This is a genomic window from Kribbella jejuensis, from assembly GCF_006715085.1.
Lineage (GTDB): Bacteria > Actinomycetota > Actinomycetes > Propionibacteriales > Kribbellaceae > Kribbella > Kribbella jejuensis.
Window position 1 is genome coordinate 1,190,083 of the sequence record NZ_VFMM01000001.1, and the last position, 112,892, is coordinate 1,302,974.

The 112,892-nt window shown below is 68.2% G+C and carries 112 protein-coding genes (2 of these 112 only partly in view); 62 read left to right on the forward strand and 50 right to left on the reverse strand.

Going from position 1 to position 112,892, the window contains the following annotated elements; genetic code table 11:
- The 3 genes in view from FB475_RS05730 to FB475_RS05735 are tightly spaced (at most 9 nt apart) and all read left to right on the forward strand, a layout consistent with a single transcriptional unit that may run on beyond the window.
- On the forward strand, positions 1-79 hold the end of the coding sequence (locus FB475_RS05730) for a multifunctional oxoglutarate decarboxylase/oxoglutarate dehydrogenase thiamine pyrophosphate-binding subunit/dihydrolipoyllysine-residue succinyltransferase subunit (protein WP_185759091.1). It extends 3,734 nt beyond the left edge of the window; 79 of the gene's 3,813 nt are visible here — the last part of the coding sequence; its start codon lies beyond the left edge, outside the window; the stop codon is at positions 77-79.
- A 1-nt stretch (position 80) separates the two neighbouring features.
- A complete protein-coding gene (locus FB475_RS36650; RefSeq protein WP_185759093.1) occupies positions 81-257 on the forward strand; it encodes a DUF6104 family protein in 177 nt (58 codons plus the stop codon).
- 9 nt (positions 258-266) lie between these two features.
- Positions 267-986, forward strand: a complete 720-nt coding sequence (locus FB475_RS05735) for an AAA family ATPase (protein ID WP_141853204.1) — start codon at positions 267-269, stop codon at positions 984-986.
- On the opposite strand, the gene FB475_RS05740 is transcribed toward FB475_RS05735, so the two are convergent.
- Positions 983-1,333: an ArsR/SmtB family transcription factor gene (locus FB475_RS05740; protein WP_141853206.1), complete on the reverse strand. Its 351-nt coding sequence runs from the start codon at positions 1,331-1,333 to the stop codon at positions 983-985. The genes FB475_RS05735 and FB475_RS05740 overlap by 4 nt on opposite strands.
- Positions 1,334-1,447: 114 nt before the next feature.
- On the opposite strand from FB475_RS05740, the gene FB475_RS05745 reads away from it, so the two are divergent.
- A complete protein-coding gene (locus FB475_RS05745) occupies positions 1,448-2,677 on the forward strand; it encodes a sodium:proton exchanger (protein WP_141853207.1) in 1,230 nt (409 codons plus the stop codon).
- On the opposite strand, the gene FB475_RS05750 is transcribed toward FB475_RS05745, so the two are convergent.
- The 4 genes from FB475_RS05750 to FB475_RS05765 all read right to left on the reverse strand — a co-directional run bounded on the left by FB475_RS05750 (position 2,674) and on the right by FB475_RS05765 (position 5,808).
- The gene (locus tag FB475_RS05750; RefSeq protein ID WP_141853209.1) at positions 2,674-2,970 is read right to left on the reverse strand and encodes a WhiB family transcriptional regulator; all 297 of its coding nucleotides are present in this window, start codon (positions 2,968-2,970) and stop codon (positions 2,674-2,676) included. The two genes, FB475_RS05745 and FB475_RS05750, sit on opposite strands and share 4 nt — an antisense overlap.
- An 87-nt stretch (positions 2,971-3,057) precedes the next feature.
- Positions 3,058-3,555: a GNAT family N-acetyltransferase gene (locus FB475_RS05755; RefSeq protein ID WP_141853211.1), complete on the reverse strand. Its 498-nt coding sequence runs from the start codon at positions 3,553-3,555 to the stop codon at positions 3,058-3,060.
- The gene (locus FB475_RS05760) at positions 3,556-4,524 is read right to left on the reverse strand and encodes a zinc-binding dehydrogenase (RefSeq protein WP_141853214.1); all 969 of its coding nucleotides are present in this window, start codon (positions 4,522-4,524) and stop codon (positions 3,556-3,558) included.
- Positions 4,525-4,608: 84 nt separating this feature from the next.
- The gene (locus tag FB475_RS05765) at positions 4,609-5,808 is read right to left on the reverse strand and encodes an NAD(P)-dependent malic enzyme (RefSeq protein WP_141853216.1); all 1,200 of its coding nucleotides are present in this window, start codon (positions 5,806-5,808) and stop codon (positions 4,609-4,611) included.
- Positions 5,809-6,011: 203 nt separating this feature from the next.
- Between FB475_RS05765 and FB475_RS05770 the strand changes: the two genes are divergently transcribed.
- The 8 genes from FB475_RS05770 (at position 6,012) to FB475_RS05805 (ending at position 12,545) form a co-directional block, all read left to right on the forward strand.
- On the forward strand, positions 6,012-6,851 hold the full coding sequence (locus FB475_RS05770; RefSeq protein ID WP_141853218.1) for a transporter substrate-binding domain-containing protein: 840 nt from the start codon (positions 6,012-6,014) through the stop codon (positions 6,849-6,851).
- A complete protein-coding gene (locus FB475_RS05775) occupies positions 6,848-7,675 on the forward strand; it encodes an amino acid ABC transporter permease (RefSeq protein ID WP_238331983.1) in 828 nt (275 codons plus the stop codon). The genes FB475_RS05770 and FB475_RS05775 overlap by 4 nt, the downstream gene beginning before the upstream one ends.
- 1 nt (position 7,676) lies before the next feature.
- Entirely contained in the window at positions 7,677-8,432 is a 756-nt protein-coding gene (locus FB475_RS05780; protein ID WP_141853220.1) for an amino acid ABC transporter ATP-binding protein, read from the forward strand.
- Positions 8,433-8,606: 174 nt separating this feature from the next.
- On the forward strand, positions 8,607-9,524 hold the full coding sequence (locus FB475_RS05785) for an ABC transporter substrate-binding protein (protein ID WP_141853222.1): 918 nt from the start codon (positions 8,607-8,609) through the stop codon (positions 9,522-9,524).
- Between the two features lie 8 nt (positions 9,525-9,532).
- Entirely contained in the window at positions 9,533-10,504 is a 972-nt protein-coding gene (locus FB475_RS05790; RefSeq protein ID WP_141853223.1) for an amino acid ABC transporter permease, read from the forward strand.
- Complete coding sequence (locus FB475_RS05795; RefSeq protein ID WP_141853225.1) at positions 10,504-11,280, forward strand: amino acid ABC transporter ATP-binding protein; 777 nt, start codon at positions 10,504-10,506, stop codon at positions 11,278-11,280. Before FB475_RS05790 ends, FB475_RS05795 begins: the two co-directional genes overlap by 1 nt.
- Positions 11,281-11,376: 96 nt before the next feature.
- Positions 11,377-11,769: an ATP-binding protein gene (locus tag FB475_RS05800; protein ID WP_141853227.1), complete on the forward strand. Its 393-nt coding sequence runs from the start codon at positions 11,377-11,379 to the stop codon at positions 11,767-11,769.
- Complete coding sequence (locus FB475_RS05805; protein WP_141853229.1) at positions 11,766-12,545, forward strand: RNA polymerase sigma factor SigF; 780 nt, start codon at positions 11,766-11,768, stop codon at positions 12,543-12,545. Before FB475_RS05800 ends, FB475_RS05805 begins: the two co-directional genes overlap by 4 nt.
- 2 nt (positions 12,546-12,547) lie before the next feature.
- Here the strand turns inward: FB475_RS05805 and FB475_RS05810 are convergent, their stop codons facing one another.
- Positions 12,548-12,853, reverse strand: coding sequence for a hypothetical protein (locus FB475_RS05810; RefSeq protein WP_141853231.1), 306 nt, complete (start codon positions 12,851-12,853; stop codon positions 12,548-12,550).
- A 499-nt stretch (positions 12,854-13,352) separates the two neighbouring features.
- Between FB475_RS05810 and FB475_RS05815 the strand changes: the two genes are divergently transcribed.
- Complete coding sequence (locus FB475_RS05815) at positions 13,353-13,604, forward strand: WhiB family transcriptional regulator (protein WP_130383822.1); 252 nt, start codon at positions 13,353-13,355, stop codon at positions 13,602-13,604.
- A gap of 52 nt (positions 13,605-13,656) precedes the next feature.
- On the opposite strand, the gene FB475_RS05820 is transcribed toward FB475_RS05815, so the two are convergent.
- A complete protein-coding gene (locus FB475_RS05820) occupies positions 13,657-15,135 on the reverse strand; it encodes a sensor histidine kinase (RefSeq protein WP_141853233.1) in 1,479 nt (492 codons plus the stop codon).
- A gap of 103 nt (positions 15,136-15,238) precedes the next feature.
- On the opposite strand from FB475_RS05820, the gene FB475_RS05825 reads away from it, so the two are divergent.
- From FB475_RS05825 to FB475_RS05840, 4 genes are all read left to right on the forward strand, one after another.
- On the forward strand, positions 15,239-16,141 hold the full coding sequence (locus FB475_RS05825) for a DUF2785 domain-containing protein (protein ID WP_141853235.1): 903 nt from the start codon (positions 15,239-15,241) through the stop codon (positions 16,139-16,141).
- 139 nt (positions 16,142-16,280) lie between these two features.
- Positions 16,281-16,547, forward strand: coding sequence for a DUF3311 domain-containing protein (locus FB475_RS05830; protein WP_141853237.1), 267 nt, complete (start codon positions 16,281-16,283; stop codon positions 16,545-16,547).
- On the forward strand, positions 16,544-18,190 hold the full coding sequence (gene mctP, locus FB475_RS05835) for a monocarboxylate uptake permease MctP (protein WP_185759095.1): 1,647 nt from the start codon (positions 16,544-16,546) through the stop codon (positions 18,188-18,190). The genes FB475_RS05830 and mctP overlap by 4 nt, the downstream gene beginning before the upstream one ends.
- Before the next feature lie 118 nt (positions 18,191-18,308).
- Positions 18,309-18,956, forward strand: coding sequence for a DUF5317 domain-containing protein (locus tag FB475_RS05840; protein WP_238331984.1), 648 nt, complete (start codon positions 18,309-18,311; stop codon positions 18,954-18,956).
- Here FB475_RS05840 and FB475_RS05845 read toward each other — a convergent pair.
- Positions 18,918-20,204, reverse strand: coding sequence for an HD-GYP domain-containing protein (locus FB475_RS05845; RefSeq protein ID WP_238331985.1), 1,287 nt, complete (start codon positions 20,202-20,204; stop codon positions 18,918-18,920). The two genes, FB475_RS05840 and FB475_RS05845, sit on opposite strands and share 39 nt — an antisense overlap.
- The gene (locus FB475_RS05850) at positions 20,201-21,550 is read right to left on the reverse strand and encodes an HD-GYP domain-containing protein (RefSeq protein WP_141853239.1); all 1,350 of its coding nucleotides are present in this window, start codon (positions 21,548-21,550) and stop codon (positions 20,201-20,203) included. Before FB475_RS05850 ends, FB475_RS05845 begins: the two co-directional genes overlap by 4 nt.
- Positions 21,551-21,830: 280 nt before the next feature.
- On the opposite strand from FB475_RS05850, the gene FB475_RS38325 reads away from it, so the two are divergent.
- Both FB475_RS38325 and FB475_RS05855 read left to right on the forward strand, forming a co-directional pair.
- Positions 21,831-21,905, forward strand: a complete 75-nt coding sequence (locus tag FB475_RS38325; protein WP_369759046.1) for a 50S ribosomal protein bL37 — start codon at positions 21,831-21,833, stop codon at positions 21,903-21,905.
- A gap of 256 nt (positions 21,906-22,161) precedes the next feature.
- Positions 22,162-24,630, forward strand: coding sequence for a helix-turn-helix domain-containing protein (locus FB475_RS05855; protein ID WP_141853241.1), 2,469 nt, complete (start codon positions 22,162-22,164; stop codon positions 24,628-24,630).
- An 11-nt stretch (positions 24,631-24,641) separates the two neighbouring features.
- Here FB475_RS05855 and rsrA read toward each other — a convergent pair whose 3' ends face one another.
- From rsrA to FB475_RS05870, 3 genes are all read right to left on the reverse strand, one after another.
- On the reverse strand, positions 24,642-24,920 hold the full coding sequence (gene rsrA, locus FB475_RS05860) for a mycothiol system anti-sigma-R factor (protein WP_141853243.1): 279 nt from the start codon (positions 24,918-24,920) through the stop codon (positions 24,642-24,644).
- Positions 24,917-25,546: a sigma-70 family RNA polymerase sigma factor gene (locus FB475_RS05865; RefSeq protein ID WP_141853245.1), complete on the reverse strand. Its 630-nt coding sequence runs from the start codon at positions 25,544-25,546 to the stop codon at positions 24,917-24,919. Before FB475_RS05865 ends, rsrA begins: the two co-directional genes overlap by 4 nt.
- Before the next feature lie 103 nt (positions 25,547-25,649).
- The gene (locus FB475_RS05870) at positions 25,650-26,291 is read right to left on the reverse strand and encodes an alpha/beta hydrolase family protein (protein WP_141853247.1); all 642 of its coding nucleotides are present in this window, start codon (positions 26,289-26,291) and stop codon (positions 25,650-25,652) included.
- 72 nt (positions 26,292-26,363) lie between these two features.
- Here FB475_RS05870 and FB475_RS05875 point away from each other — a divergent pair, with 72 nt between their 5' ends.
- The 4 genes from FB475_RS05875 (at position 26,364) to FB475_RS05895 (ending at position 29,259) form a co-directional block, all read left to right on the forward strand.
- Entirely contained in the window at positions 26,364-27,107 is a 744-nt protein-coding gene (locus FB475_RS05875) for an SOS response-associated peptidase (RefSeq protein WP_141853248.1), read from the forward strand.
- Between the two features lie 33 nt (positions 27,108-27,140).
- Complete coding sequence (locus tag FB475_RS05880) at positions 27,141-27,581, forward strand: MarR family winged helix-turn-helix transcriptional regulator (protein WP_238331986.1); 441 nt, start codon at positions 27,141-27,143, stop codon at positions 27,579-27,581.
- A gap of 4 nt (positions 27,582-27,585) precedes the next feature.
- Complete coding sequence (locus tag FB475_RS05885) at positions 27,586-28,059, forward strand: universal stress protein (protein WP_185759097.1); 474 nt, start codon at positions 27,586-27,588, stop codon at positions 28,057-28,059.
- 201 nt (positions 28,060-28,260) lie between these two features.
- Positions 28,261-29,259 carry a D-alanine--D-alanine ligase family protein gene (locus FB475_RS05895; RefSeq protein ID WP_141853252.1) on the forward strand — a complete coding sequence of 333 codons (999 nt, stop codon included), beginning with the start codon at positions 28,261-28,263 and terminating at the stop codon, positions 29,257-29,259.
- Between the two features lie 130 nt (positions 29,260-29,389).
- Here the strand turns inward: FB475_RS05895 and FB475_RS05900 are convergent, their stop codons facing one another.
- Positions 29,390-30,217 (reverse strand): hypothetical protein, encoded by an 828-nt coding sequence (locus tag FB475_RS05900; protein ID WP_141853254.1) that lies wholly within the window; start codon positions 30,215-30,217, stop codon positions 29,390-29,392.
- 294 nt (positions 30,218-30,511) lie between these two features.
- Between FB475_RS05900 and FB475_RS05905 the strand changes: the two genes are divergently transcribed.
- The 3 genes from FB475_RS05905 (at position 30,512) to FB475_RS05915 (ending at position 35,195) form a co-directional block, all read left to right on the forward strand.
- Positions 30,512-32,803: a sigma-70 family RNA polymerase sigma factor gene (locus FB475_RS05905; protein ID WP_141853256.1), complete on the forward strand. Its 2,292-nt coding sequence runs from the start codon at positions 30,512-30,514 to the stop codon at positions 32,801-32,803.
- 260 nt (positions 32,804-33,063) lie between these two features.
- The gene (gene aspS, locus FB475_RS05910; RefSeq protein WP_141853258.1) at positions 33,064-34,347 is read left to right on the forward strand and encodes an aspartate--tRNA(Asn) ligase; all 1,284 of its coding nucleotides are present in this window, start codon (positions 33,064-33,066) and stop codon (positions 34,345-34,347) included.
- Positions 34,344-35,195 (forward strand): phosphotransferase family protein, encoded by an 852-nt coding sequence (locus tag FB475_RS05915; protein WP_141853260.1) that lies wholly within the window; start codon positions 34,344-34,346, stop codon positions 35,193-35,195. Before aspS ends, FB475_RS05915 begins: the two co-directional genes overlap by 4 nt.
- Here FB475_RS05915 and FB475_RS05920 read toward each other — a convergent pair.
- The 4 genes from FB475_RS05920 to FB475_RS05935 form a co-directional block, all read right to left on the reverse strand.
- Positions 35,188-36,252: a hypothetical protein gene (locus FB475_RS05920; protein WP_141853262.1), complete on the reverse strand. Its 1,065-nt coding sequence runs from the start codon at positions 36,250-36,252 to the stop codon at positions 35,188-35,190. The genes FB475_RS05915 and FB475_RS05920 overlap by 8 nt on opposite strands.
- Positions 36,252-37,322 (reverse strand): hypothetical protein, encoded by a 1,071-nt coding sequence (locus FB475_RS05925; protein WP_141853264.1) that lies wholly within the window; start codon positions 37,320-37,322, stop codon positions 36,252-36,254. The genes FB475_RS05920 and FB475_RS05925 overlap by 1 nt, the downstream gene beginning before the upstream one ends.
- Positions 37,323-37,324: 2 nt before the next feature.
- Entirely contained in the window at positions 37,325-38,446 is a 1,122-nt protein-coding gene (locus FB475_RS05930) for a COG1470 family protein (RefSeq protein ID WP_141853266.1), read from the reverse strand.
- Positions 38,447-38,551: 105 nt separating this feature from the next.
- Positions 38,552-39,016, reverse strand: a complete 465-nt coding sequence (locus tag FB475_RS05935; RefSeq protein ID WP_141853268.1) for a hypothetical protein — start codon at positions 39,014-39,016, stop codon at positions 38,552-38,554.
- 123 nt (positions 39,017-39,139) lie between these two features.
- Here FB475_RS05935 and FB475_RS05940 point away from each other — a divergent pair, with 123 nt between their 5' ends.
- The 4 genes from FB475_RS05940 (at position 39,140) to FB475_RS05955 (ending at position 44,522) form a co-directional block, all read left to right on the forward strand.
- Positions 39,140-40,363 carry an ArgE/DapE family deacylase gene (locus FB475_RS05940; RefSeq protein ID WP_141853270.1) on the forward strand — a complete coding sequence of 408 codons (1,224 nt, stop codon included), beginning with the start codon at positions 39,140-39,142 and terminating at the stop codon, positions 40,361-40,363.
- 12 nt (positions 40,364-40,375) lie between these two features.
- Positions 40,376-42,910, forward strand: coding sequence for an ATP-binding protein (locus FB475_RS05945; RefSeq protein ID WP_141853272.1), 2,535 nt, complete (start codon positions 40,376-40,378; stop codon positions 42,908-42,910).
- A gap of 116 nt (positions 42,911-43,026) precedes the next feature.
- Positions 43,027-43,746, forward strand: coding sequence for an alpha/beta fold hydrolase (locus FB475_RS05950; protein ID WP_141853274.1), 720 nt, complete (start codon positions 43,027-43,029; stop codon positions 43,744-43,746).
- Entirely contained in the window at positions 43,743-44,522 is a 780-nt protein-coding gene (locus FB475_RS05955) for an alpha/beta fold hydrolase (protein WP_141853276.1), read from the forward strand. The genes FB475_RS05950 and FB475_RS05955 overlap by 4 nt, the downstream gene beginning before the upstream one ends.
- A 10-nt stretch (positions 44,523-44,532) precedes the next feature.
- Here the strand turns inward: FB475_RS05955 and FB475_RS05960 are convergent, their stop codons facing one another.
- The 3 genes from FB475_RS05960 to FB475_RS05970 form a co-directional block, all read right to left on the reverse strand.
- A complete protein-coding gene (locus FB475_RS05960) occupies positions 44,533-45,756 on the reverse strand; it encodes a serine hydrolase domain-containing protein (RefSeq protein WP_141853278.1) in 1,224 nt (407 codons plus the stop codon).
- Positions 45,757-45,774: 18 nt separating this feature from the next.
- Entirely contained in the window at positions 45,775-46,440 is a 666-nt protein-coding gene (locus FB475_RS05965; RefSeq protein WP_141853279.1) for a DUF4097 family beta strand repeat-containing protein, read from the reverse strand.
- A gap of 147 nt (positions 46,441-46,587) precedes the next feature.
- On the reverse strand, positions 46,588-47,436 hold the full coding sequence (locus FB475_RS05970) for an aminoglycoside phosphotransferase family protein (RefSeq protein WP_141853281.1): 849 nt from the start codon (positions 47,434-47,436) through the stop codon (positions 46,588-46,590).
- Positions 47,437-47,506: 70 nt separating this feature from the next.
- Between FB475_RS05970 and FB475_RS05975 the strand changes: the two genes are divergently transcribed.
- Positions 47,507-48,238, forward strand: coding sequence for a DsbA family oxidoreductase (locus FB475_RS05975; RefSeq protein WP_141853283.1), 732 nt, complete (start codon positions 47,507-47,509; stop codon positions 48,236-48,238).
- A gap of 100 nt (positions 48,239-48,338) precedes the next feature.
- Here FB475_RS05975 and FB475_RS05980 read toward each other — a convergent pair whose 3' ends face one another.
- The gene (locus FB475_RS05980; protein ID WP_337678198.1) at positions 48,339-49,649 is read right to left on the reverse strand and encodes an RNA-guided endonuclease InsQ/TnpB family protein; all 1,311 of its coding nucleotides are present in this window, start codon (positions 49,647-49,649) and stop codon (positions 48,339-48,341) included.
- On the opposite strand from FB475_RS05980, the gene FB475_RS05985 reads away from it, so the two are divergent.
- From FB475_RS05985 to rsgA, 3 genes are read left to right on the forward strand one after another with little or no spacing between them, the layout of a single operon-like run.
- Complete coding sequence (locus tag FB475_RS05985; RefSeq protein ID WP_141853286.1) at positions 49,631-50,209, forward strand: DoxX family protein; 579 nt, start codon at positions 49,631-49,633, stop codon at positions 50,207-50,209. The genes FB475_RS05980 and FB475_RS05985 overlap by 19 nt on opposite strands.
- Positions 50,210-50,254: 45 nt before the next feature.
- A complete protein-coding gene (aroA, locus tag FB475_RS05990; RefSeq protein WP_141853288.1) occupies positions 50,255-51,523 on the forward strand; it encodes a 3-phosphoshikimate 1-carboxyvinyltransferase in 1,269 nt (422 codons plus the stop codon).
- Positions 51,523-52,569 (forward strand): ribosome small subunit-dependent GTPase A, encoded by a 1,047-nt coding sequence (rsgA, locus tag FB475_RS05995; protein ID WP_141853290.1) that lies wholly within the window; start codon positions 51,523-51,525, stop codon positions 52,567-52,569. The genes aroA and rsgA overlap by 1 nt, the downstream gene beginning before the upstream one ends.
- A gap of 41 nt (positions 52,570-52,610) precedes the next feature.
- Here rsgA and FB475_RS06000 read toward each other — a convergent pair whose 3' ends face one another.
- Entirely contained in the window at positions 52,611-53,090 is a 480-nt protein-coding gene (locus FB475_RS06000; RefSeq protein WP_141853292.1) for a DUF2231 domain-containing protein, read from the reverse strand.
- Between the two features lie 133 nt (positions 53,091-53,223).
- Here FB475_RS06000 and hisN point away from each other — a divergent pair, with 133 nt between their 5' ends.
- Positions 53,224-54,003 carry a histidinol-phosphatase gene (gene hisN / locus FB475_RS06005; RefSeq protein ID WP_141853294.1) on the forward strand — a complete coding sequence of 260 codons (780 nt, stop codon included), beginning with the start codon at positions 53,224-53,226 and terminating at the stop codon, positions 54,001-54,003.
- On the opposite strand, the gene FB475_RS06010 is transcribed toward hisN, so the two are convergent.
- Both FB475_RS06010 and FB475_RS06015 read right to left on the reverse strand, forming a co-directional pair.
- Positions 53,987-55,141: an RNA polymerase sigma factor gene (locus tag FB475_RS06010; RefSeq protein ID WP_141853296.1), complete on the reverse strand. Its 1,155-nt coding sequence runs from the start codon at positions 55,139-55,141 to the stop codon at positions 53,987-53,989. The two genes, hisN and FB475_RS06010, sit on opposite strands and share 17 nt — an antisense overlap.
- Positions 55,134-55,481, reverse strand: a complete 348-nt coding sequence (locus tag FB475_RS06015; RefSeq protein ID WP_238331987.1) for a YciI family protein — start codon at positions 55,479-55,481, stop codon at positions 55,134-55,136. The genes FB475_RS06010 and FB475_RS06015 overlap by 8 nt, the downstream gene beginning before the upstream one ends.
- A 115-nt stretch (positions 55,482-55,596) precedes the next feature.
- On the opposite strand from FB475_RS06015, the gene FB475_RS06020 reads away from it, so the two are divergent.
- Together FB475_RS06020 and FB475_RS06025 are read left to right on the forward strand one after the other, a co-directional pair.
- On the forward strand, positions 55,597-56,883 hold the full coding sequence (locus FB475_RS06020) for a M16 family metallopeptidase (RefSeq protein WP_141853298.1): 1,287 nt from the start codon (positions 55,597-55,599) through the stop codon (positions 56,881-56,883).
- Positions 56,880-58,226 (forward strand): M16 family metallopeptidase, encoded by a 1,347-nt coding sequence (locus tag FB475_RS06025; RefSeq protein WP_141853300.1) that lies wholly within the window; start codon positions 56,880-56,882, stop codon positions 58,224-58,226. Before FB475_RS06020 ends, FB475_RS06025 begins: the two co-directional genes overlap by 4 nt.
- 4 nt (positions 58,227-58,230) lie before the next feature.
- Here FB475_RS06025 and FB475_RS06030 read toward each other — a convergent pair whose 3' ends face one another.
- From FB475_RS06030 to FB475_RS06040, 3 genes are all read right to left on the reverse strand, one after another.
- Positions 58,231-58,656 carry a CBS domain-containing protein gene (locus FB475_RS06030; protein WP_141853302.1) on the reverse strand — a complete coding sequence of 142 codons (426 nt, stop codon included), beginning with the start codon at positions 58,654-58,656 and terminating at the stop codon, positions 58,231-58,233.
- A 268-nt stretch (positions 58,657-58,924) separates the two neighbouring features.
- Positions 58,925-59,569 carry a response regulator gene (locus FB475_RS06035; RefSeq protein ID WP_202878264.1) on the reverse strand — a complete coding sequence of 215 codons (645 nt, stop codon included), beginning with the start codon at positions 59,567-59,569 and terminating at the stop codon, positions 58,925-58,927.
- Positions 59,570-59,579: 10 nt separating this feature from the next.
- The gene (locus tag FB475_RS06040) at positions 59,580-60,881 is read right to left on the reverse strand and encodes a sensor histidine kinase (RefSeq protein ID WP_185759099.1); all 1,302 of its coding nucleotides are present in this window, start codon (positions 60,879-60,881) and stop codon (positions 59,580-59,582) included.
- A gap of 166 nt (positions 60,882-61,047) precedes the next feature.
- Between FB475_RS06040 and FB475_RS06045 the strand changes: the two genes are divergently transcribed.
- Positions 61,048-62,259 carry an MFS transporter gene (locus FB475_RS06045; RefSeq protein ID WP_141853308.1) on the forward strand — a complete coding sequence of 404 codons (1,212 nt, stop codon included), beginning with the start codon at positions 61,048-61,050 and terminating at the stop codon, positions 62,257-62,259.
- Complete coding sequence (locus tag FB475_RS06050; RefSeq protein ID WP_141853310.1) at positions 62,256-62,909, forward strand: hypothetical protein; 654 nt, start codon at positions 62,256-62,258, stop codon at positions 62,907-62,909. Before FB475_RS06045 ends, FB475_RS06050 begins: the two co-directional genes overlap by 4 nt.
- A 518-nt stretch (positions 62,910-63,427) precedes the next feature.
- Here the strand turns inward: FB475_RS06050 and FB475_RS06055 are convergent.
- The 6 genes from FB475_RS06055 to FB475_RS06080 all read right to left on the reverse strand — a co-directional run bounded on the left by FB475_RS06055 (position 63,428) and on the right by FB475_RS06080 (position 69,627).
- Positions 63,428-64,018, reverse strand: coding sequence for a PIN domain-containing protein (locus tag FB475_RS06055; RefSeq protein ID WP_141853312.1), 591 nt, complete (start codon positions 64,016-64,018; stop codon positions 63,428-63,430).
- A 12-nt stretch (positions 64,019-64,030) separates the two neighbouring features.
- On the reverse strand, positions 64,031-64,564 hold the full coding sequence (locus tag FB475_RS06060) for a helix-turn-helix domain-containing protein (protein WP_141853314.1): 534 nt from the start codon (positions 64,562-64,564) through the stop codon (positions 64,031-64,033).
- A gap of 685 nt (positions 64,565-65,249) precedes the next feature.
- On the reverse strand, positions 65,250-66,050 hold the full coding sequence (locus FB475_RS06065) for a carbohydrate ABC transporter permease (RefSeq protein WP_238331988.1): 801 nt from the start codon (positions 66,048-66,050) through the stop codon (positions 65,250-65,252).
- A 23-nt stretch (positions 66,051-66,073) separates the two neighbouring features.
- The gene (locus FB475_RS06070; RefSeq protein ID WP_141853318.1) at positions 66,074-66,997 is read right to left on the reverse strand and encodes a carbohydrate ABC transporter permease; all 924 of its coding nucleotides are present in this window, start codon (positions 66,995-66,997) and stop codon (positions 66,074-66,076) included.
- Between the two features lie 49 nt (positions 66,998-67,046).
- Positions 67,047-68,450, reverse strand: a complete 1,404-nt coding sequence (locus FB475_RS06075) for an extracellular solute-binding protein (RefSeq protein WP_185759101.1) — start codon at positions 68,448-68,450, stop codon at positions 67,047-67,049.
- Positions 68,451-68,640: 190 nt separating this feature from the next.
- Positions 68,641-69,627 (reverse strand): ABC transporter permease, encoded by a 987-nt coding sequence (locus tag FB475_RS06080; protein WP_141853320.1) that lies wholly within the window; start codon positions 69,625-69,627, stop codon positions 68,641-68,643.
- A gap of 108 nt (positions 69,628-69,735) precedes the next feature.
- Between FB475_RS06080 and FB475_RS06085 the strand changes: the two genes are divergently transcribed.
- From FB475_RS06085 to FB475_RS06095, 3 genes are all read left to right on the forward strand, one after another.
- On the forward strand, positions 69,736-70,332 hold the full coding sequence (locus FB475_RS06085; RefSeq protein WP_141853322.1) for a TetR/AcrR family transcriptional regulator: 597 nt from the start codon (positions 69,736-69,738) through the stop codon (positions 70,330-70,332).
- 77 nt (positions 70,333-70,409) lie between these two features.
- Positions 70,410-71,192 (forward strand): ABC transporter ATP-binding protein, encoded by a 783-nt coding sequence (locus FB475_RS06090; protein ID WP_141853324.1) that lies wholly within the window; start codon positions 70,410-70,412, stop codon positions 71,190-71,192.
- Positions 71,189-73,660 carry an ABC transporter permease gene (locus FB475_RS06095; protein ID WP_141853325.1) on the forward strand — a complete coding sequence of 824 codons (2,472 nt, stop codon included), beginning with the start codon at positions 71,189-71,191 and terminating at the stop codon, positions 73,658-73,660. Before FB475_RS06090 ends, FB475_RS06095 begins: the two co-directional genes overlap by 4 nt.
- Here the strand turns inward: FB475_RS06095 and FB475_RS06100 are convergent.
- Together FB475_RS06100 and FB475_RS06105 are read right to left on the reverse strand one after the other, a co-directional pair.
- On the reverse strand, positions 73,657-74,262 hold the full coding sequence (locus FB475_RS06100; RefSeq protein ID WP_141853327.1) for an NADPH-dependent FMN reductase: 606 nt from the start codon (positions 74,260-74,262) through the stop codon (positions 73,657-73,659). The two genes, FB475_RS06095 and FB475_RS06100, sit on opposite strands and share 4 nt — an antisense overlap.
- 59 nt (positions 74,263-74,321) lie before the next feature.
- On the reverse strand, positions 74,322-74,948 hold the full coding sequence (locus FB475_RS06105; RefSeq protein WP_141853329.1) for a DedA family protein: 627 nt from the start codon (positions 74,946-74,948) through the stop codon (positions 74,322-74,324).
- Between the two features lie 116 nt (positions 74,949-75,064).
- Between FB475_RS06105 and FB475_RS06110 the strand changes: the two genes are divergently transcribed.
- Both FB475_RS06110 and FB475_RS06115 read left to right on the forward strand, forming a co-directional pair.
- A complete protein-coding gene (locus tag FB475_RS06110) occupies positions 75,065-75,808 on the forward strand; it encodes a 6-phosphogluconolactonase (protein ID WP_141853331.1) in 744 nt (247 codons plus the stop codon).
- A gap of 8 nt (positions 75,809-75,816) precedes the next feature.
- The gene (locus tag FB475_RS06115) at positions 75,817-76,587 is read left to right on the forward strand and encodes an AlkZ-related protein (RefSeq protein WP_141853333.1); all 771 of its coding nucleotides are present in this window, start codon (positions 75,817-75,819) and stop codon (positions 76,585-76,587) included.
- Here the strand turns inward: FB475_RS06115 and FB475_RS06120 are convergent.
- The 4 genes from FB475_RS06120 to FB475_RS06135 all read right to left on the reverse strand — a co-directional run bounded on the left by FB475_RS06120 (position 76,584) and on the right by FB475_RS06135 (position 81,058).
- Positions 76,584-76,931, reverse strand: a complete 348-nt coding sequence (locus FB475_RS06120) for a VOC family protein (RefSeq protein ID WP_141853335.1) — start codon at positions 76,929-76,931, stop codon at positions 76,584-76,586. The genes FB475_RS06115 and FB475_RS06120 overlap by 4 nt on opposite strands.
- A gap of 3 nt (positions 76,932-76,934) precedes the next feature.
- Entirely contained in the window at positions 76,935-77,750 is an 816-nt protein-coding gene (locus FB475_RS06125) for a MerR family transcriptional regulator (RefSeq protein WP_141853337.1), read from the reverse strand.
- Positions 77,751-77,837: 87 nt separating this feature from the next.
- Positions 77,838-79,202 (reverse strand): chitinase, encoded by a 1,365-nt coding sequence (locus tag FB475_RS06130; protein ID WP_141853339.1) that lies wholly within the window; start codon positions 79,200-79,202, stop codon positions 77,838-77,840.
- On the reverse strand, positions 79,199-81,058 hold the full coding sequence (locus FB475_RS06135) for a lectin (RefSeq protein ID WP_141853341.1): 1,860 nt from the start codon (positions 81,056-81,058) through the stop codon (positions 79,199-79,201). Before FB475_RS06135 ends, FB475_RS06130 begins: the two co-directional genes overlap by 4 nt.
- 223 nt (positions 81,059-81,281) lie before the next feature.
- Here FB475_RS06135 and FB475_RS06140 point away from each other — a divergent pair, with 223 nt between their 5' ends.
- On the forward strand, positions 81,282-82,499 hold the full coding sequence (locus tag FB475_RS06140) for a glycoside hydrolase family 16 protein (protein WP_141853343.1): 1,218 nt from the start codon (positions 81,282-81,284) through the stop codon (positions 82,497-82,499).
- Here the strand turns inward: FB475_RS06140 and FB475_RS06145 are convergent.
- Complete coding sequence (locus FB475_RS06145) at positions 82,496-83,671, reverse strand: ROK family transcriptional regulator (RefSeq protein WP_141853344.1); 1,176 nt, start codon at positions 83,669-83,671, stop codon at positions 82,496-82,498. The genes FB475_RS06140 and FB475_RS06145 overlap by 4 nt on opposite strands.
- A gap of 236 nt (positions 83,672-83,907) precedes the next feature.
- Here FB475_RS06145 and FB475_RS06150 point away from each other — a divergent pair, with 236 nt between their 5' ends.
- The 7 genes from FB475_RS06150 to FB475_RS06180 all read left to right on the forward strand — a co-directional run bounded on the left by FB475_RS06150 (position 83,908) and on the right by FB475_RS06180 (position 92,223).
- The gene (locus FB475_RS06150; protein WP_141853348.1) at positions 83,908-84,933 is read left to right on the forward strand and encodes a LacI family DNA-binding transcriptional regulator; all 1,026 of its coding nucleotides are present in this window, start codon (positions 83,908-83,910) and stop codon (positions 84,931-84,933) included.
- Positions 84,934-85,082: 149 nt separating this feature from the next.
- Positions 85,083-86,765: an ABC transporter substrate-binding protein gene (locus FB475_RS06155; RefSeq protein WP_141853349.1), complete on the forward strand. Its 1,683-nt coding sequence runs from the start codon at positions 85,083-85,085 to the stop codon at positions 86,763-86,765.
- A 57-nt stretch (positions 86,766-86,822) separates the two neighbouring features.
- Complete coding sequence (locus FB475_RS06160) at positions 86,823-87,836, forward strand: ABC transporter ATP-binding protein (RefSeq protein WP_141853351.1); 1,014 nt, start codon at positions 86,823-86,825, stop codon at positions 87,834-87,836.
- A complete protein-coding gene (locus tag FB475_RS06165; RefSeq protein WP_141853353.1) occupies positions 87,833-88,813 on the forward strand; it encodes an ABC transporter permease in 981 nt (326 codons plus the stop codon). The genes FB475_RS06160 and FB475_RS06165 overlap by 4 nt, the downstream gene beginning before the upstream one ends.
- Positions 88,814-88,815: 2 nt before the next feature.
- Positions 88,816-89,847 carry an ABC transporter permease gene (locus FB475_RS06170; RefSeq protein ID WP_141853355.1) on the forward strand — a complete coding sequence of 344 codons (1,032 nt, stop codon included), beginning with the start codon at positions 88,816-88,818 and terminating at the stop codon, positions 89,845-89,847.
- Positions 89,844-90,842, forward strand: coding sequence for an ABC transporter ATP-binding protein (locus tag FB475_RS06175; protein WP_141853357.1), 999 nt, complete (start codon positions 89,844-89,846; stop codon positions 90,840-90,842). Before FB475_RS06170 ends, FB475_RS06175 begins: the two co-directional genes overlap by 4 nt.
- Before the next feature lie 10 nt (positions 90,843-90,852).
- Complete coding sequence (locus FB475_RS06180; RefSeq protein ID WP_141853359.1) at positions 90,853-92,223, forward strand: GH1 family beta-glucosidase; 1,371 nt, start codon at positions 90,853-90,855, stop codon at positions 92,221-92,223.
- A gap of 41 nt (positions 92,224-92,264) precedes the next feature.
- Here FB475_RS06180 and FB475_RS37445 read toward each other — a convergent pair whose 3' ends face one another.
- From FB475_RS37445 to FB475_RS06195, 3 genes are all read right to left on the reverse strand, one after another.
- Complete coding sequence (locus tag FB475_RS37445) at positions 92,265-92,582, reverse strand: hypothetical protein (protein ID WP_238331989.1); 318 nt, start codon at positions 92,580-92,582, stop codon at positions 92,265-92,267.
- Positions 92,579-92,806, reverse strand: coding sequence for a hypothetical protein (locus FB475_RS06190; protein ID WP_141853360.1), 228 nt, complete (start codon positions 92,804-92,806; stop codon positions 92,579-92,581). The genes FB475_RS37445 and FB475_RS06190 overlap by 4 nt, the downstream gene beginning before the upstream one ends.
- Before the next feature lie 108 nt (positions 92,807-92,914).
- Positions 92,915-93,589, reverse strand: coding sequence for a GAF and ANTAR domain-containing protein (locus FB475_RS06195; protein WP_141853362.1), 675 nt, complete (start codon positions 93,587-93,589; stop codon positions 92,915-92,917).
- A gap of 83 nt (positions 93,590-93,672) precedes the next feature.
- Here FB475_RS06195 and FB475_RS06200 point away from each other — a divergent pair, with 83 nt between their 5' ends.
- Complete coding sequence (locus FB475_RS06200; protein WP_185759103.1) at positions 93,673-95,247, forward strand: beta-N-acetylhexosaminidase; 1,575 nt, start codon at positions 93,673-93,675, stop codon at positions 95,245-95,247.
- Positions 95,248-95,299: 52 nt separating this feature from the next.
- On the opposite strand, the gene FB475_RS06205 is transcribed toward FB475_RS06200, so the two are convergent.
- The 5 genes from FB475_RS06205 to FB475_RS06225 form a co-directional block, all read right to left on the reverse strand.
- Positions 95,300-97,363: an NPCBM/NEW2 domain-containing protein gene (locus FB475_RS06205; RefSeq protein ID WP_141853366.1), complete on the reverse strand. Its 2,064-nt coding sequence runs from the start codon at positions 97,361-97,363 to the stop codon at positions 95,300-95,302.
- Positions 97,364-97,403: 40 nt separating this feature from the next.
- Positions 97,404-99,380: an alpha-galactosidase gene (locus tag FB475_RS06210; protein ID WP_141853367.1), complete on the reverse strand. Its 1,977-nt coding sequence runs from the start codon at positions 99,378-99,380 to the stop codon at positions 97,404-97,406.
- A complete protein-coding gene (locus tag FB475_RS06215) occupies positions 99,377-100,192 on the reverse strand; it encodes a carbohydrate ABC transporter permease (RefSeq protein ID WP_141853369.1) in 816 nt (271 codons plus the stop codon). Before FB475_RS06215 ends, FB475_RS06210 begins: the two co-directional genes overlap by 4 nt.
- Positions 100,189-101,043, reverse strand: a complete 855-nt coding sequence (locus FB475_RS06220) for a carbohydrate ABC transporter permease (protein WP_202878265.1) — start codon at positions 101,041-101,043, stop codon at positions 100,189-100,191. Before FB475_RS06220 ends, FB475_RS06215 begins: the two co-directional genes overlap by 4 nt.
- Before the next feature lie 86 nt (positions 101,044-101,129).
- Positions 101,130-102,413: an ABC transporter substrate-binding protein gene (locus tag FB475_RS06225; protein WP_141853373.1), complete on the reverse strand. Its 1,284-nt coding sequence runs from the start codon at positions 102,411-102,413 to the stop codon at positions 101,130-101,132.
- A 181-nt stretch (positions 102,414-102,594) separates the two neighbouring features.
- Here FB475_RS06225 and FB475_RS06230 point away from each other — a divergent pair, with 181 nt between their 5' ends.
- From FB475_RS06230 to FB475_RS06265, 7 genes are all read left to right on the forward strand, one after another.
- Complete coding sequence (locus FB475_RS06230; RefSeq protein ID WP_141853375.1) at positions 102,595-103,317, forward strand: SDR family NAD(P)-dependent oxidoreductase; 723 nt, start codon at positions 102,595-102,597, stop codon at positions 103,315-103,317.
- Positions 103,318-103,331: 14 nt separating this feature from the next.
- Positions 103,332-104,048: a FadR/GntR family transcriptional regulator gene (locus FB475_RS06235; RefSeq protein WP_238331990.1), complete on the forward strand. Its 717-nt coding sequence runs from the start codon at positions 103,332-103,334 to the stop codon at positions 104,046-104,048.
- Entirely contained in the window at positions 104,045-105,190 is a 1,146-nt protein-coding gene (dgoD, locus tag FB475_RS06240) for a galactonate dehydratase (RefSeq protein WP_141853378.1), read from the forward strand. The genes FB475_RS06235 and dgoD overlap by 4 nt, the downstream gene beginning before the upstream one ends.
- Positions 105,184-106,059, forward strand: a complete 876-nt coding sequence (locus tag FB475_RS06245) for a hypothetical protein (RefSeq protein WP_202878266.1) — start codon at positions 105,184-105,186, stop codon at positions 106,057-106,059. The genes dgoD and FB475_RS06245 overlap by 7 nt, the downstream gene beginning before the upstream one ends.
- Before the next feature lie 10 nt (positions 106,060-106,069).
- A complete protein-coding gene (locus FB475_RS06250) occupies positions 106,070-106,690 on the forward strand; it encodes a bifunctional 4-hydroxy-2-oxoglutarate aldolase/2-dehydro-3-deoxy-phosphogluconate aldolase (RefSeq protein ID WP_141853380.1) in 621 nt (206 codons plus the stop codon).
- A gap of 51 nt (positions 106,691-106,741) precedes the next feature.
- Positions 106,742-107,887 carry a sugar kinase gene (locus tag FB475_RS38050; RefSeq protein WP_272952055.1) on the forward strand — a complete coding sequence of 382 codons (1,146 nt, stop codon included), beginning with the start codon at positions 106,742-106,744 and terminating at the stop codon, positions 107,885-107,887.
- A gap of 462 nt (positions 107,888-108,349) precedes the next feature.
- Entirely contained in the window at positions 108,350-108,622 is a 273-nt protein-coding gene (locus FB475_RS06265; protein WP_141853382.1) for a hypothetical protein, read from the forward strand.
- Here the strand turns inward: FB475_RS06265 and FB475_RS38055 are convergent.
- Together FB475_RS38055 and FB475_RS06275 are read right to left on the reverse strand one after the other, a co-directional pair.
- Positions 108,619-110,079, reverse strand: a complete 1,461-nt coding sequence (locus FB475_RS38055) for an ATP-binding protein (protein WP_141853384.1) — start codon at positions 110,077-110,079, stop codon at positions 108,619-108,621. The two genes, FB475_RS06265 and FB475_RS38055, sit on opposite strands and share 4 nt — an antisense overlap.
- A complete protein-coding gene (locus FB475_RS06275; protein ID WP_141853386.1) occupies positions 110,079-111,740 on the reverse strand; it encodes an FAD-dependent oxidoreductase in 1,662 nt (553 codons plus the stop codon). The genes FB475_RS38055 and FB475_RS06275 overlap by 1 nt, the downstream gene beginning before the upstream one ends.
- A 209-nt stretch (positions 111,741-111,949) precedes the next feature.
- Between FB475_RS06275 and FB475_RS06280 the strand changes: the two genes are divergently transcribed.
- On the forward strand, positions 111,950-112,729 hold the full coding sequence (locus FB475_RS06280; protein WP_141853388.1) for a class I SAM-dependent methyltransferase: 780 nt from the start codon (positions 111,950-111,952) through the stop codon (positions 112,727-112,729).
- Between the two features lie 143 nt (positions 112,730-112,872).
- Positions 112,873-112,892, forward strand: the start of a protein-coding gene (locus FB475_RS06285) for a S8 family peptidase (protein WP_202878267.1). 2,941 nt of this gene lie beyond the right edge of the window; the window shows 20 of its 2,961 coding nt (coding positions 1-20); it begins with the start codon at positions 112,873-112,875; its stop codon lies beyond the right edge, outside the window.

Consider the following 112,892-nt stretch of genomic DNA (forward strand, 5'->3'; position numbering starts at 1 on the left):
CATGTCCGCTCCGGCGGTCGGCTCGCACGGTGTCCACGGCACCGAGCAGGCGACGCTGCTGAAGCAGGCGTTCAGCTGACATGTACTTCACCGACCGCGGGATCGAGGAACTCGAGAAGCGGCGTGGCGAGGAGGATGTCACGCTGGCCTGGGTCGCCGAGCGACTCCGCGAGTTCGTCGACCTGAACCCCGAGTTCGAGACCCCCGTCGAACGCTTCGCCACCTGGCTCGCCAGGCTGGACGACGAGGACGAGTAAATTGACCGAATGCCCTTCGCCACGCAACCCGTACGCCGGGTCGCCGCGGCGAAGGGCATTCGCGTATCCGGCCACTGGCCGCACACGATTCCCGCCGTACGCCAACTTCTGACCGACGGCCTCGACCTGGACCCAGGCGTGACGTTCCTGGTCGGCGAGAACGGCGCCGGCAAATCCACCATCGTCGAGGCAATCGCGATCGCCTTCGGTATGTCTCCCGAAGGCGGTTCCACAGGCGCCCGCCTCACCACCCGCGAAACCGAGTCGCCGCTCGCCACCCACCTACAACTGACCCGCGGCGCCGGCGCCCCCCGCTGGGGCTTCTTCCTCCGCGCGGAAACGATGCACGGCTACTACACCTACCTGGAACAGAACCCCGGCAACCCGACCGACCCGCGGTTCCACGAGCTGTCCCACGGCGAAGGATTCCTCGAGGTCTTGCGAAGCCGTTTCGACAGCCCTGGACTGTACTGCCTCGACGAGCCGGAGTCGGCTCTGTCGTTCAGCTCCAGTTTGGCGCTGGTGGGGGTCCTGGGCGAGCTGGCCGCGGGTGGGGCGCAGGTGTTGTGCGCCACTCACTCGCCGGTCGTCTGCTCGTTGCCGGGCGCCAGGATCGTCGAGGTGGGTGAGTGGGGGTTGCGGCGTACCACCTGGGACGAGTTGGAGCTCGTGCAGAACTGGAAGGCGTACCTGCAGGCACCTGAGCGGTATCTGCGGCACATCCTCTAGTCGGTGTGGGGTGGCCTCGTGCGGCGGGGTGGGTCGGGGGCCAGGGAGCCGTCGGGGGCGATGTGTTCGAAGATCTGGTCCACCAGGTTGAGGACGTGCGGGTCGTCGACGGTGTAGATGTGGCGGCGGCCTTCGCGGCGGGCGGTGATGATGCCGGCCAGGCGGAGTTTGCCGAGGTGCTGGCTCGCGGTGGCGATGCTCACGCCGACGCGTTCCGCCAGGGTGCCGACGTCGTACTCCCCCTGCGCGGCCAGCGACACCAGGTGCAGCCGGACCGGAGCGGAGAGCATGGCGAAGGTGCCCGCGGCGGATTCGAGCTGCGCCTTCGTCGGTTCAGGGTTGGTCATCGCGCAGTCATTGTGACTGGCCGAGGTGTCCGCGGACAGCGCGCCGGGCCGTGGTGACGACGGTCTCACACTTTCGCAATTGCGAAAGTATCAAAACGGTGGCAGGCTGGAACCATGTTCCGAGCGGTCCGCCCTGTGCTCCTGCTGCTCCTGGCGGCGATCCCCGCGGTCGCCCTCAGGCTGACCGGCACCCATCCCCCGGCGCTGGCGTCGATCGCGATCTTCGGCCTCGCCGTGGTCGCCGCGTCGTTCGTGCTGGCCTGGGCGGCGGAGGCCGCGGAGATGGACATCTCCGGCGGTCTGGCGATCGCGCTGCTCGCGGTGATCGCGGTCCTGCCGGAGTACGCCGTCGACCTGTACTTCGCCCACACCGCCGGCTCGAACCCGGACTACGTGCAGTACGCCGCCGCCAACATGACCGGGTCGAACCGGTTGCTGCTCGGCCTCGGCTGGTCCGCCGTCGTCCTGATCAGCCTGTACGTCGCCTCGCGGCGCAGCGGACGCACCGTGAAGTCCCTGGTCCTCGACTCCGGATACCGCCGGGAGCTCGGCTTCCTCGCGGTGGCCGGCGTGGTCGCGTTCGTGATCCCGGTGACCGGACAGATCCACCTGCTGCTCGGGATCCTGCTGCTCGCGTTCTTCGCCTTCTACCTCTACCGCGCAGCGACCTCAGACCACGACGACGAGCCGGACCTGATCGGCCCGGCCGCGACCATCGGCGCACTACCGCAACTGCAGCGCCGGATCGTCGTGACCGCGATGTTCCTGGTGTCGGCCGGGGTGATCCTGGCGGCCGCGGAGCCGTTCGCGGACTCGCTGGTCGCCGGCGGTCAGGCGCTCGGGATCGACCAGTTCCTGCTGGTGCAATGGCTGGCACCGCTGGCGTCCGAGGCGCCGGAGTTCATCGTGGCGATCCTGTTCGCCTGGCAGGGCAAGGGCGCGGCCGCGCTGGGCCTGCTGATCTCCGCGAAGGTCAACCAGTGGACGCTGCTGATCGGCAGCCTGCCGATCGCGTACGGGATCGGTGGCGGCGGCGCCGCGCTGCACCTGGACGGTCGTCAGGTCGAGGAGTTCCTCCTGACCGCTACCCAGACCCTGCTCGGTATCGCGATCCTCCTCAGCCTGCGCTTCCCCCGCTGGGCGGCCTTCACCCTGCTGGGCCTGTTCGCGGTCCAGTTCGCCGTGCCCGGCCAGACCGGGCGGTACGTGATCAGCGTGGTCTACCTGGTCCTCGCGATCGGCGCAGCGATCCACAACCGCAAGTACCTGACGCAGACCATCACCGCCCCGTTCCGCCGTACGGCAGCCGTCGCCGAGGCCGAACGCGAGCTCGTCGACGCCTAGCTGGCCTGCTGCTCCTCGATCAGCGGGCGGGTACGGCGTTCCTGCGGGCCGGGGCGGCCGCGCCGCCGGCCGGAGAGGAACTTCTCGCCGGCCGCGGTGCCGGTGAACTTGGTCCGGCGGGCCCACTCGCGGCACTGGTCGATCACCGGGCAGGACGTCAGGCAGATCGCCTGCGCCTTGCGCTGCTCCCACTGGCTGGCCGTCTCGTCGTACGACGGCGCGTGGCCGACACAGGCGGCCCTCGCCATCCAGTTGTCGGCCGGGTCCACGATGACCGTCAAAGTAGGCCTCATCAGCTGCTCCTCGTCGCTCGGGCGGGTAGGAACAGCCTGACCCCGCCTCGTTGCCCACGTGCGACGCGAATGTTTCAGCCGTGAAACTTAGTGACGGACCATGCGAATCTCGTAGAGGTCGAAGTAGGGGTCGTGCCTGCCGGTGCCGTCGGGTTCGAAGCCGTGCCGTTGGTAGAAGGCGCGGGCCCGCTCGTTTCCCTCGAAGACCCAGAGGAACGCGGGCTGCTTGCCGACAGCAACCTCCAGCAGCCGGGTGCCGAGGCCGGTCTTCCAGTACGCCTGCCGGGTGTAGATCGCCTCCAGCTCGAACGGCACCGGCGAGTCCTCGTCCCGCCCCGGCCCGGTACCGATGAACCCGGCCACCCGGTCCTCGACGGGCGCCCCCGGATTCACCGCGATCCACCGCGCCCGGCCCTCAGCCAGGTTGGCCCGCCAGCGCGACACCCGCGCGTCGATGTCCGACGTACGCTCGAGCAACACGTCGTCCGGTACCAGCCCGGCGTACGCCTCCCGCCAGCACAACAGGTGACACCACGCCGCCGCCTCGGCGTCCTCGACCGCGGCCAACCTGATCTCGGGCTGCATTCAGACAGTAAAGACGATCTTGCCGAAGACGTCGCCCGCATTCATCTTCTCGAAGCCGGCGCGGGCCTCGGCCAGGGGTAGGACCGAGTCGATGTGAGGGGAGATGCCCGCGTTCTCCATGAACTGGACGAGCTCGGCGAGTTCGGTGCGGGTGCCCATCGTGGAGCCCTGGACGCGGAGCTGGAGGAAGAAGATCCGGTTGAGCTCGGCGGACTTCGGGGCCTGGCCGCTGGTGGCGCCGGAGATCACCAGCGTGCCGCCCTGCTTCAGCGACTTCAGCGAGTGTGACCAGGTCGCCTGGCCGACGGTCTCCATCACCGCGTCGACCCGCTCTGGCAGCCGCGCTCCGGACTCGAACGACTCGTGTGCGCCGATCTCCACCGCGCGGGCCCGCTTGCTCTCGTCGCGCGACGTCGCCCACACGCGGATCCCAGCCGCACGCGCCAGCGTGATCAGGGCCGTCGCCACCCCGCCGCCCGCGCCCTGCACGAGCACGGTGTCGCCTGGCTTGAGCCCGGACTGCGTGAACAGCATCCGGTACGCCGTCAACCAGGCCGTCGGCAGGCAGGCCGCCTGCTCGAACGACATCCCGGCGGGCTTCGGTACGACGTTGCGCGCCGGCACCGCGACCTTCTGCGCCAGCGTGCCTTGGTACCGCTCGCTCAGCAGCGACCGCTTCGGGTCGAGCGTCTCGTCGCCCTTCCACGCCGGGTCCGAGACCACCGCGTGGACGACCACCTCCTGGCCGTCCGGGTCCACGCCGGCCGCGTCGCAGCCGAGGATCATCGGCAGGTTCTGCTCGGCCAGCCCGACCCCCTTCAGCGACCACAGGTCGTGGTGGTTGAGCGCAGTCGCCCGTACGTCGATCGTCACCCACCCCTCGGGCACGGTCGGCTCGGGCCGCTCCCCCACCTCCAACGCGGCGATCGGGTTGTCGGCATCGAACTTGGCAGCGTAGGCAGCAAGCATGCAAACCACCCTAGGCCTTCATTGTCTGGCCCTCAGTAACCGACATCACCGCGACTCCCCCCACCCGAACCGCACCAACCCCACTCAGGGGCGGGCGACGCCGTCGGTTTGGGCGGCGGTTGCTACGGCGGTTGCGACGGCTGGGGCGACGCGTTGGTCGAAGGGGGACGGGATGATGTAGTCGGGGCGGAGGTCCTCCGGCGCGATGAGGTTCGCGAGGGCGTCGGCGGCGGCTAGTTTCATGCCTTCGGTGATGCGGCTGGCGTTGGCGTCGAAGGCGCCGCGGAAGATGCCGGGGAACGCCAGCACGTTGTTGATCTGGTTCGGGAAGTCGGAGCGGCCGGTTGCGACCACCGCGGCGTGCCGGTGCGCGATGTCCGGGTGCACCTCGGGCGTCGGGTTCGCCAGCGCGAAGATCATCGCGTCGTCCGCCATTCGCGCGACGGCCTCCTCCGGGACGGTCCCACCGGATACGCCGAGGAAGAGGTCGGCACCGGCCAGCGCGTCCACGAGACGACCGGACAGGCCGCCGGTGTTGGTGTCGCGCGCCAGAGACAGCTTCACCGGGTTGAGGTCGGCGCGGTCCTCGTGCAGCACGCCCTTGCTGTCGACCACGGCCAGGTCGCCGACGCCGGCCTGCAGCAGGATCCGCGCACACGCGACCCCGGCCGCGCCGGCGCCCGAGATCACCACGCGGATGTCCTCGATCCGCTTGCCGGTCACGCGGAGCGCGTTCCGGAGTGCCGCCAGTACGACGACCGCCGTACCGTGCTGGTCGTCGTGGAAGACCGGGATGTCCAGGCGCTCCTTCAGCCGGCGCTCGATCTCGAAGCAGCGCGGCGCGGAGATGTCCTCGAGGTTGATGCCGCCGAACGTCGGCGCCATCCGGGCGACCGTCTCGACGAACTCGTCCACATCGGTGCAGTCCAGCGCGATCGGCACCGAGTCGACGCCTCCGAACTCCTTGAACAGCAGCGCCTTGCCCTCCATCACCGGCAGCGACGCGGCCGGGCCGATGTCGCCCAGGCCGAGGACCGCGGTGCCGTCGGTGACGACCGCGACCACGTTGGACTTCCAGGTGTAGCGCCGGACCAGCGACGGGTCCTCTGCGATCGCCGTGCAGACGCGGGCGACGCCGGGTGTGTACGCCTTGGAGAGGTCGTCGGCGTCGCGCACATGGACCGACGACGTGACCTCGATCTTGCCGCCGCGGTGCAGCTCGAAGACCGCATCACCGGCGTAGGCGTCCGAGGGAACAACGGGCTCAACAGCTTGGGCGACCATACGGGGACCCTTCGGGAAAGAGCGAGCGGAACGTGTTGTGGTGGGCGTTCGATGAGGGTGCGTCGAACGGCGCCTTTGCCAGGGGGTCACCCGTCTGTCACGAGTAAACCACAGCGTCAACTGGTCTGCTGTGAGGGGCCCCACATCGTCCCGAGGTGTGCCAGGATGCGGTGATTCACAACCCCTGTCGAGGAGAATCCGCGATGAACATCGTCCCCACTCTCCGCAAGCGCCGGGCGCAGGCAGTCGCCTCGGTCGCCGTGCTCGCGCTCGCCCTGACCGCCTGCGGCGGCGGCTCCGGCAACAGCGGATCCGACGACAAGGCCAAAGCGGCCGGCATCACGCTGGTCAAATCCGGCAAGCTGACCGTCTGCACCCACCTGCCGTACAAGCCGTTCCAGTACAAGGAGGGCAGCGACGTCGTCGGCTTCGACGTGGACCTGCTCAACCTGGTCGCCGACGACCTCGGCGTGAAGCAGGACGTGGTGAACATCGAGTGGGCCCAGATCACCTCGGGCGCCGCGTTCCAGGCGAAGAAGTGCGACATGGGCATGGGCGCGATGACGATCACCCCGGCCCGCCAGGCCGCGATCAGCATCACCGACCCGTACATGGACGCCACCCAGGTGCTGATGACCAAGAAGGACTCCGGCATCAAGTCGCTGGCCGACCTGCGCGGCAAGAAGCTCGGCGCGCAGGCCGACACCACCGGCAAGAAGTACGCCGACGACAACGCCAAGGCGAACGGGTACACGGTGATCCCGTTCAACGACCTCGCGCTGCAGGAGAACAACGTGAAGTCCGGCCGGGTCGATGCCGCGATCAACGACAACGGCGTGCTGTACGACTACGTCAAGGACAACCCGGACATGACGGTCGCGGCCGAGTTCAACACCGGCGAGCAGTACGGCTTCGGTGCGCTCAAGGACGGCAGCGGCCCGAAACTGGTGGCCAAGTTCAACGAACTGCTGAAGAAGGCCAAGTCCGACGGCAAGTACAACGAGATCTACAAGAAGTGGTTCGGGGTTGAGCCGAAGAAGTGAGCACCTCGACCGAGATCGACACAGTTGAGCGCAAGGGACTGAGCCCGCGGCAGCGGGCCCAGCGCTCCCGCTGGATCCAGTACGCGATCCTCGTCGTCCTGGTCGTGGCGGCCGCGTTCACGGCGAACTGGCATCAGATCGCCAGCGTGTTCTTCCGGCCGGCCTTCATCAGGTCGACGTTCGAGAACGGCGTACTGCAGGCCCTGGTCAAGACGCTCGAGTACACGGCCGGTGCGTTCGTCATCGGTCTGTGCGGCGGCACCCTGCTGGCGTTGATGAAGCTCAGCCAGGTCGGCCCGTACCGGTGGATCGCGACGGCGTACATCGAGTTCTTCCGCGGGCTGCCGGCGATCGTGGTGTTCATCGCGTTCAGCCTGCTGCCGCTGGCGTTCCCGGGGATGACGATTCCCTGGGACCCGTACGGCGTGGTGTGGCTGGCGCTCGGCATCGTCGCGTCGGCGTACATGGCCGAGGTGATCCGGGCCGGTATCCAGGCGGTACCGCGCGGCCAGGTCGAGGCGGCCCGTTCGCTCGGCATGCCGGCCGGGCTGGCGATGCGGAAGATCGTGCTGCCGCAGGCGTTCCGGATCGTCCTGCCGCCACTGACCAACGACCTGATCCTGCTGGTCAAGGACTCCTCGCTGGTGTTCATGATCGGTGTCGCCGCGGACGGGTACGAGCTCACCGGGTTCGGCCGCGACCTGGCGAACACCGACTCGAACCTGACCCCGATCGTGGTCTGCGGCTTCTGCTACCTGGTGATCACCCTGCCGCTGGGCATCCTCGCCCGCCGCCTCGAAGCCAGAACTGCGAGGACCCGCTGACATGGCACTGGTAGAGATCAAGAACCTGCACAAGTCGTTCGGCAGCAACCACGTCCTGCGCGGGATCGACTTCACCGTCGAGCAGGGCGAGGTCGTCTGCGTGATCGGCCCGTCCGGGTCCGGCAAGTCCACGCTGCTGCGCTGCGTGAACCTGCTGGAGACACCGCAGGAAGGACAGGTGATCGTCCGCGGCGAGGACATCACCGACCCGGACTGCCACCTGGACGCGGCCCGGCAGCAGATCGGGATGGTGTTCCAGCAGTTCAACCTGTTCCCGCACCTGTCCGTGCTGGCGAACTGCACCGTTGCCCAGCGCACCGTTCTCAAACGGTCGGCGCAGGACGCCGATCGGGTGGCCCGCGCGAACCTCGAGCGGGTCGGGCTGAGCGAGAAGATCGACGCGTACCCGGCCCAACTGTCGGGTGGCCAGCAGCAACGGGTGGCGATCGCCCGCGCGCTGTCGATGGACCCGGCGCTGATGCTGTTCGACGAGCCGACGTCGGCGCTCGACCCGGAGCTGGTCGGCGACGTCCTGACCGTGATGCGCAAGCTCGCGCTGGACGGGATGACCATGCTGGTCGTCACGCACGAGATGGCGTTCGCCCGCGAGGTCGCGGACCGGGTGGTGTTCATGGACGGCGGCGTGATCGTCGAACAAGGCCCGCCGGCGGACGTGATCGGCGCCCCGAAGGAGGAACGCACCCGGACGTTCCTGCGCCGGGTGCTCGACCCGACGCATGTCGAACCCACGAGCTGAGACCGCACTCAGTCACGCTGCGTAGACGGGCGATCGACGGATACGCAGCGTGGCGGCGGCCAGACTACGAAAAGGTCTCTGTTCCGGGTTGCTCCGTGCGCTGTCCGCAGGTCGCTGTGTCAAGATGCGGACACACGGCACCGGGCCGACCGGTGCCCAGTCTTGGAGGACCAGATGTCTGTCCTGCGAAGGGCGCTCGTACTGTCCGGCGTCCTGGTTCTGGCGGCCGCCGGCTGCGGCTCGAACTCCCTCGAGAACGGGGGCTCGTCCACGTCCCCGTCAACGGCCCCGTCGAGCGCCCCCTCCAGCGCCCCGTCGAGCAGTGGGCCGGACCTGAGCGGCTCGCTGCCGCCGAAGATCAAGGCCGCCGGCAAGATCGTCGTCGGCGTCGACGCGACCTACCGGCCGAACGAGTTCCTGCAGGGCGGGACCAACGTCGTCGGCATGGACGTCGACCTGTTCAACGCGGTGGCGCAGAAGTTCGGCGTCACGGTCGAGTGGCAACCGGCCACCTTCAGCACGATCATCACCGGCGTCCAGGGCGGCAAGTACGACATGGGCATCTCGTCGTTCACGATCAACGCCGAGCGCAAGAAGCAGGTCAACATGGTCAGCTATTTCAGCGCCGGCACGCTGTGGGCGGTGAAGAAGGGCAACCCGAAGGGGGTCAGCGCCGACGACCCGTGCGGCAAGACCATCGGGGTCCAGACCGGTACGACGCAGCAGCAGGACGACCTGCCGGTCCGGTTGAAGAAGTGCACGTCCGCGGGCAAGCCGGCCTTCAAGGAGCTGCCGCGGGACAAGCAGGACCAGGCGACCGCGGACCTGGTGTCCGGCAAGTCGGACGCGATGCTGGCCGACTCCCCCGTCGTACTGGACGCGATCAAGCAGACCAACGGCCAGCTCGAGCAGCTCGGCCAGATCTACGACGCCGCCCCGTACGGGTACGTGATCCCGAAGCCGGAGACCGCGTTCGCGCAGGCGATCGTCCAGGCACTGCAGGCGCTGAACGCCGACGGCACCTACAAGTCGATCCTGCAGAAGTGGAACAACGACTCCGGCGCCATCACCAACTTCGCCGTCAACCCGTGAGCTGAGTCATGACCACCGAAACCGAGGCCCGGCCGCAGGACGCCGCTCCCGAGCGGCCGGGCGCGATCGATGCCGTACCGGTACGGCATCCGGGCCGCTGGGTGGCGATCGCGGTGATCGCCGTACTGGTGGCGATGCTGATCCACCTGCTGGTGACCAACAGCGCGTTCGACTGGAAGTTCGTCTTCCAGGCGATGAACCAGCAGCCGGTGATCAACGGGTTCCTCAAGGGCACGCTGCTCGTCACCGCGCTGTCGATGGTCGTCGGCGTCGGTGGCGGCGTACTGCTGGCCGTCATGCGGCTGTCGGACAACCCGATCCTGTCGGGCGTCTCGTGGGTGTTCACCTGGTTCTTCCGGAGCATCCCGCGCTACATCCTGCTGTTCACGATGGGCACGCTCGGGATCCTGTTCCCGAAGGGCATCTCGTTCGGGGTCCCGTTCGACTGGAAGCTGATCGACTGGTTCGGGCTGTCCGGCGACTGGCGGTTCCTGAACCTGGACGCGAACCAGGTCTTCACCGGGCTGGTCGCCGGTGTGATCGGGCTCGGGCTGTCCGAGGCGGCGTACATGGCCGAGATCGCCCGCGCCGGGATCATGAGCGTGGACCGGGGCCAGGCCGAGGCCGCGCAGGCGCTCGGCATGAGCAGCGGCAAGGTGATGCGCCGGGTCGTGCTGCCGCAGGCGATGCGGGTGATCGTGCCGCCGACCGGCAACGAGACGATCGCGATGCTGAAGGACACTTCGCTGCTGGTCGCGGTCCCGGTGATCGGCGAGCTGTTCTACCAACTGCAGTCGATCGGCAGCAACTTCTACAAGACGTTCCCGATCGCGGTCGCGGCGACGCTGTACTACCTGGCCGCGACGAGTGTGCTGATGATCGGGCAGTACTTCCTGGAGCGGCACTTCGGTCGCGGCTTCGGGACCAAGGCGCCTCGTGGGCCGCGGGCTGCCCGCCCGGCCGGGGCAGGAGGTGCCTGATGCCGCTGGTCCATGCGGTCAACGTGACCAAGTCCTTCCACCACAACGAGGTGCTGAAGGGCATCGACCTGGACGTCGAACGCGGCCAGGTGGTCTGCCTGCTCGGCCCGTCCGGGTCCGGCAAGACCACCTTCCTGCGCTGCATCAACCAGCTCGAGACGATCGACGGTGGCCGGATCTGGGTCGACGACGAGCTGATGGGGTACGCCGACCGCGACGGCAAGCTGTACCGCCTGAAGAACAAGGAGATCGCGGCGCAGCGGCGTGAGATCGGGATGGTGTTCCAGCGGTTCAACCTGTTCCCGCACATGACCGCGCTGGAGAACATCATCGAGGCGCCGACGCAGGTCCGGCGGGAGTCGAAGAAGACCGCCAAGGAACGGGCGATGAAGCTGCTCGACCGGGTCGGTCTCGCGGACCGTTGCAACGCGTACCCGGCGCAGCTGTCCGGTGGTCAGCAGCAGCGGGTGGCGATCGCGCGGGCGCTGGCGATGCAGCCGAAGCTGATGCTGTTCGACGAGCCGACGTCCGCGCTCGACCCGGAACTGGTCGGCGAGGTACTGGCGGTGATGCGTGAGCTCGCGCTGGACGGGATGACGATGATCGTGGTCACCCACGAGATGGCGTTCGCCCGCGAGGTCGCGGACACCGTCGTCTTCATGGACGGCGGCGTCGTCGTCGAAGCCGGCCCGCCCAAGGACGTCATCAACAACCCGCAGCACTCCCGCACCCAGGCCTTCCTCACCCGCCTGCGGTCGGAACACGAACACCCGTAGTCGGTTTTGCCGCCTCGATCGGCCCCGTTCGCCGTGCATCGAACGCCTTGAGGTTGGATGATGTACGGCGAGTGGAGTTGATCCGAGGGAGATGACGTGAGTAGCAGCGCAGCAGCCGCCGAGGTTCGCTTGAGCATCCCGGCGGACAGCGCGTACATCGCCGTACCGCGGTCGGTGGTGGGCAACCTCGCGGCCCGCAACGACTTCACGCTGGACGCGATCGACGATCTGCGGATCGCCGTCGACGAGGCCTGTGCGCTGCTGCTGCCGCAGTCTGCGGACGGCGTGCTGGAGTGCGTGTTCCAGATCGCACCGCCGCAGCTCACCGTGCGCACGAGTGCCGTCGTACCGAACGGCTGGCGGCCGGACACCACGTCGTTCGGCTGGACCGTGCTGACCGCGCTCGTGGAGTCGGCCGCCGCCGAGACCGTCGACGGCCGGCTGACCATTACCGTGACGGCCACCGCCTCCGCCACGGAGACCCTGTGACGGACAAGCAGACGCAGGAATCACCTGATCTGAGGACCCGAACCGCCGACCTGTTCCAGCGGATGGCGGCGGGCCCGAGTGATCCTGGGTACCCGGTTGCGCGCGACGCCCTGGTGGCGTTGCACATGCCGCTGGTGGAGCACCTGGCCCGGCGCTTCCGCAACCGCGGCGAGCCGTACGACGATCTCGTCCAGGTGGCGACGATCGGGCTGATCAAGGCGATCGACCGGTTCGACTCCGATCGCGGCGTCGAGTTCTCGACGTACGCCACCCCGACGATTCTCGGCGAGATCAAGCGGTACTTCCGCGACAAGGGCTGGGCGATCCGGGTGCCACGCCGGCTGCAGGAGCTGCGGTTGTCGCTGACCGCGGCGACTGCGGAGCTGACCCAGGAGCTCGGCCGCGCACCGACGGTGGCCGAACTGTCGGAACGGCTCGGGCTCTCACCGGACCTGGTGATCGAGGGTCTGGAGTCCGCCAACGCCTACAACACGCTGTCCTTGGACGCTCCCGATCAGAACGAGACCGACGCCACGACGGTCCTGGACGGCCTCGGTGGCGAGGACGAGGCGCTGGAGAGCGTCGAGTACCGGGAGTCGCTGAAACCGCTGCTGGCCCAGCTCGACACCCGGGAGAAGCGCATCCTCACGCTGCGGTTCTTCCGCGGCATGACGCAGTCCCAGATCGCCGAGGAGATCGGCATCTCGCAGATGCACGTCTCCCGGCTGCTGGCCCGGACGTTGACCGAACTCCGGACCGGACTCCTCAAGGAATAGGGCTAAAGCACCGGGTGATCGTTGGAGTCACCACCGGTCAGGGCCTCGGTGGAGGCCTTCTGGAACACGCACACGAGGATCACGACGGCGAGTACGGCGAGGCCGATCGCGACCGCCTTCGTTCCGCCGCTCCACAGGCTGTACGCGACCAGCAGTTGGATCAGCTGCGTGAACACCGTCGGCCCGCGGCTCCAGCGCGCCGCCTTCCAGAGGCCACGGACGGCGACGAAGACGAGCCCCACGCCGTACACCAGGAAGAAGGCCGTCGTCGTGACGCCGAGTACCAGCCGGTCACTGTCGATCGTCAAGGCTTGGGCAATTCCCAAAACGATGAGCACAAGCCCTTCCACAGCGACCACTGCCGCGGCTAGCTTGAGCGGTCTCGGGACTGCGGCAACTGGGGAGTCGGTCGGCACTTCGCCAGCTTAGTGAGTGCTGCCGGTCCCGGGCGGCCACGCGACCCTCTGCCCTACAGGGATTTGAGGTTCTGCGTAACCAAAAGATGGTTGGAACGGTTACCTGCAGTGAACGGGTACTTGCAGACGGGCCGCTTCGTCCGATTACCGGATGGAGAGAGCCGCTGCGTGCCAGTTCGAAGTGTTAAGGAAGCGTTGTGATCGGATCGACAACTGCATAACCCTTGTTTCGGTCCGCCAAGATTGGGAACATGGTCTCGTTCGTGAAAGCGTTCACAACAAGACGCGGCACCAAACCCCGTGCCTCACGAACCGACGAGTACAGCACCGCTGATTGGGCACAGACCTACCCGTCAGCTTACGTCAACTACTGAGAGAGATGGGATCCGCCATGGATTGGCGCCACCGGGCCGTATGCCTCGACGAGGACCCGGAACTGTTCTTCCCCATCGGCAACACCGGGCCCGCGATCATGCAGATCGAGGAGGCCAAGCAGGTGTGCCGTCGCTGCGACGTGCGTGAGCAGTGCCTCGCGTGGGCGCTGGAAGCCGGCCAGGACCACGGTGTCTGGGGCGGGCTGAGCGAGGACGAGCGTCGTGCGCTGAAGCGCCGCAACGCCCGCCAACGCATTCGCACCGCCTGAGCAAGTCCTCTTTCGAGGCCCCGCGGAAAAGTACCGCGGGGCCTTTGTATTTCTAGTCCTTGACCGGGATGTCCAAGGTGATCTGGGTGCCGGTCCTGCCGTCGTGGCGGGGGCCGAATTCCAGGGTGCCGTCGAGTTCGCCGATCACCAGCGTGCGGACGATGGACAGGCCGAGGTTGCCGGACAGCTCGGAGTCGAAGTCGGCGGGCAGCCCCTTGCCGTCGTCGATCACGGTCAGGTGCAGGCGGCCGACCGAACGTTCCGCGGTGAGCTCGATCGTGCCGCTCGCCGCTTCCCCGTCGCGCGTGCCGAACGCGTGCTCCACGGAGTTCTGCATGAGCTCGGTCAGCACCATCGCCAACGGCGTGGCGACCTCGGAGTCCAGTACACCGAACGAACCCTTGCGCCGCGTCTCCACCACCGTCGCGACCGTCGACACGTCCGCGACCATCGCACCGACCCGGTCGGCGACGTCGTCGAAATCCACATGTTCGTCGAACGACTCCGACAGCGTCTCGTGCACGATCGCGATCGACCCGACCCGGCGGACCGCCTCGGCAAGCGCGTCCTGCCCTTCGGGAACGGTGATCCGGCGCGCCTGCATCCGCAGTAACGCGGCGACCGTCTGCAAGTTGTTCTTGACGCGATGATGAATCTCCCGGATGGTCGCCTCCTTGGTGACCAGCTCCCGTTCCCGGCTGCGCAGCTCCGTGACGTCCCGGAGCAGGATCAGTGCACCCACATGCTGCCCGTCGGACCGCAGCGGGATCGCCCGCAGGAACAGCGTCGCGTCGGAGTTCTCGATCTCGATCTCCTTGGCGGCACGCCCGGTCACCACCGACGCCAGCACGTCGTCGACCTTGTGCCCGGACTGCAGCAGGTCCGCGGTGACGTCCTTCAGCCGGGAGCCGACCAGGTCGGTCACCAGCCCCATTCGCCGGTACGCCGACAACGCGTTCGGGCTGGCGAACGTCACCATTCCGTGCCGATCGACCCGGATACAGCCGTCGCCGACCCGCGGGGTCGTGGACAGCAGGCGTTCCCCGCCGTACGGGAACACGCCGTCGGTGATCATCCGGGCCAGGTCCGTCGCGCTCTGCAGGTACGCGATCTCCAGCCGCGACGGGGTCCGGACGCCGAGCAGGTTGGTGTTCCGCGCAATCACGGCGATCACCCGGGAGCCTCGGCGTACCGGGATGGTCTCGACCCGGACCGGTACGTCGTCACGCCATTCCGGGTCGCCCTCGCGGCAGATCCGGCCGCCGTCGTAGGCCTGGTCGAGCAGGTGCCGGCGGCCGCGCGGGATGAAGCTGCCGACGATGTCGTCGAGGTACGCGGTCGGTCCGGTGGTCGGGCGCATCTGCGCACCCGCCCAGAACCCCAGCCCCTCGGTGTCCGGAAGCCAGAGCACCAGGTCGGCGAACGACAGGTCGGCCAGCATCTGCCAGTCCGAGACGAGCAGCTGCAGACGATCCAGGTCGGCCTGGTCGAGCGTGGTGTGGTTCCGCGCCACATCGGTCAAAGACGGCACGGCTCGATGGTATCGATTGGCTTATACCAGGCGCGCCGGTGGTTCGCTCGACAAGAGGGTGTATGTAGGTGTTGATTGTTCAGCGACGTGAAAGGATGCTCGGGTGGAGTCGACGTACTGGCAGGACGTGATGGCCGCGGACTACGCGGTACCGCACGACCGTACGCTGACCGATCTCACCGAGGAACTGGTCCGCGGGCTGGCCAGCACCAACCCGCAGGTCCGCGACGCGCTCGCGTACCCGACGCTGGCCACCTGGCTCGAGCGCGGGGTGTACGACGATCTGCTGCCCGGCTTCGGTGACGGCCTCTGCGCCGGACTGAACTACGGCCTCGGCGAGGACGGTACGGACACCGTGTTCCGGCGCTCGTTCACCGCGCTCACACTGGCGGAGGTGATCCACCGCGACAACGCCGAGTTCCTCGTGCACGACGAGGTGGTGATGCGCTGGGGCGACCGGCTGGCCACCTGGCTGCTGCGCGAACGCGACCTGCGCGGGTACGTCCAGGACTGCGGCTGGGCACATGCCGTTGCCCACGGCGCCGACGCGATCGGTGCGCTGGCACGCTCCCGGCACTGCGACGCCGGCGTCCTGCGCGCACTGCTCGACGTACTCGCGGACCGGATCGTCAAGGAAACGCCGTACCGCTGGGTGCACGAGGAGCACGACCGGGTCGCGCACGCGGTGATGACGATCCTGCACCGGAACATGCTGACCAGCGACGAGCTCGAACGCTGGCTGAAGCCGATCGCCGCGACCGCCGGCCAGCAGCCGCTGATGCACGAGACGCTGCCGGAGTGGCCGTCACCGAATGTCTTCAACGCCCGTGGTGTGCTGCACGTCCTGCTCAGCCAGCTGGCGATCGGTGTGAAGGGTTTCCCGATCCCCGGCGACGACGAACTCTTCGGCCGCCCGATCGAGGCCCGCGCCGACATGCTGCTGATGCTCACCGAGGCGGTGCAGGCCTCGCAGCCCTACATCTACCGCCCCGCGACGACTTCCTAGACCTCTTCGCCGGCCTGTGCCTCGGGCAACGATGACCATGCCTTTTTCGTTATCCGGGCACGGCCTGTTGGTCTGGCCGCCCGTCCGGACGGACGGTAGCGTGCTCCGGTGCGCCTGCTGTGTCCCGAGGAGGTTTGCAGTGTCCCGATTGTCCGCGGTCAAACCCGCGTACTGGATCTCCGGAGTACTCCTGTTGGTGGCGATCGTCGTGCCCTTGCTGGTACCGACGTACGCCAAGAAGGACCCGCACCTGTGGGGGTTCCCCTTCTTCTACTGGTACCAGCTGCTCTGGGTGTTCCTGTCCGCCGTCCTGGTCAGTATCAGCTACCGCCTGGTCCGAGCCGAGGAGCGTAAGCGCCGCGCGGCCCAGGGACTCGGTGACCCCGAGAAGGAGGGTGACCAGTGAACACCAAGGTCGACTGGGTGCAGTTGATCATCGTCATCGTGATCTTCGCGGCCGTCACCGTGATGGGGTTCATGGCGGCCCGCTGGCGGAGCGTCGGCCGGCTCGACAACCTCGACGAGTGGGGTCTGGGCGGCCGCGGTTTCGGTACGTTCATCACCTGGTTCCTGCTCGGTGGTGACCTGTACACGGCGTACACCTTCATCGCCGTACCGGCGGCCATGTACGCGACCGGTGCGATCAGCGGCTTCTTCGCGGTGCCGTACACGATCGTTGCCTACCCGATCGTGTTCATCTTCATGGCCCGGTTGTGGTCGGTCTCGCACCGGCACGGGTACGTGACGCCGGCCGACTTCGTCCAGGGCCGGTACGGCAGCAAGCTGCTCTCGCTGGCGGTGGCGCTCACGGGCATCCTTGCCCTGATGCCGTACATCGCGCTGCAGCTCGTCGGTATGCAGGCGGTCTTCGAGACGATGGGCCTCGGCGGCAACAACACGCTGGCCAAGGACCTCCCGCTGCTGATCGCGTTCGCGGTGCTCGCGGCGTACACGTACTCGTCGGGTCTGCGGGCGCCGGCGATGATCGCGTTCGTCAAGGACTTCTTGATCTACGTGGTGATCCTGGTCGCGATCTTCTACCTACCGCACGTGCTCGGCGGCTGGGACGGGATCTTCAAGGCGGCCCAGGACAAGATGGCCAAGCCGAACCCGGTGACCGGCAAGCCGACCGGGTCGTTCATCCCCGGTGACGCGGGCTACGTGTCCTACTGGACGCTGGGTCTGGGTTCCGCGATGGCGCTGTTCATGTACCCGCACTCGGTGACGGCCGTGCTGTCGACCAAGACGCGGAACGTGGTACGGCGCAACGCGGCCATCCTCCCGGCGTACTCGTTGCTGCTCGGGCTGCTCGCCCTGCTCGGCTTCATGGCGATCAAGGCGAACGTCAACGTGAAGGGCTTGGACGGGCTGGCGAACCCGCAGCTGGCGATCCCGCGGCTGTTCGACCAGGAGTTCCCGTCCTGGTTCGCGGGGATCGCGTTCGCGGCGATCGCGGTCGGCGCGCTGGTGCCGGCGGCAATCATGTCGATCGCGGCGGCCAACCTGTTCACCCGCAACATCTACCGCGCGTTCATCAAGCCGGAGGCCACACCGTCCCAGGAGGCCAAGGTCTCCAAGCTCGCGTCCCTGCTGGTGAAGGTCGGCGCGCTGGTGTTCGTGCTCGCGATGGACAAGACGATCGCGCTGAACCTGCAGTTGCTCGGCGGGATCTGGATCCTGCAGACGTTCCCGGCGATCGTGGTCGGGCTGTACACCCGCTGGTTCCACAAGTACGCCCTGCTGATCGGCTGGGCGGTGGCGATGGTGTTCGGCACGATCTCGGCGTACAACGTGGTGAACCCGGCGACCAAGAAGCACTTCGGTGGTTCGCTGGCGAAGATCCCGTTCACCGACACGCAGGCGTACATCGCGCTGACCGCGTTCGTGCTGAACGTGATCGTGGTGATCGTGCTGACGCTGGTGTTCCGGGCCCTGAAGGTCGCGGACGGGCAGGACACGACGCACCCGTCGGACTACGTCGCGGACCGGGGCGATCCCGGCGTCGCGGACGTGATCGACGACGGCGGGGCGGCCGCGGTCAAGCCGTAACTTCGCCGGTGGCGGCGGTCCGGTACCTCCGGGCCGCCGTCACTTTTTGCGGTTGAGTCGACACGCTGCGGGGTCAGCTTGCCCGGTTTCGGGCCGCTGATTCGGCAGAATCGCACCCGTGCTGCTGGTCCTCCTCGTCATGGTGCTCGCCGCCGGGGCGGCCCTCGCGACCGGCGGACGGTTCGGCCACCTGGCCGGCAACACGTTGACCGGCGTGCACTGGCTGGCCGCGGCCGCCATCGGCCAGCTGCTCGGCGCGGCCTTCGGCGGTACGGCGTACCCGGTCGGGTTGATCGGATCCGCGGTCTGCATCGCGGTCTTCTTGCGGCTGAACCTGAAGCACCCGGGCGTCGGCCTGCTCGCTCTAGGGTTCTTCAGCAACGCGCTCGTGGTTGCCCTGAACGGCGCGATGCCGGTGTCGCTGCAGGCGCTGCAACGCGCCGGCGTCGGCGATGCCCCGGTCACCGACGCGCGCCACGAACTTTCCCACGCCACGACCCACCTGCCCTGGCTCGGCGACGTCGTACCCGTGGCCCTTCCCGGCCTGGGTCAGGCGATCAGCCCGGGCGACGTACTGATCGCCGCCGGCGCCGGACTGCTGCTGTACGCCGGGATGGGCGCGAACGGCCGCGTACCGGCCACCACCGCACCGCTGTGGGCCGACCTCGAACCGTGCGCCGGAACTGCTGCGCTCCTGCAACTGTCCCCGAAAGCCGGCCGCGAACTCTCAGAACCTGAAGCCGCGCCCGACGACCCGGCGGAGTGACTCCACCACGACCGGGTCGTACTCCGCGCCGATACCCAGCCCGATCGACTCCATCGCCTTGTCCGGCGACTGCCCCGACCCTTCCCCCACCAACTGCTCGTATGCCAGCGCAACATTCACGATCCCGCTCTCCACCGGGATCGACGCGTCGTTGGCCCGCCCGTGCCGGTACGGATCGTTGGAGTGCCGGACGATCTCGGCCACATGATCCAGCACCCCCGACCGCTCGATCACCGCCGCCCCGATCTCCGCCGCCCGCTGCCGCTCCTCCCGGGTCCGCAACAACGAAGCCCCACCCGGACTGGGATCAGCCAACGCCAACTGCCCCACCCCCGACAACAAAGCCGCATACTCCAACGCCTCCATCCGCGAAGGCGTCAACCCCAGATCGTTGCCAATGGCTACTGCCAGCGCAGCCGTCCGCGCATTCTGCCCAGGACTGCTGAACCCGGCAATCTCCGTACTCCGAGCCATCGACCGCACCGTCGTCCGATAAGTCCGCTGCGCCGAAGCAAACCGCCGAAACGCAAACTGCGTCAACAACAACGGCACCACAACCAACGGCACAGCCCACAATCCGATGAGCGACGCGCCGGCGGCGAGCATCAGCCCCCCGATTCCCATGGCCATACCGATGCGCCCCATCATGACCAGTTCGTCGCGGAGCGCGGCCGGGAACGGGCGGTTGTACCTCTCGGTTGCCTGACCTGCACCGACCAGCGCATCGACGACGCCCGCGCTCAGGACCGCCAGGAGCATCGCTGCGACCAGGACGACCGCGCGCTGAAGAGAGCCGTCCCAGCTGAAACGGTCCGGCAGTACTCCCTCGAAGACGGCGGCGGCACACGCCACCGAGATAACCCGGCGGAAGGACACGACCGGATCCCACGGCAGGCCCGCGAGCGCACGCGGCACGATCCCCGCCAGGGTGGCGATCCACGTGACGGCAACCACTTGGGCGATCCCCGGGGGAAGACCCACCTCGGTGCCACGAAGGGTCGCGTACCCCAGGGCGGCGCTGGTGGCGATCGGCGCCCGGTTGCGACTGCCGTCCACCCGGAACTGAACCATCTCGCCGACCGCGATCAGTGCGCCGAACAGCGCGGCGAACGACCACTCGACCACCCCGTGCCGAGCTGTCATCACCAGGGACAACAGTCCGAGGCAGGAGCCGGCCAGCAGGATGACGGTCCCGCTGCCCAAACCTCTCGTCTCGAACCAGGCTTCTTGACTCGGTGCGGCACTCATGAGGGTCCCGCCGCCGAACCAGAAGCGCCGCCACCGCTTCCGAGGCTCAGGTCGTCGTGGTCGATGCTTGCCGCGATCTGCCGGTCGGGGGCCGGCTGCTCCGTGGCGGCAGCCATCCAGCCCCGGGTACGGATCACCTGGACGAACGCATCCACCAACGCCGGATCGAAATGAGTGTGGCGATCCTGCTCCAGGATCGCGAGCGTTTCGTCGACGCTGCGGGCCGGGCGGTAGGAACGTGTTGACGTCAGACTGTCGAAGGCGTCGACGATGCCGATGATCCTGGCGAAGTACGGTATCGAGGTTCCGCTCAGCCCGGCCGGATACCCAGTGCCGTCGTACTTCTCGTGATGGTGCAGGACCGCCGATTTCACCTCTTCCAGGAACGGGATGTTGCCGATCAGTTCGACTCCACGGGCGGGGTGCAGCCTGATCGCGTCCATCTCGCTGTCGTCCAGGCGCCCGGGCTTGCGGATGATCCGGGTCGGTACGCCGACCTTTCCGACATCATGCAGCAGGCCGGCGTGTTCGAGTGCCTGCTGGCGGTCGTCCGGGAGCCTGAGGTGACGACCAAGCATCCCTACGCCGGTGCTGACACGCTCCGAGTGGCCCCGGGTGTAGAGGTCTTTTGTCTCGATGATCTCGATGAAGGCTCGCATCGTGGCCGCCTGTGCGCTCCGCTCCGCCTCGTACTGCTGCATCGCCCAGCGCGCGAGCGCCAGCGGAACCAGGATCAGCAGGCTGGCGAGCGGACCTAGGCCACCGAGCCAGGTGACCGCGAGCAGCAGGCCGAGACATCCGTAGCCGAGCATCGGCACAAAGGTCGGAGCGACCGCACGAGTGATGAAGTCGATCGGCCGGATCCGGCCCTCGATCCAGATGACGAGGCAGACAAGACTCGCATTGACGAGTTGGTGCGCGGCGGTCGCGGCGACACCACCGAGGATCATCCGCGGCACCGAGTCGAGGGCAGGATCCCCGATCGGTGCGCCGACCAGTGTGTATGCGAGCCCACCAGCGGCGGTGGCGGGTACCCGGTATGCACAGTTGAAGACCTTGCGGATCAGCGGAACCCGCGAGCGCGTTTGCGCGACATATCCGAAGATCGAGGCAACGGTTGCGATCCACGGACCTGCCAGGACGAAAACCGCGGTCAGGACGACGGAGTCGAGGGTCATCTGATGGTCGCGGGTGAGTCCGAACTTAAAGAAGCCGGCCAGCAGCATCAGGACACAGAAACCGACGAGACGCCAGTAGTCGTCGATACGGCTGATCGACAGAGCGACCAGGAACAGCGCCAGCACCACCGTCACGGACACCGTGACGCGCAGCACCACGGTTCTCATGAGGCAGCCTGCCAGCGCATGGCCACAAGTATGCCGCTACCACTCCCAGGAATCAGCAGTCATTCTCCGCTCACCTCCGATCAGCGGTCGCAGTCTTACGCCCGTCTGCTGACGGAGCGTAGGGGGGCAGACAGCACATCGCTGACTCTTCTAAATTTTGCTCATCCCACACACGCCGAAACACTGTAAGCCCAACCGTGACCCGCCGGGACCATGTGAACAGCCGGGGCATGATATGAGAGACTGTGACTCTTTGCAGTTGTTACAAGGAGGCTTTGGAATGGGAAAGACCGGCCGCAAGCGCCGTGCACGCAAGAAGAAGGGCGCTAACCACGGCAAGCGCCCGAACGCCTGACCAAGGCGGCTACAGACAGCGAGGACCTCGGAGAAATCCGGGGTCTTTGCGATTTGGTCACAGCTTTACAGCAGACCAGCTATCTCAGAGGTTTGTATTCGGAGAGTTTCCGCCCGCATACCGAATGCTATATTTCAAACGTTCGTTGGGTACCTGTGGACAACCGCCAGCGCTCGTCGGCGGATCACCCTAGAGTTGGGTCCGGAAGTTTCCGGTACTGACCGATATCGGGCCTGGATCCGAGGAGGGTGAAGCAGTGAGCGAGCCGGCGGCGCCGACCCTGAGCGAGCTGCTGCGCACCTTCCGTATCCGCGCCGGCCTCACCCAGGCCGCCCTCGCCGAACGCGCCCGCCTCAGCGAACAAGCCATCAGCGTCCTCGAACGCGGCACCCGCAGCCGTCCGCGCGCGGACACCATCGCCGCCCTCATCCAAGCGCTCGCACTGACACCCACCGAAGCCGACCAGTTCCGCACCGTTGCCCGCGGCAAACTCGGCACCCCGCGAACCGCGCCGAGGGACGCGGCGACCGACCAGGTGCCGACGCCATGGCAACTACCTCCGGCCGCCCCCGACTTCACCGGCCGTGCAGCTCAACTCGACGCGATCCTTGCGGTACTTCGCGATTCGAGCGGTGACGGCGCCGCGACTGTGGGTCTTGTGACCATCACCGGCATGGGCGGAATCGGCAAGACCACGTTGGCCGTCCAGGCCGCGCACAAGCTCGCCGCCAGCTACCCCGACGGCCACCTCTACCTGAACCTGCGCGGTTACGGACCGGGTGTACCGGTGTCCCCCATCGACGCCCAACGCCATCTGCTGCGATCGCTCGGATCCGACGTCAGCTCGATCCCCGACGACGTCGACGAGGCCACCGCCCTGCTTCGCTCCCAGCTGGCCGGCAAACGCGTGCTCCTGCTCCTGGACAATGCCGCGGACGCCGCTCAGGTCCTGCCGTTGCTGCCCGGCCACGCGGGCTCCGCCGCGATCATCACCAGCCGGGGTTCCCTGGCCAACCTCCACGGCGCCAGGCAGATCCTCCTCGACGCCCTGTCGGAGTCGGAGTCCGTCGACCTCCTCGCCGGCGTCATCGGCCCGACTCGAGTCGCCGCCGAACCCGACGCGACCCGAACCCTGGCCGCTTACTCCGGCTGCCTGCCGTTGGCAATCCGCCTGGTCGGCGGCCGCCTCGCCACCCGCCCGACCTGGCCCATCCAGCACTTCGTCGAACTCTTACAGGACGAAGAGCGCCGACTCGACAGCCTCGGCTCCGACGAAATGGGGGTCCGAGCCAGCATCGCCAGCTCGGTGCAGTTCTTGGAGAACAGCGACCGCGAGCTCGACCGGCAGGCCGCCGCCGCATTGCCATGGCTGGCGATCCCGGACGGTTCCGACCTCACCACGGCCGTCGCCGGCGCGCTGCTGCAACTTCCACTCCGACGGGCGGACGCGATCGTCGAACGCCTGGTCGACCTCAACCTCCTGGAATCCGTTGCGCCGGACCGCTATCGATTCCATGACCTGATCCGTGCGTACGGCCGAGAAGTCGCTGAGCAGAGGCTATCCCTGACTGAGCGTGATGGAGCCTTGGCCCGAGTTCTCCAGCTCTACACGGAGGCTGCTTGGGTCTGCCACGGCTTTGCACATCCGACCAGCCCACGGCTATCGCTGGCGACTGTTGGCGGCAGCGCACTCCTGCCGGTCTTCAGCGGCCGGGATTCGGTCGTGCGCTGGCTGGACGCGGAGCAGCGGAACCTCATGGACCGCGTCAGGCAGGCGCGGCAGTCGAGCCTGGCAAACAGCGTTCTGCTCGCGGAGCTGCCACTCGCCCTCTTCAGCTATCACGAATCACGGATGCGCTGGCAGGAGATGCGTGAATTGGGCGCGGGGGCGGTCACGATCGCCGTGCAGCACGACCGCCCTGCGACCGCCGCCTGGTTGCAGCACGATAGTGCCATCCCCGACGCCGAGACCGGTGTCAACGGAGCAGCGATCGACAGCATCCGCGTCGCTCTGCAGATGTTCTCGGCCATCGACGATCCCTTCGGCCAGGCACGCTGCTGCTCATCGCTCGCATACCTGCTAGGTCTTGACGGACAAATCGATGATGCCCTGGCCTACGGACGGATGGCCCTGGCGCTAAGCCGTACGATTCAAGACCCCACGCTGGAAGGCGTCGCGCTCACTGCGGTCGGCGTACTCTACGACCGCACGGGCGACTTCGAGCGCGCCGACGAAGCCTTTGCCCAGGGCATCGGCCTCGCGGAACAGGCCAAGGACACTCGAGCAACTTTCAGACGGTGCATGAACGCGGCCTTCGCCCATGCGCAGGTTGGTCGCCACAGCGAGGCTGAAGACATGGCAGTACGCGGTCTACACGTAATAGAGCAAGCAGGTGACGGGTCGTTCCTCGGCGAGGGCCAGCACATGCTTGCCATCATCTACGCGGCGAGCGGCGACCTCAGCAGAGCCGCCGCTCACATTGACTCTGGTCTTCAAATGGCCCGCGCTTCCCACGACGGGCTCCGGGAAGGACGGCTGTACATCGAACTCGCCCGAATCAACGCAGCGCGCGGCGAACAGGACGCCGCAGCGCAGCAACTCGACCTCGCGTTGACGTTGCTTCGAAATGCACCCGAGGTTTACCTGACGGACGCCCGCCAACTACTCGAGAAAATCCGCCGCAACGAGAACGACGGCTATCAGTTCGCGAACTACCCGCTCTGACCTACGCCTGATCAGTCGGTAGTGGTGATCGACGTTTCGATTTGGATTTGGGTCAGTCTGAGGAGGATTTTCTGGCGGAGGGCGTCGGGGGCGTGGTCGGAGCCGCAGGAGCGGTGGACCAGTTTCTTGACGCAGCGTTCCAGGTCGTACTCGTCGAGGCAGGGGGCGCACTCTTCGAGGTGCTGGCGGATCTCGTCGGAACTGGCGTCCTCGAGTTCGTTGTCGATGAAGACGTAGACACGCTGCAGGATCTCTCCGCAGTCGACGTCGTGGGGCTCGCCGCAGCTCACGACTCCTCCTTCTCCGCAACTACGTCGGTGCTGTCGTCCGTTGCCGGGATCAGGCCGCGGTCCCGGGCGTAGTCGCCGAGCAGGTCACGTAGCTGGCGCCGGCCGCGGTGCAGCCGTGACATCACCGTGCCCACCGGCGTACCCATGATCTCGGCGATCTCCTTGTAGGCAAAGCCCTCGACATCGGCCAGGTACACGGCCAGCCGGAAGTCCTCCGGGATGGCCTGCAGGGCGGACTTGATGTCGGAGTCGGGCAGGTGCTCGAGCGCGACCGCCTCGGCCGACTTCAGCCCACCGGGAGTGTGCGACTCGGCAGCGGTCAGCTGCCAGTCCTCGATCTCCTCGGTCGGCGACTGCGTCGGCTGCCGCTGGCGCTTGCGGTATCCGTTGATGAAGGTGTTCGTCAGAATCCGGTACAGCCACGCCTTCAGGTTGGTGCCGGGCGTGAACTGGTGGAACGAGCTGTACGCCTTCGCGAACGTGTCCTGCACCAGGTCCTCGGCGTCGGACGGATTGCGCGTCATCCGCATCGCCGCGGCGTACATCTGGTCCAGGAAGGGCAGCGCTTCGCGCTCGAACCGCGCGGTGCGCTGCTCGGGAGTCTCGGTCGTGGTGGGAGTGGGCATCGGGATCGAGAATACCGGGGTCTTCCCAGTCGTTCTCGCCGGAGCCTCTCTCGTCGCCATCATGTTCGTCACAACACGGCCGGCGACAGGGGCATTCCCAACCTCAGCCGGACACCTCACGGCCGACCCATTCGAACACAGCTTCGACCAAGAGGTCGTACGTCTCCTGCTGGTTGAGCTCGGCCCGCTTCGGCACCTTGAACGAGTGATCCGCGTCCGGAACCACGGCCATCTCGGTGAGCGGCGGGAACTCCTCCGGCGTACCGAACGGGTCCCGCTCCCCCTGCACCACCAGCGTCGGCAACCCGGCGCCCTGCAGCTCGTCGACCCGCGTCTTGTCCGGTTTCCCGGGCGCATGCAGCGGAAAAGCCAGGGCGAGTACGCCGGAAGCGCCCAAGCTGCTCGCGGTACGACAGGCCACCCGGGCCCCGGCGCTCCGCCCGCCGATCACCAGCGGCGTACGCACCCGGAGCTGGCCGACGATCGCGATCCATGCCTCGTCGAGCACCTTCGGCGCCGGTGCCAGCTTCCTGCCGGCCCGCCGCCAGGGCTGCTCGATGAGAAACACGTTGATGTCCTGCTTGGGCAGCCGGGCGGCCAGGGCGGCCAGGTCACCGGACTCGATCCCGGCGCCGGCCCCGTGACCGAGCGCCAGCGTCGCCACCGGGCGGCGGGCGCGGTGCGCCACGATCCGGGCCTCGCCGTGCGGCGTCCCCACAATCCGTTCGTCGGTCACCCGCCCCATCCTGTCATCCGGACCGGTGCCGCGCGGGCACGAAACCCTGAACCGCGCCGGTAAAGAGGGCACACTGAAGCAATGTGCGGACGCTATGCCTCGACCCGGAGCCGGGAAGACCTGCTCGGTGAGTTCGAGATCGACGCCTCGAACGTCGACGAGCAGGCCATCGAACCCGACTACAACGTCGCCCCGACCAAGACCTCGCCGGTCGTGCTGGCCAGGCCACCCCGCGACGACAAGGAGGGTGAGCCGGTCCGGCAGCTGCGGCAGCTCAAGTGGGGGCTCGTACCGTCGTGGTCGAAGACACCGCAGCTCGGCCGGATGATCAACGCCCGCGCGGAGACGGTCCACGAGAAGCCGTCGTTCCGCCGGGCGTTCACGAGCCGGCGGTTGATCGTGCCGATCTCCGGGTTCTACGAGTGGTTCCCGACCCAGCAGCTCGGCAAGGGCGGCAAGCCGCTGAAGCAGCCGTTCTACCTGCACCGCAAGGACGACGACGTACTCGCGCTGGCCGGTCTGTACGAGTTCTGGCGGGACAAGGAGAAGGAGCCGGACGACGACAGCGCGTGGCTGATCACGTTCACGATCATCACCACCACGGCCACCGACGACGTCGGCCACATCCACGACCGGATGCCGATGACGGTCGCGAAGAAGGACTGGGAGGCCTGGCTCGACCCGCACGTCAACGAGGTCGACGACATCCGCGCCCTGATGGCCCCACCGCCCCAGGGCAGCCTCGACATCTACGCGATCACCACCGCGGTCAACAACGTCAAGAACAACGGCCCCGAACTCCTCGAACCCCTGACCGACGCATAGTCAAATCTATATAACCGCGCCTATACTTAAGCCATGAGCATGGTGGGCGAGGCACTGTTCGGGTTGGCCACGGTCGCGATCCGGCGCCGGCCGCGGGCGGTGAGTCTGACGGCGGCCTCGGTGCTGTCGACGTTGGAGCGGACCGGGCCGCGGCGGCTCACGGATCTGGCGGTCAGCGAGGAAGTGACCCAGCCGTCGATGACCGCGCTGGTGACCCAGTTGGCCGAGCAGGGGCTCGTCGAGCGGCGTCGCGACCCCGCCGACGCCCGCGTCGTCCTCGTCGCCATCACCGACGGCGGTCACCGGCGGCTTCGCGAGCTGCGGGCCGAGGGCGCGTCGACGCTGACCGACCTGATCGACAAGCTCGACGAGCGGGACGCCGCGGCGCTGCGGGATGCCGTGCCGGCGATCCGCAGGCTGGTGGAGCTGGCCGGCGAGGACCAGGACAGCCGTACCCCGTTGCCGAAGAGGTGACCAGATGAGCTACGACGCCGAAGCCCGGCGTACTCCGATCCCGCAACGACTCGGATCACCGGCGATCGTCGTCGGCCTCGACGGTTCGGACACGAGCTGGGACGCCCTCGCCTGGGCCGCCGGCGAGGCGCTGCGGACCGGAGGCCACCTGGTCGCGGTCTACGTGATGCCGTTCTCCGATCCGACCGCCGCACTCGGCGTTCCGTACGACTACGCCGCCGCGCAGGACAACCAGCAGCAGCTCGCCGCCGAGATCGAGGCGGAGGCGGTACGGCGGGCGCGCGAGACCGGCGTACAACTGAGTTTCGTCGGCGAGTTCGGCGACGCGACCGGCACGCTGTCCGAGGTGGCCCGCGCGGTCGACGCCCGCCTGGTCGTGGTCGGCCGCTCCGCGAAGCGCCGGCACCGGCTGACCGGTTCCCTCGGCCACCGCCTCACCTGCCGCAAGGACGCCCCGGTCGTCGTGGTCGTCCCCTAACGCCCGCCTGGCAGCCGCTGGACGAACTTCCCGGCGTCTCCTGCGTCAAACTGCTGGTGGGCTGTACGCGTTCCCGCGGATCGATCCCGAGGTGCACCCGATTGCGACGTTGCCCGAAGCTGGGGACCTGGAGGTGGCGATCCGCCGGATCGGGCGCTTCCTGGACAGCTACGAGCAATAGACGAACAGCAAGGAGACGTCATGCGAGTCGTGGTCCTGTGTGGCGGCGAGAGCTCGGAGCGGGACGTGTCCCGGTCCTCGGGCTGGGCCGTGGCGAAGGGACTGAGCGCGCGCGGCCACGAGGTGACGCTGATCGACCCGGCGGCCGCGGACCCGGTCCTGTCCGAGCGTGTGACCGCCGACGATGCCGCCGTACCCGTGCCATCGGTCCCGCCGTCGCCGTCGGAGCGCGCCGCGCTCAGGCAGCGGATGTACGCCGCGCTCACCGGCGGTCCTGTCCTGGAGCGGCTTCGGCAGGCTGACCGGGTCTTCATCGCATTGCACGGCGGCTGGGGTGAGGACGGGCACGTCCAGGCCCTGCTCGAGTTGGCCGGGATCCCGTTCACCGGCGCCGGCCATGACGTGTGTGCCGTTGCCTGGCACAAGGGTCGCGGCCAGGCCGTGCTCGAGGCCGCCGGAGTACCGGTACCGCCGCGGGTGCTCTACAACGCGGCGGAGCACCCCGAACCGCCCGTCGCGGTCAAGGATCTCTTGGCGCGCGGACCGGTGGTTGTGAAGCCGGTCGCCGACGGGTCGAGCGTCGCCGTCCGCAAGGTCGACTCACTGGAGGAGCTGCGCGCCGAGGGCGAGGTGCTCGTCGAGCCGTTCCTCAGCGGCCGCGAGTTCACCGTCGCCGTGATCGGCCCGACGACCCTGCCCGTGGTCGAGATCGAGCTGACCACGGCCGTCTTCGACTACGAGGCGAAGTACCAGCCGGGCGCGGTCCGGGAAGTCTGCCCGGCCGACATTCCGCCGCACTTCGCCGAACAGTTGCAGGAGCTCGCGCTCCGGGCGCACCGTGCCCTCGGATTCGGTACGTCGTACTCCCGGGCCGACTTCCGCTGCGACGCAGCGGGTACTCCGTACTGCCTCGAAGTCAACGCACTCCCCGGTCTCACCCCGGGCAGCCTGGTCCCACTCGCCGCGAAGGGCGCCGGGATCAGCTACGAAGAGCTGGTCGACCTGTTGCTCCAGACCTAGCGGCGGCGGATCGCCCACCCCGTGTTGAGCGATCCGCCGCCGGTTTCGATGCGCCCGGGCACCCCCCTGTTGGCGTCCGGGCGCAGGCTCTACTGGCTGGTCATGGTCTGGCTGGTCACGGTCTGGCTGGTCATGGTCTGGCGAGCTCGTCGAGCAGGCGGCCGGCCATCGCATCGGTACCGGGCAGGCCCTCGATCCAGATCCGGGCCAGCTGCGGTACGTCGGTGTCCAGGCGCCACTGGGTGATCAAGGCTCGTACCGTCGCGACCTGCTCCGGCAGGTTCGGCTCACGGCCGACGAGCGCCGCCGCGCGGCGTGAGCCGACGCGGCCCAGTACGTCACCGCCGCAGAAGACGATCCGCAGGCATTCCGCGACGTCGACAAGCCGAAGCTCCCGGTCGAACGGCGTACTGCCCGGCGGATTGAGCGGTTCGACAACCACCAGTGCATGGGTTTGCGGTACGGAAGTTCCACGGAACTCCGCCTCTCGGTAGAGCTCGCCGAGGCGGGACCGCAGGTGCGCCAGGCTGGACAGCCCGGTCAGCGGGTCCTCGCAGGACAGCGAGTGCAGGTAGACAAGTGAGGCCTCGGCCCAGCTGGAACTGAGTGCGCGTACCGCGGCGAAAGCCGGCTCGCCCCCGGCGATCGAGCGGTACAGCGCACTCAGCCCATCAAGTGCCTCCACCAGCGAGACTCCATCGGCCGCGAGGCGGCGTCCGGTCTCGTCCGATGCAGGCACGACATCGGCACCGTCGTGCAGCGCCTCGGCGATCGCGAGATAGGCGCTGTGGTCGGTACCAGCTGTGCCGTGCGGATCCCTCCAACCGCACGGTGATTCCCCCGTGTCCTTGCTGGACGACGCCTCCGGCGCGATCCGGGCGGGCGACCCCGCCAGGTTCAGGGACGATTTGCCGGGCCGCAGGTCGAACCGTCGGCGGATGTCCGCGAACAGCGACATGGCCCTCCTCAGTTGTCCCGTCAGTCTCCCGACCGGTCGGCCGGAAGCGTCGTACGCCGATGAGACAGCGCGCTGACGAGTTCATGACGCGGATTCGCAGAACTTTTTTCGCGTAACTTCCGCCCTGGCGATCTCGTCAGGAAAGGAGCACACTCTCGCCAGTTCCGGGCAGAGATGCTGCGCCGAATGATGCGCACAGCCGTCACTCGTGGGAGCCTTGTCCTCGGCAACCAAATGTGACGCGCTGTCACGTTGCCGAACTGAGAGTTGTCACAGAGCCCACGGGGGAGATGGATGGAGACGCCGGACGGCCGGCCGGATGCGCCGAGCGACGCCGAGCTGATCGCGCGCGTCCGCAACGGTGACCTGGAGGCGTACGGCGAGCTGTACGCCCGGCACCACCACGCCGCCGAGCGGATGGCCCGTCAGCTGGTCCCGGCCAACGACGCCGACGACCTGGCCGGCGACGCGTTCGCGAAGGTGCTGGACGCCCTGCGCGCGGGCGGCGGCCCGGACGTCTCGTTCCGCGCGTACCTGCTGACCACGGTCCGGCGGGTGCACGTCGACCGGATCCGCTCCGCCAAGAAGGTGCAGACCACCGACGACATCGCGTCGTACGAGCGCGAACCCGAGGGCTTCGACGACCCGACCGTCACCGGCTTCGAGAGCGGTGCCGCGGCGAAGGCGTTCGCCAGCCTGCCGGAGCGCTGGCAGGCGGTGCTGTGGCACACCGAGGTCGAGGGTGAGAAGCCGGCCGCGATCGCGCCGCTGCTCGGCCTGACCGCGAACGGCGTCTCCGCGCTGGCGTACCGCGCTCGCGAGGGTCTGCGGCAGGCGTACCTGCAGCAACACCTGGCCGATGTCGCCGGCGACCGCTGCCGCTGGACCACCGAGCGGCTCGGTGCGTACGTCCGCGGCGGCCTGACCAAGCGCGAGAACCGGAACGTCCGCGAGCACCTGGACGACTGCGCGAAGTGCACCGCGGTGTACCTCGAGCTCGTCGAGGTCAACAGTGCGCTGCCGGCGCTGCTCGCCCCGGCCCTGCTCGGTACCGCGGGCCTCGGCTACCTGGCCGCGGCCTCCGGCGCGAAGGTCGGGCTGGTCGGGTTCGTCGTCACCGGCTGGCGCAAGGTCACCGAGAACAGCACCCGGGCCGCGGTCGGCGGCGGCGCGGTCGTCGTGGTCGCGGTCGCCGCCGTACTCGCGGCGATGGCGCTCACCGGTAACAAGACGCCGCCGGCCGCGATCGAGCAGCCGACGAAGCCGCCGGCCGCCCAGCCGACGCAACCACCGGCGAACCCCACGGTTCCACCGGTCAAGCCGACGGTGAAACCGCCGACGGTGCAGCCGACGACCCAGCCGCCGGCGTCCAACCCGACGGTCGCGCCAACGACTGCTCCGACCACTGCGCCAACCACAGCGCCGACGACCGCGCCGACGACACCGGTCCCGACCACGCCGACGCCCCCGCCGAGCACGCCGACCCCGCCGCCGCCGACCACGCCGATCCGGTACCCCGGCATGGTGACGATCACCATGCCGACGGGCGGTGGCGCGCCGGTTTCCTCCGCGGGAGCCAGTGGCGGGACGGCCGCCGGGGTCCGGTTCGTGATCACGATCAAACCCCCGGCCGCGAACGCGAACCCGGTGATGATCACGTTCAAGTACGGCGCCGAGCTCAGCTGGCCGATCAAGAGCAACCCGGCAGGCTGGACCTGCATCGAGGCGACTGCGACCTGCACCGCGGCCGACCCCGCACAGCCCAAGCCGATCCCGGTGACGTTCGCCGCACCGACCGCCGGCACGACCGCCGACCGGACGTTCACGGTGAACGCGAAGACCGGCAGGCTGTACGACTACGCCTCGCGCACGCTGGACGCGACGCCGACCACCGACGAGAACCTGCTGAAGATCCTCGACGGCAAGGCCGACCCCGACGTGCACCACCGGATCCTCACCGTCGCGCCGCTGGCCGGCCGGACGAAGGTCACGTTGAAGCTCACCTACGGCAAGGCGCTGGAGTGGCCGATCGCCGCGAACCCGGCGGGCTGGAAGTGCTCGGAGTCGACCGCGACCTGTACGGCGGCCAACCCGGACAAGCCGGCCCCGCTGCCGGCGGACTTCGACGTACCGGAGGATTCGCCGGCCGCGGCGCGGACGTTCACGGTGACGGCACAGGCGGACCTGGTCAGCGACACCGACTCCGAGGTGCTGTCCGGTGTGCAGCAGGACGAGTCGCTGCTGCAGATCATCACCCCGACACCTGGGCAGGACCCGAATCCCTTTGTCTACAACAGGTTCCTGAAGGTCAACGGTGCCCAGGGCCGGCGGGTCGAGCTCGACATCTCGTGGGGCCGCAACCTGGTGTTCCTGCCGTCGTTCGATCTCGGCTGGACCTGCGAGCGGACCAGTGACATCCGCCGCGCGACCTGCTGGACGAACAACTACAAGAAGCCGCTCAACTCGGAGTGGAACGCGTGGTTCCCGGGCAACGGCCCGGACAACATGCTCACCGTGCACGCCCGGGTCGGCGGCCGCCAGGACACCGACAGCGCGCAGATTCCACCGTCGACGTCGCGCCGGTGAAATCGGGTTGCCGTAGTCCCTTATCCTGGTGTTGTTCGCGCTGACGGAACCAAGTAGCGCCGTACTGCACGTCCGAGAGAGTCGCCGGTAGCTGGGAAGGCGATGCGTGCGGCGGTGGCGAAGACACTCCCGAGCGACTGCTGTGCAAGAGGCCGGATCTTCTGTGACATGGATGGTCCGGTGAAGGTGTGGTGGCACCGCGAGATTCCCCTTCGCCCACACCTCCGGGGTTCGAGTACAGACCTGGAGGTGAAACAGCAATGCGCATTCTCAGCCATGAGATCCCCTCAGCAGTAGGCCAGTCCGTCACGGTGGCCGGCTGGGTGCACCGAAGACGACGGCTCGCCGCCGTCAGTTTCCTGATCCTGCGCGACCGGTCCGGCCTGGCCCAGATCGTCGTCAAGGAGTCACCGGAGCAGCTGGACGCATTCGGTGAGGAAACAGTCGTGCAGGTGACCGGTACGGTCGCGGCCAACGCGCAGGCACCCGGTGGCGTCGAAATCGTGGACCCGGTGATCACGCCGCTGACCGAACCGGCCGCGACGCCGCCGATCGAGCTGTGGCGACCGACCGTCGGCGCGGGGCTGCCCGTCGTGCTGGACAACGCACCGGTCGCGCTGCGGCATCCCGTCGTACGGGCCGGGTGGGAGATCGCGGCGGCCGCGCTGTACGGCTTCCGTGAAGCGTTGAACGGTCAGGGGTTCAGCGAGATCCAGACGCCGAAGATCGTCGGTACGGCGACCGAGTCGGGGGCGAACGTGTTCGCGCTCGACTACTTCGGCGGGCCGGCGTACCTGGCGCAGTCGCCGCAGTTCTACAAGCAGCAGATGGTCGGTGTGTTCGAGCGGGTCTTCGAGGTTGGGCCGGTGTTCCGGGCCGAGCCGCACGACACCGTCCGGCACCTGGCCGAGTACGTGTCGCTCGACGCGGAGTTCGGGTTCATCACCGACCACCGCGACGTGCTGGCGATGCTGCGCACGGCGATCGCGGGGATGTTGTCCGCGGTCGGCTCGCGGGCCTGGTCGGCATTGGAGCGGCTCGGCATCGAGTTGCCGGCGATCCCCGTGGACGTGCCGGTGCTGCACTTCACCGAGGCGCTGAAGATCGCCGGCGCTTCACCGGACGAGCCGGACCTGGCGCCCGCGGACGAGCGTGCGATCGGCGAATGGGCGCTGAAGGAGCACGGCAGCGACTTCGTCGCGGTCGAGGGCTACCCGATGGCGAAGCGGCCGTTCTACACCCATCCACAGCCGTCGGACCCGCGCTGGTCGAACTCGTTCGACCTGCTGTTCCGCGGCGTCGAGCTGGTGACCGGCGGCCAGCGTCTGCACCGGTACTCCGAGTACGTCGCGGCCCTCGCGGCGCGCGGCGAGTCGGCGGACGCTGCCGCGTACAGCTCGTACCTGCAGGCGTTCAAGCACGGGATGCCGCCGCACGGCGGGTTCGCGATCGGGCTGGAACGGTTCGTGGCCCGGCTGACCGGCGCGGAGAACGTCCGCGAGGTCACGCTGTTCCCGCGCGACCTGCACCGCTTGACGCCGTGACCGAGACCACCGAGTCGGTTGTCGCCGAACTGAACGTTGCCCTTGGCACCGATTACCGGGTCGTGCGGCAACTGACCGGTGGTCTGCAGTCGACCGCGTGGGTGCTGACCGGCGACGTCGTCCTGAAGTGGACCGACAACCCCGCGTGGGAACCACGGGTCCGACGGGCGGCCGACCTCGTCCGCCGCGCCCGGGCGGCCGGATACCCCACGCCCGCGTGGCTGGCCGTCGGCACGACTGCCGCCGGATCGCCTTACCAGCTGCAGGAGTTCGTCCCCGGCGATCCGCCCGTGCTCGACGTGGCGTTGGCACGTGAGCTGATCGGGATCTGCGAACTGCAGCGGGACCTACTCCCCGAGGACAACGACGTGACCTGGTCGGCCTGGGCGCAGGGTGTCGTCTTCGGCGGGTGGGACGGGGTGTGGGAGCGCGTGCTCGGGTACGGCGGGGAGGCGGCCGAACTGGTGCGACGGTACGGCGAGTTGTGCCGGCCGTACCGCGACGACGTACTGGCCCGGCACGACTTCGTGCATGGTGACCTGAACATGGGCAACCTGCTGGCGTTGGACGGCCGGATCACCGGCATCGTGGACATCGAAGCCGCCGGGGGCGGGACGCGCGCGTACGACCTTGTGTCGCTGGCGGCGTCGGCGGTACGGGACGGCGCCGCGCCCGGTGTCGACGAACTGTTCGTGGAGGCAGCCCTGCAGGCGAGCGGCCGGGCCGGCGTCGCGGTGTGCGCGGCGGCGGCCTTCGCGTCGGTCGCCGAGTTCGTCCACGATCGAGGGTCGTACTCCCAGGACCTGGTGAACCACGGCGGCCGCCGCGTGCTGGAGTTGCTCAGCTGACGGTGACGGGAGTGGACGCAGTGGGCTGGCTGACGTTGGCCACGTTGTCGGTGCTGGTCGAGACGACTCGGTAAGCACCGGGCGCGGGTGTGGACGTCCAGGTCACCTGGTAGCTGGAGGCGGTGGTCGAGGTCCCGATCAGCGTCCAGTTCGCACTCGTGCAGCTACCCGAGTAGCCGGCGCAGTAGTAGTACGCCACCGACTTCACACCGGATCCGGTGCCGTCGGACGCTGTGTTGGTGAGCGTGGCACCGCTGCTGACAGCGACGGTGATGTTGAAGGAATTCGAGACCGCGGACGTGAGGCTCGATGCAGTCGCCGTCATGGTGAGCCCGAGGCCGGTCGTGTTGAGGACGACCCCGCTGAAGGTGGCCAGCCCGGAGGCGTTGGTCGTCGCCACCGCACCGGCATCGATCGTTCCGGCCGACGACGCCAAGCTGACAGTGGTCCCGGACGCACCGGTCGCGGTCCCGAACTGATCCTGTACCTGCACCGTGATCGCGGGTGAGAGCGCAGTACCGGCGGAGCCGTTGACCGGTCCTTGGACGAACGCGAGCTTGGCGGGGGCTCCTGGGCCGATGACAATCGACCCGGTCGGTGACCCGGCGGTGTCTTTGCTGGTCAAGACGCTGAACGAACTGCCCGCGTACGTGCCGGCGGCCGGATTGGTGATGCCTGCAACCGTGACAGTTCCTGTGGTGTTCTTGAGGTCACAGGTCGTGCCGCCGAGAGTGATCTGGATGACGGCTGCACTGGGCTTGGTGACGGTGGTCGTGCAATTGCCGGTGAATCCACCGGTCAGGGTGACGACCGGCGTGGTCGGCACCGTGAACGAACTGTTGAACGTCACCGTGATCTTGTCGCCGGCCTTGAGCTCCCCGGTCGTGCCGTTGCTGGGAACGAACTTCACGTCCCAGCTGGACGTCGCCCCCGCGGCTGTGCTGCCCGGCGTGAAGACGACGCCACCAACCGCCGCGAAAGCGGCTGGACTCTCGACGACGCCGATCGCGACCAGAACAGCGGTCAGAGCGATCAGCCAGGTGCGTTTGAGGCTCATCAGGAGCGTCCGTTCACGGTCGGCCGAGCGACGGTCGGCGGGGTGGTGTCCACGGTGAGGACCGTGGGTGTGCTCGGGGCGCTGACGTTGCCGGCGGCATCGGTTGCGACGGCGACGATGCGGTACGTGCCGTCGGCGGCGAGTGGTGTACTCGTGGTGACGGCGTAGCCGGTTGTCGTCGATGATCCGATCGCGGTCCAGTTCGTCGCGGTGCAGCTGCCCGTTGCGCCGGTGCAGCGGTAGTACGCGACGGAGGCGACACCAGAGAAGTCGTCGGTGGCCGTGTCGGTCAGGGTGACCGCGGTGTTGCCGACGAAGCTCCCGAAGGACGGCGTTGCAGTCGCCACCGGTGCGCCCGCGGTCGGTGCGGTCGCGTCGTACTTGACGGTGTTGTCCGTACTCGTCGACGCCGTGTTGCCCGCGCCGCCCGAGTCGTGCACGGTGTTCGCGGCGATCGACACGGTGACGGAGCCGCTACTGGTCAGACCGCTGACGGCCACGTTGTACGTCGTACCGCTGCCGCTGACGACGACCGTCGCGGTTGACGGTACGACGGTGACCGCGGCGCTGGTGAAGTCCGTGACCGGTTCGCTGAAGACTGCGGTGAACCTGATCGGCGTCGTCGCGGTCGGGTCGGCTTGCCCGGACGCCTGATTGACCGTGACGGCCGGACGCGTGTTGTGCACGGTGACGTCCGGACCGGTCCCGGTCGAGGTCCAGCTCGCGGAGATCGCGGTGACGACGTAGTGGTACGTGCCGTCGGCAACGTTCAGGTCGTCGCACGAGGTCGCGGTGATCGTCGAACCACCGCAGGCCGGTGCGGTGACGCTGTCACTGGTACGTACCCGGGTCACGGTGTAGCCGGTCGCGCGAGCGGTGGCGGTCCAGGCCACGTGGACCGTTCCGCCGCCGGGTGGCGCGGTGGCGGTCACTGGTGTTGGTGCAGCCAACGTTCCGGTGGTGGCCGATCCGGTACCCGTACCGGTACCGCCCCAGAAGCCCCAGGCGAGTCCGCCGGCGGTCATCGTGAGGACAACGAGTCCGAGGAGCAGGAGCACACGTCGAGTCATGGTCAGCTCCCCTGCCCGGCGCCCGAATAGGTGAACGTGACCGTGGCGACCTTGCAGCCGTCCTGGTTCGTGGCGGTGTCGAGCATCGCGACCTGTGGCGCGGATCCGCTCGGGACCGAGATGGCACCACTGCCCGGAACGGTCAGCGGATAGGTCCCGGAGTACTGCGTGATCCGGTAGTCGGCGGGGCCGCACGGCTGGTTGTGGCTGATCGCGAACTGCGTGCGGGTGACCGAGGCGATGGCGACCGTCAGGTTCGTCACGGAGATCGGCTTCTTGTTCGGGTTCGTCAGTGTCAGGTCCAGCCTTCGCGAGACGCCCGGGGCCAGTTGGCCGACGAGGTTCCCGCTGATCGTGAACGGCTTGCCGCTGGTGAGAACGACCAGTTGGACCGAGGCGTACGCGTACACCGTCGATCCGGCCGGGCGGGTACCGGATGCGGTCAGGTAGAGCTGGTACGTGCCGTCGTTCGCTGTGGCCGGTGTGGTGATCTGCAGCGTCGACGTGTTGCCGGTCGTCGGGTTCGGCGTGAAGGTCGCGGTCGCCCCGGTCGGCAGGCCGCCGACGGTGCCGAAGGTGACCGCGCCGGGCAGGTTCGTGCGGGTGAGTTGCACAGTGAAGACCGCCGTCGAACCGGGTGCGAGTGTGACCGAGGCCGGGGTCGCGGTCATCGCGAGCGAGCTGGACACCGGGGCGTTGACGGTCAGGCCGGCTGACACGCTGCCGCTGACCTTGCCGCTGGTGCCCTGGACGCTGAAAGTGACCGATCCGGTCGGTGTTGTGGCCGTGGTACTGACGGTCAGCGTCGTCTGCGCCGTACCGCCGGAGGTGAGCGTGACCGACGCCGGGCTGAAGACGGCCGACGTGGCGCTCGGTAGGCCGCTCGCGCCGAGCGACACCGTGCCGGTGAAACCACCGGTCGAGGTAACGCTGACCGTGTAGGTCGCCGGCTGGCCGCGGGTCACCGATTGACTCGCCGGTGCGATGCCCAGCGTGAGGCCGGGTTTCGGCGGCTGCGCGGCGTACGCCAGGCCGGCCGCGGCGAGCACCAGGCCCAGACCGGCGATCAGGAACCTGATCACCCGGCGCGGCCCTTGACTCCGCACGGTACGCGTGCCTCGCATCCGTTGCTCACTCCCCCCAAGAACAGCTGCGGTCCCGGCCCGGGCGAGGCGCTGGGTCGATGAAGCACCTCGCCCGGGAAACCGGGAAACCGCGACGGCGAACTACTAGTTGCTGGCGTAGGCCAAGTTGACGGTCGCGCCCTTGCAGCCGTCCTGGTTGCTGGCCTTGTTGTTGAACTTGATCGTCGCGCCGGTGAAGTTCGCGGTAGCGCCCGCGGCGACATCGCTGGCCACGGACATCGTCGGGTTCGCCAGGGTGTAGTCCGTGGCGTCACAGGTCCCGGTGGCGCCCTGGGCCTGGGTGACGCTCGCGATGCTTACCGTGACCGAGTTGACGTACGCGCTGTTCGACGCGTTGTTGGTGACGGTGCCGCTGATGGTCTGGGCGCTGTCGCCCGGGTACATGTTCGAGATGGTGCTGGTCTGCGCGATCGCGAGGTTGCTGGCGCCGGCGGACGTGGCGCCCGTGCCGGTGCCGGAGCCCGTGGTGCTCCAGTACGCGAAGGCGGAACCGGCGCCGATCACCAGAGTGGCGGCTGCGGCGATGATGATCTTCTTCTTGCGGTGCATTGCGGTTTCCCTTCCCCCCGACCCCGAGTGGGCCGTCTTCTCGGAAGGCTGCCAGCAGCGCCGGGCCGCGTCTGTCGGGCGATCGGTCAGAACTTGTCGGCCGATCGGTGATATTCAAGTGCCGTGGATTCCGAGACTGAACAGGCCGTTCTGGCGGCGATCGACGACCAGTGGATCGTCGACAATCTGCGGGAGTTGGTGCGGATCCCGAGCGTGGACGGGACCGCGGCCGAGATCGAGGTACAGACGTGGTGTGCGGACCGGCTGCGGTCGCTCGGACTGGACGTGGACCACTGGCGGCTCGACCTGGCGACCGACGATCCGGGGTTCCCGGGCATGGAGGTCGAGCGCGACGAAGCCTGGGGGTGCGTCGGCGTACTCGGGGGTGACGCGACGCCCGGACTGATCCTCAATGGGCATGTCGACGTGGTGCCGGGCGACGCCTTCGACGCGCGGGTCGAGGATGGCGTGATGTGGGGCCGCGGGACCTGCGACATGAAGGGCGGGGTCGCGGCGATCCTCGGTGCGGTATCGGCGGTCGTTGCAGCGGGCATTCGGCTGCGGAAGCCGTTGGCGGTGCACACGGTGATCGGCGAGGAGGACGGCGGCGTCGGCGCATTCGCGACGCTGCGGCGCGGGCATCGTGGCGAGGCGTGCCTGATCGCCGAACCGACCGCGCACACGGTGATCCCGGCGAACTCCGGCTCGCTGACGTTCCGGCTCGAGGTTCCGGGGCTGGCGACGCACGGTTCGACGCGCAGCCGCGGGGTGAGCGCGATCGAGAAGTTCACGGTGATCCAGACCGCGCTGCAGGAGCTCGAACGCAGGCGCAACCAGGACCCGCATCCGCTGCTCGCCCACCTCGACCTGGCGAACCCGCTCTCGGTCGGCACGATCGCGGCCGGCGACTGGGCGAGCACGGTACCGGACCGGCTGGTGGCCGAGGGCCGGTACGGCGTACGCCTGGGTGAAGGGATCGCGGAAGCGCGGGCTGCCTTCGAGACTGCGGTTGCCGAAGCGTGTGCGAAGGACGACTGGCTGCGGGAGCATCCGGTGACGGTCACTTGGCCTGGCGGTGAGTTCGCCTCAGGTCTGCTGCGTGACGGCGACCCACTGCTGGCCGACACGGTGCAGGCGGTTGCTGACGTGTCTGGCGAGACCCCGGCGGTCAAGGGAGCGCCGTACGGATCCGACCTCCGGCAGTACTCGGCGGCAGGCGTGCCGACGTTGCAGTACGGGCCGGGTGACGTCTGGTACGCACATGCGGCGGACGAGCACGTCGTACTGGCCGACGTACTGCGGGCTGCCCGGGTGTATGCCCTGCTGGCTGTCCGTCGCTGCGGTTGATACAAATCCACCATGGTGCCGCTGCGGGGACGGTCTGAGGAGCTGGGCAAGCTCCTGGAAGCGTTGCGTGCAGCCGGCACCGGACGGGCGTCGCTGGCGGTCGTCAGCGGTGAGCCGGGTATCGGCAAGTCGGCGCTGCTCGCGGCCGCTGTGGAGCAGGCTGAACGTCAGGGCTTCCTGGTGGCCAGTGCGGTTGCACACCAGACCGACAACATCAGTCCGCTCGCCTCGCTTGCTCCTGCGCTCCGAGCGGGCTCGGAGCCGCTGATCGACACGGAACAGTTCCTGGAGCTGGCCAACCTCAACACGCAGCCCTTGTGGCTGGCGGAGCGGTTGGCGGACCTCATCGGGCGGCGGCTGGCCGGGGTACGGGCCCTGATTGTGCTCGACGACGCGCAGTGGTCGGACCCGCTGACGGCGTTCGTACTGCGGGTCGCGGTCGATCGTCTCCCCACTGCGCAGGTGCTGTGGCTGCTGGCGACCCGGCCTACGTCTGGTGGTGTGACGGACCAGCTGGTCGAGGCCGTCAACGTACCGGTGCACAGCATCCCGCTGGCACCGCTGAGCGCCGACGCGATCCAGGACCTCGCTGCGGATCGTTTGCATCGCGCGGTGGATCCGTCGCTTGCGGTGCAGCTCGCCGGCGTGCAGGGCATCCCGTTCCTGGCCGAGCAGCTCATCGCCGGGCTGTACCTGAGCGACAACGACCTGTCCGCGGGCCTGGTGGAGGGCGTACGCCGTCGTACCAAGGAGTTGTCCGAGACGAGCCGAGAGCTTGTACGAACGGCGGCTGTCTTCGGGAGCGAGTTCCGCCTGGAGGACGTCGCCGTACTGATGGCTGTGCCCGTAGCACGGCTGGCTGCGCCGCTGGAGGAGGCGATACAGGCGGGACTGCTGGCTGACGGAGGTTCATTACTGCGGTTTCGGCACGAGCTACTGCGGTCCGCGGCGTTGGCCGACGTACCGCCGTCTGCTCAGCGGGCGCTGCATGGCGCGATCGCCAACCAGCTGATGTCCGCGGGGCGCGGGGCTGCGGCGGCTGCTCCCCATGTGCTCGCTGTTGCTCAGCCGGGTGACACGGCGGCTGTCGAGACGCTGCGGGAGGCGGCGCGGGACCTACTGGCGACCATGTCGACCACCGCGGCGGAGGTGATCCAGCAGGCGTTCGACCTGACGCGCGAGGGCGATCCGCTCCGGGCGGAGGTCGGCATGGAGGTCGTGAGCGTGCTGCTGGCCGCATACCAGTACGACCGGGCCAGGGCGTTCGCGGAGGACCTGCGGCGCGGCGCGACTGCTGATGTGCGGGCGACCCTTCTCCTGCATCTCGCCCCGTTCCGTCGTCTCGATGCCGACGAGCTGACCGCTCCGGGTGCCGCGGCGCATCTCGCGGAACGTCTTGCCGGCCACCGTGCTCTCGCGGGTGCGGACGCCCCGGCTTCGGCAACCGACCCGATTGCCCACGGACTGTTGCAGGTAGCTGAGGCGGAACGGGCGTGGGGTGAGGGACGGTTCGGCGACGCTCGGGCCCTCTACGCGGCGGCACGGCGGGCGCCGGTGGGGCTTGGGAGTCTGCCCGCGACGTTGGTCGAGGTGGGCGAGCTGTACTGCCGGGCCGAGACCGACGAGCTGCCGGCTGCGCTGGCGCGGGTACGGGAGTTGATGACCGCGGGCGATTCGTGGGCGGCGCCACAGCTGGCTGTGCTGCACGCGCGGCTCGAGTACGCGTCCGGCAACCTGCAGGAAGCCGAGGACGCCGCGCATGCCGGTCTGCGCTGGATGGACCAGTTACACGACCGCACGCTCGCGCCTGCCGCTGACCAGGTCCTCGCACTAGTGGCACTGCTCCGTGGGCACCTCTCCCAGGCCCGGAAGCTGGCTGGCAGCGACCCGACCATCAGTGCACTCCTGGCGATCGCCGACGGCGACACGCACGCAGTCGACCGCCTGGCCACCACGCCGTACGACTTCCCGGAGCGCATCGCCGTACTGCTGCAGGGCAACGCCCTCCGTGAGCTGGAGCAGGTCCAGCCTTCGGCGGCGAGCCGTGGTGCGCTTGCGGTCGTGGCTGCCGGTGATGACGTCGAGAAGCTCGCTGCAGCGCTGGAGCTCCTCCGTTCAGCGGACAGGCCGTTACTGCTGGCACAGGCCGAGGAGCGGTACGGACGGGCCGCTCTGGAGGCAGGAGACCGCGCGAACGGCGTACCGGCGCTGGAGCATGCGCTGGACAGCCTGGCCGCTCTGGGCGCGACGGCTCCGGCCGGGCGGATCCAGGCGATCCTGCAGGCCGCCGGAGTACGGCGACGTCGCTGGGCCGCCGTACCGCCACGGGCCCAGGAGGGGTGGGAGTCGCTCACCCCGATGGAGCGCCGGGTCGCGCTGCTCGTCGCCGACGGGCACACGAACCGGTCGGCCGCAGACGAGCTCGTGGTGTCTGCCAGTACGGTCGGTACGCATCTGCGGGCAGTGTTCGGCAAGCTCGGGGTGAACTCCCGGGTCCAGCTGACCCGCCTGGTGCTCGAGCGGTTCGCCCCTCCCCCGAACGCATGAGTTTTGGGTGCACCTGGACCACGGGCAGCACGACAAGGTTCATGTGTTCGCCCGATCCGCCGGAGCGGCCGTCAGCGGTTTCCTTCTAGCAAGCAACCGAGAAGGGAACAGCAGAAATGACTGAGAAGACCCCCACCGTCGTCCTGGTGCACGGTGCGTTCGCGGAGAACTCCAGCTGGTCCGGTGTGATCGCCGAGCTGACCAGCCGCGGCATCCCGGCCATCGCGGTCGCCAACGAGCTGCGCGGCCCGGCCCTCGACGGCAGCCGGGTGGCCGCCCAGGTCCGGGAGATCGACGGCCCGGTCGTCCTGGTCGGGCACTCCTACGGCGGTGCCGTGATCACCGCGGCCGCCAACCAGGCCGACAACGTGTCCGCGCTGGTCTACGTCGCGGCCTTCGTCCCGGAGGAGGGCGAGAGCCTGCAGGACCTGCTCGGCAGCTTCCCCGCCAACGACTTCGCGGCCGGTCTGGTACCGCACCAGCTGCCGACCGGCGACGGCGCCGAGGAGACCTGGCTGAGCATCGACCGGTCCAAGTTCCACGCGCTGTTCGCGGCCGACGTCGAGGACGCCGAGCTGCTCGGCCGGACCCAGCGGCCGATCGCCGCCGCGGCCTTCGCCGAGAAGTCCGGTACGGCGAGCTGGAAGCGCCTCCCGGTCTACGCCCTGGTCGCCACCCACGACGAGGCGATCCACCCGGACGGGGAGCGGACGATGGCCGCCCGCGCGAACGCCACCACGATCGAGGTCGACGGCTCGCACGCGGTCGCCGTCTCGCAGCCGAAGGCCGTCGCCGACTTCATCGCGACCGCGGTCGAGGCAGGTGCCGACCGATGAGACTCCGGCACCTGATCACCACCCTCGCCGCGGCTGCCCTCATGGTCACCGGCATCACGACTGCGAGCGCTCAGACCGAGCACCGGCCGAAGCCGACCATTGTCCTCCTACACGGCGCGTTCGCCGATGCGGCCAGCTGGTCCGGCGTGACCGAGCGGCTCCAGCGGGACGGCTACACCGTGGTCGCCCCCGCCGTACCGCTGCGTGGCGTCGCGACGGACACGGCGTACCTGAAGGGTGTCCTGGACGGGATCCAGGGTCCCAAGGTGCTCGTCGGGCACTCGTACGGCGGCGCGCTGGTCAGCGAGCTCGCCGGGACGAGTGGCGTGAAGTCGCTCGTCTACGTCGCCGCCTTCATCCCGCAGGCCGGGGAAACGATCGGTGCGCTGAACTCGAAGTTCCCGGGCAGCGAGCTCGGCCCGGACACGACGAACGCGATCAGCTACCCGGGCGGCGTCGACCTGGTGGTGAAACCGGAGGCCTTCCACCGGGTCTTCGCGGCCGACCTGCCGGCCCGGCAGGCCGCCGTACTGGGCGCCTCGCAGCGGCCGGTCGCGGCAGCTGTCTTCGACGAGACGATCCTGGCGACGGCTCCTGCTGCGCTTCCGAAGTACGCACTGGTGCCGACCGGCGACCACGCGATCGCACCGGCCGCCGAGCTCTTCATGGCCCAGCGCGCGCACGCCACCACGGTGGAGGTACCAGGCGCGTCGCACCTGGTGGCCCTGTCACACCCCAGCACGGTCACCCGTCTGATCGAACAGGCCGCTCGCTGACCCAAGGCGTTCAGTCGAGCGACTGGTAGATCGTCGTCCAGAAGTCCTGCATGATCTGCATCGGTGTCGCGGTCGTGGCGCCGAGCTGCGTCAGCAGGATGCCCACCACCTGGTTGGCAGGGTCCGCGTACGTCGACGTACCGGATCCGCCGTCCCACCCGAACTGGCCGACCGGCGCGTAGTCGCCCCGGTAAGTCCGGACCGTCATCCCGAAGCCCCAGCCACCCTGCTGGCCCTGGCCGAACGAGATGTGGACGTTGTCCCGGGCCATCGCCTCCCGCCAGGTCAACTGCTCCGGGGTGAGCCGGTTGGTGGTCATCAGCTCCACAGCCGGCCGGGACAGGATCCGCTCACCCTGGTGTCTACCGAGGTTCAGCAGCATCCGGAAGTACGAGTAGTAGTCGTCGGCGGTCGAGTTGAGCCCACCGCCGCCACCCTGGAACGCCGGCGGAGTGCTGTGCCGGCCGCCCTCGGCCTCGTCCCACACCTGGAAGTCACCGGTCACAGGGTCCGTCACGTACAGCGGTGGCAACCGGTGCAGATCCTCGGACGGTACGTAGAACCCGGTGTCCTTCATGCCGAGCGGGCCGAACACCCGCTCCTGCAGGAAGTCGCCGAACGACTGCCCGGAGACCCTGGACACCAGTACGCCGAGCAGGTCGCTGCTGATCTGGTACTGCCAGCGCTCACCGGGCTGATGCATCAGCGGCAGGGTCCCGAGGCGCCGCATCCACTCGTCCTGCTCGGGCATCGGCTCGGGCAGGTTCGGCGTCAGGCCCTGGGCGAAGACCTCGTTCATGATCGGCGTACCGAGCGAGGTCATGTCCATGCCGAGCCCGAAGGTCGAGGTCAGCACGTCCCGCACGGTGATCGGCCGCTTGGCCGGCACCGTGTCGTCCAGCTCCGAGTCGATGGTCCGGAGAACCTTGCGGCCGGCGACCTCCGGCAGCCAGGTGTCGACCACGTCGTCGAGCCGCATCCGGCAGTCGTCGAGCAGCACCATCGCGGCCGCGACCGTGACCGGCTTCGACGTCGACGCCATCCGGAAGATCGTGTCGCGTTGCATCGGCGGCCCGCCGTCGTGGCGCAGGGTCCCGAGCGCCTCGACGTACGGCTCGGCGTCGCCACGGCCGACCAGCGCGACGACCCCGGGGATCTTCCCGGAGTCGACGTACCGGGCCAGGACCTCGTGCAGCCGCTTCTCACCGGCTGCGGAGATTCCGTTCGTTGACATAGTTGTGTACTCCCCCGATCAGAGGCTGTGGGCGACGATGTCGCCGACGGTGGTGGTCGCCCGGATGGTGAGCTGGGCGGCCTCGGAGTTCTTCAGCGAGTTGCTGATCCGGCCGGTGGTGGTGCCGGCGTCCAGCGTGGCCGACACACCGGTGGCGGCGCCGACCTCGATCTCGCCGACGTCGGTCGTCAGGACCAGCGCGCCCTGGACGGCCTCGGCGATCCGGATGTCGCCCTTGCTGGTCCGGATCTCGGCCGGGCCGTTCAGCCGGCCGACCTCGACGTCACCGGCGACCGTGCTGATCCGGGCGCTCGCCACGTCCGTCAGGTTGATCGAACCGTGCGAGCTCTCGACGACGACGGCGCCGAGCGGGCCCGAGGACCGCAGTTCCGCGCTCGCGGCCTTGACCTCGACCCGCGAACCGGCCGGCAGCTCCACCTTGACCGCGACGGACCCGGTCGGGCCGAAGTACTGGTTCTTGGCGGTGACCGTGATCCGCAGTACGCCGTCCGCGTACTCGATCTGGGTTTCCTCCGCGACCTTGACGTCCCGCCCCTTCGACGGGTCCGCCGGCAACACCTCGACCACGGTGTCGGCCCGGTCCGCGGCGATCAGCTCGACTCGTCCGGCGGGAATGTTTAGTACTGCGGAGACGGCCTGCGGGGTGTTGAACTTCTTCGACATTGTGGTGCCTTTCGAATGGTTTGCTTCGTTGTTGTTGCCACCACTCTGAAAGGCCGGGCTGACACCGGGCAGCCGTGGCACTGACACGGCCGCGGACGTGGTGACGGGAGGCATGTCAGCAGCCGAGCCGGGGGCTCCGCGAGACCTTCAGAGCAGGCGTTTCAGCGCGGCGTGACCGGCGGGCAGCCAGGTCGGTTTACCGCCGGGGAGGTTCTTGACACCGGCTGTGCCGATGGCGATCAGGGAGAGGGCGCGGGCGGCGGCCCAGGCGCGGGAGCGGCGGTAGGTGGCGTCGTCGACCGGGTAGGAATCGAAGAACCGGTCCACCGTGCCGTCGGGGAGCAGGAGCCAGGCAGCCGACAGGTCGGTGGCCGGGTCGCCGTGGGACAGGTCGCCGAAGTCGATCACGCCGGCGAGGGTGCCGTCGGCAACGACCACGTTCGCCGGGTGCAGGTCGCTGTGCAGCCACACCGGCGCACCCGCGTACTCCGGCGCCGCGAGCCCCTCCGCCCAGATCTCCCGTACGGCGTCCTCGACCGCGAACTCGTCCGCCCACTTCTCGAAGCCCTCGGTGTGGCCGCGCAGCGGGTCGCCCCGGCCGAAGCTCTTCGGCGCGTCGGCAGGCGCCTCGGTGTGCAGGGCGCGCAGGAAGGCGGCCAGAGTGTCGGCGGCCTGCGCCGCGCTGATCGGCGTACGGTCGGCGGGCTCGCCGGCGACCCAGGTGGTGACCAGCCAGGTGTTGGGGAAGCGGTCCGACGGCTTGCCGAGCCGGACCGGTGTCGGGACGGGCAGTGCGACCCGGGCCGCGATCTCCGGGAGCCAGCGGTGCTCGATGAGGAGCCGGTTCGGGGGGTCGTGGCGGGGCACTCTGACGGCCAGGTCGGCACCCAGGCGCCACATCTGATTGCCCCAGCCGCCGTCCACCTCCTTGAGCTCCAGCTCGGCCAGATCGGGGTGCTGCTCTTTCAACAGGGTCCGCAGAAGTTCCTGATCCATGGTGCGTCAGACGCGTCACACCGGGTGCTGGTTGGGAATAGGTCCACGGAGTCACCAGTTGCTCACAGTTATGCGCATTGATGTGTGGTCCGACGTCGTCTGCCCGTGGTGCTACATCGGTAAGCGCCGCCTCGAAGAGGCCCTTGCCGGCAGCAGTACCCAGGCTGAGGTGGTCTGGCACAGCTTCCAGCTCGACCCGTCCTCGACGAACGACGACCCGCGGGATCTGGCGACCCGGCTGGGCGAGAAGTACGGCCGCGGCCGCGAGTGGGGCCTGCAGGCGAACGCCCACGTCACCGAGGTCGCGGCTGAGGTCGGCCTTGAGTACCACCTTGACCAGGCCAAGGCCGCGAACACCGTCGACGCACACCGCGTCCTCCACTTGGCCCGTGAACTCGCTGAGGCCGGTGAGGTTCCGGCCGATACCCAGGGCCGCTTCAAGGAGCGCCTGCTCAAGGCCTACTTCACCGACGGCCTCCCGGTCGGTGACCACGCCACGCTGACGGAGCTCGCCACCGAGGTCGGCCTGCCCACCGAGCGGGTCCGTGAGGTGCTGGCGGGTTCGGCGTACACCGACGAGGTCGCGACGGACCAGGCGCAGGCCCTCGCGTACGGCGCCAACGGCGTACCGTTCTTCGTCATCGACGAGAAGTACGGCGTCAGCGGTGCGCAGCCGGTGGAGGTCTTCCAGGAGGCCCTGCGCCGGGCGAACGCGGACCGTCAGCCGGTCACGCTCATCACCGCACCGGGCGCCACGACCGACGGTGACGTCGAGTGCGGCCCGGACGGATGCCCCATCTGATCACAGGGTTCAGCGGTGGGTACCGGACCTCGTACGAAACGTGGTGTATGAAGGAGGCTTGACGTCCTCCCGGTACGCAGAGTGCCGGGACTCAACTGCGCTACACGGAGGCAGCGAGTTGCGGTTCACGCTTCGCAGACCGGCTGAGGCCGAGGTCTCTGCGTGCTGTCACGGCCCGTCCGGCCGCGATGGTGCGAGCTGCGATGTTGCAGGCTGCGTTTGTGTCTGCATGTGCGCTGTGACCACAGGACCTGCACCGGTAGGCGGCTTGGCTCTCGCGCGCCTCTCGATCCACAGTCCCGCACCGCGAACACGTCTGACTGGTATGAGCCGGATGAACCTTTGCGACTCGTCCGGGAGCTTTGTCTTCCAGGCGAGCCACGAGAAGGCCCCAGGCATTCGCGAGAATGGCGCGGTTCAGACCTGCCTTTTGCTGCACGTTCCGGCCGGGGTCGTCGAGTGTGCCTCTCGCGGATCGGGTCATGTTTGTTACCCGGAGATCCTCGACACCGATCACGTCGAACCGTCGCGCTACGTCGGTGGATGTCTGCTCGACCCAGTTCTTCCGCCGGTCCACTTCCCGAGACTTCAGCTTCGCGATCGCAGCCCGCAGCCGACCGCGCCGATTGGATCCACGCTTGGCACGGGCCAACCGGCGTTGCAGCCGCAACATCCGAGCACGCTCAGTGCGTCGAAGCCGCGGCACAGTGAGAAGCTCCCCCGTCGAGAGCGCCACCGATACCACGACGCCCCGATCCATCCCCACAACTTCGCCGTTTCCTGGGGCGGGGACGGGCTCCGGAACGACGGCGAAGGCAAGGTGCCACCGTCCCGTCCCATCGCGAGTTACACGGTACGACTTTGCGTCCGGAAGCGTCCTGGACAGCCGGAACTTGACCCAGCCCGCCTTCGGGATGAGCACCCTGCCCCACTTCCTGGACAGTCGCTCGATTCGTCGCGACTGGGCTCCTGTGACCCGGAACCCCTCGTGCCGTCCCGCACGACGCCACGTAGGTCGTCGGTGGGAGCCGTTGTAGAAGTTGGTGACAGCCTGCCGGAAATCGCGGAGGGCCTGCTGCTGCACGATCTGCGACCCTGCCCGCAGCCATGGCGTCACCGCACGGGCCTCGGTCAACTGAACGGATTGCACACCGTACGAAGGTGTCGCGACGCGGCGGCCCGGCCGCCACATCGACCACTGCTCCAGCGCGAGGTTCCACACGAACCGCGCGTGCCGACAATGCTCGGCCAGAGCAGCCTCCTGCTCTTGGCTCGGCACGAGACGGTATCTGGACACGAAAGGAAACCTGCCATGCCTCACCGACAGTTTTCGGATTCGCTCAGCGAAGTCCGATACTCCCACACCCGATCCGGCCTTCTCCGGAGGATGCCATGACTGTCGTGCGCGCACTGGCCAGGCCGTTGCTGTCCGTCATTTTCGTCGTGCAGGGTGTCAACGCGATCCGGAACCCCGAGCCGCTGGTGCCCAAGGCGCAGCCGGTGACCGACCGGCTCGTCCCGGCGATGAAGAAGGTCGCGCCGCCGCAGGTGAGCGAGCGGATCCCCGAGACGACCGCCAACCTCGTCCGGCTGAACGGTGCCGTCCATCTCGTCGGCGGGCTCGCGCTCGCGACCGGGAAGGGCCGCCGGCTCGGTGCGTCCCTGCTGGCCGCGTCGCTGGTGCCGACCACTCTCGCGGGTCACTCCTTCTGGCAGGAGAAGGACAAGGACGTCCGCAACCTGCAGCGCATCCAGTTCATGAAGAACCTGGGGCTCATGGGCGGCCTGCTGCTCGCCGCGGTCGACACCGAAGGCAAGCCGGGCGTCGCCTGGCGGGCCACTCACGGCGCCAAGGCGGCCAAGCGCGAGACCAAGCGCGGCGCCAAGGCTGCCAAGCGGGAGGCGAAGCAGCTCGCCCGCGAGGCGAAGCAGGCCGCGAAGCTCGCGAAGGCTGAGCTGCACCTCGGCTGAATGCCCTAGGCTCAGGGCTGTAACCACCTGAGTCGAGGGAGTCGAATGAGCGAGCAAGGATGGCCGGCGCCGCGGGCTGAAGGAGCGGTTTCAGGGCGCGTCACAGTGCCCGGATCGAAGTCGATCAGCAATCGTGCGCTCATCCTCGCCGCGCTCGCCGACGGCCCGTCGCACCTGACCGGCCTGCTCAAGGCGCGCGACACCTCGCTGATGCGATCCGCATTGGTTTCGCTCGGCGTCGGCATCAGCGAGAACGGTACGACGGTCACCGTCACCCCGGGCTCGCTCAAAGGACCGGCCGACGTCGACTGCGGTCTGGCCGGCACCGTGATGCGGTTCGTCCCGCCGGTCGCCGCGCTGGCCGACGGCGTGGTCGCCTTCGACGGCGACGAGTACGCGCGGGAGCGGCCGATGGGCGTCATCCTCGGCGCGTTGCGCGCTCTCGGCGTACAAATCGACGACGGCGGCACCGGGCGGATGCCGTACACCGTGTCCGGCACCGGGTCGGTGCGCGGCGGCAAGGTGACGCTGGACGCGTCCGGGTCGAGTCAGTTCGTGTCCGCGCTGCTGCTGGCCGGCGCACGGTACGACGAAGGCGTCGACATCCGCCACGACGGGAAGCCGGTGCCGTCGCAGCCGCACCTGGACATGTCGGTCGCGATGCTACGCGAGCGCGGCGTCCAGGTCGACGACGCCGAGCCGAACCGCTGGGTCGTTGCCCCCGGCCCCATTCAAGCGCGGGACACCGCGATCGAGCCGGACCTGTCGAACGCCGCGCCGTTCCTGGCCGCGGCCGTCGTCACCGGCGGCTCCGTCACCGTGACCGGCTGGCCCGCGGAGACCACGCAGCCGGGTGGCCAACTGCCGGACATCTTCACCCGGTTCGGCGCATCCGTGACGCTGACGGACAGCGACCTGACGGTGCGCGGTAGCGGTCGGGTCGCGGCGGTCGACCTCGATCTGAGCGAGGTGGGCGAGCTGTCGCCGGTGATCGCCGCGGTCGCGGCCTTCGCCGATGGGCCGTCGTACCTGCGGGGAATCGCGCACCTGCGCAACCACGAGACGGACCGGCTGGCCGCACTCGAGACCGAGTTCAACGCGCTCGGCGGCGACGTGACACAGCTCGAGGACGGGCTGGCGATCCGCCCGAAACCCTTGCACGGTGGGCTTTTCCGCACCTACGCCGACCACCGGATGGCACACGCCGCCGCCGTCGTCGGCCTGCTCGTCGACGACCTGCAGATCGAAAACATCGCCACCACCGCGAAAACCTTGCCCGAGTTCCCCGAGATGTGGTCAGGGCTCGTGTCCTGATGTCGCGGTACGACGAGGAGGCGCGGTACGACCGGCCGAAGCGGCGTACGCGGCCGCGGACCAAGGACCGCCCCTCGTACGACGACGCTGCCGAGGCTGTGGTGATCACCCGGGACCGCGGGCGCTATACCTGCTGGGCCGAGGACGCGGACGGGATCGGCCGCGAGGTGACGGCGATGAAGGCCCGGCAACTCGGCCGGACCGGGGTGATCGTGGGCGACCGGGTCAAACTCGACGGCGACGCGACCGGCGACGAAGGCACCCTGGCCAGGATCGTCGAGGTACTCCCCCGGGCGACGCTGCTGCGGCGCTCCGCCGATGACGAGGACCCGGTCGAACGCCCGCTGGTGGCGAACGCGGACCAGCTGGTGATCGTCGTCGCGGTCGCGAACCCCGAGCCCCGGACCGGCCTGATCGACCGGTTCCTGGTCGCCGCGTACGACGCCGGCATGCGGCCGCTGCTCTGCCTGACCAAGACCGACCTCGCCGACCCGGATCCGCTGCTCTCGATCTACCGCCCGCTCGGTGTCGAGTCGGTCGCCACCCACCAGGGCGGTGACCTGACCGAGCTCCGCGAGCAGCTGCGCGACCGGACGAGCGTCCTGGTCGGACATTCCGGCGTCGGCAAGTCCACGCTGGTGAACGGCATCATCCCCGGCGCCGGCCGGGCGATCGGCGTCGTCAACGAGGTGACCGGCCGCGGCCGGCATACGTCGACGAACACCGTCGTACTGCGGCTGCCGGAGGGCGGCTGGCTGATCGACACGCCCGGCATCCGCTCGTTCGGGCTTGCACACGTGGACCCGGACAAGCTCATCCACGCGTTCCCGGACCTGGCCGAACTCGCCGAGGACTGCCCCCGCGGCTGCACACACGCGGCCGACGCCCCCGACTGCGCCCTCGACGAAGCCGTCGCCGAAGGACAGGCCGATCCCGCCCGGGTCGCATCGTTCCGCCGCTTGCTCGCCTCCCGCGAAGGCAGGACCGAACCTGCAACACTCAGCAACCCCTCCGGCGGAGCCACCGAGCCGCCTCGGCAGGCGTAAGCACTGCCGGTTCGGCGCTGTTGGTGAGTGGTGGAGGTCCGCTACTTCTTCGGCAGGGTGCCGCCCCAGACGGCTCGCGCGCCCGCGTCGCCGGTGCGGACGGTCTGGTAGATCATCACGACCGCCATCACCACGACCGCCGCGGTCACCAGCAGCTCGAGCGGGCGGCTGGTGACCGCCACCGCACTCCGTGCCGTTGTCGGCAGCAACAGGAAGGCAGCCACGACCAGGACCGCGAACGCCAGCGCGAACCAGAGCAGCAGGTTGCCGCGCGCCCGGTGCACCTGGACCAACTGCTGCAACTGCGGCAGCGCCGCCACGAACGCGTCGCCGCTCTTCTTCGCCACGAACGCGCACACCAGCGCGCCGACGCCGAGCACCAGCGCCGGCCAGCGCAGGAACGTACGCCACTTCGGCACCGCGGCGAAGGCGATCGCGGTCAGCGCACTCACCGGCAGCACCACCACGGCGAGATGGATCACCAGCACATGCAGCGGCAGGTCACCGAAGCGCTCGAACATTTGACGCCTCCCGGCAGTCTTGAGGTCGTGTCAGACACCCATGGCACGGTCCACGACCCGATTCGGTTCAATCCGGCACAACATGTCACGGGCACCCGGCGCGCTCGGGGACAGTTCAGGCTAGCCTTCCGGCATGCCTTCGCACACGGATGACCTGCGGCTCGCCCACATCCTGGCCGACGACGCGGACTCGACCACGATGGACCGCTACAAGGCGCTCGACCTGCACGTGGCCACCAAGCCCGACCTCACTCCGGTGAGCGAGTCGGACAAGAAGGTCGAGGATGTGATGCGCAAGACGCTCGCCCGGGCGCGCCCGCGGGACGCGTTCGTCGGCGAGGAGGACGGTACGTCGGGCTGGGGCGTGCGCCGCTGGGTGGTGGACCCGATCGACGGCACCAAGAACTACATCCGCGGCGTACCGGTCTGGGCGACGCTGATCAGTCTGATGATCGAGGACCAGGTCGTCGTCGGTGTGGTGTCCGCACCCGCGCTCGGGAAGCGCTGGTGGGCGTCGTACGGCGACGGCGCCTGGACCGGCCGCGCGCTGCACTCGTCGCAACCGTGCCGGGTCAGCGACGTGAGCCGGATCGAGGACGCGTCGCTGTCGTACGCGTCGCTCAAGGGCTGGGAGAAGATCGGCAAGAAGAACCAGTGGGCCGAGCTGATGGACTCGGTCTGGCGGACCCGCGCGTACGGCGACTTCTGGTCGTACATGCTGGTCGCCGAGGGCGCTGTCGACATCGCGGCCGAGCCCGAGCTGAATCTGTACGACATGGCCGCGCTGGCGATCATCGTCGACGAGGCCGGCGGCAAGTTCACCTCCGTCGACGGAGTCCCCGGCCCCAACGGCCCGAACGCCGTCGCCACCAACGGGCGGCTGCACGACGAAGTACTCAAACGTCTCGAGTAAGCCGCCGCTGCAGAAACGCGGCCTGCGCCGGATCACTGGTGAACGCAAGCGCCTCTTCGTACGCCGCCCGCGCCTCGGCCGACCGCCCCAGCCGCCTGAGCAGCTCGGCGCGGGTGGAGTACAGGTACGGGTACGTCGCCAACGCCGGGTCGTCGGGCAACTGGTCGAGCGCCGCGGCCGGACCGTCGACGTAGCTGACTGCCACCACCCGATTCAACCGAACCACCGGCGAAGGCCACCTCGCGACCAACAAGTCGTACAGTCCAAGGATCTCCGGCCAGTCGGTGTCCGCCCAGCATTCGGCCTCCGCATGCACCGCCGCGATCGCCGCCATCAACCCGAACCGCCCAGCCGGCCCCACGGCTTCCGGCACCAAGGCCAACCCCTCGGCGATCAACTCCCGGTCCCACAGTCGCCGATCCTGGTCCTCCATCAACACCAGTTCCTCGCCGATCTGAGCCGCCCGCCGAGCCTCGGTCAGCAGCAACAACCCCAGCAACCCAGCCGCCTCAGCACTCCCGGGGAGCAACAGCCGAACCATCCGGGCCAGATCGATCGCTCGCTCGCTACCGGCCGTGTAGACGAGGTGGACCACGTCGAGGACTGCTTCTATGCGGTCGGGGAGTTCTGACAGGTGCGGGATGCGGTAGGGGATGCCGGTGCGGGAGATCTTTTGTTTGGCTCGGGTGATCCGGGCCTGCATGGTGGCTTCCTTCACCAGGAACGCCTTCGCGATCTCGGCGGAGGTCAGGCCGCAGACCAGCCGCAGCGTCAGGGCGATCTGGGCTTCCTGCGACAGCGCCGGGTGGCAGCAGGTAAAGATCAGGCGGAGGCGGTCGTCGGGGAACGTCTGGTCCGCGACGTCCTCCTCCGGGATCAGCAACGGCAGCTTCCGCCGGGCGACATCGGCTCGCCGGCGGTGCTCCAGCGCGCGCCGGGTGGCGACCGTCGTCAACCAGGCACCGGGCCGCCGCGGAACACCTTGCGTACGCCAGTGCACCAGCGCCTTCGCGTACGCGTCCTGCACGCAGTCCTCAGCCAGGTCGAGATCCGCCGCCACCCGAGCAGTCGCGGCCAGTACGGCGGCCCACTCCGTCACATGGGCCGCCGCCACCGCCTCGACGACAAGATCAGTCACTGTTGACCAGTGGGCGGACCTCGACGCCGCCCATCGGGGACGGGACCTGTTTCGCGATCGCGAGGGCCTCGTCCAGGTCGGCGGCCTCGATGATGTAGTACCCGCCCATCACCTCCCGTGTCTCCGCGAACACCCCGTCGGTGACGACGTACCCGCCGTTGCCGTCGGAGCGGATCGACGTCGCGGTGGTGCTGTCGTCGAGCTGCCCGCCGCCGCGGATCGCCGCACCGTTGGCCGCCGCGAACGCCTGGTGGTTCTTGTGGTTCTGCTCCATCACCGTCCCGTCGTCGGCGGCCCACTTCGCCTCGTCGTCGTAGATCATCACCAGGTACTTGCCCACTCCGGGTCACCTCTCTCGTCGTCGCCGTTTCCAGCATTCACCATCCCGATGCGCGAACCCGGACAGAATCGACAACCCGGCCGAGGAAGTTTCCCGACCACGTATGGTGGCCGGTATGCCCTTGGACTACCCCATCGCGGAGCAGACGCTGGACAACGGCCTGCGGGTCGTCGTCAGCTCGGACCGCGCCGTCCCGATCGTCGCGGTCAACCTCTGGTACGACGTGGGCTCGCGCCACGAGCCGCCGGGCCTGACCGGGTTCGCGCACCTCTTCGAGCACCTGATGTTCCAAGGGTCGCGCAACGTCGCCTCCGGCCAGCACTTCAGCCTGCTGGAGACGGCCGGCGCCAGCCTGAACGCGAGCACGTTCTTCGACCGCACCAACTACTTCGAGTCGCTGCCCAGCGGCGGTCTCGACCTCGCGCTCTGGCTCGAGGCGGACCGGATGGGCTACCTGCTCGACGCGGTCAACCAGGAAAACCTCGACAACCAGCGCGACGTGGTGAAGGAGGAGAAGCGGCAGAGCTACGACAACCGCCCGTACGGCGATTCGTACGAGCGGCTCGTCAAGCTCGCCTTCCCCGAGGGCCATCCGTACGCGCACATGACGATCGGCTCGATGGCCGACCTGGACGCCGCCTCGGTCGAGGACGTGCACGCGTTCTTCCGCAAGTACTACGGGCCGAACAACGCGGTCCTGACGATCGTCGGCGACGTCTCCGAGGCGGACGCCTTCGACGCCGCCAAGCGGTACTTCGGCCACCTGCAGGCGATCCCCACCCCGCCGCCGGCGCCGGACGGCACGATCGGCCCGATCACCGACGTACTGCGCGACGACGTGACGTCCGACGTACCGTCCGACCTGATCACGATGATGTTCCGGCTGCCGGTCGACGGTACGCCGGAACTCGACGCCGCCGGGCTGGCGCTCGACATCCTCGCCGCCGGCCAGAGCGGCCGGCTGAACCGGCGGCTGGTCCGCGACGAGCAGATCGCGCAGTCGGTGTCCGGTGGCGCCCTGCCGCTGATCGGCGGGGTCTCGTTCGGGACGCTGACCGGGATCGCGTCCGACGGCGTCGACCTGCAGAAGGTCGAGGACGCGCTGCTCGAGGAGATCGAGAAGCTCGCGATCGACGGTGCCACCGACGACGAGCTGGCGACCGTGCAGGCGCAGGCGGAGCGCGACTGGCTGGAGCAGCTGGCGACATGCGCGGGGCGGGCGGACGAGATCTCGCATTACGCCCTGCTGTTCGGCGACCCGAACCGGATCAACACCCGGATCGACCAGATCCAAGCCGTCACCGTCGACCAGATCCAGGCCGCCGCCGCGAAGTGGATCCGCGCGTCGGGCCGGGTCCAGGTCACGTACCGCCGTACCGAGACTTCTGGAGCGCAGGAATGAACCAGGTGCTGACCACCCCGCCGGCCGTCGGCGCGCCGCGTCCGTGGAGGTTCCCGGAGGCGACGACCACTCGGACCAGCGTCGGTACGCCGGTGCACGTCTTCGACCGTCCCGGGCAGTACGTCGCCACCGTCCGGGTGACGATCGCGATGCCGCTGATCGCCGAACCGCGCGACCTCGAGGGGGTCGCGACGATCATGTCGCGGACGCTCGACGAGGGTACCGAGCTGCACTCGGCGAACGAGTTCGCGGCCGCCCTGGAACGGCACGGAGCGGCGTACGGCGTGGACGTCAGCTCGGACGCGCTGCACGTCGAGATCTCGGTACCGGTGTCGCATCTCGCGCCCGCGGTCGAGCTGCTGGCGGAGGCGATCACCAAGCCGGCGTTCAACCAGACCGACGTCGGGCGGCACGTGACGATCCGGCTCGGCGAGATCAACCAGGAGCGGGCGAACGCCGGCTACCGGGCCCGCGAGGCGTTCGCGGCCCACCTGTTCGCACCCTCGACGCGGCGCTCCCGGCCGACCGCGGGGACGCCGGACACGATCCGCCCGCTGACGAACGTCGAGGTCGCGGACTTCTACCGGAACAACATCGGCCCGGAGCGGGCGGAGATCCTCTTCGCCGGCGACGCGACCGGCGTCGACGTCGCCGCGATCATCGACGCGGCCTTCGGCAACTGGACCTCCACGGCCGGTACGGCGCTGGAGACACCGGAGCCGATCTACATCCCGGGCAACCGCGTCGTACTGGTCGACCGGCCGGGGTCGGTGCAGAGCCAACTGCTGATCGGCTGCGCCGGACCGGATCGGCGGGACCCGGCGTGGGGTGCGGCCGCCGTCGCGAACCACGTCGTGGGCGGGACCATCACCTCCCGCGTGGACACGGTCCTGCGCGAGGAGAAGGGCTACACGTACGGCACGCGGACGAGCTTCGCGGCGCCGCGCAAGGGCGGGACGTTCAGCCTCGGCGGCGCCGTACGGACCGAGGTCACCGGTGCCGCGATCGGCGACGCGCTGCGGATCCTGCGCGAGGCCCGTGACGGCCTGACCGAGCAGGAGGTTCAGGAGGCGAAGGACAGCCTGATCCGGACCGCGCCGCTGCGCTACGAGCAGGCCGACTCGGTCGCCCAGCAGGTCGGCAGCAACATCGCGAACGGCGTACCGATCGACTTCGCGAACACGTACCTGACCAGCATCGCGGCCACCACCGCCGCCGAGGCGACCGAGGCCTACCGGCGGTACGTCGGGGCCGACGGGCTGCTCGTGGTCGTGGTCGGAGAAGCCAAGGACGTCCGTCCGCAGCTCGAAGGTCTCGAGCTGGGCGAACTCCTCGAGTCTTAGCCGGTCAGCTGCTGATGTAGTTGGACAACTGTTCGCGCTCGAACTCGAGCTCGCCGATCCGGGACTTGACCACGTCCCCGATGCTGACCAGGCCGGCCAGGCGGCCGTCCACGACGACCGGGACGTGCCGGATCCGGCGGTCGGTCATCATCCGCATCAGGTTGTCGATCAGGTCGTCCGGTGTGCAGGTGTGCACCTCGGCGGTCATGATCGCGCTCACCCGCACGTCGCCCGCCTCCGGCGTACCGTTCCAGAGCCGCACGATGTCGCGCTCGGAGACGATCCCGGACACCGTGGACCCGTCCGAGCTGACCACCACCGCACCGATGTTGTGTTCGGCCAGCAGGACGAGCAGTTCGGTGACAGTGGCTTCTGGGGAGATGGTGACGACCTGGTTGCCCTTGCCGCGCAGTACGTCGTTGATCTTCACGGAGCCTCCTGCAGATCGAAGGACCAATACCCCAAGGTAACGGCAATCTCCCGGTCACCCCCGGTGACAACGACGGACAACCGCTTCCGCCCGGGCCGTTTAGATGTTTGAACGCTCAAAGGGCTGGCCTCACGGCCGCTCGCTACTTAGGGTGACTGCAGGCCGTGGGCGAGGGGGGATCGTGCACGACAGTGGTGGAAGGTGCTGCAAGGCGGTTGGACCGGTCGTTCGGGAGGTGGGGAGAGGGGGGACCTCCCGCACGACCGGTTCAGCTCTCGTCGCGGAGCAGTTCGATCGCCGCCTGCCGGTCCTTGACCCGGAGCTTGCGCAGCACCGTCGAGATGTGCACGCGGACCGTCGTCGGCGACAGGAACAACCGCTTGGCGACCTCGTCGGTGGTCAGACCTTCGCCGAGCAGGCCCATCACCTCCCATTCGCGGGAGGTGAGCAGCGCCGCCTTCGACCGCCGGGCCGAGCGCCGTCGGCCCGGCTCGCGGAACTCGTCCAGGATCCGGGCGACCAGCGTCCGCGGGATCGCAGCCTCGCCCGACAGCACACCGCGCAGCGCCTCGGGCAGCCGGCCGGGATCGGTGTCCTTCAGCAGGTAGCCGGACGCGCCGGCGCGGAGCGACTCGAACAGGTCGTTGTCGTCGCGGGACACGGTCAGCATCACGATCGCGATCTCCGGCAGCACCTGGGAGATCTCGGCCGCGGCCCGAATCCCGCCGCCAGGCATGTGGATGTCGAGCAGGACGGCGTCCGGCCGGTGTTCCTCGGCGAACCGGACGGCCTGCGGCCCGGTCGCTGCCTCGGCGCAGACCTCGAACCCACCCGCCTCCAGGGCCCGCCGGATATGCGCCCTGAGCTGCGGGTGGTCGTCGGCGATCACCACCCGGCGAGCCTCCGCCGTCACCACTGAACTGTCACCACCTGACCACCACCGTCGTCCCCTCGTCCGGCCGCGTCGTCAGTACGAAGGTACCGGGCAACGCCTCGGCGCGCTCGCGCATGCTGATCAGCCCGAATCCGGTCTGCCGTTGCGCCGGGTCGAACCCGGGTCCGTTGTCGGAGATCCGGAGCACGCTGTCGTCGCCGTCGCGGCTCAGCTCGACCTTCACCCGGTCCACCTTGCCGTGCCGTACGGCGTTCAGCACGGCCTCGCGGGCGATCCGTACCAGCGCGTGCCGTTGCGGACGGTCCACCACGATCGACTCGTCGAGCGCGAGGTCGAGCGTCACGCCGTACCGCTGGGCCAGCTGCTCGACGGCGCGGTGCAGTACGAAGCCGAGCGGCTCGTCGTCGGACCGGCCGAGCGCCTCGAGCATCTGCCGTGCCTCGTCCAGCGCCCGGTCGCTCGCGCCGAGGATCCGCTCCACCTTGGGGCCCTCGAACGTGGAGATCTCCGAGCGGATGTAGCCGAGCTCCTGCAGTACGCCGTCGTGCATCTCGCGGGCGAGCCTTCTTCGGTCCTCGACCACCGCGACCTCCGCTTGGAGCGCCCAGTGCCTGCTGATCTCACGGCCGGCCGCGATGAGCAGGAGCAGGTATGACGCGGTCCGTAGGACGTCCCCGGAGTACAGCCAGTCAGGGCGATCCGGTGGGAACAGGAGGTAGTTCAGCCTCGCGAAAGCGCCTACCGCGCACGCCGGACCAAGCCATCGCAGGAGGACGTCGTCGCGGCTGCGGGCCTGCCGAGTGAACGCCACCGCCGCCACCGCGAAGCATACGAGGGTCAACACCTGTGGGACCAAGAGCGCTTCAGATGTGGCCGCTTTAGCTTCGGGCAACGACGCCTTCCGCCAGTACAGCAGCGCGCTGAGCAGGAGCATGCCGGCGACAGCGGGCGCCAGGGCCCAGTGTCGCCAGCCACGGCGCCGGGCCTGCCTCTTCGGTACCAGGGCGGACGCAGCGATCAGAAGCGTTCCGACGATCCGCAGGCTTGGCGGGAGCCAGCTGCCGACCGGGCCGACCGGTTCGGTCTTCATGAGCGTGACACTCAGCAGGGCGTTCGCAGTACCGAGAACGGCGAGTCCCTGAAGTAGCAGCAGGTCCTGCCAGGTGTTGGTGCGCAAGAATCGCCCGTAAACCAGGTATGCCAGCAGAAGGGCGACGCACGCGTTGACGGTCTCCAGTGCGAGGTGCATTGAAGGGCTCTGGTATCCGAACTGGCGCTCCCACTTCCCCACGATCAACGCGAGCGCGGCCAGGCAGCTGACGACGACCACGAGGGCTACGCTGCCCCGTGCCGCCCAGAAGCTTCCGACCACCGGCCGCCGCCGCGTCACAATCACAGACCGTACGCCGGACTGACCCCGCCCGCACGCCGTCATTCCGGAAGTCACCGGTCCGCATGTCGGATAGGCTCACCGGGTTCGGAGAGGGGTGGACGGGGTGGGGTTCCGGCAGGATCTTGCCGTACTGCGGCATCGCGACGTGCGCGTCTTCGTGTCCGCACGGTTCATCTCGATCCTCGGCTCGTCGATCGCGCCGGTGGCGCTGGTGTTCGCCGTACTCGACGTCTCCGACTCCGCGAGCGCGGTCGGCACCGTACTCGCGGCGCGCAGCATCCCGAACATCGTGTTCCTGCTGATCGGCGGCGTGATCGCGGATCGGTTGCCTCGGCACCTCGTCCTCGTCACCGCCAACACGGTCAGCGGACTGACCCAGGGGCTGGCGGCGGCGCTCGTACTGTCCGGGCACGTCACGGTCTGGCAGCTCGCGTCGATCGAGGCGGTGAACGGGATCGCGGCCGCGTTCGTGATGCCCGCGATGACCGGCATCCTGCCGTCGATCGTGGACCGCACCGAACTCCCCCAGGCCAACGCGATCGCCGGCTTCGCCCGCTCCGCCGCGATGATCGGCGGCGGCGCGGTGGCCGGGGTGATCGTCGGCCTGACCAGCCCCGGCGTCGGGTTGGCGGTCGACGGCCTGACGTTCCTGGTCGGAGCTTTGTTGCTGTCCCGGTTGGCGATCCCGCGGATCGAACGCGCGGCCAGCTCTTTGCTGAGCGACCTGCGCGAGGGCTGGCACGAATTCGCGTCCCGGCAGTGGGTGTGGGTGATCGTGCTCGCGTTCGGCCTGCTCAACCTGATCTTCACCGCCTGCTACCAGGTCCTCGGCCCGGTGATCGCCGACAAGACCTTCGGCCGCACCGGCTGGGGCTTGGTCAGCGCCTGCTTCGGCGCCGGACTGGTTGCCAGCGGCATCATCATGCTCCGCCTCAAACCCCGCCGCCCACTCCGCACCGGCATGCTGGGCATGCTCCTGACCGTCCCGATCATGCTGTGCCTCGCCGTACTGCCGCAGCTGTGGGCGGTCGCGATCGCCGCGTTCTTCCTCGGCGTCGGCTTCGACATCTTCGGCATCAGCTGGGAAACCGCCCTCGGCCAACACGTCCCGATCGACAAACTCTCCCGCGTCTCCTCGTACGACATGCTCGGCTCGTTCATCGCCGGCCCGGTCGGCCAACTCACCGTCGGCTATGTCGCAGTAGCGATCAGCGCCAAAGCTGTCGAACTGTACGGCGCCGCACTCTTCGTCCTGATCACTGTCCTGACGCTCGTCGTCCCGTCCGTCTGGAACCTGCGTAGGCTGGACGCGTGAGCTCAATCGTCCCGGGACCCAAGAAAAAGCTCGAGGAAGAAATCACCGCCGCCCGCGCCGGCGCCAAGCCTCTCGACCCGAGCACGCTGAACCCCTCGGCCCCACGCCCGGAACAGCTGACCGGCCTGGACGACTGGCCCGACTCCCTCCGCACCGCCGTCGAGGCTGAACACGCCCGCCTCACCGCGCTGGAAACCAACCGCCGCAAAACCGCCGACCGCGCCGTCCCACCACTGGTCGACGCCCTGGACACCCTCTTGACCGACATCACCACCGCGTTGGGCAAACCCAGCCTCTTCACCAAACCCGCCCCCACCCCCGCCGACCCAGGGATCGCCAACTTCCTCGGCATCCCCACCGAAGCCCTCGACGTTCGAGGCAGCCGAGGCGACCACCGCACCGCCCTCCGCACCCTCAAACAACTCCGCACCCAACTGAAAGACCAGGCAACCACCCCCGACCACGACCGCCTAACCCGCCTAGCCACCTTCACCATCCGCCTAGCAGTAGCGCTCGAAGCCGCCCCCAACTCCATCACCACACTGGCCCCCCTAGCCCTAACCCGCTACACCCAAGCCCTCCCAGACCCCCAATGGAACAAAACCTTCCCCCAAAAACTAGCCACCTGGAAACAAGCCCTCACCAGCTAGAACCAACCAACTCCTCACAGAGCCCACCGCCCCCTAAAGAACACCGCTCCACGGCGCCTGCCCATCGCCGCCTCCGGCGCTGTGCGCGCGACCTACCTCCGAGCCGGAGGTTGGCGACGCCGGGCCCTGGCGTTCGCAGGTGGAAAGGTCATCACTTCGCGGCGGCGGCTCTTCTGGCGCCTTCGGCGCGGCGCGCGTGAGCTACCTCCGGGCTGGAATCGTTGGCGCCGGGTGCAGAGGTTCACAGGTAGAAATGTCACCGCTTCGCGGCGGCGGTTGTGTTGTCGCCTTCGGCGTGGTGCGCGCCAGGCGACCGTTGAGGCGAGGCCTACGGCGCTACGTGCTGTCCTCACGGTGAGGCGTCACCGCTTCGCGGCGGCTGCCTTCCGGCCGCCTCCGGCGGCGTGCGCGTGAGGTGACCGCGGCGCCGAGGTCGACGGCGCCAGGTTGCCGTGATGCGTGAGTGAGATAGTGCCACCGCTTCACCACGATTGTCCTGCACCGATCCGTTCTGTAGCTCACGGCCCGACGGCACCTTGCCGAACATCGTTGATCAGAGCAACCGCTTCCTCCATCCCGTACCTCTCGCGGAGAACGGCCAGGAAGCCTTCCACACTCACCGGCGGCTTCCTCAGGCGCGCCACAAGCGTCGTCACCGCCTCGAGCGCGAGTTCCGGGGCCACCGCGACGGTATTGGCGGCGAACTCACTCGGCGAGATGACTTCAATAGCCGGCGGCATCTTGTCCTGGGGAAAGTGCTTGAGGTTGTCGGTCACAATCGCACCAGCGTGACCTGCTACCGCTGCCGCGATCACGTGCTCGTCGTCAGGATCAGGCAGGCCGAACGTACCCTCGTACGGCTGCCAGTTCTGAACCTCCGCGTCGTCGAAGTAGCTCCGCATCATCTCGATGAGGCGAGTAGCCCGCCCCTCCGCCTCTCCCTGCGGCACACCGAACCTCACAAGCTTGTCGACCTCGCAGTACTGGAGCTCATCGAGAATCGCACTGCTCCACAGCGGCCTGTAGAGGTTCACGACGGCCAGGCTGAGTAGGAAATCGCGCTGCTTGCTGGGCCACAGGACGCAAGTATCGAGGAGGGCGGCGAACATGCACCGATACTCTCAGAAACTGCCTGTTGACCGCCTGTGCTCAGCACGCTTCTTCCGGATCCGGGCGAGCCTTTCGTTCACTACTACCGGATCCTCGTCCTCACTCATGTCCACTGATGTGTCGGCGATCGCCTGATACTGCCGCGTCCGTCGAAGATCGCGATAGTCCAAAGCGTCTTTGAGCAGAATCTTCCGGCGATTCCCGATCCGCTCGGACGCAAGCTCGCCGGCGTCGATCAGTCGGACCACCGTCGGCCGACTGACTCCCAGCAAGTCAGCGACCTGCTGGGTGGTGAGCTTCGGCATCGTCGGCGAGATCGTTACTGCACGTCCAGCCTGCAGCGCCGTCACGGCTTGCACGAGCACCCTGTGCAGCGACTCAGGAACCTCGATCTGCTCGTGCTCCTCAGCACCCACAAGGAGATAGCGCCGCTCGGGCCGCTCACCGGCCTTGCTGTGATGCGCCTCGAGGAAGCTGGCGACAGCTGCCATCTGCTCCCGCTCTTCCGGCAGGTAGGTCTGCGACTCGAGCAGCTCAGTCGTCACATCAATCCCCAAACGAACAAGTCGAAACGACTTTCGAAACGTTCGAATAGTCTGCCATCATTCAATCATGCTTGCAAGCTTGCACGCCAAACCGGTTCACGTTGGGGAGGATCTTCCGACCGCACCGGCAGGGAATCCTCTCCACCCCGAGCTCGCAGGCCAGCGGCAACAACCCGCGATCCCACCCACAGCACCCGCACACCACGGCACCCGGCGCCACCAACCTCAGCCCGCGACCGCGTGCCGCGCACCGCGCCGAAGGCGCCAAAGGACAGCCGCCGCGAAGCGGTGACCTTCCCGCGTGCGGGCCACAGCACCTGGCGCCGTCAACCCGCACCACGCAACACGCCACGCGCACCACGCCGAAGGCGCCGAAGGACAGCCGCCGCGAGAAGCGGTGTCCTTGGGGTCGCGCGGGGGGTGTGCTTTTGGTCTGCGGACCACAGCACCCGGCGCCATCAACCTCGGCCCGGCAACCACCTCACGCGCGTTGCGCCGAAGGCGCCACAAGACAGCCGCCGCGAAGCGGTGTCCGATTCAACCCGCAAACCGCAGCACCCGGCGCCGATGGGCTCCGCTCGGCATCACCTCACGCGCGCGCCGCCGGAGGCGGCCGAAAGGACAGCCGCCGCGAAGCGGTGTCCTTTGGCCGGTGGGGCGGTGTTCTTGGGGCGGTTCTGGTGGGTCAGCCCTTGATGGCGCCGCCTAGGGCGAAGGCGCCGCCTAGTTTGCGGCTGAGGAGGAGGTAGAGGAGGAGTACGGGGGTGGTGTAGATGAGGGAGTACGCCGCCAGCTGTCCGTAGTTCGGTTCGCCGTACTGGCCGAAGAACGTGAAGATGCTGACCGACGCCGGCAGCCGTTCGGGTGACAGCAGCAGCATGAACGGGACGAAGAAGTTGCCCCACATCCCGATGAAGGTGAAGATCAGCACGACCGCGATCCCCGGCCACATCAGCGGCAGCACGATCGCCCACAGCGCGCGCATGTTGCCGGCGCCGTCGACCCACGCGGCCTCTTCCAGGGACAGCGGTACGCCGTCCATGAACGTCTTCGTCAGCCAGATCGCGAACGGCAACGCCGACGTCGCCATGAACATGATGGTGCCACCAATGGTGTCCACCAGGTTCAGCTGCACGAACAACCCGTACACCGGCACCATGACCGCCGTGATCGGCAGCCCGGTACAGAACAACACGGTCAGCAAGAACGGCCGGTTGAACCGGGTACGGAATCGCGACAGCGGATAGGCCGCCAGTACCGCGCAGATCATCGTCAGCAGCGCCGACCCACCGCACAGGATGATGCCGTTCAAAACAGGCCGGTACGTCGTGTCGGTGTTGAGTACCGCCTTGAAGTTCCCGAGCGTCGGATGCGTCGGGAACTCCACGCGCAACCCGGCCGTCCGGTTGATCGACGCGAACAGCACCCAGAGCAGCGGCAGCACGAACAGCACGCCGATGGCCAGCAGGATCAGATTCGACGTCACCTTGCTAAGACGGTCGCGCGCAATCACGCTGCCTCCGAGTTGAGTCCACGCAGGTAGATCAGCGAGAACACCGCGCCGATCGCCAGCATCACCAGCGCGATCGCCGTACCGTAGCCGATCTGGGAGAAGCTGAATGCCTGCTCGTACATGTACAGCGGCAGCGTCTGGCTCTTGGTACCAGGCCCGCCGCGGGTCATCGCGTAGATCAGGCCGAAGACGCTCAGCGTCTGCAGCGTGATCAGCATCAGGTTGGTCATGATCGCGCGGGTGATCATCGGCAGCGTCACGAACGCGAGCCGCCGCCATCCGCCGGCGCCGTCCATCTCGGCGGACTCCTCGATCTCCTTCGGGATCTCGCTGAGCGCTGCGGAGTACACCAGCATGGAGAACGCCGTACCGCGCCAGATGTTGGCCAGCGACACCGCGATGATCGGTGCCCCGTACAACCAGTCCTGGCCGGGCAGGCCGACGGCGTGCAGCATCACGTTCAGCGTGCCGTCGTCGTTGAAGAACGCGCTCAGCAGGTACGCCGCGACCACCTCGGGCAGCACCCACGCGCCGATGACCGCGGTACCGACGAAGTTGCGCACGACCTTCGTCGATCTGCGCATCAGCAACGAGAGCCCGAGGCCGAGCGTGTTCTGGCCGATGATCGCGGAGATCAGCGTGAACACCAGCGTCAGCCAGATCGAGTTCGTGAACGCGCTGCTGCTGAACGCCTTGCGGAAGTTCTCCAGGCCGACGAACTTGACGTTCGCGGCACCGGTACCGGTGAGCGCCATGTTCGTGAACGCGGCGTACACGCAGTAGATGATCGGGCCAGCCAGGAAGACCAGCATCAGTCCGATGGCCGGCGACAGCGGCAGCATCCGGACGAGTTTGGCCGCCCGCGGCCGCTTGCCCGTGGAGGGCGTAGCGGCCGCGGTCGGTGCGACAGTCGTCGTCACAGGGGAGGTTTCCCTTCGAGCCGGGGACAGTCCGGGGGCGAGCCCGGGACTACTGGCCGGTGCTCTGGGTCGTCGTCTTGTCCTTGCCGCCGACGATTCCCTCGACCGCCTGGTCGTAGTTCTTCGCGGCGTCGTCCGGCGAGGACTGCCCGGTCATCACCGATTCCATCGCGGTGATGATCTCGTTCGACACCTTCGGGTACTCCGGCAGCGCCGGCCGGTACACGGTCACCGACACCAGGTCGGTGAAGAACTGCGTGCTCGCCGAGGAGGACTTGTACGCCGCGTCCGCCGCCACGTCCTTGCGGACGGCGATCTGCGCGCCGTCGGTGGCGTACTTCGCCGCGTTCTTCTGCGTCTGCAGGGTCTTGATGAAGTCCCAAGCCGCGTCGGGGTTCTTCGACTTGGCCGGGATCGCCCAGGTCCAGCCGCCGGAGAGGCTGACCTTGCCCTTGCCGCCGCCGTCCTGCGTCGGCATCGCAGTCTGGCCGAGCACGGTGCTCCACTGCGGCCACGGCTTGGCGCCGGACTTCAGCCAGTTGCCGTAGATCCAGGAACCGTCGAGGTCGATCGCGAGCTTCTGCTGCGGCAGCAGTTCGGTGCCGACCTTGCTGCCCATGTTCGGGCTCAGCGCGTCCTTCGGTGACGGGGCCAGGCCCTCGGAGAAGACGGTCTTGACGAAGTTCAGCGAGTCCTTGAAGCCCTGGCTGCCGACGACCCACTTCTTCTGGTCGTAGTTGTACAGCGTGTCCTTCGTGCCGTACAGCAGCATCTCGAAGCCCTGCATGGCCGAGGCTTCACCCATCGGCTTGCCGGAGTACATGTTGAACGGGATGACGCCGGGCACCTTCTGCTTGATCGTGCGGGCCGCACTCAGTACGTCGTCCCACGTCTTCGGGTGCCAGTCGGCCGGCAGACCGGCCTTTTGGAAGATCTGCTTGTTGTACCAGAGCGCCCGGGTGTCGGTGCCGTCCGGAATGCCGTACGTCTTGCCGTCCTGACCACGCGCCGCACCCTTGGCGGTGTCCTCGAACTGGCTCCACTGGTCCCAGTTCTTGATGTAGTCGTCGAGCGGCCTCAGGTACCCCGCGGTGATGTCGGAGTTGATCAGGAACGTGTCCTCATAGACGATGTCCGGCGCGGTGTTCGGCGACCGCATCATCAACTGGATCTTGGTGTAGTAGTCGTTCTCGCTGGCGACGACCGGAACGATCTCGACCTGGGAGCCGGGGTGCGCGGCCTCGTACTCGGACTTCACGCCGGTGAGGAAGTTCTTCATCACCACGCCCGGACCCCACTGCTGATACGCGATCTTGATGTGCGCGGGACCGGAGCTCTGCGAGCTACCTGCCTCCGGCTGCTTGGTCGTCGAGCCCTGGCTACAGGCCGACACCGCCAGCAGCAGTGCGGCACCCAGTGCGGCCGCTGCTTGGAAACGTTTCCTCTTCACCATCACGTCCACCTTCGGGCAATCGTTGTCATCCCGGTACCACCACCCAAACCCTGCGGGCTTTCCCGTGACCGTAGGAGCCCTCGGCAAGCGAAGTCAATGCTTGACAGACAACGTTGTCGCCCCAGTTGCACACTGACGCGGCGACCGGCACGTAACGATCCGGTCACCGCGTTGTCATACCCCTACTTTGTCAGGCCGCGAGCGCTGACGCCTCGTGGCGCGCATGGACGGCGCGTCCCCGGCCGCGGAGTGCGCCGAGGCCGCAGAGAAGTACGCCGGCGACCAGCCAGCAGGCGAGTACGAGGAGTGGCCGGCCGGCTCCGTTGCCGTCGAAGAAGCTCACCGAACGTAGCGCAGTACCCGCTGCTCCAGGCGGCAGGAACTGCCCGAACGTGCCCCAGCCGCTCGGCAGCATCTCGGGCGCGCTGGTCATCCCGGACAACGGGTTGCCGAGCAGCATCATCACGGCGCCGCCGAAGGCGAGCCCCGCCGTACCGATCAACCACTCCAGGCCCAGCAGCGTCATGCTGATCGCCCCGATCGACATCGCGATCACGCCCGCGTTGCCCAGGTAGCTGCCCTCGAACGAGCCGAGCCAGTACTGCAGCACGGCGGCCAGCGCTAGCCCACCGGTGATCGCGAACGCGAGTGCCCCGATCATCCGCTTCGCCCCGGACCGAACCAGCTGGGTCAGCGCCCCGGCGGCGATGATCCCGCCGAGAACGAGCGGCAGCGCACCGGCAGCCAGGCCTGCTCCGCGCGGATCGTCCTTGGGCAGCGGGACGATGTCGGTGACCTTCGCCGCGCCGTCCGGGTGCATCCGGCCCGCGAGCTGCGTGAGGATCTGCGCGACCGCGGGCCCACCGGCCGACGCGGTCAGTACCTCGGGTTGCCCCGTGTCGAGCACGATCGCGCCGTACGCGTCCCGGTCCTTGATCCGCTGCACCGCCGCCTGCCGATCCGGTACGTCGGTGAGCGCGAAGCCGCCCGGAATCGCCTGGTCGAGCGCGGTCTTCACCTGCGTGACGGCCGGCGCCGGGCCGGACACGGCGAGCGGGACGTCCCGCGGTTCGGAGCGCGCGGACGGCCACGCGAACGCGATCAGGAACACGGTGAGTACGGCGGTCAGCAGCGTGACGACCGCGATCAGGGGCGGCCGGCGCCGTTCAGTAGCCATCAGCTGGACTCCCTCGAGATCAAAACCGAATGATCGTTCTTTATGATTCCGAGGGTGGCAACGGGTCGGCGACTTGTCAAGAACGGACATTCGTTTTATGTTGCGAGCGTGCCCAAGGTCACCGAGGAACACCGGCTCGCCCGCCGCGCGCAGATCGTCGCGGCCGCGCGCAGGTGTGTGATCGAGGAGGGCTTCCACAAGACGACGATGGCGGACGTGATCCGCGAGTCCGGCCTGTCCGCCGGCGCCGTCTACGGGTACTTCAAGAGCAAGGAGGAGATCGTCGGCGCGATCGCCGAGGACGCGCTCAGCACGATCGACGAGCTGTTCGGGACGATCCTCGCCACCGACGACCCGCTCACCCCGCTGGCCGCGCTCGAAGCGACCATCGACCACGTCGTCGAGATCGCGCAGCGTCCCGGCGGCGACGTCACCCGGGTCGCGGTGCAGGCCTGGGCGGAGGCGCTACGCGACGACTCGATCCGCGACATCGCCCGTGGCAAGTACTGCAGGCTCCGCGACCACTTCCTCGAGATCGCGCGCCGCGCCCAGGCCGACGGTACGGTCGACGCCGGCGTCGACCCGGAGGACGTCGCGCAGGTCATGTTCAGCATGATCCCCGGCTTCGTGCTGCAGCGGCTGCTGATCGGCGACATCACTCCGGCGACGTACAAGGCCGGACTGCGGGCGCTGCTGCGGTCCTAGGTGGTGGAGTTTCACCCACCCTTTCCGGCGGTCCAGCACCCTCGGCGGGTACGTCGTAGGTCCGTAGCGTCAGCGGCATGAGGAAACGTGCGCAGGAAACAGCCGACGGGACCGGGTACTCGGTCGTCCTGCAGGATGTACGACGGGTCTACGGCCGGGGCGGAAACGCCGTCATCGCGCTGAACGGGATCTCGATGAAGTTCGCGCCGGGGACCTTCACCGCGGTGATGGGTCCGTCGGGCTCGGGCAAGAGCACGTTCCTGCACTGCGCCGCGGGGCTGGACCGGCCGACGTCCGGCAGTGTGCACATCGACGGACAGCCGCTGGCCGGGCTCAGCGAACGCAGGCTGACCGAGCTCCGGCGGGAGCGGATCGGGTTCGTGTTCCAGTCCTTCAACCTGCTGCCGACGCTGAACGTCTGGCAGAACGTCTGCCTGCCGCAGGAGCTCGACGGCCGCCGCCCGAACAAGGCCGCCGTCCGGCAGGTCCTGGAGCGGGTGGGGCTCGGCGACCGACACAAGCACCGCCCGGGCGAGCTGTCCGGCGGGCAGCAGCAGCGGGTCGCTATCGCGCGTGCGCTGGTCGCGCGTCCGGCGGTGATTTTCGCCGACGAGCCGACGGGTGCGCTGGACACGCAGACCGCTGCCGACGTACTGGAGCTGCTCCGCGAGCCGGTGCGTACGCAGGGGCAGACGGTCGTGATGGTGACGCACGATCCGGTCGCCGCGTCGTACGCGGATCAGGTGGTGTTCCTTGCCGACGGTGTGCTGGCCGGCAGCCTGACCGCGCCGACCGCCGAACAGGTCGCGGACCGGATGACGCACCTCGGCGCGCGTTCCCTGCAGGCGGTGGCGGGATGATGCGCCTCGCCCTTCGCACCTTGCGCTACCGGAAGAGCGGGTTCCTCGCCACGTTCGTCGCGGTCGTCTTCGGCACCGCGATTGTGATGGCGTGCGGCGGCCTGATGGAGACCGGCATCCGTTCGAACGTAGCCCCGCAACGCCTGGCCGCGACCTCGTTGGTCATCACCGGCAACCAGTCCCACCTGCGCCCCGGCGCCGAAGACGCCACTCCCCTCCCCGAACGAGTCGGCGTCCCCACCACCCTCCTCCCCCACATCCGATCCACCCCAGGAGTTCAATCAGCCGTAGGCGACTACACCTTCACCGCGATCACGAGCGGCGCGCCGGTGGTTGCCGAGGGCCACAACTGGTCGTCAGCCGTACTCGCCCCATATCACCTCAGTTCTGGGCACGCGCCGCGGTCCGGGCAGGTAGTGGTTCCGTCCGGGAAAGTAGGACAACACCTCACCTTCCTCATCAACGGCGAACCAAGGACCTACACCGTCAGCGGCATCGCAGCAGGCCCGGCGGGACATGCCTTCTTCAACGACCGCGACGCAGAACACCTGGTCCAGAACCCGGCACGCTTCGCCGACATCGGCGTACAAGTTGCCCCCGGCACCGACCTCGACAAGCTCAAGAAGCAACTCGAAACCATCGACAACCTGACCGTCCGCGCCGGCATCGACCGAGGATTGGCTGAGCACCCCGACGCCGAGTCCCACCGCACCGCACTCATCTCGATCGCCGGCTCCTTCGGCGGTATCGCCGCCATGACGATGATGTTCGTCGTCACCTCGACGCTCGCCCTCGCTGCGCAGCACCGCGAGCGCGAGTTCGCCCTGCTCCGCGGCATCGGCACCACGCCCGGCCAGGTACGCCGAATGATCCTCGGCGAAGCCCTCCTCGTCTCACTCCCAGCCGTAGCCCTAGGCGCACTCCCAGGCTTCTTCCTGGGCCGATTCCTCTTCGACCAACTGGCCTCCCACGGCGTAGCGTCCCCGGTGGTCGAGTTCTACCAAGGCCTCATCCCGTTCGCCGCCGGCGCCGGCGCAGCAGTACTCGCGGCCATCGGCGCCGCCCTCATCGCCGCCCGCAAGTCCGCGAAGATCCGCCCGGTCGAAGCGCTCGCGGAGGCTTCCCTGCAGCGCAGGTGGTTCAGCTGGATCCGCCTGTTCTTCGGCCTGGCCGCCCTCGGCGGCGGACTGGCCCTGCTGATCGTCACCGCAACAGTCATGAGCGGCCCACTAGCCGCAGCCACCGCGGGCCCCTCAGTACTCTGCTGGGCCATAGGTGTAGCCCTGCTAGGCCCGTTCTGGACCAAGCTGGTCCTGGCAATCTGGCGCTGGCCAGTACAAGCCCTGACGAGAGTCAACGGCCGCCTGGCCATCCGCAACCTCTCCGCACGATCCGTAGCCCTGTCAGCAGCCGTCACGCCAGTCATGCTCGCCGTAGGCATCTCCACTGCCAACCTGTACATGCAGACCACGCAGGTACACGCCTCCGCAACAGCATTCACCCGCGATCTCAGAGCAGACGCAGTACTGGTCTCGGACGCCGGCCTGTCCGCAAAGCTCCTCGACCAGGTGAGAGCTACTCCTGGTGTGGCGAGCGCCTCGGCGTACGTACGCAGCATGGGCGCGGTCGACGACCCCCGCAACGCCCCCTTCGACGAGGACGGCGCGCCGGTGGTCGGTGTCGACGCCCAGGGCGCGGACGGTACGGCGCCCGTACGCCTGACCGCAGGCTCACTCACCGGCCTGTCCGGCCAGACCGTCGCGATCCCGGAAAGCATGGCCGCCAAGACGAACCGGGGCGTCGGCTCCGACATCACCATGACGCTGGGCGACGGAACCACGGTCAAGCTGAAGGTGGTGGCAACGTTCGCCGCCGACCGCGGCTACGAAACGCTCATGCTCCCCGCCGCTCTCGTCGCTGCGCACACAACGGACGGCCTGACCAAACAGATCCTGGTCCGCGCCGCACCGAACGCCGACGTACGCCCGGCCCTCGCCAAACTCGCCGCCGCCAACCCGGGCGTCCAGGTGGCAGACCGGGACGCGCTGGTCGCCACCAACGTCGAGGACCTGCAAACCCAAGCCTGGGTGAACTACATGCTCGTCGGCATGCTCATCGCCTACACCGCGGTCTCGGTCGTCAACACCCTGGTGTCGACCACGCTGCGCCGCCGCCGCGAGTTCGCCCTGCAACGCCTGACCGGGTCCACCCGCTTCCAGGTGCTCCGCATGCTCACCACTGAAAGCACGCTGATCACCCTCACCGGCATCACGCTCGGTACGGCGGTAGCACTCGCCTGTCTCCTCCCGTACTCCGCGAAGGTCTCCGGCAGCGCCATCCCGACCGGCCCGATCTGGATCTACCTGACAGTCGCCGCCACCGCAGCCGCGCTGACGTTCCTGTCCACCCTCATCCCCGCAACCACCGCGCTACGCCACCCCGCCACCCAACCGACTCACAGCGACTAGTGCGCCGGCGTCGGCTCGGGGGTGGGCTGAAGGGCGATGGTGGTGGCCTGGACGATGGCGGCGTTCGTCCGGATCCAGGTGGACAGCACCACCTGGAGATCCTCGAGGTCTCGTTCCTCGAGGATCACGCCGGGGACGGGGACGCTGGCGCCCAGCTCGGCGAGGACCGGGCGGAGATGCTGGTCGGCCAGGAGTTTGTGGCTGGGCGCGGCCGAGACCGTCACCGGGATCACTACGGAGCCGGCCAGCGCGGCGGGACGCAGTACATCGAGGAAGCTCTTCAGCAGACCCGTGTAGCTGCCCTTGTAGACCGGGGTCGCAACCACGATCACCGACGCCGACGACACCAGGTCGATCGCACTCGCCAAAGCCTCGCTGCCCGCCTGATCGCCCTGGAAGATCGCCGGCGCGAACGTCACCAGGTCGATCAGCTCGTCGATGCGGTACGGCGTACCGAGCTCGGAGGCGAGTAGTTCGGCAACGGAGGCCGCGGCGGCGGCCGTCCGCGAACCCGGGCGCGGATTGCCGACCACGGTGACCACGGACTGTGGCCAGACCGGCTGGTCCGCTACCACCTGCGACTCGAACGCGACTGACGCCATGACCCATCTCCTGAACCCTTGGAAGCAACTACCGTCGAGGGTAGTCAAAGTCCAGCCGCTTACTTGACTTTCTCAGAATCCGAACGGAGCTTGACGACGACGAACCAGATGACCGCCGCGACCGCGCCGGCCAGCACGACCTTCTGGAACACCCCGACCGACGACTCCACCACGTGCCACCGCTCGCCCAACTGGTAGCCGGCCACGATCAGCAGGCTGTTCCACACCAGGCTGCCGAGGGCGGTCAGCGGGAGGAAGACCACGATCCGCATCCGCTCCACCCCGGCCGGCACCGAGATCATGCTGCGCACGACCGGTACCAGCCGTCCGATCAGCACCGCCTTCGGACCGTGCCGGACGAACCACTGCTCGGCCTTGTCCACGTCGCGCAGCTTCACCAGCGGCAGCTTCGCGATGATGGCCCGCGTCCGGTCGCGTCCGAGGACCGCGCCCACGCCGTACAAAGCGAGCGCTCCCACGACCGAACCGAGCGTCGTGAACAGGATCGCGCTGAGCAGGCCGAGGTCGCCGCGGGCCGCCGCGAATCCGGCCAGCGGCAGGATCACCTCACTCGGCAACGGCGGGAACAGGTTTTCCAACGCCACCGCGAGCCCCGCGCCCGCCGGGCCGAGATCCTCCATCAACCCGACCGCCCATCCGGCAACACCACCACTTGTTGTCGTCATGCCCACGAACCTATTGGCCGGGGACAAGTCACACACTGGAGTCAGCCACCGGCTCGGCCTCGGGCGAACCACCGGGGGAAATCCCCCGGCCGGAGACTTGTGCGAGCCTTTTCCTCATGACTGTCGAGCATGCGCCGCGGGTCAGCACCTACCCGAACCGCGAGGAACTCGGCCGCGCCGCGGCCGCCGAGGCCGCCGCCCGGCTCCGGAAAACGATCGCGGACACCGGTACGGCGCGCGTGCTGCTCGCCGCCGCGCCGAGCCAGACAGCCACCCTGACCGCGCTCGCAACGGAACCGGACGTCGACTGGAGCAAGGTCGTCCTCTTCCACATGGACGAGTACGTCGGTCTCGGCCCGGACGCGCCGCAGTCGTTCCGGAACTGGCTGCGCCGTACCTTTCTCGACAAGGTGCCGCTGGCAACGTTCTACCCGCTGGACCCGGACGACGAGAACTACGCCGCGCTGCTCGGCGACGAACCCTTCGACCTGGTCCTGTTCGGCCTCGGCGTCAACGGCCACCTCGCCTTCAACGACCCACCCGCCGACTTCGGCGATCCGCAGCCCACCAGACGGGTCGCGCTCGACGAGACGAGCCGCCGCCAGCAGGTCGACGAGGGCAACTTCCCGACGCTGGCCGACGTACCGACCCACGCGATCACCGTCACCATCCCCCGCCTCCTGAACGCGCACACCCTGATCGGCTCCGTCCCCGGCACCACCAAACGCCAAGCAGTACACGACACCCTCACCCAGCCGATCAGCCCCAACTACCCAGGCACAGCCCTACGCACCCATCCCGACGTACAACTCTTCCTCGACACCGAGTCGAACCCACCCACCCAAGCCACCGGTGATTGACTGGCGTGATGGGAATCCAGGAGACCTCCGACGCCGAACTCGGCAAGGCCCGGGCCGTTCGCTGGTGGGTTCGTGGGCGCCGGGTCGGATCGATCGAGCGCGCCGCGAAGTTCATCGACGATGTCGGTTTCGCGCTGCTCTTCCCGGCACCTCGAACCGTCGTACCGTCGCTGTGGGACGCGGTCGCCGGCGAGGACGAGGAACCGTTCGGCGCCGGCATGGGGACGAACGAGCAACGTGTCTGGACGTGGAAGGACGAGCTGCCTCGCCGCGGTCTCGCCTGGTACGGCGCGTATCTCGGCGGCCGGGGTTCGTTCCTGTCACCGGAACTCCTGCGTGCCCTCTACCCGGCGGCGGGCGACGTCGGCGACCACCTGCTGATGGACCTGTCGCCCACGGCACACGAGATCGCGGAGGCCGTCGCGGCCGAGCCGATGCCCAGCGCGACGCTGCGAGCGCTGATCGGCGATCGAGGGCGTTACCAGCGGGCGATCACCGAGTTGCAGCGCAGCTTGCTGGTCACCACCGCCGGCGTGCACGACACCGGCTCGGGCTGGCCGGCCGCGTTGATCACACTCACCTGCCATCAGTTCGATGTCGGCGGCAGGACGGACCACGCGCTCGCTACCGGACAGTTCCTGGACACCATGCTCGCCACCACAGCGGGCGAGCTCGCGCGTGCGTTCCGGTGGCCGGTGGCGCAGGCACGAGCCCGTCTGACCGAACAGGTCGAGCTCGGCCGGGCAACCTTCGACGGCACCCGGTACCTGTCCGTTTAGCGGTGTTCGGCGAGGTCGAAGACGTTGCCTTCCGGGTCGGCGAGGGTGATCCAGTGAGTGCCGTATTCGTTGTGTTCGTCGAGGCGTTTGGCGCCGAGGTCGACGAGCCGGTCGACCTCGGTGGACCAGTCGGAGGTGGCGAGGTCGAGGTGCAGGCGGTTCTTGCCGTTGCGCGGCTCGGGGACCTGCAGGAACATCAGCGTCGGTCCGGCCGCGGTCTTGATGGTGGCGAAGAACTCGTTGGCCTCGGCATCTACTTCGGTCGACAGCACGTCGGCCCAGAAGGTGGCCAGGCGCTTCGCGTTCGCGCAGTCGACGGCGATGTTCTCGAGAGTGACGGGCATGGATCAACCTTTCAGGACTGGGATCTGCCGGATCGGCCAGCAGACCTCGGTTCGGTAGTCGGCCGGATCGGGGACGTCCCCGGGGCCGATCGGATACAGCTCCCGGATCGGACCGGGAGCGACCTCGCAGTACTCCGCGACGTGTGTACCGAGTGCGGCGTACGTCCGGTCGAAGTCGGTCATGTGGCCGGCGTGCACCGCGATCGCGAAGTACCCGCCGGGGAGGTCGACGAGCTCGACGCCCGCGGCCGGCGGCTGGTCGAGCGGGACCGGGTGGAACGCGACGACCTCGCCCTTGTCCTCGGTGAAGAACTCGTCACCGTACGTCGCTCCCGAGGTGCCGGGGAGGTCGACGGTCACGCCGCCGAGCAGGCCGTACGCGAACTCGAACCACGGCCCGATCTCGGACCGCAGCACCTGACCGCGGACGCCGTACGCACGGAAGGGCGGGATGTACCGGTAGTGCACGTCGAGGAGCGGGCGGCCCGGAGTGAGCAGCTCGCGGAGTGAGGCGACGACGTCGCGGGTGTGCACGAGTTCCTGCTCCATCCGCTCGAGATGCGTCCTCAACGTCTCCTCGCGCGCGGCGCTGTCGCCTGCCTCGACGACGGCACGCACGTCGGGCAGCGGCATCCGCAGCTCGCGGAGGCGGCGGATGAGCAGCGCGGTCTCCACCTGGCTCGTCCCGTACCGCCGGTAACCGGACGAGGAGTCGATCGAGACCGGCGCGAGCAGACCGATCTCGTGGTAGTGGTGCAGGGTCTTCACACTCAGGTGGGTCAGTCGCGAGAACTCCCCCACCGTCACCGTCGCCGTCATGTCGCCTAGCTTCCACCCTCCGGTAACAGGAGGGTCAAACGCGAAACGGCCCACCTGGAAAGTTTCTCCAGGTGGGCCGCTCGGACGTCAGCCGCGGTAGCGGGCTACTACCTTGGTGAAGTCCCAGGGGTTTTGGGAGATGCCGGAGCAGCTGTCGGCGCTGCCGCCGGTGCACGGGCGGTCGCGGTTGACCGACCAGAACGTGAAGCGGGCCAGGTGGTGCGCCGACGCGTACGCCAGGTTCGACTCGAAGTCGGACAGGTTGACGCGCTCACCCGCGTTGTCGGTCAGCCCGTTCATCGACGAGATGCCGATCTTGCGGTACGCCGCGTCGTCGCTGAGCCCGTACGCCGACTTGACCGCGTTCTTCAGGCCGTCCGCCGCCTGCTGCGTCAGCGCGCCCATGTTCGTCGACCCGCCGCCGAAGTCGAACGGCATGATCACCCAGCCGTCCAGGTTCAGCCCGGACGCCGCGCCGCGGTGGATCAGGTCCAGCCCGTTCCCGTCCGGCCCGGTCTGCGTCGTACCGAAGGTCAGGTACGTCGTGATGCCCGGGTTGTTCTGCTCCACGATCTTCAGCGCGTCGACGACCTTCTGCCGGACCGCGGCCTGGGAGAATTCCTGGTCCTCGATGTCGATGTCGATCGCCTTCAGCGACAACGCGTTGATCACCTTCTGGTACGCCGCCGCCAGCTCACTCGCCGTACCGCAGCTCTGGCCGAGCTTGTTGCCGGACCACCCACCGATCGACACCACGACGTCGCCGCCGTTCGAGCGGATCGTGTTGATCGCCTGCTGATCGACACCGCCGGTCAGCGGCCGGCTGCCGTCCCACTGCGGATTGCAGTACCCGTTGGACAGGATGAACGCCATCGTGAACCACTTCACCCCGGTCGCGTTCATCACGGTCGCCGGGTTCGGCGGGTCGCCCCAGCCCTCGTACAGGTACGGCGCCGCCGCCATCGGCGCAGCGCCCGTACCACCGCCGTCAGCCGCGGGCACGTTCCACTTCTGGTTGGCAGTGCCCGCGCAGGTCCACAGCTGCAGCGGTGTGCCGTTGGCGGAGTTGTTGCCGGTGACATCGAGGCACTTGTTCGCCTGCGGGTTCACCAGATCACGACCGGAGGTGTACGTCCACTGCTGCGCGCCGGACCCGTTACAGGTCCACAGCTGGACCCGCGCACCGTCGGCTACGGATCCACCAGATACGTCCAGGCATTTGCCCAGAGCCCGCAGTGTCCCATCACTCGACCGAGACCACTGCTGGGCGCTGGTCCCGTTGCAGTCGTACAGCTGAACCGCCGTACCGTCAGCAGTCGCAGCCCCAGCAACGTCCATGCACTTCCCGGCCAGCCCGGTGACAGCACCTGTTGCTGCCTGCGCCGGCGAGGCCGTCATCAGCAGGCCGCCGCCCAGCACGAGCGTCGCGGCGACCGCGGCCAGGCGCCTCATGACACGACCCACTTCTGGTTCGCGGTGCCCCCGCACGTCCACAGCTGCAGCGGGGTGCCGTTGGCAGAGTTGTTGCCGGTCACATCGAGGCACTTGTTCGCCTGTGGATTCACCAGATCACTCCCACTCGTATAGGTCCATTGCTGGGCGGCAGACCCGTTACACGTCCACAGCTGCACACGAGCCCCGTTGGCCACGGAGCCTCCGGAAACGTCGAGACACTTGCCAAGCGCCCGCAGGGTCCCGTCACCAGGACGCTGCCACTGCTGGGCCGTCGTACCGTTGCAGTCGTACAGCTGGACCGCCGTACCGTCGGCGGTCGCTGCGCCGGCCACGTCCATGCACTTGCCGGCCAGACCGGTGATCTGACCACCGGAGCTTCCACCGCTCTGTGACCCGGACCACGTGAAGGTCGCGGAGGTCTGCGTGGGCAGTGTGTAGACGAAGGACTGCGAACCCCAGTTCACCCGCACCGATTGCGAGCTCCCCGTGGTGTTGTAGGCGATCAGGGCCTTCGAGCCGTCCGGGTTCTTCCACGCGACGTTCTTGACCGAGCTGTTCGCGGTCGAGTCGATCCGTAGCGCGCCAGGCTTCACGAACTTGGTCAGGTGGCCCATCGTGTAGTACTCGACGGTCTTGGTGACCTGGCCGCGCTGGCTGTCGTTGCGGTGCACGGTGACAAGCCCGGTGCAGACGTTGCAGCCGGCGCCGACGTACGGCAGGTGGTTCTCGTCCAGGGCGATGCCCCACTTGACCCACGACTTGTCCCAGTTGCGGGTGTAGTCGATCAGGTTGTTCATGTCCTCGGTCTGCTGGTTCGCGATCCAGGTACCGCCGGAGTGCTCGGTCATGTACGCGTTCACCGCCGGGTACTGGTTGTGGATCTGCGTCTGCAGGTTCACGTCACCGCCGTACCCGTGCCAGGCGATCCCGCCGAAGTTCGGGTCGCTCCGCAATGCGGCGTCCGCGAGCGGGACCGAACCGAGGTCGTTGTAGTTGCCCCAGTTGTAGTCGAGCACCAGGACCTTGGTCGTCAGCCCGGCCGCGTGCAGCGCCGGCAGCAGGTTGTTCTTGGTGAACTCGAGCAGCCCGGAGCCGTTCCAGTTCATCGAGGCGTAGCCGGTGCTGTCCGTACCGCAGCAGGTCGGTTCGTTCTGCACCGAGATGTAGTCGATGTGGTTGCCCTGGGCCTCGTTCTGCTGCAGGTACTTGACGAAGTACTGCGCGTACGTCGGGTAGTACTCGGCCTTCAGCCAGCCGCGGTGGACGAAGTCGTTGTTGTCCTTCATCCAGGCCGGTGCACTCCAAGGCGAGCCCATCACTTTCAGGTTCGGATTGAGCGCCCGGGCCTGTTTGGTGAGCGGTACGACGTCCGCCAGGTCGTGCTGGATGCTGAAGTCGTTCAGGTCGCAGCACGTGTCGTCGTAGGAGTAGTTGAACCGGGCGAGGTCGGAGGCGCCCATCGGATTACGGACGAAGGACAGGCCGATCCCGTTCACCGGGTCGAACAGGTCCTTCATCACCTGGTCGCGGGTGGCCGCTGAGATCACGCCGCTGCTGTTCAGCAGCCAGGCGGAACTGTCGGCGAACGACGCTCCGCCGCCCTCGAACGACTGGTACGTCGTGTTCTCGTTGACCGTGACGGTCTGGTTGGCCGTTCCGCCGGCCGGGCCGAAGTTCACCGGGGCCTGCTGCTGCAGCCCGCGGGTGACGTTACGGCCGGCGGAGTCGTTGGTGGTGGTCAGCCAGACGTTGACCTGTTCTCCGGCGGCCTGCGCCGGTGGTGCGGTGCCGACACCGAGCCCGGCGGCGGCTACGCAGAGCGCAGCGACCACGGGCGGCAGGAAGCGTTTCATGGGGGCGGTTCTCCCTTGTTTCAAAGGAAGTTCATGACGGCGCCTGCCCGCGCCGCAACTGCTGGTCAGCACGAGGTAACCATCGGTGAGGACTCGTGTCAACGCCGGAACCGAGACTTTTTTCAGATCTTTTAATTAGTCCCGGGGTTGACGTGGGAGCGTTCTCACGGCACGCTGCCGCCCAATCACTCCTCATTCACGACGCCCCCGAAATGAGGTACTCATGAAGCGTCTTGCGCTGCTCGCGATCGGTGCCGCCTTGGTCGGCACATCTCTCTTCCAACCCGCCGCCACGGCGCACCAGCAGGCCGCCGCGGCGACCACGGCAACCGTCTGGGAGGACAACTTCGACGGCCCGGCCGGCCAGGCCCCCGATCCCGCCAAGTGGCGGTACGACATCGGTGGCGGCGGCTGGGGCAACAGCGAACTGGAGTACTACACCAACAGCACCCGCAACTCCGCACTGGACGGCAACGGCAACCTGGTGATCACCGCCCGGAAGGAGAGCGGTGGCTTCAACTGCTGGTACGGCCCGTGCCAGTACACGTCCGCCCGGCTGCTGACCGCGCAGACGTTCACCCAGACGTACGGCAGGTTCGAGGCGCGGATCAAGATCCCCCGCGGCCAAGGCCTCTGGCCGGCGTTCTGGATGCTCGGCGGCACCAACTGGCCGAACGACGGCGAGATCGACATCATGGAGAACATCGGCAAGGAACCGGCCACCGTGCACGGCACGATCCACGGCCCGGGGTACTCCGGTGCGAACGGGATCGGTGCCGCGTACAACCATCCGAACGGCTGGTCGTTCGCCGACGACTTCCACACGTTCGCGGTCGACTGGGCACCGGACTCGATCACCTGGTCGGTCGACGGCGTGCAGTACGAGCGCCGTACGCCGGCTGACCTGAACGGCAACACCTGGGTCTTCAACCACCCGTTCTTCATGATCATGAACGTGGCGGTCGGCGGCGGCTGGCCGGGCAACCCGGACGGCACCACGGTGATGCCGCAGACGATGACCGTCGACTACGTACGGGTCTCCACCCTCGGCAGCACAGGTGGTACCGGCTCGCAGATCACCGGCCTGGCCGGCAAGTGCCTCGACGTCGCCGGCGCGAACTCCGCCGACGGCACGCCGGTGCAGCTCTACGACTGCAACGGTACGAACGCGCAGAAGTGGACGCGCCCCGGCGACGGGACGATCCGTGCCCTGGGCAAGTGTCTCGACGTGAACGCCGCGTCGGTGGCCGACGGCGCCAAGGTCCAACTGTGGACCTGCAACGGGACCGGAGCACAGCAGTGGACGTACAGCTCCGCGCACGACTTGGTGAATCCACCGGCGAACAAATGTCTCGATGTCACCGGCAACAATTCCGCCAACGCCACACCGACCCAACTCTGGACCTGCAGTGGCGCCGCCAACCAGAAGTGGATCGTCTAGTGCACTGCGCCTCCGTCGCGCAGTAGGCGTACTACGGGGAGGGTCGCGGCGCCGAGTGCAACGGCGTCGCGGCCCAGTTCGCACAGCACGATCGAGACCTGGGCGTACGGCCGGCGCAGCGCGTGCTTGGCCACCTCGGCCCGCAACTCGTCGAGGTACTTCTCCCCCAGCAGCAACCCGGCCCAGCCGCCGAGCACGATCCGCTCGGGATTGACCAGGTTCACCAGGTTCGCGAATCCCGCTGCCAGATAGCCGATCGTGTCCGACACGACCGTTGCCGCCGGCTCCGACGTCGACTCCAGCAGTTGGACGAACGCGGCCTCTTCGTCACCGTCGAGCACGCCGCCCGCCAACCGGTACCGGTCCAGCACGCCTTCCGCGCCGACGTACGCCTCGAGGCAGCCGAGCGCGCCGCAGCGGCACTGCCGGCCGCCGTACACGATCGTCATGTGGCCCCACTCGCCCGCGCTGCTGCGCGCGCCGCGGTAACTCGATCCGCCTGCCACCAAAGCGGATCCGACGCCCGAGCCGACCAGCGCGACCACCGCGTCGGTCGCGCCGCGGCCCGCGCCGAACCACATCTCGGCCTGGCCGAGCATGTTCGCGCCGTTGTCGAGGTGCACCGGGATATCGGTGCCCTCGGCAAGCATCGCGGCGAGCGGTACGGCGTCCCAGCCGAGCGTCTGCGCGTCGACGACCGCGTTGTCCTCGACCACGCCGGACACCGCCACCCCGAGTCCGAGCACCTGCGCGGGCTGCACGCCGGACGACGCGACAACGGTCGAAAGCCCTTCCAGGACGTGCTTCACGACCTCTTCGGGGGTCGGCTCGCTGACCGGATGGTCGGCCCGCGCCAGGACGTTCATCGCCAGGTCGAACAGCTCCACCCGGACCCGGGTCTCGCCGACCTCGGCGCCGACGACGTACCGAAACGTTGGCGCCACCCGCAACAGGACCCGCGGCCGGCCGCCCTCGGACTCGACCGAGCCGGCCTCCTCGACCAGACCCTCGGCGATCAGTTCGGCGACCAGGTTGCTCACGCTGGCGGCACTCAGCGACGTCCGGACGGTCAGCTCCTGGCGGCTCAACGGACCCTCGCGGTAGATGCTGGTGAGGATCACCGAGCGGTTGGACCGGCGCATGTCCCGCACCGTGGTCCGGCGTACTTCCATCCTCGACCTCACCCTGCCCGGCCCCGGGCAGGGCCGCTCGCCCCCGAGTCCATCATGCCGCCCGCGCGGGACGGAAGAGCTCCCTTCTTCCAGATCGTGAACTAAGTCCCGTTTCGTTACCGCTCCGTGATTGACGGCCCGTCGCGGTCTCGGCTTTGATCTACGGAACCGCTTCCGAAACCGGTTCCGGCCCATTCGTCCCGCGTCAGCCCCGACCGCCCGAGGGGAGATCCAGCGTGTCCATCACCATCGCCGATGTCGCGGCCCGTGCCGGTGTCAGCAAGACGACCGTGTCGCGCGTCCTCAACGGCAAGGGCGAGCTGGACCTGCGGACCGCCGAACGGGTCCGGCAGGTGATCGAGGAACTCGGGTACGTGCCGAGCGCCCGTGCTGTCGGCCTGGCCCGCGGCCGGACGCGGATCGTCGGGATGCTCGTCCCGTCGCTCACCTGGCCCTGGATGGGCGAGGTGCTGCAGGGTGCCGTCGACGTGGTTGAGAGCGAGGGCTACGGGCTGCTGCTGTTCACCTTCAACCGGGGTGCGGAATCCATGCAGCAGTTCGCCTCCCAGGTCTCGTCGCAGTCCTTCGACGGCCTGCTGGTGATCGAGCCCGAGGGCACCCTCACCTACATCGAGCAACTGCACGCGCGCGGTCTCCCGGTGGTCCTGATCGACGACCGGGACAAGCGCCCACAGTTCCCGTCCGTCGCCACCACCAACTACGCAGGCGGTGAGTCCGCCGCCCGGCACCTGCTGGAGCTCGGCCGCCGCCGGCCACTGGTGGTCACCGGCGTCGAACGCTTCGGCTGTACGCACGAACGCCTGGACGGTTTCCGCGACACCTACGCGGCGGCCGGGATCGAGCTCGACCCGAGACTCGTGTTCGAAGGCGACTTCACCTACGAGAGCGGCCGTCGCGGCGTCCAGCATGCCCTCGGCGAGCGGCTCGAGTTCGACGCGGTCTTCGCCCACAACGACCTGTCCGCCGGCGGCGCCGTCCAGGCCGTCCGGGAGACCGGACGGAACGTACCGAGTGACGTGTCGGTGGTCGGCTTCGACGACATCCCGTACGCCGAACACACCGAGCCGCCGCTGACCACGGTGCATCAGCCGATGCGCCAGATGGGTCAGGCCGCGGCCCGGATGCTGATGGGGTACTTCGGCGGCACGCCGCTGCCACAGGCCCCGCAAGTACTGCCGACGACGCTGATCGTCCGCAGTTCAACCGCCCCGAAGAACAGCACCCGAAGCAGGTCCCACTAGAGCTCCGGCGGCGGGGCAGCTGCCCCTGCTCCGCCGCCGGCGTACTCGCCCGATCGGCGTGAGCTCTTCCCATGAGAGCGCTTTCACGCCAGGATGCACTGGCCCACCGGCTCAGGGTGGGCCACCGCCAACGGAACACAGGAGGAACGATGCGAGCACGACGCACAGTCGCGCTGGCCCTCGCGGGCCTGCTCGCGGCAGCCACCCTGGCTGCTTGTAGTAACGGGGACGGTAAGGCTGCCGAGAACGGCTCAGGCGGCGGCGCTACTGTCCTCAACATCGGCATGCCGAACGGACCCCAGACCGAGAACCACAACCCGTTCCTCGGCTCCTCCTCGGGCGCCTCGCTGGGGTACCGCTGGATGATCTTCGAGCCGCTGGTGATGATCAACGGGATCAAGCCCACCGAACCGGGCAAGCCCTGGCTGGCGACCGAGTGGAAGTGGGACGCCAACTACACCAAGCTGTCGCTGACCATCCGCGACGGCGTGAAGTTCTCCGACGGCCGGCCGATGACCGCCGACGACGTCGCGTACTCGTTCCAGATCCGCAAGGACAACGAGGGCCTGAACTCCGACGCGATCCCGTACGGCACGATCACCGCGTCCGGCAACAAGGTGGACCTGACCTTCACCAGGTCGCAGTTCACCAACCAGAACAAGATCCTGACCGTGTTCGTGATCCCGAAGCACCAGTGGTCGACGATCAAGGACCCGACCCAGGACACCCTGAAGAACCCGATCGGCACCGGCCCGTACACGGTCAAGTCGTTCACCCCGCAGACCACGACGCTGACGTTGCGCGACTCGTACTGGCAGGCGCTACCGAAGGTCAAGGAGCTGCGGTACACGTCGTACAACGACAACAACGCGCAGACCACCGCGCTGGCGAACGGCTCGTCGGAGTGGAGCTTCGTGTTCGTGCCGAACGTGAAGGCCGTCTACCAGGACAAGGACCCGGCGCACCACAAGCTCTGGTTCCCGGCGAACCTCGGTATCCACGGCCTGTGGATCAACACCACCCGCAAGCCCTTCGACAACCCGGCGTTGCGGCGCGCGATGAACCTGGTGATCAACCGCGACGACATCTTCAACCAGGGCGAGGCCGGGTACTTCTACCCGAAGGTCGAGTCGATGACCGGCATCCCGACGCCGGCCGGTGAGTCCTTCATCGCCCCGGAGTACAAGGACCTCAAGCACAAGGTCGACGTCGACGCCGCCAAGAAGGAGCTCACCGACGCGGGCTTCAAGCTCGACGGCGACACGCTCAAGGACCCGACCGGCAAGCCGGTGACGATCACGCTGACCGACCCGGCCGGCTGGTCCGACTACATCACCGACCTGGAGATCATCAAGGACAACCTGTCCACGATCGGCATCAAGGCGAGCGTCGACAAGGCCAACCAGGACGCCTGGTTCAAGAACATCGACGAGGGCAACTTCGACGCCGCGATGCACTGGACCAACGGCGGCGCGACGCCGTACGACATCTACCAGAACATCATGGACGGCAAGATCCTGAAGCCGGTCGGCAAGGGCGGCGTGAGCGGTAACTACGGGCGGTTCAACAGCCCGGAGGCGACCAAGGCGCTGGACCAGTACGCCAACGCCGCGGACGACGCGACCCGCACCAGCGCGCTGAACACGCTGCAGAAGATCATGGTCGAGCAGATGCCGATCATCCCCACCTCGGCGTCCAACGTCGGCGGTCTCTACAGCACCAAGAACTGGGTCGGCTGGCCCGATGAGCAGAACCAGTACGGGCCGGCGCAGCCGACCCAGCAGAACGCTCTGCAGATCATCCTGAACCTGAAGCCGGCCGGCAGCCAGTAACAGCTGATCGCGGCGCCAGGCCCTCGACGGGCCTGGCGCCGTTTCGAGGAGAGACTGATGACGGTCACCGAGACCGAGGTTGTTCTGGAGGCCGAGGGCCTCACCAAGCATTTCCCGGTACGGCGTGGAGTCCGCGACCTGCTGTCCCGCGAGCACAAGGCCGTGCACGCGGTGGACGACGTACGGATCACGCTGCGCCGGGGCCGGGTCACCGCGCTGGTCGGTGAGTCCGGGTCGGGCAAGTCCACCGTCGCGCGGCTGATGGCCCAGCTGTACGGGCGGACCGCCGGCGAGATCCGGTTGCACGGTTCACCGGTGACAGTGCGCGGCGGCCGGAAGTTCCGGGCGTACGCGCGCAAGGTCCAGATGATCTTCCAGGACCCGTTCGCCTCGCTGAACCCGACGCACACCGTGCGGTACCACCTGACCCGTGCGCTGAAGATCCACGGCCGCGCCGGCGATCTCGAGCAGAACCTGCGCGCGTTGCTGGAGCAGGTGCAGCTCACTCCCCCGGAGCGTTATCTCGACAAGTTTCCGCACGAGCTGTCCGGCGGTCAGCGGCAGCGGGTGTCGATCGCCCGCGCGCTCGGCGCCGATCCCGAGGCGCTGCTCGCGGACGAGCCGGTGTCGATGCTCGACGTGTCGATCCGGCTCGGCGTACTGAACCTGCTCCGGGACCTGAAGGAGCGGCTCAACCTGGCGATCCTCTACATCACCCACGACATCGCCTCGGCGCGGTACTTCGCCGACGAGACGCTGGTGATGTACGCGGGCCGGATGGTCGAGGGTGGCGACTCGGAAACCGTGACCCAGCACCCCGCGCACCCGTACACCCGGCTGCTGATCGAGAGCGCGCCGGACCCCGATCGGCTCGGGCAACTGGGTACGCCGGAGGACCAGGCCGGCGGCGAACCGCCCAGCCTGATCGCACCGCCGACCGGCTGCCGCTTCAACCCGCGCTGCGTGTACGCGATGCCGAAGTGCTCGACCGAGCTGCCGCCCCGCTTCGAGCTGCCGACGGCCGGTCATTGGGCCGCCTGCTGGCTCTACGAAGAGGAGCCGGCGCGATGAAGTTTCTCCTGCAGCGCGTCGCCTTCTACCTCTTCACCGCGTGGGCCGCGCTGACCATCAACTTCTTCATCCCCCGGCTGATCCCCGGCGACCCGGTCACCTCGCTGATGGCGAAGTACCAGGGCCAGCTGAGCACCGAAGCCATCCACTCGCTCTACGTACTCTTCGGCTTGGACAAGCACGCCTCGCTCTGGAGCCAGTACGTCGACTACTGGGGACAGGTCTTCCACGGCGACCTCGGGCTGTCGTTCACGTTCTTCCCGACACCGGTCTCCGAAATCCTCCGGCAGAGCCTGCCGTGGACGATCGCACTGGTCGGTATCACCACCTTCGCCAGCTTCATGATCGGTACGTCGCTGGGCGTGATCGCGGGCTGGCGGCGCGGCTCGCTGATGGACGGCTTGTTGCCGGTGACAACGTTCCTGTCGTCGATCCCGTACTTCTGGCTCGGTCTGCTGGCGATCGCGCTGCTGGCCGGTCCGGACAGCTTCTTCCCGTCGTCGGGCGGCTACGAGCCGGGGCTGGTCCCGTCGTGGACCTCCGGCTTCATCGGCAGCGCCGTACAGCACAGTCTGCTGCCGGCGATCACGATCCTGATCTCGTCGGTGAGCGGCTGGATCCTGACCATGCGGAACATGATGGTGACGGTTGCGTCCGAGGACTACATCACGGTTGCCCACGCCAAGGGTCTGCCGGAACGCCGGGTGATGGTCAGCTACGCGGCCCGGAACGCGTTGCTGCCGAACGTTTCCGGGTTCGCTCTGTCGCTCGGCTTCATCGTCGGCGGCACGCTGCTGGTGGAAATCGTGTTCTCCTACCCGGGCATCGGCTACAACCTGTTCCAGGCCGTCGGCGCCAAGGACTACCCGCTGATGCAGGGGGTCTTCCTGGTCATCACGCTGTCGGTGCTGGTCGCCAACTTGCTCGCCGACGTCGCGTACCTGCTCCTCGACCCGCGCACCCGCAAGGAGGGCTGACCGTGTCCGCACCCACGAGCACCATCACCGCGGTCACACCGGAGGGCCCGGAGGTCGAGGCCGCCCCGGCCAAGCGCCGGCGGCTCCGGTTCGTGGCCAATCCGAAGGCGGCGACCGGCCTCGTCGTACTGGCGTTCTTCTGCCTGATCGCGATCATCGGCCCGTGGATCGCGCCGTACGACCCGTCCGCCCGTAGCAGCGACCTGATCCAGGCGCCGTCCGGCAAGCACTGGTTCGGTACGACGCACCTCGGCCAGGACATCTTCAGCCAGGTGCTCGTCGGCACCCGCGGCGTGATGTTCGTCGGGCTGCTCGCCGGGCTGGTCGCGACCGCGCTGTCGATCCTGATCGGCGTCAGCGCGGGCTTCCTCGGCGGCGCCGCGGACGACAGCCTGTCCGCGCTGTCGAACGTCTTCCTGGTGATTCCGGCGTTGCCGCTGATCATCATCGTGGCGTCCACGATTCCGTCCGCGGGTGACCTGATGGTTGCCCTCGTCATCGGACTCACGTCCTGGGCCTGGGGTGCGCGGGTGTTGCGCGCGCAGACGTTGTCCCTGCGCCGCCGGGACTACGTCGAGGCCGCGCGGGCGACCGGTGAGAGTACCTGGCGGATCATCACGTTCGAGATCATGCCGAACCTGACCGCGATCATCGCCTCCGGTTTCGTCGGTACGGTGATCTTCGCGGTGATGTCCGAGATCACGCTGGCGTTCATCGGCATCTCGACGATCTCCGAGTGGAACTGGGGCACGATCCTGTTCTGGGCGCAGTCGCAGCAGGCACTGGCCCAGGGCGCCTGGTGGTGGTTCGTCCCGGCCGGGCTGGCGATCGCAGTGTTGGGAACGGCCCTGTCGTTGGTCAACTTCGGTATCGACGAGTTCGTCAGCCCGCGGTTGCGGTCGAGCGGTCATACCCGGGTGAAGACGAAGGACGGTCACACCGTGCGGATGCGGGTCGGGTTCACGCCGGTGCTCTCGACGCAGCAGCCGGTGACCCCCGTCGTACCGCGCCGTGCTGAGGAGGAGGTCGCGTGAAGACGCCGGTGCTGGAGATCAAGAACTTCAACGTCGACTACGGGCTCGGCTCCTCGTCCGTGCAGGCCGTGCGCGACGTGACGCTGACGCTGCACCGTGGCGAGGTACTCGGACTCGCCGGAGAAAGCGGTAGCGGAAAGTCCACACTGGCGTACGGCGTCACGCGGCTGCTGCCGCCACCGGGCGTGATCAGCGGCGGGTCGGTCGTGTACCACCCGGCGTCGGGCGATCCGTACGACGTGATGGCGCTGACCGACGCGGAACTGCGGAAGTTCCGCTGGGCGGAGACGTCGATCGTTTTCCAGGGCGCGATGAACTCGCTGAACCCGGTGCACAAGGTCTCGACGCAGATGCTCGACGTGATCAAGGCCCACGAACCCGGACTGTCGCCGCAGGCCCGGACCGCGCGCGCCCAGGACATGCTGAAGCTGGTCGGCATCTCCGCGGACCGGATGGACGCGTACCCGCATCAACTGTCCGGTGGTATGCGCCAACGGGTGATGATCGGGATGGCGCTCGTCCTCGAGCCGCAGGTCGTGATCATGGACGAACCGACCACCGCCCTCGACGTGGTGATGCAACGCCAGATCCTCGCCCAACTCGTGGAACTGCGCGAACGCCTCGGCTTCTCGGTCCTGTTCATCACCCACGACCTCTCCCTGCTGGTCGAATTCTCCGACCGGATCGCGATCATGTACGGCGGCCGTATCGTCGAAGAAGCCCGCTCAGCAGACCTGTACCGCGACTCCCTCCACCCCTACAGCGAAGGCCTGCTCCGATCGTTCCCTGCATTACGAGGAGAACGGCGCGAGCTGACCGGCATACCAGGTTCGCCCCCCGACCTCCGCGGCATGCCTTCCGGCTGCTCGTTTCACCCGCGCTGCCCGCACGCCTTCGACCGCTGCTCCGTCGACATCCCCGTGCTGGGAATCCCGACGTCCCGCAACGACCCCAACAGATCTGTCGCGTGCTGGCTGCCTGGCCGCACCGCCTAGAAAGGCATCTATGACCCTCCCCAAGGGACTCCCCGACAACTTCCGCTGGGGCGTCGCCACCTCCGCCTACCAGATCGAAGGTGCGGTCACCGAAGACGGCCGCACCCCGTCGATCTGGGACACCTTCTGCCAGGTACCGGGCGCGATCGACAACGGCGACACCGGCGACATCGCCTGCGACCACTACCACCGGATGCCGGCCGACGTCGCCCTGATCAAGGAGCTCGGTCTGGACACGTACCGCTTCTCGGTCGCCTGGCCGCGCGTCCAGCCGCGCGGCAAGGGCCCGGTCAACCCGGCCGGCCTCGGCTTCTACGACCGGCTCGTCGACGAACTGCTTGCCCAGGGCATCGACCCGTGGGTGACGCTGTACCACTGGGACCTGCCGCAGGAACTCGAGGACGCGGGCGGCTGGCCGGAGCGCGACACGGCGTACCGGTTCGCGGAGTACTCGATGCTGGTGTTCGACGGGTTGAAGGACCGCGTCAACACCTGGACCACGCTGAACGAGCCGTGGTGCTCGGCGATGCTCGGGTACGCGTACGGCGCGCACGCCCCCGGGCGCCGCGAGTACCCGGCCGCGCTGGCCGCCGTACACCATCTGCTCCTCGGTCACGGTCTCGCGACGGTCGCGATGCGCTCCGCTTCACCACGTCCGTTGGACATCGGCATCACGCTGAACGTCGCCACGGCGTACCCGGCCTCGGACGCCGCGCCCGACGTCGACGCCGCGCGCCGGGCGGACGGGATGGGCCGGCGCATCTACCTCGACCCGCTGGTCCACGGCCACTACCCCGCCGACGTGGTCGCCGACTTGGCCCGCGAGGGCGTCGAACTCCCGATCGAGGACGGCGACCTGGAGATCATCTCCGCACCGATCGACGTGCTCGGCGTCAACTACTACTTCAGCCAGAAGTTCACCGGGTACGCCGAGGACGGTAGCACTGTCGACGCGAACGGTCTCCCGATCAGCCGCGACGTACCCCTCGGCAAGCCCCGCACCGCGATGGACTGGGAGATCGTCCCCGAAGGCTTCACCGACCTCCTGCTCTCCATCGCCCACGACTACCCCGGCCTGCCGATGGTCATCACCGAGAACGGCTCCGCCTTCGACGACGTACCCGACGCCGACGGCTTTGTCGACGACACCGACCGCACCGCCTACTTCACGTCCCACCTGGCCGCAGTGGCCGACGCGATCCAGCAGGGCGCCGACGTCCGCGGCTACCTGGCCTGGTCCCTCCTCGACAACTTCGAATGGGCCTACGGCTACGTCAAACGCTTCGGCATCGTCCGAGTCGACTACGAAACCCAATCCCGAACCCCCAAAGCCAGCGCCCACCACCTCAAATCCCTGGCAGAGCAACACCGCGCGCGGTGACTGACGGAGGAGTCCGCCTCGCGCGGACTCCTCCGTCCGGGTCAGCCGGCTTCTCTGTGGCTCTCGAGGTACTCGGTCAGTGCCTCGCGCATGATCTCGCTCGGCTTACGCTTGCGGCTGCTCGCGAATGCTTCCAGATCAGCGTCGAGCGCTCGCGGAAGTCGCACCTGGCGCACCGGCGACTTCTCCCCCGGTACCGCGTCGGGGTCGATCGACGGGCGTCCTCCCCGGGAACGCTCGACCAGTTCGCGACCGAAGTCGGCGGCGTCCGCACCGCGAAGGCTCGTCCTCGAGTTCTCGGGCAGGCTCATGTCGTGCTCGGCCCACTTGGCCGCGCCTTCGTAGTCCTTGTCAGTCACTTGTCCTCCTCAAGCCGCTCGAGGTGTTTGGGCCTGGCGACCATCACGTGAAAGATGTGCAGATCCCGAGGCGGCGTCCGGATGAAGAGCGTCGGCCGGACCGTCGCCGGTGGCCGCGGCTCATCGAACTCGCGCTCGACGTAGTACGCGTTCATGATCGCCTGCAACGCGTCCTCATGGTCGATGCCATGCTTGTCTGCGCTCGGTGCCCACGTGATCGCCATCGCGGTAATGTACTACAAAACGGCCTTTTGCAATACATAACCTCTCCAAGAGAGTACAGCCCGCCGACCGGGCGCACCACCCTCAGCTCACAGTTCGGCCGTTGCGTGTCAGCTGTCCTTGGTGGTGGCGACGATTTGTTCGGCTACTGCTCGGAGTTTGACGTTGCCGTCCTGGGAGAGTCTGGTGAGGAAGGCGAAGGCGCGGTCGTCGGTGAGTTTGTAGCGTTCCATCACGATGCCGACGGCGTTGCCGATCAGGCCGCGGGTGCGGACGGCCTCCTGCAGGTTCTGGATCTCCTGGGCGTAGCCGATCGCCAGCGCGGCCTGGTGCTTGAACAGTTCGCCGAGCGCGCCGAGATCGCCGAACGCGCCGGCTTTCCGGGCGTACAGGTTCAGCGCGCCGCGCGACTTCGGGGCATCGAACAGCCGGATGCCGGCCTGGGCCTCGATGCCGGCCGCGACCGCGGTGGCGGCGTACCGCGGAAAGCGCGGATCGTCGTCGAGGTTCGGTGAGACAACGTGGACGGAGTCGGCGGCGGCGTCGTAGCACGGCCCTTCCCGCAGTTCGTACTGGGCGGCGTCGACTCCCCACAGCAAATCATCGGTCGGCGCGACCGTTTCCAGCCGCCCGTCGGCGTGCAGCACGGTGATGCTGGCGTAGTCGACTTCCGGCAGCACCTCGACCGCTGCGGCAGTGATCCTGCTCAGCGTATGGTCGAGGTCACCCGGGGTGAGCACCTTCGCCAGGTGCTCAGCCTGCGCCATCAGCCGTCGCGTATCCATCCATGCCCGGTACCCACCCCGAATGCTCCCGATTCCGCCGCTGTCCCTGGGCGAGGAACGCCGCACTGCAGCAGAATCGTCGAATGGACCTTCCCGTCATCCCCGCTCCGGCGACGCTTACCGTAAGTGACGAAACCTTCACTCTCACCGCAACGTCAGGTGTCACCACGCCACCCGAACTGGCAGGCCCGGTAGCCCGGTTCGTCGAAGCAGTCGCGGCCGACACGGGCCTCGTCCTGACGGGCAGTTCCGGCATCACCGTCGAACTGGCCGCCGTAGACGGCGTACCACCTTCCACTGGTCTACGCGCCGATGGTGGACAAACGGATGAGCGGTACGGGGTCGAGGTTTCCGCCGGCGGTGTGCGCGTGTGGGGAGCCACGCCGGAGGGTGTGCATCGAGGGCTGACCTCGCTGCGGCAACTGATTTCCGCGCAGCTCCACGACGGTACGGCGGTTCTTCCGGCGACCAGGTTCGTCGACGGGCCACGGTTCGCGTGGCGTGGATTGTCGCTCGACGTCGTACGGACGTTCCACGCACCGGACGAAGTACGCCGGATCATCGACATGCTCGACCTCTACAAGCTGAACGTGCTGCACCTCCACCTGACCGACGACCAGGGCTGGCGGGTCGAGGTACCGTCTCGTCCCGCGCTGACCGAGGTGGGTGCCGCCGGCGCCCTCGGCGACCGCCCCGGCGGCTACTACACCCAGCAGGAGCTCGCCGACCTCGTCGCGTACGCCGCCGACCGGTACATCACCGTCGTACCTGAGATCGACATGCCCGGCCACACCGCCGCCGTCTTCAAGGCCTACCCGCACCTCGCCCCCGCCGAACCGCAAACGGTTGACCTCGGCAACGGTGACAAGCTCAACCTCGGCACCTTGGACCCAGCACGAGACGAGACCTGGTCCTTCGTCGCGGACGTCCTGGACGCCGTCATCCCGCAGTTCCCCGGCAGTGCATACGTACACATCGGCGGCGACGAAACCTGGGGCATGTCCGACGAGGACCACGCCGCGTTCGTCGAGAAGGCATCCGGGCTGGTCCGGGAACGCGGCAAACGGGTCGTGGGCTGGCAGGAGATCGCCCGCGCGAAACTCGACCCGAACGACCTCGTGCAGTACTGGCTCGACCTCGACATCGACAACATGCCCGACAACCCGGACGCGCCAACCCCGCCCGCGGAGCTCCTCCCGGTCCTGGTCGAGGCGCTCCGCAAAGCGAAGTACGACGCCCCGAAGGCGCTCGAGCAAGGCGCCAAGCTGATCGTCTCGCCCGTCACCTGGCTGTACTTCGACCGCCCGCACGCCGACGCCTCCACGGACCCCGCGCAGGAGGTGGCCCGCGCACGCCTGGGCCTCAAGTTCTACGGCGCGGCCTCGCTCGAACACGGCGTCACCTGGGACCCGGCTGACGTCGTCGCCCCGGACCAGATCGCCGGCGTCGAGGCCGCGATCTGGTGCGAAACCATCACAAACTCCGACGACCTCGAACTCCTCCTCCTGCCGCGCATCCCCGGTCTCGCCGAGAAGGCATGGTCCCAGCAGACCACCACCATCTGGCCGGAGTACGCCGCCCGGCTGGCGCAGCACTCGCCCGCCTGGCGAAATCGTGGCTGGACCTGGCTGCAGTCGACCGAGGTGGATTGGAAATAGCAGATGAGGGCGGCCCACCACGGGGCCGCCCTCTCCTCACCGCAGCTGGGTATCAGCAGGTAGCGGTAGGCGCCGCCCAGTCGGCGCGGTCGTTGTAGCCGCCGTCGCCCGCGTCGCCGACCACCAGGTCGAGGACCCGTACGCCGGTCAGGTCCACGTCGAACTGCTTCGGCGTGAAGCGGTCGACGACGCCGCTGTCGTACAGAACCTTGCCGTCACCGACGACCTGGAACGTCGACGTACCGCCTTCCGGCCCGACGTTGCTCACCACGTCGTCGATCCCGACGGTCCCGGTCAGCCGCGAGCACGCCTTGCCGACGTAGTACCGGATCAGCGACGGCGACGCGACACCGATGCCGGTCGGGTAGGTCGTACCGGTCAACTTGATCGGGTTGCCGCCGCCGACACTCTGGTCGATCGTCGGCGACATCCACCCGCTGGTCGCGGTGATCCACGCGTGATGCGACAACGGAACGGTCCCACTCGGCGGCGCGGGCGCGACCACCACCGGCGACAGCACGGTCGTCTGCCGCTGCGCTCCATACCGTACCGTTTGGTATGTCGTCGTAGCGGTCAGACTCGCGGTGCCGGGCGGCGCGCCGACGGGGAGCTTGACGGTGAAGGCGTACGTCGCCTGGTTGCCGCCCTCGATCAGAGCCGGCGCCTTCGACAGCGGCGTCACCGTCCACCCGCTACCTCCGGCAACCGTCACCGACGGCGCGAACACCGGCTGCAGACCATCGTTGCGTACGGCAACCTGTACGGTCAGCTCGTCTCCTCCGGCAACCACCGGCGCAGCGTCCGCCGGCTGCGGGTCGGTACCGACCTTCGTCACCTGCGGTATCCCGGCAGTCACATGCGGCGCAGCCGGTACCCCGCGCGCCTCCGCGACCCGGAACAGCGCCGTACCGTGGGCCGGCACCGCCGCGCTGATCACGCCCCCGCTGTCCGTCACCTTGTCCGTCCAGGCGTTCTTCAGCGTGAACCGATCGCCGGACAGCCCGACCGCTGCGGCGGTGGTCGTCAGGGTTTGAGCACTGTCGCCGCGGTTCAGCAGTACGACGGCACGCGAGCCGTCGGCTAGCCGCTTCACCCAGGTCTCCGTCGCACCGGCCGCACCGACACGTACCGCTTGCACGGCGGCCGGGTCCTGGTTGATCGCGATCACGTCGGGATCGGTGAGCATCCCGATCGTGGTCGCGCTGAGCTTGCGGACGTCGCTGCCGATCACGAGCGGCGCGGCCGCGACCGCCCACAACGTCAGCTGGGTCCGGAACTCCTCGTCGCTCATGCCCAGCTCCGGCGCCAGATAGTCCGGGTCGCCGAACGCGCCGGGCTTCACGACCTCCGGGTGGCGCGCGTTCGCGTCATAGTTCCGCAGTACGTCCTTGAACTTGATGTCGCCCTGGAACCCGACATCGGTGTACGTCCGCCAGGACTGCGCGATCGCCGGCGCGTACGACCAGGAGTTGATCGACTGCTGGGACTCCGGGTAGTTGCCCCAGTCCGGTGAGGTCACCGGGTTGCACAGGTTGAAGATCATCGGCCGGTGGCTCGCGTTGTTCCGCAGCGCCTGGGCGAACTCGGTGTAGGCGGTCTTCGGGTCGAGGTTCGCCGCGATCCCGCACAGGTAGTCGACCTTGACCGCGTCGAAGCCCCACGCCGCGAACGTGTCCGCGTCGTGCTGGTAATGGCCGCCGCTGCCGAGACCGCAGCGGCCCGGGATGTACGGACCGGCGTCGGTGTAGATCCCCGCGCGCAGGCCCTTGCTGTGGATGTAGTCGACCAGCGACTTCAGGCCGTGCGGGAACTTGGCCGGGTTCGGGACCAGGTCACCGGCGTCGCTGCGGGACTGGTCGGCCTGCCAGCCGCCGTCCAGCCAGACGATGTCGTACCCGGCCTTCGCGAGGCCGCGGCTGACCAGCGAGTCCGCGACCGACTTGATCGTGTCCTCGGTGAAATCGCCCCCGAGTCCGTAGTAGGTGTTCCACCCCATGTACGGGGTCGGGCTGAGCACCGGAGCCGTGGCCTGAGCCGCCACGGCTCCGGTGCTGGTGGCGGTGAGTACGCCGGCGGTCAACGCCGCGACCAGCGCACCACCCAGCAGTCGTTTCATCCCTTGCCTTCCTTCGAACCTTCGAGCCTTCGAGCGGAGGTCAGTCGAGTCCTTCGACGACGACGCAGAGCGAGTCCGCCGTGTCGTCGAACGCGATCCCGACCTGCAGCAGGTAGCTGCCCGGGTAGGTTTCGGCACCCACCCGATAGTTCTTCGCCGGATCCAGCCCCGCCAACGGCACCCGCCGCGGCCGGGTCGGCAAGGTGCCCCGCACGTTGCCGTCACCGGTCTCCCACAGAAACACCACGGACCGCCGGTCGCCCACGTACTGCACGCCATGCGTCAGGCCGTAGACGTTGCTGTCAGCAATCAGTTCCCGGAAATCCTTGTACTGCGCGATGTGCCGCGCCGCGATCTTCAACTGATCGTCCGACCACCGCGACAGATCCGCCCCGATCCCCAGAACGCCGGCCATCGCCACATGGAACCGGAAGTCCAACGAACGCCGCCGCCCGTCACGCGTGCCCTCGGCATCGGTCACCCAGGAACTCATCAAATGCGGCGCGAACCCGGTCCGAAAACCGTCCTGAATCCGGAGCCGATCCAACGGCGCCGTATTGTCCGACGGCCACAGCGTGTCCACACGCGCGGCCATCCCCACATCGACCCGAGCCCCGCCCCCGGCACACCCCTCGACGTAAACCTGCGGGTGCCGGTCTCTCAGCCGATCCAGAATGGCGTAAAGATTCGTCACCACCAGCCCGTCGACGTCCCGCCGCACATCCCCCGAGTCCAACCGCGGCCGATTGGCATCCCACTTCAAATAGGAGATGTCGTACGTCGACAGCAGCCGATCCAACGTCTCCCACACGAACTCCGCGACATCGTCCCGACTCAGATCGAGCAGCAGCTGATTCCGCACCAGTACCGGCTCACGCCCAGCCGTCCGCAGGATCCAATCCGGATGCTCGACCGCCAACCGGGACCGCGGACTGACCGACTCCGGCTCGATCCACAATCCGAACACGAGCCCCAACCTGCGCAGGTCCGTGATGAACCCGTCCAGACCAGCCGGAAACTTCGCCGGATCGACCTCCCAGTCCCCCAACCCGCCGGTGTCGTCGGACCGTCCCACGAACCAGCCGTCGTCCACCACGAACGTCTCTACCCCGATCGCCGCGGCCCGCCGAGCCAACTCGAGCTGGTGCTCCGCCCGGATGTCGAACTCGGTCGCGAACCAGGAGTTGTACAGCACGTGCGGAGTACGCCGCCGCGACAGGTCACGCTCGTACGAGTGAAAGACCCGCGCCAATCCGTCAGCGCCCTCAGCACTGCAAGCGCCGACAGCCTTCGGTGAATGCCACGTCTGCCCCGGACCGAGCCGCAGGCCCAGACTCGAGGGACTACGACCAGCCTGTATGCGCAGTAGGCCGGTGGCGTCGACGTCGGCGGTCATCTGCCACGAGCCGGACCACGCGAGCTGTACGCCGTACGCGACGTCCCCCTCCGTCGCGAGGAACGGTGAGTACGAATGGCCCGTGATCCCCTGCGCGCTCCCGATCACGAACTGCCCCCGCGGCAACGTCACCGATGCCTGCTGAAACTCACTGTTCCACTCGCCCCACAAGTACTTCACGGTGTTCCCCACCGGCACCACGAACGCCGCCGAATCATGCCGATGCAACGTCAGCTCAGCGGTTCCCGCGTTCGTTACGGAAACCCAGCGCTCAACGACATCACCGACCATGCGGTAGTGCAGGACCAGCCGGAGCACATCCACGAACACCAACTGCAGTTCATCCGCAACCTCGACGGCCTCGCTGAACACCGGACGTAGCTCGTCCGACCCGTCCGGTCCGCTCACCACCAGTTCCACCGGCGCCGTGTACCGAACCCCACGTACGGCGTACTCCAGCGGCTCCACGTCTGCGCGCGGCACGAAGTGCTCCGTACCGACAACCTCCACCGGCGCACCACCATCACCGGGGCCCCAGGCAACCAGCTGTGCCCACAACCCGTGCTCCGGTACGCCGACCACGTACGACGTCGACGTACCACGCAGCGTCCAGGTCCTCACTTGACCGCCCCGATCGCCAATCCACCGACGAAGTGCTTCTGGAACCGCAAGAACACCGCAACGGTAGGCACCGCCGCGATGACGGTCCCCGCAGCGATCACGTTCCACGACGACACGAACAGCCCCTGTAGCCCGAGCAACGCCGGCGTCACCGGCATCTTCTCGCCCGACCTGATGACGGTGATCGACCAGAGCAGATCGTTGAAGATCCAGGTGAACGACAACGCCCCGAGCGCCGCCAGCGCCGGCCGGGTCAGCGGCAGGATCACCGCCGAGTAGATCCGCCCCGGACCGGCCCCGTCGATCGTCGCCGCCTCCTGGATCTCCCGGGGTAGGTCCCGCATGAACCCGTGCAGCACGAACGTGTAGAACCCGAGCCCGAAGCCGACGTGGACCGCGACCAGCGCGATCAGCGTGTCGTAGTACCCGATCAACTCGACGAACCGCGAGATCGGGATCAGCAGGATCTGCGGCGGCAGCAGGTTCCCCATCAACATCAGCAGCAGCACGGTCCGCCGGAACGGGATGTTGTACCGCGCCAGCCCGTACGCCGCGACCGACGCCAGCCCCAGACTGAGGAGCACCGCCGGGATCGTCACGAGCAGGCTGTTGATCAGTGCCCGGAACTCGTCCGCGTCCTCCCACGCCGACTTGTACGTCGAGAACGTGAACGAATGGGGCAGCGACCCGAGCCCGTTCGCCGCGACGTCGTCGAACGACCGGAACGAGATCACGACCACCCACAGGATCGGCGCCACCCAGAGGAAGGAAACCAGGCCCATCGCGGTGTGGTAACCAATACGGCGGATCACGCTTCCTCCCGGAACGCACGAATCAGGTAGCCGAGGATGACGGCCAGGGCGAGCAGGAAGATGATGACGGCGAGCGCGGACGCGTAGCCGAGCTGCGTGGACTGGAACGCGGTCGAGTACATGTACGTACTGAGCAGCTCGGACGAGTGGTACGGACCGCCCTTCGTCATCGACCAGACGATGTCGAACGAGCGCAGTGAGTCGATGACGATGACCGACAGTACGACGGAGTTGACCCCCTTGAGCTGCGGGAGCGTGACGTACCGGGTGCGCTGCCAGGCCGAGGCGCCGTCGACCTTCGCAGCCTCGTACAACGCGGGGTCGACCGCCTTCAGACCGGCCAGGTAGAGCACCATCACGTAGCCGATCTGGCGCCACAGGGCCGGCACGATCACGGCGTACAAGGCGGTGTCGGGGTCGGCCAGCCACGGCCGGACGAAGTTGCCCAGGCCAACGGACCGGAACACCGTGTCGACAAGTCCATCCGGTTGGTAGAACACCCGCCAGATGAGCGCCGTCACCACCAGGCTGAAGACGACCGGCGTGAACAGCGCCGCCCGGTAGATCCCGACCCCGCGCCGCTCCTTCTGCAGCAGCAAGGCCATCCCGAACCCGCCCACCACACTCAACCCACCGAACAACACGAGCCAGATCGCCGTGTTCTTCAACGCAGTCCGGAAGATCGGATCCGACACCATGTCCGAGAAGTTGCCGAACCCGACAAACCGCGGCGCCGACAACCCGTCCCAACTGGTCAACGCCAGCCAGAACCCTTGCAGAGCGGGCCAGAACACCCAGATCGCCTCGATGACGAACGGCACCAGCACAAACGCGAGGATCAGTGGCGACACCCGCCGCATACCATACCGTTTGGTATGGCGGCGGCCGGCGGCCGGACCGTTGCCGGTTCGGCTCCGCGGTTCCACAGCTGCAGCGGTCACGCCTTGAAGACCTTCTGTGCGGCGGCTTGCCAGTCCTTGAGGATCTGGTCGATCTGGTCCGGCTTGTCGAGGAACTTGGTGAGCGCGGCGTCGGCGGTGGGCTGGAGCGCGTCCGACGAGTCACGGTTGAAGAACTGGGTGATCTCGGCGGCGTTCTCGATCATCGCCTTGCCCTTCTTCACCAGCGCGGTGTCGGCCGACTTCCCGTCCGGGTTCGCCGGAATCGCCGTACCGGAGGAGCTCTGCACGTAGATGTTCTGCGCCTCCGCGGTCGCCAGCCAGGTGAGGAACTTCTTCACCGCGTCCGGATCCTTCGCCTTCTTCGACGCGAAGTACCCGTCCGTCGGCGCCTCCTCGGCAACCGGCACGGCCGGATCGATGATCGGGAACTGGAAGAAGTCGATGTCGTCGAGCGCGTCCTTCGGCGCCGAGTCGGCGAAGAACGTGCCGATCAGGAACATCCCGGTCTTCCCGCCGAGCAGCGCCGACGTCGCCTCCTGGAACGGGAACGACTTGCCCTTCGGGTCGAAGTACGGCAGCACCTCGCGCCACTTGGTGAACACCGCCTTCACCTTCGGATCGGTGAAGTCGCCCTCGCCTGCGAGCAGTTTGCGGTGGAACGGCGCCCCGTTGATCCGGATGTTCAGGTAGTCGAACCAGGCCGACGCGACCCACGGCGTGTCCCCGAGCCCGATCCCGATCGGCGGAATCCCCTTGCTCTGGATGGTCTTGCACACGGCAACGAACTCGTCCCAGGTCTTCGGCGGCGTCACGCCCCACTTGGCGAAGTTCGACTTCCGGTAGAACATCCCCCACCAGTAGTAGCTGGTCGGTACGAAGATCTTCTGCCCGGCGCTGCTCGTCGACAGCGTCTGCATCGCCTTCGAGTAGTTGCCCATCGAGTCCCACACACTCGTCACGTCGAGCAGCAGGTCCTTCTTCGCGTACGAGTTCGCGACCGATCCGGCGTACCAGGTGTAGACGTCGGGCGGGTTGGTTGAGGTGAGGTACGTCGGCAACTGGGTCCGGAAGATCTCGGCGGCGACCGTGTTCAGCTTGACCTGCGAACCACCGGTCTTGTTGTACGCGGCAACGAGTTTCTCCATCGCCGCCTTGGCCTGCTCGCTGGACAGGTTCGACTGCAGCGCCAGCTCACCGCCCGTCGATCCGCCGCTGTTGCCGGGGCTCTGCGCGGACGTCGCGCACCCGGGAACCAGGGTCGCCGCGCCGAGCAGTCCGAGCCCTTTCAGAAAAGTCCGCCGATCCGCTGCCAAGGTCATGCCGGAACTCCTGAGATTCTGCCCGGCCGGCGAGGCCAGTCGGGTGAGTGGTGTGTTGCGGACGATCTTGCGGCGGCCGCTCGCAAGTGTCAATATTAATTCGTAAATTACGAGCAAATCGCTTGACCGGACAGCGCCGTCACGGTGAACTGATTGCCCTACTGGACTTGAGGAGGCGCGCGTGCGGCTGGCTGGGCGGGTGATCGTGGTGACCGGGGCCGCGTCGGGGATCGGCGCGGCCTGCGCCGAACGGGCGCTGACCGAGGGTGCGCAGGTCGTGCAGGTGGACATCCGGCCCTGCCAGGAAGTTCCGGGCAGGGCGATCAGCGTGGTCGGTGACGTCGCGTCGCCGGACACCTGGGCGGAGGCGCGCTCCCGCGGCCGCGACGAGCTCGGACCCATCGACGGCCTGGTCAGCAACGCGGTCGTCATCGACGTCAAGCCGGCCCACGAGCTCTCCCCGGCGTCCTGGCAACGCCAGCTCGACGTCAACCTGACCGCGTCGTTCCTCGGCTTCCAGGCCTTGTACGACGACCTCGTGGCCGGCGCGGGCTCCGTGGTACTCGTGTCGTCGGTGCACGCGATCGCCGGCCTCCCGGGGCATCCGGCGTACGCCGCGACGAAAGGCGCACTGGTGTCGCTCGGGCGGCAGCTCGCGGTCGAGTACGGTCGGGCCGTCCGCGTGAACACCGTGCTCCCCGGCCCGGTCGTGACGGCGCTCTGGGACCGCGTCGACGCCGAAGGACGCGAGCGCAGTGCGCAGGCAACCGCACTCAAGCGACTCGGTCAACCCGACGAGGTCGCGCAGGCGGTGGCGTTCCTGCTCTCGTCGGAGGCGTCCTTCGTGACCGCGACCACCCTGGTGGTCGACGGCGGATGGTCGGCAGTGAAGGACTCGGCGTGAGGGAGAGCAGCAGAGTGACGGGGATTCAGCGCGGGCTGCACGGGCAGATCGTGGAGGAGATGGCGCAGCGCATCCTGTCCGGGACGATCCCGGAGGGCGCGACCATCAACGTCACCGAACTGCAGTCCGACCTCGGCGTCAGCCTCACTGCTGTGCGCGAGGCTTTGAAGGTACTGACCGCGAAGGGGCTCGTCGACGCGCGGCAGAAGCGCGGCACGTTCGTCCGGCCGCGCTCGGACTGGAACCTGCTGGACGCGGACATGATCCGCTGGCACTTCAAGGACGCCGATGCCCGCCCCGAGCTACTCGAGGAGCTGCACGAGGTACGCGGCATCGTGGAGCCGGCCGCCGCCCGGTTGGCCGCCGTACGAGGTGACGACTCGAACCTGGCCGCGCTGGACGAGGCGCTCGCCGCGATGGAGTCGGCGGAGGACGATCTCGCCGCGGTCGCGGCTGACCTGGCGTTCCACCGGGCGTTGCTCGCGGCAACGGGTAACGAGCTGCTGACCAAGATGGAAGTCATCATGGAGACCGGCCTGGCCGACCGTGATCGCCTGGTCCACAAGGTGAAACCGTCCGGCGACCCGGTGCCGAGCCACCGGCGGGTCGTGGACGCCGTCCGGGCGCACGATCCCGACGCCGCCGAGCTCGCGATGCGGCAACTGTTGGCGAAGGCTGCCGAGGACCTGACCGAAGTACGCGGCTCGGCGTCCCGTAAGGGGCGCCGGTGAAGATCGAGAGAATCGAGACGTTCCTCGTTCCACCGCGCTGGTTGTTCTGCCGGATCGAGACCAGCGACGGCGTCGTCGGGTGGGGTGAGCCGGTCGTCGAGGGGCGCGCGGAGGTGGTGCGCGCCGCGATCGACGTACTCGCGGAGTACCTGATCGGCCAGGATCCGCTGCAGATCGAACGGCACTGGCAGGTGCTGACCAAGGGCGGCTTCTACCGTGGCGGACCGGTGCTGAGCAGCGCGGTCGCCGGGTTGGACCATGCGCTGTGGGACATCGCGGGCAAGGTGTACGGCGCCCCCGTGGCGGCGCTGCTCGGCGGACGGGTACGCGATCGGGTGCGCGTGTATGCCTGGGTCGGGGGCGACGAGCCGTCGGCGATCGCCGATGCCGTCGCGGAACAGGTCGCGGCGGGTATGACGGCCGTGAAGATGAACGCCAGCGGGCGGATCCGGGTTTCCCCATCCGTTGCTGAGATCAACGACATCGTCACGCGGCTGTCTGCTGCGCGGTCGGCCCTGGGTGACTCGCGTGACGTGGCGATCGACCTGCACGGCCGGGTCGGTGTCGCCGGCGCGCGGCGCATCCTGCACGCGGTGGAGGATCTGCAGCCGATGTTCGTCGAGGAACCGGTGCTTCCGGAACAGATGGCGCATCTGCCCGAGGTCGTTGCCACGTCGACGGTGCCGGTGGCGCTCGGCGAGCGGTTGTACCACCGCTCCGATTTCATGGCGCCGTTGAACGCGGGTGTTGCCGTCGTACAGCCCGACGTTTCGCACGCGGGCGGAATCTCCGAGCTGCGGCGGATCGCCGTACTGGCCGATGCCCACGGCGCACTGCTCGCGCCGCACTGCCCGCTCGGGCCGATCTCGCTCGCGGCGTCGTTGCAGGTGTCGTTCGGTACGCCGAACTTCCTCATCCAGGAGCAGAGCCGCGGCATCCACTACAACCTGTCCAGCGATCTCATGTCGTACGTCGTCGACCCGGCGCCGTTCACGTGGAACGACGGCCACGCGGAGTGGAATCCCCTGCCAGGCTTGGGAATCACGGTCGACGAAGAGGCCGTCCGAGCCGCCGACCGTACCGGTCACGCCTGGCGTAACCCGGTGTGGACCCACGACGACGGATCGTTCGCGGAATGGTGACCAACCAGGACACGGCCGCCGTGGCCGTCGACATTGACGACGGAGGGCGCTGGACCTCGCTGCGACTCGCCGGCCGTGAGTGGTTGTGGTCCGGACCGGGCCTGACCGATGGGCCCCGCACCGGCCTGACCGCTTTCGTCGACGCCGGCGGCGTCGACGAATGCTTCCCCACCATCCGAGGCACCCCCGACCACGGCGCCCTCTGGAACCAACCCTGGCACCGCACCGGGGCCGACACGGTCTCGTACGGTGCCGCGACGCTGACCCGCACCTTCACATCCGTCCCCGACCTCGTCACCGTCGACTACCGCCTCGAAGCGGAACCGGGCTATCGGTTCGTGTGGGCTGCCCACGCACTGGTCGACTGCGCGGCCGGAGCAACCATCTCGGCTCCTTGGGGTACGCGAAGCCGCCTGTACCCCGAGGCAGCCGATCTACTGCGGGACGCCTGGCCGCCCGGCGCACCGTGGGTGACCGAACCCTGGCCGACCCAACTCGACCTGACAACCTACGGCCCAACCGACGGAACAGCGGTCGGCGCAGTTCTGCTGGACTGCCCAACGATCTCTGTGCGCGACCGCGGCGCCGAACTCACCATGACACTGAGTTGCCCCGAGCAACCAACGTCCACCGCACTCTGGCGCAACCAGGGCGGGTTCCCCGCGGACGCACCGTACCGGAGCCTCGGCGTCGAACCCATGCTCGGCAGAGTCTTCGACCTGGCCGAAGCCGGTCCGGGCGACGCCGCCGTCGTACCAGCCAGTGGTGAGCTGACCTGGCAGCTGACGCTCACCGCGAAGCCGATCCAATGGAACCAGGCGTCCATGCCAGCGCTCATCGGACGTCCTACAGCTACCGCGATCACCTAGGTTGGGGATTATGGATCTGCTCGCCGAACTCCGGAGCCGGAAACTGCTCGCGATCATCCGCGCCGATCGTGCGGACACCGCACTCGACTGTGTCGAGACTCTCGTCGAAGCGGGCATCACCGCACTCGAGATCTCACTCACCACGCCGGACGGCGTCGAGGCGATCGCGAGCGCACGTTCGCGGTACGACGCGGACATCCTGATCGGCGCCGGCACCGTCGTCACCGCCGACCAGGCCAACGCCGTCGCCGACGCCGGTGCGGACTTCACCGTCACCCCGGCCATCACCCGCGGCGCCCACCGCTCCGTCGAACTCGGCCTTCCGCTGTTGTGCGGCTCGCTGACCCCGACCGAGGTGGTCGCCGCCCTCGACCTCGGCGCCACCGCGGCGAAGATCTTCCCCGCCAAGGTCTACGGCCCCAGCTACTTCTCCGAGCTCCGCGCCCCGCTCCCCGACGCGCCGCTCATCGCGGTCGGTGGGGTCGACGCCCAGTCCGCCCCGAAGTACCTGGCGGCGGGCGCGATGGCGGTCGGCGTCGGCTCCCCACTCCTCGGCGACGCCGCGACCGGCGGTCCCCTGGCGGAACTGGCCATCAGAGCCAGCACCTTCCGTACCGAGCTCAACATCTGACGCCCCCATTGGCGACCCGCTGGGGTCGCTCCAGTTCCCGGAGTATGTGAGATGACAGATCTGCTGACGCTTGGCGAGACGATGGTTTCGGTCCGGACCGAGCGGCCGATGCGGCTGGGCGGGGACGCGCACCTGTCGATCGCGGGCTCCGAGAGCAACGTCGCGATCGGCGTGGCGCGACTCGGCCACGACGTCACCTGGTTGAGCGCCGTCGGCAACGACGAACCCGGCCGGCTGATCCAGCGCACGCTCCGCGCCGAAAACGTTCGCACCCGGATCCGCTTCTCCGACGAGGCTTTCACCGGCTTCATCGCGTTCGACCAGCCGTCGCACGACATCACCCGGGTCAGCTACCACCGCCGCGGATCAGCCGCCTCCACCCTCACCCCGTCCGAGATCACTGCCGCCATCGCCGAACTGTCGCCACGGCTCCTGCACGTCACGGGCATCACCCCGGCGCTCTCAGAGTCGGCACGAGCCGCGACGCTGGCCGCCGTACGAACAACCACCGCCCAGGTATCCCTCGACGTGAACTACCGATCCCGCCTCTGGTCCCGCGCCGACGCCGCAACCGCCCTACGCGAGCTCCTCCCCTATGTCCACACCATCTTCGCCTCCGACGACGAACTCGACCTCCTCACCGACGCCGAAGATCCCATCACCGACCTACTCCGCACAGTCCAAACCGTCGTAGTAACCGCCGGCCCCAAAGGCGCCTGGTCCCACACCAAAACCCCCACCACCCCACCCCCCGCCCCGCACCTTCCCGCCACCCCCACCGCCCCACCAGCCAACGCCCCCCTCCCCGCCACCCCCACCCCCGAGCCCCTTCCCGCCACACCCGCCGCACCAACGGCCGACGCGCCCACCACACCACCGGCCGCCACACCCGGCGCACTAACGGCCGACGCACCCCTCACCGCCGCACCCGCCGCACCCGTTGCCGCTTCCGCAGAGGTGCTCACCATCCACCGTCCCGCCCTGCCCGTGACCGTCGTGGACAGCATCGGCGCCGGCGACGCGTTCGTCTCCGGCTACCTCTCCGCCACCCTCGACAACCTCTCCCCCGAAGCCCGCCTAGACCGAGCCACCACCTCCGGCGCCTTCTGCGTCACCGCCTACGGCGACTGGGAATCCCTCCCCACCCGCCAGGACCTCACCCTCCTGACCCACACCCAAGGCACCGCCCTCCGCTAACCCAGCACCGGCACCGCTCACCCGCCCGACCCAGCCTCCCCGGCACCGCCCTCCCGCTGCGCCCGGCATCCCGGGCACGCCCTCCGCTGGACCCAGCGTGCTGGGCACCGCCGTCCGCTGGACCCGGCACCGCTTACCCGCTCGACCCAGCCTCCTCGGCACCGCTCACCCGCCCGACCCAGCCTCCCCGGCACCGCCCTCCCGCTGCGCCCGGCATCCGGCACCCCCTCCGCTGGACCCGGCGTGCTGGGCACCGCCGTCCGCTGGACCCGGCACCGGCCCCCTGAAGACGCGATCGCGCGCTGGCCGGTTGTTTCACCGGTGGCCTGCTGCAACCCGCCAGCGGGCACATAACCCGGCAGCCCCGTGTCACCGTGACCGTGGCTGTCTCGTCGTAGGTGGTGATGGCTGACGTGGGAGGAGTTGGAATGGGCGCGTCGGACGAGTCGCCGACGGTGCGGAGTGTGGCGGAGCTACGGGGGTTCGGCACGTCGGACCCGATCGTCCGCGACAAGGTGGATCCTTGTCCTGCAAGGCGGCCGCGACTACCAGGTCGCTGTCGCCGACGACCTCCCCGCCTGGCGCGAGGGACTGCCCGAGGCCACCATCAACGTCCTGGCCGCGGGCAACCACCTCTTCTTCGCAGGCGCCGGCCCGTCCACCGTGGCCGACTACCAGGTCCCCGGTCACCTGGACCCGGCAGTCGTCACCACCATCAGCGATTGGTTGCCCTAAGCAAGTAGCGCCGGGTCGGACTCCAGTTCGCGTTCGGGCTCGAGCGGCAGCACGATCTTGAAGACCGTACGGCCCGGCTCGGACTCGACCCGGAGGTCGCCGTGGTGCTTCTTGACCACGATCCGCCAGGAGATGTCGAGGCCGAGGCCCGTACCCTCGCCGATCGGTTTCGTGGTGAAGAACGGCTCGAAGATCCGCCGCCGGATCTCCTCCGGGATACCCGGCCCGGTGTCACCGATCTCGACCACCGCGTACGCGCCGTCGCGCCGGGTCCGGATCGTCAGCGTCCCGGAACCGCCCATCGCGCTGACCGCGTTGTCGATGATGTTCGTCCACACCTGGTTGAGCTCGGCCGCGTACGCCGGGATCGGCGGCAGCTCCGGATCGAAGTCCTTGACGACCTCGTACCCCTGGAGCTTGCCGGACATCATCACCAGCGTCGACTTCAGCAGCTCACGCAGATCGACGGTCTGGTACGGCGCCCGGTCGATCTGCGAGTACTGCTTGGCGGCACCGACGAGCGTGGAGATCCGGGTGACAGAGTCGTCGATCTCGTTCATCAGCGACTCGGTGTCGATCGTGTACATCAACCAGCGCACGGCACCTTCGAGGTACTTCGGGCCGACCGCCGTCAGCACCTCCTCCATCCACGGCACGTCGAGGCCCGCCTGGGCGAGCACCGGCGCCACGTCCCAGCTGGCCTGGACGTCGTGGTCGTCGAGCCAGTCTGTGAGCGCGTCCTCGCGGTCGGACAGCTCCATCGGCGGGATGTCCTTGTCCTTGTTCTTGTCCAGCCGCTCGACCGCGTCGTCCTGCAACGCGACGATCTGGTGCAGCTTGGTCGCGTCGAGCGTCCCGTCCGCGAGCATCGCCAGCTTCGAACGCATGCCGGACACCCGCTGCCGCAGTGTCGCCGCCGCCCGTACCGCCGCCGCGGCCGGGTTGTTCAGCTCGTGGGTCAGACCCGCGGACAACGAGCCGAGGGCAAGCAGCCGCTCGCGCTCGCCGAGCGTCTCGTTGGTCCGGCGCATGCCCATCACGAAGCCCTCGATCAGGTGCACCGCCATCGGGAACCAGGTGTTCATCATCGTCGCCATCGTCTCGGCGCTGATGACGAAGAACTCCGACGGCTGCGTGACCTGCATCGTCGCCGTGTACGACTTGTGGTCGTTGGCACCGAAGAACGCGTTGAAGGCGCCGGAGTACACCCCGCGCTGGCCGGTCCGGTTGATCTCCACCAGCTCGCCGTGCGAGAGCTTGCAGAGCCGGATCTCACCGCTGAGCAGCACGTAGCAGCAGGTCGCCTCGTCACCCTCGTTGAACACGGTCCCGTCGTGCACGGGTTCGACGTACCCGGCCTCGGAGAGCCACTGCAGCTGCTCCTCGGTGAGGCTCTCGAAGAGGAACAGCGTGCGCAGCTCGTCGGGCGTCAGCCGCTTCACAGCTTGGTCGGTCATCAGAGCATCTCCAGGTATCGGTGCACCAGTGTCACGGCCATCGCTCCGTCGCCGACCGCGGAGGCGACGCGCTTGACCGACTCGGCCCGCACGTCGCCGGCCGCGAACACGCCCGGCATGCTCGTCTCCAGGTGGTACGGCTCCCGGTCGAGCGGCCAGCCCGGCGGTCTGCCGTGCAGGTCGGGCCCGGTGAGCACGAAGCCCCGGTCGTCGCGGAGTACGTCACCGGGCAGCCAGTCCGTCCGGGGCGCCGCGCCGATGAACACGAACATCCATTCCGTGTCCACCTCACGCTTCTCCCCGGTCTCGCTGTTCAGCAGGGTGAGATGCTCCAGGTGCTCCGAGCCCATACAGGAAACGACCTGCGTGCAGGTGTGCACCTCGATGTTGTCGATCGCATCGATCTGGTCGATGAGGTACGACGACATCGTCGCGGTGAGCGATGGTCCTCTTACCAGCATATGCACACGCTTCGCATGCCTGGAGAAATAGACCGCGGCCTGACCGGCGGAGTTGGCTCCGCCGATGATGTAGACCTCGGCGCCGGCGCACGCCGGACCCTCGGTGGTGGCCGACCCGTAGTAGACGCCGCGCCCGCAGAGGTCGTCGACACCGGGCGCCTGGAGCGTCCGGTACGAGACGCCGGTCGCGAGGATCACCGAGTGCGCCGAGATCTCGCTGCCGTCCGCGAACACCAGCCGGCGGGCGTTGCCGAGCGTCTCGAGCCCGACGACCTGGCGCGTGGTCAGCAGCTCGGCCCCGAACCGGACCGCCTGCCGCCGCGCACGGTCGGTCAGCTGCGCCCCGGACACGCCGTCCGGGAAGCCCAGGTAGTTCTCGATCCGGCTGGACTGGCCGGCCTGACCGCCGGTCGCCAGTTGCTCGACCAGGACGGTCCGCAGGCCCTCGCTGGCGCCGTACACCGCCGCGCCGAGACCGGCCGGACCGCCGCCGACCACGACCAGGTCGTAGAAGTCCTTCGCCGGTGCCGTGGTGAGGCCGACCTTCTGAGCCAGCTCTGCCTCCGACGGCGCGATCATCACACTCGCGTCGGGCGTGATCACGACCGGTAGCGTCGTACCGTCCACCTCGGCCGCGTCGAGGAGGCGCTTGGCCTCGTCGTCGTCGACGTTGAGCCAGCGGTACGGCACCGCGTTGCGGGCGAGGAAGTCGCGGGCCGCGAACGACGGCGCCGACCAGCGGTGACCGATCACCCGGGTCTCGTCAGCGGACGGTTCGGGAGTCGCCTTCCACAGGTCGAGCATCGCGTCGACCACCGGGTACAGCTTCTCCTCCGGCGGGTTCCACGGTTTCAGCAGGTAGTGGTCGAGGTCGACCACGTTGATCGCCTGGATCGCCGCGTCGGTGTCGGCGTACGCGGTCAGCAGCACCCGCCGCGCGAGCGGGAACAGGTCCATCGCGGCCTCGAGGAACTCGATCCCGGACATCTGGGGCATGCGGTAGTCGGCGAGCAGGAGCGCAACGGGTTCGCCGCGCAGCTTCAGCTCCTTCAGCGCCTCGAGCGCCTGGGCCGGGCTCTCCGCCCGGACGATGCGGTTGTCCTCGCCGTACCGGCGGCGGAGGTCACGTGCTATCGACCGGGAAACGCCGGGATCGTCGTCCACGGTGAGGATCACCGCACGGGTCGTTGACGCTGTCATGCCTCCTTCATACCAGCGCAACCCACCAATCCGGCATCGGTAATCCACAGGCTCCGGCCCGGCTCGCGGGGGGCGGCGCGCGAGCCGGGCCGGTCCAGGCAGCGCCTCGCGGCACACAGCTATTCAGTAGAGACCTTCCATAACCACCGGTCAATGCCTCCCGACGGCGGGAATCCGACGCTGTCGGGAACCCGGCCTAAGGTTGGCGGGTGAGTGACATCGACTGGGGTCAAGGAACGTACGAGACGACCGCCGCCGACCTGCGACCGGCGGCCCGCGAACTGGTGAAAGCAGCGCGGATCCAGCCCGGAGAACACGTCCTCGACGTCGGCGCCGGAACCGGGAACGTCGCGCTGCTGGCCACCGAGCTCGGTGCCCGGGTGACCGCGGTCGAACCGGCCGCCAGGCTGCGCGAGGTGATCGCCGAGACCGCCGGCGCCCGCGACCTGACCGTCGTCGACGGCACCGCGGCCGACATCCCGCTCCCGGACGGTTCGGTCGACGTGGTCCTGTCCAACTTCGGGATCATCTTCGCGCCCGATCCCGCCGCCGCGGCGGCCGAGCTCGCCCGGGTCGGCAAACCGGCGAGCCGCATCCTGCTCACCAGCTGGCTCCCGGGCGTGATGGGCAAGCTGGTCGAGATCATCGCCGGCACAGTCCGTGAGGTGACCGGCCGCGGCAACCCCGGCGGCCCCGGCATCGACTGGCACGACCTGAACGCGTTGTCCGCCTTGTTCTCCCCGCACGGCTTCGAGGTCACGGCGACAACGCTGGAGCTCGCCATCACCACGGCCTCCGCAGAGGACTACTGGGAGACCCGCTTCGCCAATCACCCGCTCGGAGTGACGACCTTCCCGCTGCTGCAACGAGCCGGCCGCCTCGACGAGGTCCACCAGCGCTTCCTCCAGACCCTGGCCGACAACTGGACCACACCAAGCGGTCAGGTGCAGCTGCCCGCGCAGTACCTGTTGGCGACAGCCGTGCGCTGAGTGGCAGGTTTTGGCCAGCGGCTAGTTGAAGCCAAAACGGTGTAGTACGAGCGGTGGATTGGCAGGCTCTTCGGCGTCCGAGCTCGGGGGCGGGCGGCCGCGGCGACAGCCACGGCCAGGACTACATGCCGTGGAGGCATCACGTGAACCATCCGAACCTGCG

Excerpts from the sequence above, each read along its gene's own strand:
- FB475_RS36650 (WP_185759093.1), top strand. The coding sequence starts at position 81 with ATGTACTTCACCGACCGCGGGATCGAGGAACTCGAGAAGCGGCGTGGC.
- FB475_RS05735 (WP_141853204.1), top strand. The coding sequence starts at position 267 with ATGCCCTTCGCCACGCAACCCGTACGCCGGGTCGCCGCGGCGAAGGGC.
- FB475_RS05740 (WP_141853206.1), bottom strand. The coding sequence starts at position 1,333 with ATGACCAACCCTGAACCGACGAAGGCGCAGCTCGAATCCGCCGCGGGC.
- FB475_RS05745 (WP_141853207.1), top strand. The coding sequence starts at position 1,448 with ATGTTCCGAGCGGTCCGCCCTGTGCTCCTGCTGCTCCTGGCGGCGATC.
- FB475_RS05750 (WP_141853209.1), bottom strand. The coding sequence starts at position 2,970 with ATGAGGCCTACTTTGACGGTCATCGTGGACCCGGCCGACAACTGGATG.
- FB475_RS05755 (WP_141853211.1), bottom strand. The coding sequence starts at position 3,555 with ATGCAGCCCGAGATCAGGTTGGCCGCGGTCGAGGACGCCGAGGCGGCG.
- FB475_RS05760 (WP_141853214.1), bottom strand. The coding sequence starts at position 4,524 with ATGCTTGCTGCCTACGCTGCCAAGTTCGATGCCGACAACCCGATCGCC.
- FB475_RS05765 (WP_141853216.1), bottom strand. The coding sequence starts at position 5,808 with ATGGTCGCCCAAGCTGTTGAGCCCGTTGTTCCCTCGGACGCCTACGCC.
- FB475_RS05770 (WP_141853218.1), top strand. The coding sequence starts at position 6,012 with ATGAACATCGTCCCCACTCTCCGCAAGCGCCGGGCGCAGGCAGTCGCC.
- FB475_RS05780 (WP_141853220.1), top strand. The coding sequence starts at position 7,677 with ATGGCACTGGTAGAGATCAAGAACCTGCACAAGTCGTTCGGCAGCAAC.
- FB475_RS05785 (WP_141853222.1), top strand. The coding sequence starts at position 8,607 with ATGTCTGTCCTGCGAAGGGCGCTCGTACTGTCCGGCGTCCTGGTTCTG.
- FB475_RS05790 (WP_141853223.1), top strand. The coding sequence starts at position 9,533 with ATGACCACCGAAACCGAGGCCCGGCCGCAGGACGCCGCTCCCGAGCGG.
- FB475_RS05795 (WP_141853225.1), top strand. The coding sequence starts at position 10,504 with ATGCCGCTGGTCCATGCGGTCAACGTGACCAAGTCCTTCCACCACAAC.
- FB475_RS05815 (WP_130383822.1), top strand. The coding sequence starts at position 13,353 with ATGGATTGGCGCCACCGGGCCGTATGCCTCGACGAGGACCCGGAACTG.
- FB475_RS05845 (WP_238331985.1), bottom strand. The coding sequence starts at position 20,204 with ATGAGTGCCGCACCGAGTCAAGAAGCCTGGTTCGAGACGAGAGGTTTG.
- FB475_RS05850 (WP_141853239.1), bottom strand. The coding sequence starts at position 21,550 with ATGAGAACCGTGGTGCTGCGCGTCACGGTGTCCGTGACGGTGGTGCTG.
- FB475_RS05865 (WP_141853245.1), bottom strand. The coding sequence starts at position 25,546 with ATGCCCACTCCCACCACGACCGAGACTCCCGAGCAGCGCACCGCGCGG.
- FB475_RS05870 (WP_141853247.1), bottom strand. The coding sequence starts at position 26,291 with ATGGGGCGGGTGACCGACGAACGGATTGTGGGGACGCCGCACGGCGAG.
- FB475_RS05875 (WP_141853248.1), top strand. The coding sequence starts at position 26,364 with ATGTGCGGACGCTATGCCTCGACCCGGAGCCGGGAAGACCTGCTCGGT.
- FB475_RS05880 (WP_238331986.1), top strand. The coding sequence starts at position 27,141 with ATGAGCATGGTGGGCGAGGCACTGTTCGGGTTGGCCACGGTCGCGATC.
- FB475_RS05885 (WP_185759097.1), top strand. The coding sequence starts at position 27,586 with ATGAGCTACGACGCCGAAGCCCGGCGTACTCCGATCCCGCAACGACTC.
- FB475_RS05895 (WP_141853252.1), top strand. The coding sequence starts at position 28,261 with ATGCGAGTCGTGGTCCTGTGTGGCGGCGAGAGCTCGGAGCGGGACGTG.
- FB475_RS05900 (WP_141853254.1), bottom strand. The coding sequence starts at position 30,217 with ATGTCGCTGTTCGCGGACATCCGCCGACGGTTCGACCTGCGGCCCGGC.
- FB475_RS05905 (WP_141853256.1), top strand. The coding sequence starts at position 30,512 with ATGGAGACGCCGGACGGCCGGCCGGATGCGCCGAGCGACGCCGAGCTG.
- aspS (WP_141853258.1), top strand. The coding sequence starts at position 33,064 with ATGCGCATTCTCAGCCATGAGATCCCCTCAGCAGTAGGCCAGTCCGTC.
- FB475_RS05920 (WP_141853262.1), bottom strand. The coding sequence starts at position 36,252 with ATGAGCCTCAAACGCACCTGGCTGATCGCTCTGACCGCTGTTCTGGTC.
- FB475_RS05925 (WP_141853264.1), bottom strand. The coding sequence starts at position 37,322 with ATGACTCGACGTGTGCTCCTGCTCCTCGGACTCGTTGTCCTCACGATG.
- FB475_RS05930 (WP_141853266.1), bottom strand. The coding sequence starts at position 38,446 with ATGCGAGGCACGCGTACCGTGCGGAGTCAAGGGCCGCGCCGGGTGATC.
- FB475_RS05935 (WP_141853268.1), bottom strand. The coding sequence starts at position 39,016 with ATGCACCGCAAGAAGAAGATCATCATCGCCGCAGCCGCCACTCTGGTG.
- FB475_RS05945 (WP_141853272.1), top strand. The coding sequence starts at position 40,376 with ATGGTGCCGCTGCGGGGACGGTCTGAGGAGCTGGGCAAGCTCCTGGAA.
- FB475_RS05950 (WP_141853274.1), top strand. The coding sequence starts at position 43,027 with ATGACTGAGAAGACCCCCACCGTCGTCCTGGTGCACGGTGCGTTCGCG.
- FB475_RS05955 (WP_141853276.1), top strand. The coding sequence starts at position 43,743 with ATGAGACTCCGGCACCTGATCACCACCCTCGCCGCGGCTGCCCTCATG.
- FB475_RS05960 (WP_141853278.1), bottom strand. The coding sequence starts at position 45,756 with ATGTCAACGAACGGAATCTCCGCAGCCGGTGAGAAGCGGCTGCACGAG.
- FB475_RS05965 (WP_141853279.1), bottom strand. The coding sequence starts at position 46,440 with ATGTCGAAGAAGTTCAACACCCCGCAGGCCGTCTCCGCAGTACTAAAC.
- FB475_RS05970 (WP_141853281.1), bottom strand. The coding sequence starts at position 47,436 with ATGGATCAGGAACTTCTGCGGACCCTGTTGAAAGAGCAGCACCCCGAT.
- FB475_RS05975 (WP_141853283.1), top strand. The coding sequence starts at position 47,507 with ATGCGCATTGATGTGTGGTCCGACGTCGTCTGCCCGTGGTGCTACATC.
- FB475_RS05985 (WP_141853286.1), top strand. The coding sequence starts at position 49,631 with ATGACTGTCGTGCGCGCACTGGCCAGGCCGTTGCTGTCCGTCATTTTC.
- aroA (WP_141853288.1), top strand. The coding sequence starts at position 50,255 with ATGAGCGAGCAAGGATGGCCGGCGCCGCGGGCTGAAGGAGCGGTTTCA.
- rsgA (WP_141853290.1), top strand. The coding sequence starts at position 51,523 with ATGTCGCGGTACGACGAGGAGGCGCGGTACGACCGGCCGAAGCGGCGT.
- FB475_RS06000 (WP_141853292.1), bottom strand. The coding sequence starts at position 53,090 with ATGTTCGAGCGCTTCGGTGACCTGCCGCTGCATGTGCTGGTGATCCAT.
- hisN (WP_141853294.1), top strand. The coding sequence starts at position 53,224 with ATGCCTTCGCACACGGATGACCTGCGGCTCGCCCACATCCTGGCCGAC.
- FB475_RS06020 (WP_141853298.1), top strand. The coding sequence starts at position 55,597 with ATGCCCTTGGACTACCCCATCGCGGAGCAGACGCTGGACAACGGCCTG.
- FB475_RS06025 (WP_141853300.1), top strand. The coding sequence starts at position 56,880 with ATGAACCAGGTGCTGACCACCCCGCCGGCCGTCGGCGCGCCGCGTCCG.
- FB475_RS06055 (WP_141853312.1), bottom strand. The coding sequence starts at position 64,018 with ATGTTCGCCGCCCTCCTCGATACTTGCGTCCTGTGGCCCAGCAAGCAG.
- FB475_RS06075 (WP_185759101.1), bottom strand. The coding sequence starts at position 68,450 with ATGGTGAAGAGGAAACGTTTCCAAGCAGCGGCCGCACTGGGTGCCGCA.
- FB475_RS06080 (WP_141853320.1), bottom strand. The coding sequence starts at position 69,627 with ATGGCTACTGAACGGCGCCGGCCGCCCCTGATCGCGGTCGTCACGCTG.
- FB475_RS06090 (WP_141853324.1), top strand. The coding sequence starts at position 70,410 with ATGAGGAAACGTGCGCAGGAAACAGCCGACGGGACCGGGTACTCGGTC.
- FB475_RS06095 (WP_141853325.1), top strand. The coding sequence starts at position 71,189 with ATGATGCGCCTCGCCCTTCGCACCTTGCGCTACCGGAAGAGCGGGTTC.
- FB475_RS06100 (WP_141853327.1), bottom strand. The coding sequence starts at position 74,262 with ATGGCGTCAGTCGCGTTCGAGTCGCAGGTGGTAGCGGACCAGCCGGTC.
- FB475_RS06105 (WP_141853329.1), bottom strand. The coding sequence starts at position 74,948 with ATGACGACAACAAGTGGTGGTGTTGCCGGATGGGCGGTCGGGTTGATG.
- FB475_RS06110 (WP_141853331.1), top strand. The coding sequence starts at position 75,065 with ATGACTGTCGAGCATGCGCCGCGGGTCAGCACCTACCCGAACCGCGAG.
- FB475_RS06115 (WP_141853333.1), top strand. The coding sequence starts at position 75,817 with ATGGGAATCCAGGAGACCTCCGACGCCGAACTCGGCAAGGCCCGGGCC.
- FB475_RS06120 (WP_141853335.1), bottom strand. The coding sequence starts at position 76,931 with ATGCCCGTCACTCTCGAGAACATCGCCGTCGACTGCGCGAACGCGAAG.
- FB475_RS06125 (WP_141853337.1), bottom strand. The coding sequence starts at position 77,750 with ATGACGGCGACGGTGACGGTGGGGGAGTTCTCGCGACTGACCCACCTG.
- FB475_RS06130 (WP_141853339.1), bottom strand. The coding sequence starts at position 79,202 with ATGAGGCGCCTGGCCGCGGTCGCCGCGACGCTCGTGCTGGGCGGCGGC.
- FB475_RS06135 (WP_141853341.1), bottom strand. The coding sequence starts at position 81,058 with ATGAAACGCTTCCTGCCGCCCGTGGTCGCTGCGCTCTGCGTAGCCGCC.
- FB475_RS06140 (WP_141853343.1), top strand. The coding sequence starts at position 81,282 with ATGAAGCGTCTTGCGCTGCTCGCGATCGGTGCCGCCTTGGTCGGCACA.
- FB475_RS06145 (WP_141853344.1), bottom strand. The coding sequence starts at position 83,671 with ATGGAAGTACGCCGGACCACGGTGCGGGACATGCGCCGGTCCAACCGC.
- FB475_RS06155 (WP_141853349.1), top strand. The coding sequence starts at position 85,083 with ATGCGAGCACGACGCACAGTCGCGCTGGCCCTCGCGGGCCTGCTCGCG.
- FB475_RS06160 (WP_141853351.1), top strand. The coding sequence starts at position 86,823 with ATGACGGTCACCGAGACCGAGGTTGTTCTGGAGGCCGAGGGCCTCACC.
- FB475_RS06165 (WP_141853353.1), top strand. The coding sequence starts at position 87,833 with ATGAAGTTTCTCCTGCAGCGCGTCGCCTTCTACCTCTTCACCGCGTGG.
- FB475_RS06180 (WP_141853359.1), top strand. The coding sequence starts at position 90,853 with ATGACCCTCCCCAAGGGACTCCCCGACAACTTCCGCTGGGGCGTCGCC.
- FB475_RS06190 (WP_141853360.1), bottom strand. The coding sequence starts at position 92,806 with ATGGCGATCACGTGGGCACCGAGCGCAGACAAGCATGGCATCGACCAT.
- FB475_RS06195 (WP_141853362.1), bottom strand. The coding sequence starts at position 93,589 with ATGGATACGCGACGGCTGATGGCGCAGGCTGAGCACCTGGCGAAGGTG.
- FB475_RS06200 (WP_185759103.1), top strand. The coding sequence starts at position 93,673 with ATGGACCTTCCCGTCATCCCCGCTCCGGCGACGCTTACCGTAAGTGAC.
- FB475_RS06205 (WP_141853366.1), bottom strand. The coding sequence starts at position 97,363 with ATGAAACGACTGCTGGGTGGTGCGCTGGTCGCGGCGTTGACCGCCGGC.
- FB475_RS06225 (WP_141853373.1), bottom strand. The coding sequence starts at position 102,413 with ATGACCTTGGCAGCGGATCGGCGGACTTTTCTGAAAGGGCTCGGACTG.
- FB475_RS06245 (WP_202878266.1), top strand. The coding sequence starts at position 105,184 with ATGGTGACCAACCAGGACACGGCCGCCGTGGCCGTCGACATTGACGAC.
- FB475_RS06250 (WP_141853380.1), top strand. The coding sequence starts at position 106,070 with ATGGATCTGCTCGCCGAACTCCGGAGCCGGAAACTGCTCGCGATCATC.
- FB475_RS38050 (WP_272952055.1), top strand. The coding sequence starts at position 106,742 with ATGACAGATCTGCTGACGCTTGGCGAGACGATGGTTTCGGTCCGGACC.
- FB475_RS38055 (WP_141853384.1), bottom strand. The coding sequence starts at position 110,079 with ATGACCGACCAAGCTGTGAAGCGGCTGACGCCCGACGAGCTGCGCACG.
- FB475_RS06275 (WP_141853386.1), bottom strand. The coding sequence starts at position 111,740 with ATGACAGCGTCAACGACCCGTGCGGTGATCCTCACCGTGGACGACGAT.